106 protein-coding genes and 1 tRNA gene (1 of these 107 running past the window's edge) are annotated in these 115,343 nt (G+C 50.1%); 55 read left to right on the top strand and 52 right to left on the bottom strand.

Features of this window, described 5'->3' with window-relative positions; all coding sequences use genetic code 11:
* The 3 genes from MN202_RS08955 to MN202_RS08945 form a co-directional block, all read right to left on the bottom strand.
* Positions 1–59 carry the start of a Crp/Fnr family transcriptional regulator gene (locus MN202_RS08955; RefSeq protein WP_418334205.1) on the bottom strand. Its footprint begins 703 nt before the window's first position, so only the first 59 of its 762 coding nucleotides appear in the window; it begins with the start codon at positions 57–59; the stop codon falls past the left edge of the window.
* Positions 60–147: 88 nt separating this feature from the next.
* On the bottom strand, positions 148–459 hold the full coding sequence (locus MN202_RS08950) for a BON domain-containing protein (RefSeq protein WP_335735763.1): 312 nt from the start codon (positions 457–459) through the stop codon (positions 148–150).
* A gap of 25 nt (positions 460–484) precedes the next feature.
* Positions 485–832 carry a BON domain-containing protein gene (locus tag MN202_RS08945; RefSeq protein WP_335735762.1) on the bottom strand — a complete coding sequence of 116 codons (348 nt, stop codon included), beginning with the start codon at positions 830–832 and terminating at the stop codon, positions 485–487.
* 193 nt (positions 833–1,025) lie between these two features.
* Between MN202_RS08945 and MN202_RS08940 the strand changes: the two genes are divergently transcribed.
* The 3 genes from MN202_RS08940 to MN202_RS08930 all read left to right on the top strand — a co-directional run bounded on the left by MN202_RS08940 (position 1,026) and on the right by MN202_RS08930 (position 2,371).
* Complete coding sequence (locus MN202_RS08940) at positions 1,026–1,418, top strand: PRC-barrel domain-containing protein (protein ID WP_335735875.1); 393 nt, start codon at positions 1,026–1,028, stop codon at positions 1,416–1,418.
* A gap of 131 nt (positions 1,419–1,549) precedes the next feature.
* On the top strand, positions 1,550–1,696 hold the full coding sequence (locus MN202_RS08935) for a lmo0937 family membrane protein (protein WP_335735761.1): 147 nt from the start codon (positions 1,550–1,552) through the stop codon (positions 1,694–1,696).
* A gap of 21 nt (positions 1,697–1,717) precedes the next feature.
* Positions 1,718–2,371 carry a GGDEF domain-containing protein gene (locus MN202_RS08930; protein ID WP_335735760.1) on the top strand — a complete coding sequence of 218 codons (654 nt, stop codon included), beginning with the start codon at positions 1,718–1,720 and terminating at the stop codon, positions 2,369–2,371.
* Between the two features lie 9 nt (positions 2,372–2,380).
* Here MN202_RS08930 and MN202_RS08925 read toward each other — a convergent pair whose 3' ends face one another.
* Positions 2,381–2,629, bottom strand: a complete 249-nt coding sequence (locus tag MN202_RS08925; protein WP_335735759.1) for a GNAT family N-acetyltransferase — start codon at positions 2,627–2,629, stop codon at positions 2,381–2,383.
* Positions 2,626–2,892 (bottom strand): hypothetical protein, encoded by a 267-nt coding sequence (locus tag MN202_RS08920; protein WP_335735758.1) that lies wholly within the window; start codon positions 2,890–2,892, stop codon positions 2,626–2,628. The genes MN202_RS08925 and MN202_RS08920 overlap by 4 nt, the downstream gene beginning before the upstream one ends.
* Positions 2,893–3,041: 149 nt before the next feature.
* Between MN202_RS08920 and MN202_RS08915 the strand changes: the two genes are divergently transcribed.
* Both MN202_RS08915 and MN202_RS08910 read left to right on the top strand, forming a co-directional pair.
* Entirely contained in the window at positions 3,042–4,280 is a 1,239-nt protein-coding gene (locus MN202_RS08915) for an NRAMP family divalent metal transporter (protein WP_335735757.1), read from the top strand.
* Positions 4,281–4,340: 60 nt separating this feature from the next.
* On the top strand, positions 4,341–5,081 hold the full coding sequence (locus tag MN202_RS08910; protein ID WP_335735756.1) for a hypothetical protein: 741 nt from the start codon (positions 4,341–4,343) through the stop codon (positions 5,079–5,081).
* Positions 5,082–5,089: 8 nt separating this feature from the next.
* Here MN202_RS08910 and MN202_RS08905 read toward each other — a convergent pair whose 3' ends face one another.
* Together MN202_RS08905 and MN202_RS08900 are read right to left on the bottom strand one after the other, a co-directional pair.
* Complete coding sequence (locus tag MN202_RS08905) at positions 5,090–5,341, bottom strand: hypothetical protein (RefSeq protein ID WP_335735755.1); 252 nt, start codon at positions 5,339–5,341, stop codon at positions 5,090–5,092.
* Positions 5,342–5,399: 58 nt separating this feature from the next.
* On the bottom strand, positions 5,400–6,173 hold the full coding sequence (locus MN202_RS08900; RefSeq protein ID WP_335735754.1) for an SDR family oxidoreductase: 774 nt from the start codon (positions 6,171–6,173) through the stop codon (positions 5,400–5,402).
* A gap of 154 nt (positions 6,174–6,327) precedes the next feature.
* Here MN202_RS08900 and MN202_RS08895 point away from each other — a divergent pair, with 154 nt between their 5' ends.
* The gene (locus MN202_RS08895) at positions 6,328–7,233 is read left to right on the top strand and encodes a LysR family transcriptional regulator (RefSeq protein ID WP_335735753.1); all 906 of its coding nucleotides are present in this window, start codon (positions 6,328–6,330) and stop codon (positions 7,231–7,233) included.
* Between the two features lie 164 nt (positions 7,234–7,397).
* Here the strand turns inward: MN202_RS08895 and MN202_RS08890 are convergent, their stop codons facing one another.
* The 3 genes from MN202_RS08890 to MN202_RS08880 all read right to left on the bottom strand — a co-directional run bounded on the left by MN202_RS08890 (position 7,398) and on the right by MN202_RS08880 (position 10,526).
* Positions 7,398–8,174 carry a transporter substrate-binding domain-containing protein gene (locus MN202_RS08890; RefSeq protein WP_335735752.1) on the bottom strand — a complete coding sequence of 259 codons (777 nt, stop codon included), beginning with the start codon at positions 8,172–8,174 and terminating at the stop codon, positions 7,398–7,400.
* 89 nt (positions 8,175–8,263) lie between these two features.
* The gene (gene ilvN, locus MN202_RS08885) at positions 8,264–8,755 is read right to left on the bottom strand and encodes an acetolactate synthase small subunit (protein WP_335735751.1); all 492 of its coding nucleotides are present in this window, start codon (positions 8,753–8,755) and stop codon (positions 8,264–8,266) included.
* A 1-nt stretch (position 8,756) separates the two neighbouring features.
* The gene (locus MN202_RS08880; protein ID WP_335735874.1) at positions 8,757–10,526 is read right to left on the bottom strand and encodes an acetolactate synthase 3 large subunit; all 1,770 of its coding nucleotides are present in this window, start codon (positions 10,524–10,526) and stop codon (positions 8,757–8,759) included.
* Between the two features lie 352 nt (positions 10,527–10,878).
* Here MN202_RS08880 and MN202_RS08875 point away from each other — a divergent pair, with 352 nt between their 5' ends.
* Positions 10,879–11,724, top strand: coding sequence for a co-chaperone YbbN (locus tag MN202_RS08875; RefSeq protein ID WP_335735750.1), 846 nt, complete (start codon positions 10,879–10,881; stop codon positions 11,722–11,724).
* A gap of 14 nt (positions 11,725–11,738) precedes the next feature.
* Entirely contained in the window at positions 11,739–12,944 is a 1,206-nt protein-coding gene (locus tag MN202_RS08870; RefSeq protein ID WP_335735749.1) for a methyltransferase, read from the top strand.
* On the opposite strand, the gene MN202_RS08865 is transcribed toward MN202_RS08870, so the two are convergent.
* The 3 genes from MN202_RS08865 to speA all read right to left on the bottom strand — a co-directional run bounded on the left by MN202_RS08865 (position 12,941) and on the right by speA (position 16,752).
* Complete coding sequence (locus MN202_RS08865) at positions 12,941–13,870, bottom strand: acyltransferase (protein WP_335735748.1); 930 nt, start codon at positions 13,868–13,870, stop codon at positions 12,941–12,943. The two genes, MN202_RS08870 and MN202_RS08865, sit on opposite strands and share 4 nt — an antisense overlap.
* Positions 13,870–14,763 (bottom strand): acyltransferase, encoded by an 894-nt coding sequence (locus MN202_RS08860; RefSeq protein ID WP_335735747.1) that lies wholly within the window; start codon positions 14,761–14,763, stop codon positions 13,870–13,872. Before MN202_RS08860 ends, MN202_RS08865 begins: the two co-directional genes overlap by 1 nt.
* 102 nt (positions 14,764–14,865) lie before the next feature.
* On the bottom strand, positions 14,866–16,752 hold the full coding sequence (speA, locus tag MN202_RS08855; RefSeq protein WP_335735746.1) for a biosynthetic arginine decarboxylase: 1,887 nt from the start codon (positions 16,750–16,752) through the stop codon (positions 14,866–14,868).
* 142 nt (positions 16,753–16,894) lie between these two features.
* Between speA and speE the strand changes: the two genes are divergently transcribed.
* From speE to MN202_RS08840, 3 genes are all read left to right on the top strand, one after another.
* Positions 16,895–17,752, top strand: coding sequence for a polyamine aminopropyltransferase (gene speE, locus MN202_RS08850; protein WP_335735745.1), 858 nt, complete (start codon positions 16,895–16,897; stop codon positions 17,750–17,752).
* A gap of 100 nt (positions 17,753–17,852) precedes the next feature.
* Entirely contained in the window at positions 17,853–18,302 is a 450-nt protein-coding gene (locus MN202_RS08845; RefSeq protein ID WP_335735744.1) for a DUF4124 domain-containing protein, read from the top strand.
* Between the two features lie 254 nt (positions 18,303–18,556).
* A complete protein-coding gene (locus MN202_RS08840; RefSeq protein ID WP_335735743.1) occupies positions 18,557–21,142 on the top strand; it encodes a TonB-dependent receptor plug domain-containing protein in 2,586 nt (861 codons plus the stop codon).
* A gap of 51 nt (positions 21,143–21,193) precedes the next feature.
* On the opposite strand, the gene MN202_RS08835 is transcribed toward MN202_RS08840, so the two are convergent.
* On the bottom strand, positions 21,194–21,832 hold the full coding sequence (locus MN202_RS08835) for a YiaD family glycine zipper/OmpA-like lipoprotein (RefSeq protein ID WP_335735742.1): 639 nt from the start codon (positions 21,830–21,832) through the stop codon (positions 21,194–21,196).
* A gap of 198 nt (positions 21,833–22,030) precedes the next feature.
* On the opposite strand from MN202_RS08835, the gene MN202_RS08830 reads away from it, so the two are divergent.
* The 3 genes from MN202_RS08830 to MN202_RS08820 all read left to right on the top strand — a co-directional run bounded on the left by MN202_RS08830 (position 22,031) and on the right by MN202_RS08820 (position 24,810).
* Positions 22,031–22,549, top strand: coding sequence for a DUF4124 domain-containing protein (locus MN202_RS08830; RefSeq protein ID WP_335735741.1), 519 nt, complete (start codon positions 22,031–22,033; stop codon positions 22,547–22,549).
* Positions 22,550–22,610: 61 nt separating this feature from the next.
* Positions 22,611–23,717 (top strand): glutamate 5-kinase, encoded by a 1,107-nt coding sequence (gene proB / locus MN202_RS08825; RefSeq protein ID WP_335735740.1) that lies wholly within the window; start codon positions 22,611–22,613, stop codon positions 23,715–23,717.
* A 13-nt stretch (positions 23,718–23,730) separates the two neighbouring features.
* Positions 23,731–24,810, top strand: a complete 1,080-nt coding sequence (locus tag MN202_RS08820) for a glycerol-3-phosphate dehydrogenase/oxidase (RefSeq protein ID WP_335735739.1) — start codon at positions 23,731–23,733, stop codon at positions 24,808–24,810.
* Here the strand turns inward: MN202_RS08820 and MN202_RS08815 are convergent.
* Together MN202_RS08815 and argA are read right to left on the bottom strand one after the other, a co-directional pair.
* Entirely contained in the window at positions 24,793–26,919 is a 2,127-nt protein-coding gene (locus MN202_RS08815; RefSeq protein ID WP_335735738.1) for a DUF6351 family protein, read from the bottom strand. The two genes, MN202_RS08820 and MN202_RS08815, sit on opposite strands and share 18 nt — an antisense overlap.
* 88 nt (positions 26,920–27,007) lie before the next feature.
* Positions 27,008–28,327, bottom strand: a complete 1,320-nt coding sequence (gene argA / locus MN202_RS08810; RefSeq protein ID WP_335735873.1) for an amino-acid N-acetyltransferase — start codon at positions 28,325–28,327, stop codon at positions 27,008–27,010.
* 245 nt (positions 28,328–28,572) lie between these two features.
* Here argA and MN202_RS08805 point away from each other — a divergent pair, with 245 nt between their 5' ends.
* The gene (locus MN202_RS08805; RefSeq protein WP_335735737.1) at positions 28,573–30,003 is read left to right on the top strand and encodes a hypothetical protein; all 1,431 of its coding nucleotides are present in this window, start codon (positions 28,573–28,575) and stop codon (positions 30,001–30,003) included.
* 72 nt (positions 30,004–30,075) lie between these two features.
* Here MN202_RS08805 and MN202_RS08800 read toward each other — a convergent pair whose 3' ends face one another.
* The 6 genes from MN202_RS08800 to MN202_RS08775 form a co-directional block, all read right to left on the bottom strand.
* Positions 30,076–31,296, bottom strand: coding sequence for a lytic polysaccharide monooxygenase (locus MN202_RS08800; RefSeq protein WP_335735736.1), 1,221 nt, complete (start codon positions 31,294–31,296; stop codon positions 30,076–30,078).
* Positions 31,297–31,476: 180 nt separating this feature from the next.
* Positions 31,477–34,086, bottom strand: coding sequence for a glycosyl hydrolase family 18 protein (locus tag MN202_RS08795; RefSeq protein ID WP_335735735.1), 2,610 nt, complete (start codon positions 34,084–34,086; stop codon positions 31,477–31,479).
* A gap of 198 nt (positions 34,087–34,284) precedes the next feature.
* Entirely contained in the window at positions 34,285–36,462 is a 2,178-nt protein-coding gene (locus tag MN202_RS08790; RefSeq protein ID WP_335735734.1) for a glycosyl hydrolase family 18 protein, read from the bottom strand.
* Between the two features lie 364 nt (positions 36,463–36,826).
* On the bottom strand, positions 36,827–37,975 hold the full coding sequence (locus tag MN202_RS08785) for a glutathionylspermidine synthase family protein (protein ID WP_335735733.1): 1,149 nt from the start codon (positions 37,973–37,975) through the stop codon (positions 36,827–36,829).
* 6 nt (positions 37,976–37,981) lie between these two features.
* Positions 37,982–38,611 carry a DUF1190 domain-containing protein gene (locus tag MN202_RS08780; protein WP_335735732.1) on the bottom strand — a complete coding sequence of 210 codons (630 nt, stop codon included), beginning with the start codon at positions 38,609–38,611 and terminating at the stop codon, positions 37,982–37,984.
* A gap of 10 nt (positions 38,612–38,621) precedes the next feature.
* Complete coding sequence (locus tag MN202_RS08775; protein ID WP_335735731.1) at positions 38,622–39,035, bottom strand: DUF350 domain-containing protein; 414 nt, start codon at positions 39,033–39,035, stop codon at positions 38,622–38,624.
* 217 nt (positions 39,036–39,252) lie between these two features.
* Between MN202_RS08775 and MN202_RS08770 the strand changes: the two genes are divergently transcribed.
* Positions 39,253–41,322, top strand: a complete 2,070-nt coding sequence (locus MN202_RS08770) for a M13 family metallopeptidase (protein WP_335735730.1) — start codon at positions 39,253–39,255, stop codon at positions 41,320–41,322.
* Positions 41,323–41,394: 72 nt separating this feature from the next.
* Here MN202_RS08770 and ubiK read toward each other — a convergent pair whose 3' ends face one another.
* Complete coding sequence (gene ubiK, locus MN202_RS08765; protein ID WP_335735729.1) at positions 41,395–41,682, bottom strand: ubiquinone biosynthesis accessory factor UbiK; 288 nt, start codon at positions 41,680–41,682, stop codon at positions 41,395–41,397.
* 140 nt (positions 41,683–41,822) lie between these two features.
* On the opposite strand from ubiK, the gene rep reads away from it, so the two are divergent.
* The gene (rep, locus tag MN202_RS08760) at positions 41,823–43,838 is read left to right on the top strand and encodes a DNA helicase Rep (RefSeq protein WP_335735728.1); all 2,016 of its coding nucleotides are present in this window, start codon (positions 41,823–41,825) and stop codon (positions 43,836–43,838) included.
* Here the strand turns inward: rep and MN202_RS08755 are convergent.
* On the bottom strand, positions 43,812–46,418 hold the full coding sequence (locus tag MN202_RS08755; protein WP_335735727.1) for a sensor domain-containing phosphodiesterase: 2,607 nt from the start codon (positions 46,416–46,418) through the stop codon (positions 43,812–43,814). The two genes, rep and MN202_RS08755, sit on opposite strands and share 27 nt — an antisense overlap.
* 201 nt (positions 46,419–46,619) lie before the next feature.
* Complete coding sequence (locus MN202_RS08750; RefSeq protein ID WP_335735726.1) at positions 46,620–47,015, bottom strand: c-type cytochrome; 396 nt, start codon at positions 47,013–47,015, stop codon at positions 46,620–46,622.
* Between the two features lie 557 nt (positions 47,016–47,572).
* On the opposite strand from MN202_RS08750, the gene polA reads away from it, so the two are divergent.
* Positions 47,573–50,359 (top strand): DNA polymerase I, encoded by a 2,787-nt coding sequence (polA, locus tag MN202_RS08745; protein ID WP_335735725.1) that lies wholly within the window; start codon positions 47,573–47,575, stop codon positions 50,357–50,359.
* A gap of 545 nt (positions 50,360–50,904) precedes the next feature.
* On the opposite strand, the gene yihA is transcribed toward polA, so the two are convergent.
* Positions 50,905–51,537, bottom strand: a complete 633-nt coding sequence (gene yihA, locus MN202_RS08740; RefSeq protein WP_335735724.1) for a ribosome biogenesis GTP-binding protein YihA/YsxC — start codon at positions 51,535–51,537, stop codon at positions 50,905–50,907.
* A gap of 182 nt (positions 51,538–51,719) precedes the next feature.
* On the opposite strand from yihA, the gene MN202_RS08735 reads away from it, so the two are divergent.
* The 4 genes from MN202_RS08735 to MN202_RS08720 all read left to right on the top strand — a co-directional run bounded on the left by MN202_RS08735 (position 51,720) and on the right by MN202_RS08720 (position 54,655).
* Positions 51,720–52,346: a c-type cytochrome gene (locus tag MN202_RS08735; protein WP_335735723.1), complete on the top strand. Its 627-nt coding sequence runs from the start codon at positions 51,720–51,722 to the stop codon at positions 52,344–52,346.
* Positions 52,347–52,922: 576 nt separating this feature from the next.
* Complete coding sequence (locus tag MN202_RS08730; protein WP_335735722.1) at positions 52,923–53,570, top strand: class I SAM-dependent methyltransferase; 648 nt, start codon at positions 52,923–52,925, stop codon at positions 53,568–53,570.
* 53 nt (positions 53,571–53,623) lie between these two features.
* The gene (yihI, locus tag MN202_RS08725) at positions 53,624–54,157 is read left to right on the top strand and encodes a Der GTPase-activating protein YihI (protein WP_335735721.1); all 534 of its coding nucleotides are present in this window, start codon (positions 53,624–53,626) and stop codon (positions 54,155–54,157) included.
* 15 nt (positions 54,158–54,172) lie between these two features.
* The gene (locus tag MN202_RS08720) at positions 54,173–54,655 is read left to right on the top strand and encodes a DUF2489 domain-containing protein (RefSeq protein ID WP_335735720.1); all 483 of its coding nucleotides are present in this window, start codon (positions 54,173–54,175) and stop codon (positions 54,653–54,655) included.
* Between the two features lie 20 nt (positions 54,656–54,675).
* Here MN202_RS08720 and MN202_RS08715 read toward each other — a convergent pair whose 3' ends face one another.
* The 3 genes from MN202_RS08715 to MN202_RS08705 form a co-directional block, all read right to left on the bottom strand.
* Entirely contained in the window at positions 54,676–55,959 is a 1,284-nt protein-coding gene (locus tag MN202_RS08715; protein WP_335735719.1) for a metal-dependent hydrolase family protein, read from the bottom strand.
* Between the two features lie 101 nt (positions 55,960–56,060).
* Positions 56,061–56,600, bottom strand: coding sequence for a DUF1285 domain-containing protein (locus tag MN202_RS08710; protein ID WP_335735718.1), 540 nt, complete (start codon positions 56,598–56,600; stop codon positions 56,061–56,063).
* Positions 56,601–56,666: 66 nt separating this feature from the next.
* A tRNA-His gene (locus MN202_RS08705) sits at positions 56,667–56,742 on the bottom strand.
* A gap of 153 nt (positions 56,743–56,895) precedes the next feature.
* Between MN202_RS08705 and MN202_RS08700 the strand changes: the two genes are divergently transcribed.
* The 3 genes from MN202_RS08700 (at position 56,896) to MN202_RS08690 (ending at position 60,885) form a co-directional block, all read left to right on the top strand.
* Positions 56,896–57,720, top strand: a complete 825-nt coding sequence (locus MN202_RS08700; RefSeq protein ID WP_335735717.1) for a mechanosensitive ion channel domain-containing protein — start codon at positions 56,896–56,898, stop codon at positions 57,718–57,720.
* Positions 57,721–57,722: 2 nt separating this feature from the next.
* Entirely contained in the window at positions 57,723–58,469 is a 747-nt protein-coding gene (locus MN202_RS08695) for a DUF481 domain-containing protein (RefSeq protein WP_335735716.1), read from the top strand.
* Positions 58,470–58,590: 121 nt separating this feature from the next.
* The gene (locus MN202_RS08690) at positions 58,591–60,885 is read left to right on the top strand and encodes a putative bifunctional diguanylate cyclase/phosphodiesterase (RefSeq protein WP_335735715.1); all 2,295 of its coding nucleotides are present in this window, start codon (positions 58,591–58,593) and stop codon (positions 60,883–60,885) included.
* Here MN202_RS08690 and sbcC read toward each other — a convergent pair.
* From sbcC to MN202_RS08670, 4 genes are all read right to left on the bottom strand, one after another.
* Positions 60,882–63,866: an exonuclease subunit SbcC gene (gene sbcC / locus MN202_RS08685; protein ID WP_335735714.1), complete on the bottom strand. Its 2,985-nt coding sequence runs from the start codon at positions 63,864–63,866 to the stop codon at positions 60,882–60,884. The genes MN202_RS08690 and sbcC overlap by 4 nt on opposite strands.
* Positions 63,863–65,077 (bottom strand): exonuclease subunit SbcD, encoded by a 1,215-nt coding sequence (gene sbcD, locus MN202_RS08680; RefSeq protein WP_335735713.1) that lies wholly within the window; start codon positions 65,075–65,077, stop codon positions 63,863–63,865. Before sbcD ends, sbcC begins: the two co-directional genes overlap by 4 nt.
* 114 nt (positions 65,078–65,191) lie before the next feature.
* Positions 65,192–65,731 (bottom strand): BON domain-containing protein, encoded by a 540-nt coding sequence (locus MN202_RS08675; RefSeq protein WP_335735712.1) that lies wholly within the window; start codon positions 65,729–65,731, stop codon positions 65,192–65,194.
* A gap of 119 nt (positions 65,732–65,850) precedes the next feature.
* Positions 65,851–66,372, bottom strand: coding sequence for a hypothetical protein (locus MN202_RS08670; protein ID WP_335735711.1), 522 nt, complete (start codon positions 66,370–66,372; stop codon positions 65,851–65,853).
* Between the two features lie 268 nt (positions 66,373–66,640).
* Here MN202_RS08670 and MN202_RS08665 point away from each other — a divergent pair, with 268 nt between their 5' ends.
* Positions 66,641–67,987 carry a sigma-54 interaction domain-containing protein gene (locus MN202_RS08665; RefSeq protein WP_335735710.1) on the top strand — a complete coding sequence of 449 codons (1,347 nt, stop codon included), beginning with the start codon at positions 66,641–66,643 and terminating at the stop codon, positions 67,985–67,987.
* 91 nt (positions 67,988–68,078) lie between these two features.
* Here MN202_RS08665 and hslO read toward each other — a convergent pair whose 3' ends face one another.
* A complete protein-coding gene (gene hslO / locus MN202_RS08660; protein WP_335735709.1) occupies positions 68,079–68,927 on the bottom strand; it encodes an Hsp33 family molecular chaperone HslO in 849 nt (282 codons plus the stop codon).
* Positions 68,928–68,939: 12 nt separating this feature from the next.
* Positions 68,940–69,353 (bottom strand): ribosome-associated heat shock protein Hsp15, encoded by a 414-nt coding sequence (gene hslR / locus MN202_RS08655; protein WP_335735708.1) that lies wholly within the window; start codon positions 69,351–69,353, stop codon positions 68,940–68,942.
* A gap of 168 nt (positions 69,354–69,521) precedes the next feature.
* Here hslR and gspC point away from each other — a divergent pair, with 168 nt between their 5' ends.
* The 12 genes from gspC to MN202_RS08595 are packed head-to-tail and all read left to right on the top strand — an operon-like array spanning position 69,522 to position 80,781.
* Positions 69,522–70,469 carry a type II secretion system protein GspC gene (gene gspC / locus MN202_RS08650; protein ID WP_335735707.1) on the top strand — a complete coding sequence of 316 codons (948 nt, stop codon included), beginning with the start codon at positions 69,522–69,524 and terminating at the stop codon, positions 70,467–70,469.
* A 27-nt stretch (positions 70,470–70,496) separates the two neighbouring features.
* The gene (gspD, locus tag MN202_RS08645; protein ID WP_335735706.1) at positions 70,497–72,620 is read left to right on the top strand and encodes a type II secretion system secretin GspD; all 2,124 of its coding nucleotides are present in this window, start codon (positions 70,497–70,499) and stop codon (positions 72,618–72,620) included.
* On the top strand, positions 72,620–74,128 hold the full coding sequence (gene gspE / locus MN202_RS08640) for a type II secretion system ATPase GspE (RefSeq protein ID WP_335735705.1): 1,509 nt from the start codon (positions 72,620–72,622) through the stop codon (positions 74,126–74,128). The genes gspD and gspE overlap by 1 nt, the downstream gene beginning before the upstream one ends.
* Positions 74,128–75,348, top strand: a complete 1,221-nt coding sequence (gspF, locus tag MN202_RS08635) for a type II secretion system inner membrane protein GspF (RefSeq protein ID WP_335735704.1) — start codon at positions 74,128–74,130, stop codon at positions 75,346–75,348. Before gspE ends, gspF begins: the two co-directional genes overlap by 1 nt.
* Position 75,349: 1 nt before the next feature.
* On the top strand, positions 75,350–75,781 hold the full coding sequence (gene gspG, locus MN202_RS08630) for a type II secretion system major pseudopilin GspG (protein WP_335735703.1): 432 nt from the start codon (positions 75,350–75,352) through the stop codon (positions 75,779–75,781).
* Between the two features lie 5 nt (positions 75,782–75,786).
* On the top strand, positions 75,787–76,380 hold the full coding sequence (gene gspH, locus MN202_RS08625; protein WP_335735702.1) for a type II secretion system minor pseudopilin GspH: 594 nt from the start codon (positions 75,787–75,789) through the stop codon (positions 76,378–76,380).
* Positions 76,377–76,745, top strand: a complete 369-nt coding sequence (gspI, locus tag MN202_RS08620; protein WP_335735701.1) for a type II secretion system minor pseudopilin GspI — start codon at positions 76,377–76,379, stop codon at positions 76,743–76,745. The genes gspH and gspI overlap by 4 nt, the downstream gene beginning before the upstream one ends.
* On the top strand, positions 76,738–77,385 hold the full coding sequence (gene gspJ, locus MN202_RS08615; RefSeq protein ID WP_335735700.1) for a type II secretion system minor pseudopilin GspJ: 648 nt from the start codon (positions 76,738–76,740) through the stop codon (positions 77,383–77,385). Before gspI ends, gspJ begins: the two co-directional genes overlap by 8 nt.
* Positions 77,385–78,374, top strand: a complete 990-nt coding sequence (gene gspK / locus MN202_RS08610; RefSeq protein ID WP_335735699.1) for a type II secretion system minor pseudopilin GspK — start codon at positions 77,385–77,387, stop codon at positions 78,372–78,374. Before gspJ ends, gspK begins: the two co-directional genes overlap by 1 nt.
* On the top strand, positions 78,371–79,555 hold the full coding sequence (gene gspL, locus MN202_RS08605; protein ID WP_335735698.1) for a type II secretion system protein GspL: 1,185 nt from the start codon (positions 78,371–78,373) through the stop codon (positions 79,553–79,555). Before gspK ends, gspL begins: the two co-directional genes overlap by 4 nt.
* On the top strand, positions 79,552–80,028 hold the full coding sequence (locus MN202_RS08600; RefSeq protein WP_335735697.1) for a type II secretion system protein M: 477 nt from the start codon (positions 79,552–79,554) through the stop codon (positions 80,026–80,028). Before gspL ends, MN202_RS08600 begins: the two co-directional genes overlap by 4 nt.
* Before the next feature lie 9 nt (positions 80,029–80,037).
* Positions 80,038–80,781 (top strand): type II secretion system protein N, encoded by a 744-nt coding sequence (locus tag MN202_RS08595; RefSeq protein WP_335735696.1) that lies wholly within the window; start codon positions 80,038–80,040, stop codon positions 80,779–80,781.
* Here MN202_RS08595 and yrfG read toward each other — a convergent pair.
* Positions 80,768–81,454 carry a GMP/IMP nucleotidase gene (gene yrfG / locus MN202_RS08590; RefSeq protein WP_335735695.1) on the bottom strand — a complete coding sequence of 229 codons (687 nt, stop codon included), beginning with the start codon at positions 81,452–81,454 and terminating at the stop codon, positions 80,768–80,770. The genes MN202_RS08595 and yrfG overlap by 14 nt on opposite strands.
* A 58-nt stretch (positions 81,455–81,512) precedes the next feature.
* Between yrfG and nudE the strand changes: the two genes are divergently transcribed.
* The 8 genes from nudE to MN202_RS08550 all read left to right on the top strand — a co-directional run bounded on the left by nudE (position 81,513) and on the right by MN202_RS08550 (position 90,377).
* Complete coding sequence (nudE, locus tag MN202_RS08585; protein ID WP_335735694.1) at positions 81,513–82,112, top strand: ADP compounds hydrolase NudE; 600 nt, start codon at positions 81,513–81,515, stop codon at positions 82,110–82,112.
* On the top strand, positions 82,090–82,920 hold the full coding sequence (gene cysQ / locus MN202_RS08580) for a 3'(2'),5'-bisphosphate nucleotidase CysQ (protein WP_335735693.1): 831 nt from the start codon (positions 82,090–82,092) through the stop codon (positions 82,918–82,920). Before nudE ends, cysQ begins: the two co-directional genes overlap by 23 nt.
* 231 nt (positions 82,921–83,151) lie before the next feature.
* Entirely contained in the window at positions 83,152–84,753 is a 1,602-nt protein-coding gene (gene pckA, locus MN202_RS08575) for a phosphoenolpyruvate carboxykinase (ATP) (protein ID WP_335735692.1), read from the top strand.
* Positions 84,754–84,955: 202 nt separating this feature from the next.
* A complete protein-coding gene (locus MN202_RS08570; protein ID WP_335735691.1) occupies positions 84,956–86,575 on the top strand; it encodes a methyl-accepting chemotaxis protein in 1,620 nt (539 codons plus the stop codon).
* Between the two features lie 177 nt (positions 86,576–86,752).
* A complete protein-coding gene (locus tag MN202_RS08565) occupies positions 86,753–87,256 on the top strand; it encodes a hypothetical protein (RefSeq protein ID WP_335735690.1) in 504 nt (167 codons plus the stop codon).
* Positions 87,253–87,921: a PspA/IM30 family protein gene (locus MN202_RS08560; RefSeq protein ID WP_335735689.1), complete on the top strand. Its 669-nt coding sequence runs from the start codon at positions 87,253–87,255 to the stop codon at positions 87,919–87,921. Before MN202_RS08565 ends, MN202_RS08560 begins: the two co-directional genes overlap by 4 nt.
* Complete coding sequence (locus tag MN202_RS08555) at positions 87,921–88,592, top strand: YqiJ family protein (protein WP_335735688.1); 672 nt, start codon at positions 87,921–87,923, stop codon at positions 88,590–88,592. Before MN202_RS08560 ends, MN202_RS08555 begins: the two co-directional genes overlap by 1 nt.
* A gap of 42 nt (positions 88,593–88,634) precedes the next feature.
* Positions 88,635–90,377: a flotillin family protein gene (locus tag MN202_RS08550; RefSeq protein WP_335735687.1), complete on the top strand. Its 1,743-nt coding sequence runs from the start codon at positions 88,635–88,637 to the stop codon at positions 90,375–90,377.
* A gap of 56 nt (positions 90,378–90,433) precedes the next feature.
* Here the strand turns inward: MN202_RS08550 and MN202_RS08545 are convergent, their stop codons facing one another.
* From MN202_RS08545 to MN202_RS08535, 3 genes are all read right to left on the bottom strand, one after another.
* A complete protein-coding gene (locus MN202_RS08545; protein WP_335735686.1) occupies positions 90,434–92,287 on the bottom strand; it encodes a choice-of-anchor I family protein in 1,854 nt (617 codons plus the stop codon).
* 84 nt (positions 92,288–92,371) lie between these two features.
* A complete protein-coding gene (locus tag MN202_RS08540) occupies positions 92,372–92,617 on the bottom strand; it encodes a YheU family protein (RefSeq protein WP_335735685.1) in 246 nt (81 codons plus the stop codon).
* A complete protein-coding gene (locus MN202_RS08535) occupies positions 92,614–93,615 on the bottom strand; it encodes a hydrolase (protein WP_335735684.1) in 1,002 nt (333 codons plus the stop codon). Before MN202_RS08535 ends, MN202_RS08540 begins: the two co-directional genes overlap by 4 nt.
* A gap of 52 nt (positions 93,616–93,667) precedes the next feature.
* Here MN202_RS08535 and MN202_RS08530 point away from each other — a divergent pair, with 52 nt between their 5' ends.
* The 3 genes from MN202_RS08530 (at position 93,668) to MN202_RS08520 (ending at position 97,505) form a co-directional block, all read left to right on the top strand.
* Positions 93,668–94,171 (top strand): hypothetical protein, encoded by a 504-nt coding sequence (locus MN202_RS08530; RefSeq protein WP_335735683.1) that lies wholly within the window; start codon positions 93,668–93,670, stop codon positions 94,169–94,171.
* Between the two features lie 300 nt (positions 94,172–94,471).
* Complete coding sequence (locus MN202_RS08525; protein WP_335735682.1) at positions 94,472–96,025, top strand: GMC family oxidoreductase; 1,554 nt, start codon at positions 94,472–94,474, stop codon at positions 96,023–96,025.
* Between the two features lie 88 nt (positions 96,026–96,113).
* Positions 96,114–97,505, top strand: a complete 1,392-nt coding sequence (locus MN202_RS08520) for a diguanylate cyclase domain-containing protein (RefSeq protein ID WP_335735681.1) — start codon at positions 96,114–96,116, stop codon at positions 97,503–97,505.
* Positions 97,506–97,520: 15 nt separating this feature from the next.
* Here the strand turns inward: MN202_RS08520 and MN202_RS08515 are convergent, their stop codons facing one another.
* A complete protein-coding gene (locus MN202_RS08515; RefSeq protein ID WP_335735680.1) occupies positions 97,521–98,303 on the bottom strand; it encodes a CLCA_X family protein in 783 nt (260 codons plus the stop codon).
* Positions 98,304–98,305: 2 nt separating this feature from the next.
* Positions 98,306–99,931, bottom strand: a complete 1,626-nt coding sequence (locus MN202_RS08510) for an NAD(P)/FAD-dependent oxidoreductase (protein ID WP_335735679.1) — start codon at positions 99,929–99,931, stop codon at positions 98,306–98,308.
* 147 nt (positions 99,932–100,078) lie between these two features.
* Here MN202_RS08510 and fdxA point away from each other — a divergent pair, with 147 nt between their 5' ends.
* Complete coding sequence (gene fdxA, locus MN202_RS08505) at positions 100,079–100,405, top strand: ferredoxin FdxA (RefSeq protein WP_335735678.1); 327 nt, start codon at positions 100,079–100,081, stop codon at positions 100,403–100,405.
* Between the two features lie 9 nt (positions 100,406–100,414).
* On the opposite strand, the gene MN202_RS08500 is transcribed toward fdxA, so the two are convergent.
* From MN202_RS08500 to MN202_RS08490, 3 genes are all read right to left on the bottom strand, one after another.
* On the bottom strand, positions 100,415–100,555 hold the full coding sequence (locus MN202_RS08500; protein ID WP_335735677.1) for a DUF3149 domain-containing protein: 141 nt from the start codon (positions 100,553–100,555) through the stop codon (positions 100,415–100,417).
* 89 nt (positions 100,556–100,644) lie between these two features.
* Positions 100,645–101,139: a TIGR02444 family protein gene (locus MN202_RS08495; protein ID WP_335735676.1), complete on the bottom strand. Its 495-nt coding sequence runs from the start codon at positions 101,137–101,139 to the stop codon at positions 100,645–100,647.
* Entirely contained in the window at positions 101,132–103,039 is a 1,908-nt protein-coding gene (locus MN202_RS08490) for an ATP-binding cassette domain-containing protein (protein ID WP_335735675.1), read from the bottom strand. The genes MN202_RS08495 and MN202_RS08490 overlap by 8 nt, the downstream gene beginning before the upstream one ends.
* Before the next feature lie 104 nt (positions 103,040–103,143).
* On the opposite strand from MN202_RS08490, the gene MN202_RS08485 reads away from it, so the two are divergent.
* A complete protein-coding gene (locus MN202_RS08485) occupies positions 103,144–103,350 on the top strand; it encodes a YheV family putative zinc ribbon protein (RefSeq protein WP_335735674.1) in 207 nt (68 codons plus the stop codon).
* A gap of 146 nt (positions 103,351–103,496) precedes the next feature.
* Here MN202_RS08485 and MN202_RS08480 read toward each other — a convergent pair whose 3' ends face one another.
* Both MN202_RS08480 and MN202_RS08475 read right to left on the bottom strand, forming a co-directional pair.
* Positions 103,497–103,724, bottom strand: a complete 228-nt coding sequence (locus MN202_RS08480) for a SlyX family protein (RefSeq protein WP_335735673.1) — start codon at positions 103,722–103,724, stop codon at positions 103,497–103,499.
* Positions 103,711–104,709, bottom strand: a complete 999-nt coding sequence (locus MN202_RS08475) for a WD40 repeat domain-containing protein (RefSeq protein WP_335735672.1) — start codon at positions 104,707–104,709, stop codon at positions 103,711–103,713. Before MN202_RS08475 ends, MN202_RS08480 begins: the two co-directional genes overlap by 14 nt.
* Before the next feature lie 87 nt (positions 104,710–104,796).
* Between MN202_RS08475 and fkpA the strand changes: the two genes are divergently transcribed.
* Entirely contained in the window at positions 104,797–105,537 is a 741-nt protein-coding gene (fkpA, locus tag MN202_RS08470; RefSeq protein ID WP_335735671.1) for an FKBP-type peptidyl-prolyl cis-trans isomerase, read from the top strand.
* 57 nt (positions 105,538–105,594) lie between these two features.
* On the opposite strand, the gene rsd is transcribed toward fkpA, so the two are convergent.
* Positions 105,595–106,080, bottom strand: coding sequence for a sigma D regulator (gene rsd, locus MN202_RS08465; protein ID WP_335735670.1), 486 nt, complete (start codon positions 106,078–106,080; stop codon positions 105,595–105,597).
* A 146-nt stretch (positions 106,081–106,226) separates the two neighbouring features.
* On the opposite strand from rsd, the gene nudC reads away from it, so the two are divergent.
* Positions 106,227–107,021, top strand: a complete 795-nt coding sequence (nudC, locus tag MN202_RS08460) for an NAD(+) diphosphatase (protein WP_335735669.1) — start codon at positions 106,227–106,229, stop codon at positions 107,019–107,021.
* Positions 107,022–107,294: 273 nt separating this feature from the next.
* Complete coding sequence (gene hemE, locus MN202_RS08455; protein ID WP_335735872.1) at positions 107,295–108,377, top strand: uroporphyrinogen decarboxylase; 1,083 nt, start codon at positions 107,295–107,297, stop codon at positions 108,375–108,377.
* Positions 108,378–108,435: 58 nt separating this feature from the next.
* Here hemE and MN202_RS08450 read toward each other — a convergent pair whose 3' ends face one another.
* The 3 genes from MN202_RS08450 to MN202_RS08440 all read right to left on the bottom strand — a co-directional run bounded on the left by MN202_RS08450 (position 108,436) and on the right by MN202_RS08440 (position 112,553).
* The gene (locus MN202_RS08450; protein WP_335735668.1) at positions 108,436–109,794 is read right to left on the bottom strand and encodes an energy transducer TonB; all 1,359 of its coding nucleotides are present in this window, start codon (positions 109,792–109,794) and stop codon (positions 108,436–108,438) included.
* 128 nt (positions 109,795–109,922) lie between these two features.
* The gene (gene sthA / locus MN202_RS08445; protein ID WP_335735667.1) at positions 109,923–111,347 is read right to left on the bottom strand and encodes a Si-specific NAD(P)(+) transhydrogenase; all 1,425 of its coding nucleotides are present in this window, start codon (positions 111,345–111,347) and stop codon (positions 109,923–109,925) included.
* A gap of 87 nt (positions 111,348–111,434) precedes the next feature.
* A complete protein-coding gene (locus tag MN202_RS08440; protein ID WP_335735666.1) occupies positions 111,435–112,553 on the bottom strand; it encodes an acyl-CoA desaturase in 1,119 nt (372 codons plus the stop codon).
* Positions 112,554–112,651: 98 nt separating this feature from the next.
* On the opposite strand from MN202_RS08440, the gene fabR reads away from it, so the two are divergent.
* On the top strand, positions 112,652–113,266 hold the full coding sequence (gene fabR, locus MN202_RS08435) for an HTH-type transcriptional repressor FabR (protein ID WP_335735665.1): 615 nt from the start codon (positions 112,652–112,654) through the stop codon (positions 113,264–113,266).
* A 2-nt stretch (positions 113,267–113,268) separates the two neighbouring features.
* Here fabR and trmA read toward each other — a convergent pair whose 3' ends face one another.
* Together trmA and MN202_RS08425 are read right to left on the bottom strand one after the other, a co-directional pair.
* Positions 113,269–114,366 (bottom strand): tRNA (uridine(54)-C5)-methyltransferase TrmA, encoded by a 1,098-nt coding sequence (gene trmA / locus MN202_RS08430; protein WP_335735664.1) that lies wholly within the window; start codon positions 114,364–114,366, stop codon positions 113,269–113,271.
* Between the two features lie 130 nt (positions 114,367–114,496).
* The gene (locus tag MN202_RS08425; protein ID WP_335735663.1) at positions 114,497–114,985 is read right to left on the bottom strand and encodes an RNA-binding protein; all 489 of its coding nucleotides are present in this window, start codon (positions 114,983–114,985) and stop codon (positions 114,497–114,499) included.
* Positions 114,986–115,343: the final 358 nt, after the last annotated feature.

The raw sequence follows: 115,343 nt of genomic DNA, 5'->3' as shown, positions 1-115,343 counted from the left end.
GGCGTATGTTTGGCAGCCATTGCAGCTTTGTGGTGCAATGGCTGGGTTGGTTCTGGCATAAACAGTTACCTTTGATGTGTTAGTGGCCTTAAGTATAGTTGACTGGGCTGTTAACTCGGTGCGCTATCGCACATAGCGGCAACAGTATTATTTCAACCGCATGGCATTTTTTACTGCTGTCACGCCGGTAACCTCACGTGCTATGCGTACAGCCGTGTTAATGTCTTCAGTTGAACTGACAAAACCGCTCAGCTGCACCACGCCTTTAAAGGTCTCTACATTAATTTCACTCACTTTAAGCGATGCGGTGTTTAAAATGGCGGCTTTAACTTTGGTAGTGATTACCGTGTCGTCGATATATTCGCCAGTGCCTTCGCGGGTGCTGGTGGCACCACAGCCTAATAGTGTCAGGCTAAACAGGCTGAGAAAAAACAGCGCATAAATATTGCGGGTTTTCATGGTTAAAGCTCCGGTTATTTGGGTATTAGTTTGCTTTGGCTGGTGTGACAATTTCGAGGTTATTGCTCACCTTGGTTACGCCTTCTACTTTATTGGCTATTTCAGTGGCACGGTTTTTGTCTTGAATAGACGCCACGCTGCCGCTTAGTCTGACCTGGCCGCGTTGAGATGCTACGGTGATATCGCCTCTGGCATATAAGCTATCGCGTTGCAGTGCGTCGGATACTGACCGGTTCAGGCTGGTATCGTCCTGGGGAATATTTTGGCTTAATGCTGTGCTTTGGCTTTTGGGTGCGGACATATTATCGCAGCTGGTCAGTGCCAGCAGTGGCAGAGCGATAAGCAGCGAGCTAAGACTGTAGTATCGTTTCATTATTTGATCCTCGTTGTTGTATGCAGCCTGAGCTTAACCGTATAAAACGGCTGCTTCTGTGCGCCAGCGCACTATGAGTACAGTTTTGTTTGGTGTGGCAACGTACAGACCTGCTGCTGGCATCGCGTTAGGCTGATGCAAAAGCTGTCGCAACACTTTTGTTAGCAGGCAGACTTTGAAACTGGAGCTAATGATGAATGTTGAACCGCGTGACGCTATTGGTATGTACAAGGGCACTTTGGATGGCCCGGGCCCGCACCTGATGGGTGCCAACACTTTACTGGGTAATGATGTCTACAACCATAAAGAAGAGAGCCTGGGAGACATTAAAGAAATTATGCTGGATATCAGCTCTGGCAAGGTCAGCTATGCTGTGTTGTCTTTTGGCACCTTTCTTGGAATGGGAGAAAAGTTATTTGCTGTACCCTGGGATGCCCTAAAGCTTGACACTCAGAACAAGCGTTTTGTGCTGGCTATTGAAAAAGAGCGCTTAAGTAAGGCACCCGGCTTTGACAAGCATAAATGGCCAAATATGGCTGACAAAACCTGGGCAAAAGACATAGATACTTATTATGCGGCGCGCTGAGCATATCAGCGATTAAATGCAACAACAGCCCGTGACCGCGGGCTTTTTTCTGTTGTGTTGTGCAGCGCACATACAACGGCAATTTGCTGTCGCATAGTTAAGTCCCTTAGCGTGTTAACAGGTAGAACCCTATGTTAGAAACCATCATTGTACTATTGATTATTTTGTGGGCATTGGGCCTGGTGTCTTCTTACACTATGGGCGGCTTTATTCATCTGTTACTGGTTATTGCGCTGATAGTCGTGGCGATACGCTTAATACGTGGCCGGCGCATCTGAAGGCGGTAACCAAGAGGTTTTATGCAACATAAACTGAGCACAATTAGTCAGGTTCACGCTGTAGGGCCGATGCCAGCTAAAATAACCACAACGCCACGGCGCAGTTATGCTGAGCTGCAGCAGGCATTGGTGCGGGCAGAAACCACTACTGAGCGTACGTTATGCGAGATGTTAGCGCTGCGGCAAAGCCTGCAGGAAAATAGCGACCTGGCGAACAGATCGCAGATCCAACAACAGTTACGTAGCTTAATTAAACAGTCGCAACGTAATGGCAGCGGCTTTGCAGTATTGTTTGTACAGTTGGATCATTATCAGGATATTTATCAGCAGCATGGTACGCGAATAGCGAAGCAGGTCTGTGAGCTGACGCTGGCCAGGCTGGCTTCGGCAGTGCGAACCTGCGATATGGTCAGCCAGCAAGCCGATGATCAGTTTCTGTTGCTGATAACCGATGTAAAACGCGTATATGATGTGGTTTTAGTGGCAGAAAAACTGCTGCAAAAACTGACACAGTTGGATGGCTTATGCCAGCAACCATTAGTAATTGAGGTGAGTATTGGCATTAGCCGTTATCCGCATGATGGCACTGATGCTACCTTGTTGACAGAACGCGCGGCTGCCGCAATGTTGCATGCCCAGCATCGCGGCGGTAATCAGTTTTCTTTGCTGCGTTAAAACGGCTGCTTAACGCAAAAATTTTTGTACATACCAGCAGCTGGCGCTTAGCTGATACTGCTGGCTTTTGGCCCAGGCCAAACCATGACGCACCAGTTGCTCGGCCAGACCTTTACCGCGGAACTGAGGTGGAACAAAAGTATGATGAAAATCAACGCTGTTGCCTTGAACCTTGTAATCCAGCACGGCTTCTGCGCCAGCCAGTTGCAGCACAAAGCGTTGCTGTTCGGTCTGATGCTGAATAACCGGTTCTGTCATGCCTCATCTCCAAGCCAGGGGGTTTCTGGCAACTGTGCCAGATGACCTGCATAACGGTCTAAATTAAAGCTTTGCTGATGCTCTATCACATCTATCATTTCGGGTGCCAGAGCACAGGCAATTAACTCTATCGCCTCTTCCCGGCTATGGCCGGTCATGCGCAGCCGCATCAGGGTTTCAGTAACTTGCTTTGGGTAATTGTCTGCCAGCTGGTTTTCTACTACTTCAAACAGCATGGCTTGATCGAGCAGTTCATCGCTCATAAATGCCTCGGGTGACTGTGGAGTTTGCGCCAGTATGAAAGAATACGCTGCCTTTGCCAATTGATAGCGGAAAAAACCGTTAAAGCAATAGTATTTAGCCGCTGCTTTGGCTAAGCTGAAACGCCAGGCAATAGAGTAGAATAATAACTATGCAACAACAACTTAGCCTTTGGCGTGGCCGTTTGCAGGCATTGGGTCCGGGTGTGTTAATGGCGACGGCTGCTATTGGCGGCTCGCATCTGGTTGCTTCCACTCAGGCCGGTGCTTTGTTTGGCTGGCAGCTGGTCTGGCTAATCTTACTGGTTAATATTCTGAAGTATCCGTTTTTCCGCTTTGGCGTCGAATATACGCTTACCCGCAAAGAAAGCCTGTTAGCCGGATATCAGCGTAAAGGCCGCGGCTATTTTTACAGTTTTATTGGCTTGAATATTATTGCAGCCGTGGTTAATACCGCCGGCGTATTGCTGCTGACTGCCAGCCTGCTACAGTATGCGTTGCCCGGCAATTTATCTGTCACCTTATTGTGCTGGCTTATTTTAGCGGCCTGTTTAGTCATTTTGCTGTTGGGTCATTACAAGGCGCTGGATAACGTCGCCAAGCTGATTATGATAGTGCTGACTATTACTACTGTCTCAGCCGCCGTTATCGCCTGGCAAAATGGTGCCCAGGCACCGGCTGGCTATGTTGGCCCTTCGCCGTGGACACTGGCCGGTTTAGGCTTTTTGGTGGCATTAATGGGCTGGATGCCGGCGCCGATTGAAATCTCCGCCATCAGCTCGTTGTGGCTTAAAGCTAAGCAGCGCCATAGTCACGTTACCCGGGCACAGGGGCTGTTTGATTTTAATCTCGGTTATTGGTTAACAGCAGCGCTGGCGCTGGTGTTTTTATCCCTGGGTGCGCTGGTGCAATATGGCAACGAACAACCCATAGCGCTGGCCGGCAGTGCCTTCGCGCAACAACTAATGACCATGTATGCCAGCACTATCGGTGACTGGTCCCGGCCTTTAGTCGCGCTAATAGCGTTTTTATGTATGTTTGGCACTACCATTACCGTGCTGGACGGCTATGCCCGCACCCTGCATGCCTCGTTTGAGCAACTGGGCTTAATTAAACATAAATCAGCATTAAATTATTGGCTGCTGGCGCAGGCTGGCTGCGGTATGGCTTTGATTTTATTTTTTAAAGCCGCACTATCGCCCATGTTGACGTTTGCCATGACACTGGCGTTTTTAACCACGCCGGTATTTGCCTGGCTGAATTTCAGCCTGATGCGCGGCGAGGGCGCCATAGTGCTTAGCATGTCGCTGAAATGGCTAAGCTGGCTGGGATTAAGCTACTTAGTGGGCTTTGCCTTGTTGTTTTTGGCCTGGTTTAGCGGGCTTCTGTAATAAGGCGGCGACTTCTACTTCTATACTGTACCAGCGGGGACAGCAGCAACGGAGTGTGTCGTGAGCAAAAAGCGGAAATGCCGGATATTTGCCAGGTTGTGGTTGGCCAGTGCCATATTGGGCGGCGAAGCTGTTGCTGCGCAAGAACAAACTTTGCGGCTGGTGCTGGGTAAGCTGCCACCCTTTAATTGTGTGGATGTTACCGATACACCACGTTGTATAAACAACAAACTGGCAGTTAAATTACAGCATTACAGTGGCATTGGGATCACGGCCAGCATAGTGCCCTATGCCCGCGCGACCAGGATGTTGCAGCAGAACGCCGCCGATATTATGTTGCTGCTGCAAAACGACGAACTGCTTAGCTATGCTGAGCCGGTGGTGAGCTTGTATAGCATCAATTTGTCACTCTATGTCAGGGCCGCTGCGGTGCAATTAGCGCACGATAAAATCCGTACCGGCATACTGCGCGGCTCCGGCTCTAATATCAGCGCGCCACTGGCCGGATACCGGCTGGTAGAATTGGCAGACTATGATCAGGGTGTTGAGATGCTGGCACTGGGCCGGTTAGACGCTATGCTGGGGCCGGCAGAAGCACTGAGCTTTTTAATGCAACGCCACGACCTGACCGGGCAAATGGCGCCGCAGCCACTACTGCAGTTTAAACAAGATATCTGGCTGTATTGCCGGCTTAACGCCTGCAGTCCTGGGCAAATACAGCAACTTAAGCTTGCTGCAGAGCAAACCAAGCCTTATATGCCGGCGATACTACAGATTATGCCGTTATCGTACTATAACTAGTGATGCTGTTATTTCAGCATGTGCCTGGCGATTAGGGCCAGCAATGTTAAGGGTATAAATACCAGCAAAAAAAACGGCACTTCCTGCATAACGCTGTAACCGGCTTTGGTTACACCTACCCACATATTTACTGCGGCAACGATAAACCAGACGGGGATAAACCACAGTGCGGTCAGGGCAACAGCGTTGCGCCAGTATCCTAACAATAAACACAGTGCCAGCAATATTGCGCCGCTTCCTAACATTATCAGTGTATGCATACAGTCTCCTTTTACTTGCTTTACAGCAGCCGCCGCAGATCGGGCGGCTGCTGTGGCATTATTTGGTAGTATAGCCACCATTAGCCAGGATGGTCTGGCCGGTTATCCACCAGCCTTCTGTCACCAGAAAGCGGATTAGCGGTACTATATCTTCTATATGAGTTAGCCCGGTTTTACTGAACGGCGATAACGCCGCCGCTGTTTTATGGTAGGCCACCGCTTCCGGTGCTTCCTGGCCGTAAAAGAACGGGGTATCCATCGGGCCCGGCGCAACAGCGGTAACCGAAATGCCGCGGGCGCCAAACTCTTTTGATGCGGAGCGGGTAAAGTGCTCTACTGCCGCTTTGGCCCCGGCATAAGTGGCATAGAACGGCGTATAAGCTCCGAGCAATGAGGTGGCCAGAGTACAAACTTTACCGTTATCGGATACATGTTCACCTGCTTGCTGCAAAAAGAAAAATGCAGCTTTGGTATTGACGGCAAACATGGTGTCGTATTCTGCTTCAGACACCTCGACGATTGGCTTTTTCAGCACCATACCCACGGTATTAATGGCGATATCAATATGGCCGGCCTGTGCGATGGCGTCAGTAAATAACTTGGCCACGGCGTCTGCACTGGTCAAATCGGCTTGCAATAATATGGCTTTGGCCCCCGCACTTTCGACCGCTGCGGCAGTGGCCGTGGCGTCTGCTTTGCTGGCCGCACTGTGGTAGTGCACTATGATAGTGGCGGCGCCTTGTTCGGCAAAGTCACGTGCCAGTAAGCCGCCGAGGTTTTTGGCACCACCGGCAATCAATACGGTTTTGCCTTTCAATTTATGTGTTGTCATTAGTTGCTCCGCTGTCTGTTAATAGAATGGTTGCACGGCGTGTTGCGATTAGGGCACCCAGACCGTACGTATTAACTATGCGGTTAAAGTAACAGCGGATAAATCAGCGATTTACCGCTAGACTATCCATAAATTACGAACAATAAGATTGATTATGGATAGGTTGCACACAATAGAGATTTTTATCCGGGTGGCACAAACGCTTAGTTTCAGCCGCACAGCAGAGCAATTGCAGCTACCGCGTTCTACCGTATCAGCAGCCGTACAGACGCTGGAAAGCCACTTACAAACACGCTTGTTGCACCGCACTACCCGTAAAATTCAGTTAACGATAGACGGTAGTTTATATTTGGATTGGGCACAGCGGTTGTTAGCAGATATTGCAGACACTGAGCAGCGCTTGCGTCAGGGCAGTGCTGTGCCAGCTGGAAAGTTGCGCATCAGTGTGCCAGGGCGCATTGCCAGTTATATTATCGCGCCCCATCTGCCGGATTTTCTGCGGCAATACCCGGATATAGAGCTGGAGATCAGCAGTACTGACCGGCCGGTAGATTTGATTGATGAAGGTATTGACTGTGCCATCCGTGTTGGTGAAATGCATAACGATAACCTGATTGCCAAAACACTGGGGCAACTGTCGCAGGGTACTTTCGCCAGCCCTGCTTATCTGACTGAATGTGGTGTACCGCAGCGCCCGGACGATCTGGCGCAGCATCGGGTGGTAAATTATTTATCGCCGGTAACCGGCCGGGTGTTAGCGCCGGAATTCCAGCTGCAGGGTAAAATATACACACCGCCGTTCGCGGCCAAAATAGCGGTAAACAGTGTTGAAAGCTATATTGCCTGTTGCTGCGCCGGCTTAGGCTTGATCCAGATCCCGCAATACGATGCACAGCAGCTGTTACAGGAAGGCAAGTTAGTGGAAGTGCTGTCTGACTATGCACCGCCGTCGATGATCATAGCAGCGGTGTACCCTGATCGGCGCTATGTATCGCGCCGCGTCAGGGTGTTTATTGATTGGATGCAGCAACTGTTCCGGCACAATATGCAGCCAATTTAGATACAGACTTAGGCTCCCGCCTTAGTAATGTCATGTTGTAGTACTTTACTGAGGTGCTATACAAAGCGGATAGTAACACTGTCTATCGGGCGCCCGTCTTGCTATGAGTAAAATACACTGATCTCAGTCAGTTCACCTTAGTACTGTTAGCGGTCGCGGCAGTTTCAGGGCTGCGGGATAAAGCGTATGTCCAAATTGTATTTTGCCAATATCGCCAGCCAGTCCGGATCATTTGGCATTGGTGCCAACAAGTTCAGCAGCTCTTGCCCAAGCAACATGTCGTTTTTACTGTACATCATGCGGCGGGCTATGTGTTCATGGGGCTCTGTTGCGATGTAAAACAACCTGGCGTCGTCATCTTGTTGAGTTTTATAATTTAGCGTTGACATACTGATAATAGCGAAATCGCCCCGTCCCAGCCGCAGCATGTCGAGTACGTTTTCCTCTTGCAATGTATCTACCCGCGCCAAACTGCCTGTTTTTAAGGCGGCGTCCAAACCAACATAATGATAGCCTTGAACGCCGATAAAGGTTTTTCCAGTCAGCTCGGCCAGGTCTTGATTAGTAACGGCCTTGGTTTTAAGCGAAACAAAAACATCATCATCCAGCAAAATGGGCGGGGTAAAGCTCATCCGATCTGCCACCTGCTTAAACCATATGGGCTGTACACCCAGCACAACATGAGCAAAGGGGCGTTCTAGCAGCGTATTGATGCGTTTGCGTGGCACAAACTCAGTTTTAAACCAGTAGTTACTGCTGCGCTGATTAAAATAATGCGCCAGATCGTAATACAGCCCTTGTTGGGTGCCTAAATCAACTATAAAGGGCGCTTTCAGGTGATAGGTGAGCAGCAGTACTTCCTGCCGTTGTTGTGCAAATGCAAGCTGGCTACATAGCAACACAGCACACAGCGTGAATACATTTACGTATCGAAGCAGCATAGCATCTGCACCTTTTGGCACTATGATGGTTTTACTATAGCGCAGTGCTACTGTGCCGCCAGCTTAATATCAGGCTGGCGGCGGAACTTTTACAACGCCAGGGTTTTTTCACCGCGGGCAATACCCGAAGCGCCGCTGCGCACTACTTCCAGTATCGGCGTTGTGCCAAGCGCCTGAATAAAGGCATCCAGTTTGTCGCTGGTGCCAACCAGTTGAATGGTATAGGTGCTTGGTGTGACGTCGATGATTTGGCCACGGAAAATATCGGCACAACGTTTTACTTCTTCGCGCTGGTTGCCACTGGCTTTTACTTTTACCAGCATGAGCTCGCGTTCAATATGCGCTGCTTCACTGATATCGGAAACCTTTACCACCTCAATCAGCTTATGCAGCTGTTTACTGATTTGTTCAATGACCTGATCGTTACCCTGGGTAACCAAAGTTAACCGCGATAAGGTTGCATCGTCTGTGGGGGCCACGTTGAGAGAGTCGATGTTATAGCCACGCTGGGCAAATAAGCCAACCAGACGGGCTAAAGCCCCGGATTCGTTCTCCAGCAGAACAGAAATAATATGCCGCATGTTAAGTCCTCTCTGTCTTGCTTAAAAACATGTCGTTCATCGCGCCGCCGGGCACCTGCATCGGGTAGACGTGCTCTTTCGGGTCGATATGAATATCTAAAAACACCAGCTGATCTTTCAGCGCAAAGGCACGCTCCAGTGCCGGTTGCAGCTCTTCGGGTGTAGTTACACGGATGCCAACATGGCCGTAAGCTTCGGCCAGTTTGACAAAGTCGGGCAGGGAGTCCATGTACGAGCTGGCATAGCGCGACTCGTAGTTCATATCCTGCCATTGTTTAACCATGCCTAAATAGCCGTTATTCAGGTTAATAATTTTTACGCCTAAGCCATATTGCTTGCAGGTAGATAGCTCCTGAATATTCATTTGGATTGAGCCTTCACCGGTAACGCAAATGACATCCGCATCGGGGTAATTCAGTTTTACCCCCATCGCTGCCGGCAAACCAAAGCCCATGGTGCCAAGGCCACCGGAGTTGATCCAGCGGTTGGGTTTATTAAACGGATAATACTGCGCAGCAAACATCTGGTGCTGGCCAACATCACTGCAGACATAGGCTTCACCTTTGGTAATTTTGCTTACCTGCTCAATAACATACTGTGGTTTTAACAGAGGCGTAGCGCTGTCGTAACGGCCACCGTGCACTGCGCGCCATTGGGCTATTTGCTGCCACCACTGTGTCAGTGCCGCACTGTCCAATTTTTTCTTTTTTTGCTTTAGCACAGCCAGCATTTCGCTTAACACCGGCTTTACCAGGCCAACAATCGGAATATGCGCATTAACCGTTTTGCTGATGCTGGCCGGGTCGATATCGATATGAATAATCGTAGCGTCGGGACAAAATTTCTTAGTGTTGTTGGTTACCCGATCATCAAAGCGGGCGCCAACGGCCAGGATCACATCGGCATGGTGCATAGTCTGATTGGCTTCATAGCTGCCGTGCATGCCCAGCATACCAATAAACTGTTTATCGCCAGCCGGGTAAGCCCCGAGGCCCATCAGGGTATTGGTAACCGGCAGGTTAAGCAGTTGCGCTAATTCAGTCAGCTCGTTTGATGCTGAGCCTAAAATGACACCGCCACCGGCATATAAAATTGGCTTTTTCGCGGCTAAAAGCGCGGTTACGGCTTTTTTAATCTGGCCGGCATGGCCCTGCTGTTTCGGCTGGTACGAGCGCAGGTTAATGTCTTCCGGATAGTGATACGGAAACTTCTGGTTTGGCATCGTCATATCTTTCGGGATATCTAACACCACCGGGCCTGGCCGGCCGCTTTGCGCGATATGAAATGCCTTTTTAATTAAATACGGAATATCTTCCGGCCGCCGTACCGACATATTGTGCTTACAAATTGGCCGCGAAATACCCAGCATATCGGTTTCCTGAAAGGCATCGCCGCCAATTAAGTGGCTCATCACCTGACCGGTTAATACCACCATTGGGATCGAGTCCATATAGGCAGTGGCAATACCGGTAACAGCGTTAGTGGCGCCCGGGCCAGATGTCACCAGTACAACACCGGCTTTGCCGCTGGCGCGGGCATAAGCATCGGCCATATGGGTAGCTGCCTGTTCGTGGCGCACTAACACATGTTTAACTTTATTTTGCTGAAACAGGGCATCGTAGATGTGCAATACAGCACCGCCCGGGTATCCGTACAGGTACTCGACGCCTTCATCGGCAAGGGCGCGGATTACCATGGCGGCACCGGATAACATTTCTGTGCTGCGATTGTGCTCGGCTGACTTATCGTCTGGCTGGGTCTTGCTGGTCATTTTATTGTGTCTCATAGTTTGCTGTGGCAATAACTGCACACCGCGGCTTTGCAGGCAAAGTCGCGGGTGAATTGTTCTAAAACAGCATATTGGCTGTTTTTTTGTTTGCTACGTGGACAGGTTAAACAGGCAAGGCTGTAAAACTCAAACTATGGCGCTATGGTTATTCGCTGCTGAGCAGTCATTTTTTGGTGCGCAGGGTTAATTTACGTGATAGATGTTCGGATGTCGATGCTTTTTACGCTGATTTTGCTGCTTTTGTCAGCAAACACAAGGCTTGCAAAGCCATAGCGCTGCCCACATAGTAGTAGCCAACAGTTTTTGATTTAACCCGTACAGGATTGACCTTCTTATGCAACAGCCTATCGTTGATGTGTCACTGAATAACGCCCGCGAAGTACTGGACATTTCCATGCAAAAACTGGTGTTGTTCCAGTTCTGGTCGGCGCGCAGCGAAGGCTGCAAACAATTAAGCCCGCTGCTGGAACGTATAGTACAGCAGTATCCACAACAGCTATTGCTGGCCCGGGTCGATTGCGATAAAGAGCCGGATTTAGCTATGCAGTTTGGCGTGCAGTCGCTGCCTACCGTGATGCTGATTAAACAAGGCAGGCCGGTTGATGGCTTTGCCGGAGTTGAAACCGAACAAGCTATTCGCGATAAGCTGGCACCGTATTTACCTAAGCCGGAAGACGAATTACTGGCACAAGCTGAACAATTATTAGCCGCTCAGGATTACGCCGGTGCTTATCCGCTGCTAAAAGACGCGCTGGCACTAGCGCCACAACGCAGCGATATAAAATTGTGGCTGGCCGACGCCGCTGTCAGCCTTGGGCAATTAGCCCAGGCCGAAGCGCTGCTTGGTGAAATTAAACTGGCCGATCAGGATACGTTGTACAAAACCGTATTGGCGAAACTGCAACTGGCGAAAGACGCCGCAGACACCCCGGAGATCCAGGCGCTGGAGGCAGCTTTGGCAGCCGAACCGGCCAATAACCAGTTAAAAGAGCAGCTGGCACTGCAGTACCAGGCGGTAAAACGCAGCGAAGACGCGCTGGCACTCCTATTTGCCGTGCTGCAACAGGATCTCAACTTCGGCAGCAGTAAAAAATTGTATCTGGACATTCTGGCTGCACTGCCCAAAGGTGATAGTGTGGCCAGCCAGTACCGGCGCAAACTGTATAGTCTGTTGTATTAGAACAGCAGTTTATTGTGATATTTTCGCAGCAATTTAAGCAGTACAGCGATGTACTGCAACAGTACCGGTACTACTGGCAGTTTTTACCCTTTAGCTGCGAGGCATTACCCTGGCAGGGTACGGCATTGCAGCAGTTATTGTCGCAACTGACAGAGCGGCAACTAACGGCACTGGAGCAGGATGCTGCCGCTCAGCAGCAGCTGTTGCAGCCGTTTTTTCCTGAACTGTTTCAACTCGCCAAACTTGAACAACGACAAGACAACTGCGCCGCCGCGTCGCTGCCTGCTTTACCTTTTTGGTTGGCAAATGGCATCGGCGGGCGCAAATTAGAACAAATAGATGCCTTGTGCCAACATTGGCCACAACTCCCCCTGCCGGTGCTGGAGTGGTGTGCTGGCAAGGGACATTTAGGACGTGTGCTGGCGCACCGTTTTGCCCGGCCTGTGGTCAGTGTAGAGTGGCAGCAAAGCCTGTGTCAGCAGGGCAGTGAATTGGCCAACAAGTTGGCATTGCCGCAACAATTTATTTGTGCTGACGTACTACGCCAGCCACTGAGTGGCGTGTTGCAACCGCAGCAGCAGGTTGTGGCGTTACATGCCTGTGGCCAGTTGCATATCCGTTTGTTACAACAGGTCGTCGCTGCCGGCTGTCAGCAGCTGCAACTGATACCGTGTTGTTATCATTTAATAAGCTCTGACTTGTATCAACCGCTGTCAACATTGGGGCAGCAGCGTGATCTGGCATTGAGCAAAGAGGATTTAAAACTGGTGGTGCAGGGGCAGGTCACCGGCGGTGACCGCACAGAGCGGTTGCGGCACACCGAAGTGCTGTGGCGCCTGGCATATGACGAATTACGCAAACAACTCACAGGGCAACAGAGTTATCAACCCCTGGCATCGGTTGCAAAACATTGGTTTAGCGGCGAGTTTTTTGCTTTTGCCCAGTGGGCGGCGCAACAACATGGTTTGACGTTGCCTGCAAAATTCAGTAGCGAAGCGTATCTGCAGCGAGCCCAAACACGGCTGCTGCTGGTAAAACAAATTCAACTGGTGCGGCATTTATTCCGCCGGCCACTGGAGTTGTGGCTGGCGTTGGATAAAGCGCTATTTTTACAGCAACACGGCTATAGCGTCAGCCTGACAGAGTTTTGTGATTACCAGCTAACACCGCGCAATATGCTGCTACAAGCCAGCAAAACGCCAACTGCTGCAGGTAGCTAACAAGACACCTGCTCGGTAACCGGGTTGGCTGCGTCGGCCAGATAATATTGGGCAATACGTTGATCTTTTTCCTGCCAGCGCTGGTTTAGCCACAGCTGAAAACGCTGACGAAACTGCTCGTCGTTAAAGTAGTCACCAATAACCTGTTGATCAACCGGTAACACTTCAACCTGTACCACTACCCGCTTCAGTTTGCCGGTTAACATATCCAGCGCGACATGATGCGGGTTGTCCGGGTACAGCAGGGTAAAGTCTAAAATGGCATTAAACTGCTCACCCATGCTGGCCAGCGTAAAGGCAATACCACCGGCTTTAGGCGGCAGTAAATAGTGAAACGGACTGCGCTTTTGGGCTTTTTTTTGCTCGGTACAACGGGTGCCCTCGACAAAATTGATAATGGTGGTAGGCACGGTTTTAAACTTCTGGCAGGAGGCGCGGGTGGTTTCTATATCCTTGCCTTGTAATTCTGGCCTTTTCGCCAGCTGTGCTGCACTGTAGCGTTTCATAAATGGCATATCCAGCGCCCAGCAACCGGTGCCTAAAAATGGCAGCCACTTTAACTCGTCTTTTAAAAAAAACTTGGGTTCGGGTATGCGGCTATGCGCAACAGTGCTGACTACCGGAATATCCAGCCAGCTTTTGTGGTTAGAAATAAGCAGGTACCAACTGGCTTTATCCAGCGTTTGTGCACCACTGATTTGCCAGTCAACCGCATTAAACAGATTAATCAGCGCGGTGTTAACGTGGGTCCAGCCGCGATAACAGCCCTTGCCGGCAAAGCCGGTCAGGCGGTGCACGGCGCTGAAGGGTAGCAGCAGCTTAACAATGCCCAGCGGCGTGACTAACAGCCCCCACAACGCCAGATTTAACGCAAACAAACTAAAACTGAATGGTAATAATAACCAACCGGGTAAAAAACTTAACATTACTGCTTAACTCCCTGTTTCAGCGCGCTAAGCTGCTGATCTTTCTGTTGCCATAACTGGTTTATCCAGTGCTGGAAACGCTCCCGGTACTGGGTATCGTTATAATCTCCGAGTAGCTCCGGTGTAATAGGCAATACCTTTATCTGTATGGTTATATCACGAACTTTACCGGAGATATAATCCCAGAAATTAGGAATACCCTGCGGATAGTGGATGGTAATATCGAGAATTTTGTGCAGTTGTTCACCCATGGCGCCCAGTACAAAGGCCGCGCCACCAGCTTTGGGCTTCAGCAGGTTTTGATACGGTGATTGCTGATTAGCATGCTTGGCCGGAGTAAAACGGGTGCCTTCGACAAAATTCATAATGGCGGCCGGTTTAAAGCGGAACTTGCGGCAGGCCTTACGGGTGGTTTCAATGTCTTTACCCTGTAAATGCGGATTGCGCTGTAAAAACGCTTTGCTGTAGCGCTTCATAAAAGGGAAATCCAGCGCCCACCAGCACAGGCCTATAATGGGTACGTAGATCAATTCTTTTTTCAAAAAAAACTTAATAAACGGGATCTTGCGGTTAAACACCTTTTGCAAAACCAGAATATCAGCCCAGGACTGATGATTCGCTAACACCAGATACCAGTCTTTACGGGACAGTTTTTCCAGCCCGGCAACGTGCCAGCGAATGCGGGTAAAGAGGCGGGCGGTAAAGTTATTCACACTGATCCAGGATACAGCACAAGCATCCAGTAAATAGGTCATCCAGCTTTGCCAACGGGTAAGCGGTGGCAGCTTCAAAATAGCCAACAGCATTATCGGCACAGACCAGAACAGTGTGTTGACGATATACAGCAGTAGAGAAAGGGCTCCGGTTAATGGCCGGGGCAAAAAATGCAACATATTAAGTACCTGATAGCTGTTACCGGCGTTGTCAGACGCCGGCAAAAATAATAACAGCAGGCTTGCCTGCTGTTAACACATCCGATCAGCTATCAGTTTACCTTAATCTTCAAAATAGGTGTAACCATAAACGCCGGCTTTTAACTCATCCAGCAGCTCATCTTTACGGCCATCTTGCATATCGAGTTTTGCCAATTGCTTGGTGTAAGAGGCAATCAGCTTTTTAGCGTCAAACTGCACATAGCGCAGTACATCGGCTACTGTATCGCCTTTAATGATATTGGTAAGCTTGTAGCTGCCATCATCAGTAAGTTCGACATGTACTGAGTCGGTGTCACCAAACAGGTTATGCAAATCACCGAGGATTTCCTGATAGGCACCGACCATAAACATACCCAACAGGTATTGCTGATCTTCTTTATATAACGGTAAAGGTAAGCTGGACTCAATACCATTGCCGTCGGCATAGCTTTTTAACTGGCCATCAGAATCACAGGTAATGTCCTGAATAATAGCGCGATGGTTTAATGGCTCGTTCATCCGCTCCAGTGGCATCACCGGGAACAGCTGATCAATACCCCAGGCATCCGGCATCGACTGGAACAGCGAAAAGTTAACAAATAACTTATCTGCCAGCTTTTCGTTTAGCTCATCGTGAATAGCGCGGTGTGAACGGGCTGACAAATCGAGGTTGGCGCGCACTTTATTAATGGTAGCGAAGTAAATTTGCTCCAGTAACGACCAGTCCTGCAACGTCAATAAACCGTGCACATACTGAGCGTGGGCATCGGTAAAGTAGTGGATAGCGTCGTGATACGCCTCGACGGCGGAACGTGGCGTAACATTTTGGTACGCTTCCCACAGGCCGAGAATGACGGTTGGTGAGTCTTCACTTGGCTCCGGCAGATTAACCAGGCCAGGCGCCCGCTCAATATCAATGGCGTCAGTGACCAGTACTGCGTGGTGAGCGGTCATGGCGCGGCCAGACTCGGTAATAATGTTCGGGTGCGGCAAATCATATTCATCGCACACTTCTTTCAGGCCGTTTACCACATTGCGGGCATATTCCATCATGGTGTAGTTCATCGAACAGGCCGAACGGGATTTTGAGCCTTCGTAGTCGACACCCAGGCCACCACCAACATCCACTGTGCTAATAGGCACGCCTAAGGTACGTAATTCAGCGTAGTGGCGGGCACATTCGCGAATTGCATTGTGAATGTCGCGAATATTGGCAATTTGCGAGCCGATATGAAAATGCACCAACTGTAATAAGTCGAGCTTGCCGGCATCACGTAAAATATCAATCGCCTGTAACACCTGCGTAGCTGTCAGACCAAACTTGCCTTTCTCACCGCCGGTATTTTGCCATTTACCCTTACCAACCGAATTTAAGCGAATACGGATACCGATACGCGGTGCAGCGCCAAGGTTATCTACTTCACGCAGCAGGGTTTTTAGCTCAGACAGCTTTTCGACCACGACATAGACAGTGTGGCCCATCATATCGCCGATAGTAGCTAAACGCAGGAATTCACTGTCTTTGTAACCATTACAAACAATTTGCAATGGTTGCTCGGTTACGCCAAGGATCGCCATTAACTCCGGCTTACTGCCGGCTTCCAGGCCAACTTTACCGCTGTCGTGGCTGATCAGCCGCTTTACGACAGAGAACTGCTGGTTCACTTTAATTGGATACACAGCGGTGTACTGGCCCTGATAATCTTTTTCTGCTTTGGCAAGCTGGAAAGATTTAATCAGGGTGTCTACCCGATGCTGTAAAATATCGGTAAAGCGCACCAGCACTGGCAGAGTCAGGCCTTCCTCTTTAAAGCGGGTAGTAAGCTCAGGAAAGCTAATGCCTTTTTTACTGTGATCCTGATCGGGATAAGCCACCAGATCACCCTCAGCATTAACATCAAAATACCCTTCACTCCACACCGCTACGTTGTAGATAGAGCGCGCTTTTTCTGTACCCCAGTCGGCCATTGTCGTTCCTTTAAAATTAAGATGTGCATAGTTTAAGGCTTATACTGATAAGCTGCAGCAAAAAACGCGAAAAAGACAAAAAATTTGAGTGTGGCGGCGCTAAAAGGCACAATACGCGCCCTGTTACAGCGAGGGGATAACTATGTCTGGTTTTAAGAACAATTGGTACACCGAAATATTCGCCGCCAGCGGCAGCGCTTTTGGCCTGCAGGTCACTAAAAAGCTGGATGAAGTGCAGTCACCATTTCAGAAGATTGAAATGTATGAAACCAGCCACTTTGGCAATCTTATGGTGATAGATGACGTTATCATGCTAAGCAGCCGGGATAACTTTTTATACCACGAAATGCTAAGCCACCCTGTACTGTTTAGCCATGCTAACCCGAAAAACGTGGTGATAATCGGCGGCGGTGACTGCGGTACCCTGCGTGAAGTATTAAAACACCCTGGCGTGGAATCGGTAACGCAAATCGATATCGACGAGCAGGTTACCCGGATGGCAGAGAAATACTTCCCGGAGTTGTGTGCTTCAAACAATGATCCACGTGCCAGCCTAAAGTTTGATGACGGCATTAAATTTATGCGTGAAGCGGCGCCGGAATCAATCGACGTGATTATCGTCGATTCAACCGATCCGATAGGGCCGGGCGAGGGTTTATTTAACCGGGCCTTTTACGATAGCTGCCGCAAAGCGTTGCGCCATGGCGGTATTTTAGTGCAGCAAAGCGAATCACCGCTTATTCATATGCCGCTGTTAAAAGACATGCGCAGTGCCATGCAGGATGCCGGCTTTGCGGCGTTGCAAACGCTGTTGTTCCCGCAAATGGTGTATCCATCCGGTTGGTGGACCTGTACGCTGGCCCGCAAAGACGCTGCTTTTGATGGCTTTCGCGAAGCCGATGCCGCGGCTGCGCCATTCAGCACTGAGTATTACAACGTCGCTGTGCACAAAGCCGCATCGGCCTGGCCTAACTTTATGCAACGGGCGTTGCTAGGTTAGTTAACAGACATCTGTGGTAGGTTATGAAAATAAATGTGCAGGTTAACTTGCGGTTTTGGCAAGCTTTCTGTACATTTATTGTTCATAAGTGGGGTGGCCAATGAAGAAATTATCTTACCTGTTGTTTTTCAGCGCTTTTTCCATTCAAGCTCAGGTTTATAAATGTGAGCGCAATGGTGTGGTTGAATTCAGCCAGTTTCCGTGTGCGGCAGAAGCTGAGCAGGTAGATATGCGCCCTGTTGGTACAGCTACGCCTGGAACCCGCAGCGAGTTTCGTCAGCAAGTTGATGCACTCAAGCGTCAGGGGCGTTTTGTCGAGTATCAAATTACCTCACTGGAACAACAAAAACAGCAAGAAGCGGATGAGTTAAAGTCGCAGCTGTACAAACTTCGGCGTAACTACCCCAGAGCAGAAGAGCTGGCAGCATTACAACAGAAAATTGACCGTTTAGAACAGCAGTTCGATGAAAAAATTGCCATCGAAAAAACCAAGCTGGTGGGCTTAAAGCAAAAAACCAGCAACTTAGAACGGCAATACGCGCAAAACTAAATTCGATAGATAGATTTAAACAGCCCCGCTAATGCGGGGCTTTTTAATTCCCGATAAATAAAGTATCTGCTTTAGCAGTTGTTTCACGGTGTGATGTTATGTTTTATGTGCGGCTGCCCCTGGAATTTACATTAATTAAGTAATATTTAATTACAAAATTAATATGCGTTTTCAATGTGAATTTTGTGTTTTGTGCTACACCTAATTTGCTGCCTAAGCAGTTGATGTCAAAACAAAATACAAAAAGGACATATATGAAAAGCTCATTTACTTACTCCCTGTGTGCGCTGGCGGTAAGCTCATTACTGCCATCCGGCTTTGCTTTTGCCCAGCAAAGCAACAACCAGTCCGATGCCCAACAGGTAGAGCGGATCGAAGTAACCGGTTCTCGTATTAAGCGCAATGATTTGGAAGGTGCTGCGCCGATCGACGTAATAAATCGGGAAGAAATTGCCAAATCTGGCTTTTCCAATCTGCAGCAGTTGTTGGAACGCACCCCCGTTGCTGGGACAGGTACATTTTCTACCCGTGGCAATAATCAGGATTCTACCGCCAACGGTGGTGCTGCCATCAGTTTACGCGGATTTGGCTCTGACGCTACCTTGGTATTGATAAATGGTCGTAGGGTTGCTGTCAGCGCTTTTGCTGAGAACATCGCGAACTCTTTTGTTGATATAAACTCGATACCGGTTGCTGCGATTGAACGTATAGAAATTCTTAAAGATGGTGCTTCTGCAGTCTATGGTTCCGATGCTGTTGCTGGTGTGGTGAACATTATATTACGCAAAGACTTTGACGGTGCAGAGCTTAGTGTTAGTCACGGTGGAACCACCGGACCATCCTATGATGAAACATCTGCTAGTTTGGTTTGGGGCGCTGAAACGGACGATGCCAATGCTACGCTGATACTGGACTATTTTAAAAATACCGTAATTACCGGCGCCGAAATGGGCCGTTTTGGTACGGCAAATCAGGCACCTTATGGTGGCCAGGATCTGCGTTCCTCACGGGGTTATCCCGGCAATTTTATTGTTAATGGTGTCGCTCGCATAGATCCGGGCTGTCCTGCCGACAGAACTTTTGGTCAGACTTGCGTATTTGACTATGGTCCCTATGGTATGACAGTGCCTGCGGCAGAGCGGGTAGGTGCGATATTTCAAGGCAGTCAGAAGTTTACTAATGGGATTGAAGGTTATGTAGAGCTGTCGGTGCAGCATAATCGTTCTCAGGCGTCAGGAGCGGCTACCCCCTTAGATGGTGATGCGGGTTTGACTGTGCCAGGAACACATCCAAACAATCCGTTTGGGGTCGATATTGGCATTAACCGTTTCCGTACCGTCGATGCTGGCGCCCGAACCTGGGATATTGAGTCTGACTCGTTGCGTATGGTGTTGGGTTTGCGTGGCCAGATTAATAACTGGGATTGGGATATTGCAGCGCAAAAAGGCCGCAGTGAATCGATGCAAACAGGCAGTAAACAGCAAGGCTGGGTACGCACAGATTTTCTGCAACAGCAAATTGATCTAGGTAATTACAATCCTTTTGGTGGCTTTGTTAATTCGCCAGAGGTGATTGACGCGATTACCACTTCACTGGTCAGGCGTGGTGAATCACATATTACTGCTTATGATGCCAGTATCAGCGGAGAAGCTTTTGCGCTGGGTGATCATATGGTGTCGATGGCGGCAGGTATTGAATATCGTGAAGAAGATGCTTTTGATCAGCCGGATGACCAATTTCAGCGTGGTTTAATCTTTGGTACTGAGTCGGTATCGGCGCAGGCACAGCGTGACCAATATGCGGCTTTTGTTGAATTACTGATTCCGGTGGCAGATGTGCTGGAGTTCACTGTTGCAGGACGATACGACCACTATAGTGATTTTGGTTCAACCACTAATCCACAATTAAGCATGAAGTGGCGGCCACTGGATAACTTTACGCTGCGCGCGTCATTTGGTCAGGGATTCAGAGCACCATCATTGGCGCAAATAGGTTTAGGGCCATCGCAGGAATCGGTATTTTTTACCGATACCTATCGTTGTCCAACTGCAGACCCGGCTAATCCAGCCTGTGCAGCTACCGATTACACAATAGTCTTCGTTGGTACCGAAGGTTTGCAGCCTGAAGAATCCGAAACCTTTAACCTTGGTGTGGTATGGCAGGTTAGCGATGAGTTTGATATTACTGCGGATATCTGGAGTATTACTCAGGATAACAAGATAGATAAAAATGATTATGAAAATGTCTATGACGCTGAATGTAACAATCAGAATAGCACCCGCTGTGTAAGGCTGGCGCCATTGCCTGGCCAGTCTCTGGGCGAGTTGTCGCGGTTGTTTAACAGCTATGTCAATGTCAGTGCTCAGGAAGCAACGGGTCTGGATTTATCAACGTCCTACATGATGAAATTACAGGATATGGGGCAAATCCGTTTTAGCCTGGATTGGTCTTATATCAGTAAATTTGAGAAAGATGATATCGACTATGCTGGCGAATATAACTATCCACAACACCGCTGGTTGGCATCGGCAGACTGGAACCTTGGAGATTGGGGAATAATCACCAGCCTCAGTTATATTGGTGAGTTTGAAGATTATGCTGCGCCAAGTGATGTAGAGAGTACAACGACCCGCTCGATCAGTGCGCAAATGCTGTTGGATATTCAGGCACGTTATAATTTGAATGACAAAACGCAGTTGGTGCTCGGTATGAATAATGCGCTTGATGAAGACCCACCATTTGCTATTGGTGATGGTGACGCGGATTTATATGGTTACGCGTCAAAAGTGCATAACCCCAGAGGACAGTATATTTATGGCAAAATTAGTTATCGTTTTTAGCGGTTAATTAATGGAGTAAAAACAGCGCCTTAGGCGCTGTTTTTGTTTGTGTTATTCCACTATCGGCTCGATATGAATTTCTACCCGGCGGTTTTGCGCCCGGTTGGCTTCAGAGCTGTTTGCTACCAGTGGGTAGTTAGGCCCATAGCCCTGGGTTTCAATGCGGATGGGTTGCACATTTTGTGCAATTAAATATTGTTTAACGCTGTCAGCACGGCTTTGCGACAGGTTCATATTGTACTGATAAGGGCCGGTATCATCGGTATGGCCGGCAACTACCAGCATGGTTTTTTCGTAATCACGCAGTACTTTGGCAATATCGTTAAACACCGGGTACAAATTGGCTTTAATATCGGCACGGTTAATATCAAAAGTTAATTGCGCCGGAATATCGAGGCGTAATTTATCGCCGTCGCGGATCACTTTAACGCCACTGCCGCTTAGCTGCTGATTTAAGGCTTTTTCCTGCTTATCCATGTAACTGCCTACCGCAGCACCGGCTAGTGCGCCGACTGCGGCTCCGATAACCAGCCGTTTATCTTTATGGTTACCGGTGGCTTTCCCGGCAACGGCGCCTAGCACGGCACCTATGGCAGCACCTTTACTGGTATTGGAATACTCATTGGTAGCACAACCTGCCATGGCCAAACTGGCCGCCATTAGTGTAACAACCAATACTGAATGACGCATACCGCTACTCCTTAAGTGTTTTTGCCAGCTTAGAGTATCAAACTGAATTCGTGCTGAACTATAAATGTCGGCTGTTGTTTACAGATTATGTAAATTATTTGATTTCTTTTCATATTCACTTTGGCTGATTTTTTCAGTATTGTACTCGGGTTATGCATGTTGGCGTTTTAGCCGGCAAAAGCAATAAAGGATAAAATAATGACAGTAGCGGCGCGCTTTTTATTGTTAGTGATGGCAACTGTGCTGGTGCAACCAGCAATTGCAGACGTATACAAATGCACAGATAGCAATGGCGAGGTAGTATTTCAGGGGGATCCCTGTCGCGCCGGCACTGAAGTGAAACTGGATATCCGCTTTGCCGAACAGCAACAGCAATCGGTAGAGCAGCTGGTAACTGGCAGTTGGTGTGAAATAGGCACCTCAACCGTCGCCAGCGGTAATGTACAACAAGACAGTGCGCTGCGTAAAACCTGGGTGTTTACCGAGCGGCAGATGGTACAGCAAATTAGTCAGGGCCAGCGCGAAGATACTTTCCGCTACCCCATAAGACAAAGCCCCGGCTCTTTTGTTGTTGATCATCCGGCGTTTGGCAGTGGCCAGGTCAGTTGGCAGGTTCGCACTCTGACAGACAGTCAGTTGGTTATTTCGGCCTATGGCGGTTTTACCCATCTTACCGCCGGCGATTGCGACTTAGTCATGGCCAGTACACAAAATTGAATAGACATATAGACGCCCAAACTTTAAGCTGCTGATATTACCTCAGCGTTTAGGTGTGTCTATGTTAAATTCAGCCTGGCGGCGTATTGTACTTAAGGTTGGCAGTGCGCTGATTTCCCCGGATGCTAAGGGGTGTTCTACCCGCTACTTATTGGCTATTGCCCGTTTTATCAGTGAATGTCGCCAGCAAGGTACAGAAGTGGTGCTGGTGTCATCGGGCAGTGTCGCTGCTGGCCGTTCGGCCATTGCTTTTGCTCATCAACCGTTACCGATCAATATTAAGCAAGCTATGGCGGCCGTCGGGCAAACTCAGATGATGGCGATCTGGAGCCATTTATTTGATTTTCGCTGCGCGCAAATTTTGCTGACACATGATGATTTAGCCGATCGGCGCCGCTACCTGAATATTGATAATACCTTACGGACTTTATTGGCGAATAAGGTGCTGCCTATTGTTAATGAAAACGACAGTGTTGCGACTGCTGAACTAAAAGTGGGCGATAACGACAACCTGGCCGCTATGGTAGCAATATTGGTAGATGCCGATGCCCTGATTATTTGTTCAGACATAGACGGCTTATACACTGCTAACCCCAGAACCACGCCGGATGCCCGTTTTATTGCCCGGGTAGACCGGATAGATGCCACCATTTATGCCATGGCAGGTGGCAGCCATCACAGTATTGGCACTGGTGGTATGTTAACCAAAATTCAGGCGGCAGAAAAAGCTACCAGACTCGGTGTCGATACGTTGATTATCAACGGCCAGAACGCCGCTGGATTTGATGCATTATTGCGTGGCGAACAGGCAGGCACTTTATTTGTCCGCCAGCAGGACAGATTAAGTGCAAAGAAACACTGGCTGCTTAACAGCTTAAAAAGCCAGGGCAGTATCACGCTCGATAGCGGTGCTGTGCAGGCACTACTGCATAAAGGCGCTTCATTACTGGCCAAAGGAATTACTGCTGTCAGCGGCCAGTTTGATAAAGGCGATGCCATTTGGCTGTGTGATCAAAGCGGAACGCAGCTGGCCAAAGGTATCTGTCAGTACAGTGCCACTGAATTACTGCTGATAAAAGGTTTACACAGCACGCAGATTGCCCTGACACTGGGCTTTTGTCCCAGCGAAGAAGTTGTGCACCGGGATGACATAGCACTGACAAGTTAACTACAGGTGACCGATGAAGATAGCAGTAATTGGTGGTGGTATTAATGGTGTAAGCAGTGCCTGGCAACTGGCGTTGGCCGGACATGACGTTAGCTTGTTTGAACGCGACAACCTGATGCAGGCGACGAGTTCTGCGTCATCAAAATTACTGCACGGTGGTTTACGCTACCTGGAGCAGGGCGAATTCCGCCTGGTGCGCGAAGCGCTGCAGGAAAGGCGCTGGTGGCTTAAAAAAGCGCCGCAACTTACCCGGCGTTTGCCAATTTTATATCCGCTTTATGCTGATTCTCGTCGTGCCCGCTGGCAACTTAAAATTGGTTTATGGCTGTACGATACTTTTGCCGGCCGTAAGGGTATTGGCCGCCACCGCTGGCTAACGGCGCAGCAAGCATTGCGCTGTTCGCCGCAGTTAAAGGCGGAAGGTTTAAGCGGGGCTTACCTGTTTTTTGATGGCCAGATGGACGATCAGAAACTCGGCTTGTGGATGGCGCAGCAATGTCGTAAAGCCGGAGTACAGTTGTTTGAGCACAGCCCGGTGCAGCAAGTCGCCACTGATGGCCGGGTGTTGCTTAGCAATGGCTGGCAACAGTTTGACCGTGTGGTTAATGTAGCGGGCCCCTGGAGTCAGCAATTGTTACAACAGTCTGGCCTGGCGCAGCAACCACTGGATTTAGTGCGCGGCAGCCATTTGCTGCTGCCACCGGTTGGCCGCTACGGCCATATGCTGGAGGTGCCGGGTGAAGCGCGGATTGTATTTGTGCTGCCGTATCAGGGCCAAACCCTGCTGGGTACGACAGAGGTGCGTCAGCAGCTAAATGAGGCAATTAAATGCTCCAATGCCGAGCGGGATTATTTGCTTGGTGTTTATAACCATTATTTTCATCCAGCCGCCAGTGTCGCCACGGTATTATCTGATTTTGCCGGCGTGCGGCCTTTACTGGGTGGCAGCGCCAGTGCCAGTAAAGCCAGTCGGGAATATCAGCTAAACTGGCAGGGCCGGGTGCTGACGGTGTCAGGTGGTAAGTGGACAACCGCACGGGCGCTGGGCCGCCAGGTCAGTGAACACATAGGCCGCTCAGTAAGGAAAGGCTAAATCTGCTGGCAAGGCCTGATCCGGCAGCGAATAATCACATACCCCTGCCGGGAAAATACGCCGTAACTGGCTAACATAAGGCTGTATATTCAGCGGCAAATAGTTGCCCCGCGCAATGGCATCATCCACGCTGATTAAGGCACAGTTAAACATTAAACCGTGCTTGGGCGCTCCTGCCTGTAACCGGCTGTTACTCAAGGGGGGATAGCGCTGTGCACAGGGTTCGCCGGCCTGCCAGACGGTTGCTCCGCTGGCAATAACACTGCCGTCAGCAGCAAAACAGTGATCCGTTGCCTGGGCCGGCTTTTGTTGTTGGCTTAACCACAGATCCATTAATGCAATAGCCTCGGGTAACGGGGTGTAGTCGGGATGACTAACCCAAATCAGTTGGTTATCAGCATGGCCATTGCGCTTTTGCAGGCGCTCGCGGGCAGCAAATGACGGTTCCAGGTGGTGCATATCCAACTGGGGGTCCAGGTAATGCCTGAGATCGAGGATGGGCTTGTTTGTCATGCCGAGAAATAACTGACCATAACGGTACGCCCGGGTGACTGCCGCCTGGTCAGCCCGATAACGCGCTGCGGCTTGTTCTGTCGCGGTAGATGGCTGGGGGCGGGTTATGTTGTGCCGGCCAAATGCGGATAACCACAGTGGGCTGTCGGTTAGGGGTTCAAAATAAATCCGTTCTTTACGCATTGCGCTTTGGTGACGCCAACTGCCAATGTTACGGTTTACAGCCAAAAAATCTGTCACGCTTAAACGGCCATCTCTGACGGCTTGCAAACCATACTGCACGCCTTGGTTATCCCACAGGCTGTGAGCAAAACCCTGCTTATCTGTACCGAAAATGGCTTGCAGATCGGCCCAGTAGCTCCAGTTAACCTTCGGCAATACCGGGTCAGTGACAAAGCGTTTTAGCCTACCCTGACGCGGGTTGTGTACCAGTGACGATAAACCTAGCCAGGCGTTCAAGCACTGCGTTGCGCCATGCATAGGTGTTGGCCGTTCGCCGTTCAATAGCTGCGTCAGGCTAATTTGGCTGTCGAATTTGCTGCTGTACTCGGTTGAATAACTTAAGCCTTCTAATAATTGCCGGCGGGCGCCGTGTTGCCAGTGGGCTTTATTGGCTGCGGTAAAGTAATAATAGTTATGCAGTAAATCGCAATCCAGCGCATACAGTGTTTGGCTGAGCATATCCGGGTAGCTGTACAGGGCAATACCACCGTCAAGCAGGTCTGCGCTGTTTTGCAGCAACAAATACTGCGCAATGCCACCACCGGAGCCGCCAATACCCAGGGTATAAACTGGCTGACCATACAAAGCAGTAAACTGCAGCTTTACCCGGCGGGCGGTATCTTCGGCCAGCAAAAAATTATAAGTGTGGCTGGTTTTGTTGACACTGGAACTGAGAATGGCAAAGCCAGCCCGCAGTTCGGCCTGACGATCTCTGATAAGCCGTGTTGTGCGCAAATGCCCTTGCCGATAGCCAATGCCGACACCGCCATGAAACTGGTAAATAAGTTTGCCATTCCATAGTGATGCACCCAGCTGGCTGCCATATTCGGTGCGGCTGATGGGCATCACTATGTAATAGAAAAACCGGTTTATGGTGCCAAGCTCCAACCGTAACAATAGCTGCCCGGCACTAACGGTGCCACCGTCATATACGCTGACTTCTCCGTCGCTGTCCAGTAGATAAAACTGCAGTTGTGTTGGATGCAGGCAATCTTTGCTATAGCCGCTGAGGCTGTCTTTAGTGGCGGGTAACACAATGCCAAAACCAGCCTGATTGTCAGGCTGCGGCGGTGTTATGCCTTGTTGTTGATAGCCGCAGTACAGCGGATAGCTAAGACCGCCGGCATATAACGGCATGGCCGGCCCTGTGCTGCCAACAGTAATAGGAAAGGTAAAGCTCTCTGCCGGTCGTGGGCTGTTAGCAATATGACCGCTAACCGGCAGCAGCTGGCCTGGCTCGGCCGGGGCAACCGCGAGGATAGGGTTGGCTTCGCGCCAACGCTGGCCAGGGCCGGTCAGCAGCAGTAACAGCAAGTACAACAGCAGCAAGGTTAACAGCCCGCAAAAGATGTAGCGCCGGCGTGATCTAAGCATCTGACAGCTCCGTTGTCGGTTGCAGTCAGTTAAGTTTAGTCAATAATTTAGCTGATGCCGCCATACCGCGCGGCTGCAACAGCTGTGCTTATAAGCTTATCGCCAGTATTTTTGAACGGCGCTGATAGTTGTACAGCTGCTTTTTCTGCGCCGGCAAATCATCTACGGTTAGCAGCTCAAAGCCATGTTCTAAAAACCAGTGGATGCTGCGGGTGGTGAGGGCAAACAGCTTGCTGTATTTTTGCTGCCGTGCCTGTTGGATCACCGCTTTGAGTAAGATACTACCGCGGTCGGCGTCGCGGTAATCCGGATGCACCGCTAAACAGGCAAATTCGCCGACATTGTCGTCCGGAAACGGATACAAAGCGGCGCAACCGATCACCAGGCCATCGCGTTCAATTAGCGTAAATTGGTTAATTTCCATTTCCAGCTGCTCGCGAGAGCGGCGCACCAGTAAGCCTTGCTGCTCCAGCGGCCGGATCAAATCCAGAATACCGCCAATATCAGAGATGGTCGCCTGGCGCAGTTTTTCCGCCGATTCGGTAACGATTTGCGTACCGATACCATCGCGCGAGAACAATTCCTGCAGCAGGGCACCGTCTTCATCGTAGCTGACCAAGTGACACCGCGGTACGCCGGCGCGGCAGGCGGTAATGGCAGCATGCAAAAACGCCAGAGTACCGGGACAGGCATTATCCTGCTGCTCCATTTGCTGCATAATTTTTTCGGCAGCATTGGGCATTAACTCGGCAGTAATTTCGCCATCTGCGCCAACAATACCGCCAATTTCGCTAAAACCTATCATCTTGTCGGCTTTTAACTTTATGGCTACCTGAGTGGCAATATCTTCGGCGGTTAAATTAAAGCTTTCACCGGTAACTGAAGCGGCTATCGGCCCCATCAGTACTATGCCGTTATTGTCCAACTGACGGCAGATACCGGCGGCGTCGATGCGCCGGACACGGCCGCTGTGATGGTAATCTATGCCTTCATCAACACCCAGTGGCTGGGCAATAACAAAGTTACCGCTAACCACGTTAATTTGTGCACCCTGCATAGGCGTATTGCTTAAACTCATCGACAGCCGGGCGGTAATATCTAACTGTAGCGCGCCGGCGACCTGTTTAATTAACTTAAAGGAGTCGTCATCGGTTACCCGTACGCGATTGTGATAGGCCGGCTCCAAGCCAGCTTGCTGCAGCGCGGCATTGATCTGTGGCCGGGCGCCATACACCAGCACCACTTTAATGCCTAAACTGTTTAACAAGGCAATATCATTGATAATGCTGCGAAAACCACTTTGGCTGATGGCTTCGCCACCCAACATCACGACAAAGGTTTTGCCGCGGTGTGCATTAACGTAAGGAGCGGATTGACGAAAACCGGAAACAAGTTCAGTAGTGCGCACGGGTGTGGGGCTTCCTTCTGCTATGACATTAGCTATATAGGACATAAAGATGGCAGCTGTATGACAAAATGCCAAGCCGGGCTGCGATAAAGCCGGCATTTTAGGTGATAAGTGGTTTTATATCCACTTTTAAGGCATATTTATTCTTAATCTGATATAGACAACAAGCAGTTGCCACTGCGGCACAGCTATTGTAAAACTGCTGCTATATAGTTGAGTCAACAGAGTGTAAGGCGGAGCGCAGGATGAGCAAGCAACAGCACAATAAAAACCAGGGCAAAGCTTTGCCCTGGTTCGGCCTGGCTTTTTTAAGTGTCTTTATGCTGGCTGGTATTGCCGGTGGGGTGGCGTTTTTCCGCGATGGCCAGCCTGGTGCCGGGTTGATGTTTATGGCGATGTTTTGTGGCATTTCCGCTTTGATGATGTTTTTGCTGCTGTATGGCCATAAGCAAGCACTGGCCGAGCAGGCAATGCTGCAAGGTGCAGCGCCGGGAGAGGGCATCGCCAGTAATAACAAAACCGGCTATCAGACCATGCTGGCGCTGGGGGCGCTGTTTTTGGCAATCGGTGCCCCCATCAGTTATATGGCAATAAGTGATGAGCTGCCAAAAGGCAATTACGCGGTATTGCTGGTGCTGGTATTCCCGTTGGTTGGCGCGCTATTACTGTGGCAAGGCCGTAGTAAGCTTAAACACTGGCAAAAAATTGGCAAAACACCGTTTTTTGCCGATCCGTTTCCCGGCAGTGCCGGTGGCCAGGTCGGTGGCTATTTTACCTTGCAACATGGCCGCTTTGCACAGCTGCCGCAGGCTACGCTGAGTTGCTTACATGTTTATCAGAGCGGTAGTGGTAAAAACCGCACAACCCAGCGTGACTCATTGTGGTCAGCTGAATGCCAGGTGTCGCGCGAGGTAGACGGCAAATTTTGGCTGGCGGTAGACGTGCCCGGGCATTTACCGGGCAGTGGTGAAGATGCCAGCTATTCAGGCCGCATTGAGTGGCAACTGAGCTGCAAAGGCGAACTTACTCTGAATAAAGAATTGCTGGAATTTAGCCGACAGTGGACCTTACCGGTAACTGCAGGCAACGCGCGTTGTAGCTGGCAGCCCCACGCCAGCGAAGTGGCGCTGCAGCAGCAACAGCGCCAGGTTGCGGCCTTTGACGCTGCCGCCAGCCAGATCCTGCAACAGGTGCAGGGCAATACCTTGTATTTAACCAGCCGCGCTGGCCGGCATAGCGGTACCGCATTAATACTGATTTTGTTTGGCGCAATTTTTACCGGCGCGGGTATATTTCTGATGTACCAAGCCTTAACGGAAACAGCCATGCTATGGCTTATGGCGTTGATATTTACACCTATTGGTGCGCTGATTTTAGCTTACGGTCTGTTTTGGCTGGGGCGTGGCCTCAATGCCAGCGTGACACCGGGTAAGGTGTGGATGCAGCGATCTATGTTTGGCATCCGGTTATATAAGCGACAAACCGCGTGCAACAAGCCAGAGCATCTTAAGATCAAAGAAACGATGGCCTCGACAAGCTCCGAAGGTGAACGCACTGAGTACTTCTGCCTGCAAGCCAGTGTTGATGGCAAAACCTTAGTGCTGGCTGAAGGCATTATTGGTCGCGATGCGGCAGAGGCGTTAAAACAGCAAGTGCTTGAGGCCTTGCTACCTTGATAGCTGCATAAGCACAGGCCGCAATAGCGGCCTGTGTTGTTTCTGTCGTTATTAGCGTTATAAAGTCAGCGGTTACCAGCTACAGAGTTGGGTCCAGCTGGTATCACTGCCGGGTACAGACTGTGTCCACCAGTTGGCCTGATACAGCGCGTTTTGATAAATCAGCTTATCGCTGGCGGCGGCGTGGCTGGGCTGGCCTTGCCAGTCGTTTTGCGGCCAGTTTGGATAAGTGTTTATCTGGCTTAAGTCATAACCGGGGCAGTTACCCGGTGGGTTGCCATCCCCGCCATCATCTGGAGCCGGACGCAGGTCGAGGTTATAAAAGTGGCTGTTATCCCGCACATAAGCACGGTTGGCGGCTAAATCGCTGCTAAATTCCACGTTATCGCCGTTTAACAGTCCAATTTGCAGCAGGTTGCTGTACTGGGTGTTTACCTGCGCCGCCAATTCTGTTGCCCAGAGTGCGTTGGCGATATTGCTATTGGTGATTTGCCAGCGCTCGTCTATCAGCTCCTGGCCTGTGGCGTTAAACAAGCGTAACTGGGCATAACCGCCGACTTCGGCCGGGGTTTGCAGGTTTACGTAAGCACCTTTATCAAACCATAGCGGCGGCGGGGTGTCGGTATTACCATTTACCAGTTCTATGTCGGAGCAGTTATAAAAGCCTTCGCCGACCACATCAACCCGTTGCCAGCGGGTATAGAGCACCGCCTGGCCGCTGCGATTGGCAGGTAGCGGTACCTGCAGCGTGTAGTAACCGGCATCGGCTGCAACATCACTTTGCTGGTGAATAAGCTCCAACTGACTCCAGCTAAGTTGCTCGCTGGCAATATTAAAGCCGGGTTTGCTTAAATAGATTTGCCAGAAACTGGGGTTATGCGGCGTAGTAGCGCGAAAGCGCAGCGTTAGCTCACTGCTTTGCGCCAGGTCGATAGTGGTGCGCTGCCAGTCGGCAGATGGAATATCGATACCGCTTTTGCGGCTGTCGCCGGCGGCGCACAGGCTGCCATCGCTAACCACGCTCTGTACGGCGGCCATATTGCGATAATCGCCGACGTTAGCAGAAAATTCATGATGTTGGGTTAGCATATAACCGCCGGATTGCTGGTAAGCCACGCGGCAGGCTGCATTAGGTATACCGCTGCCATCGGCCGGCCACCAGTAGCCGCCGTCATCTTTACATATTTGCTGCCGGGCTTTGGGGTAGTCGACATAGCCATGGCTGCTGGCCTGCAGACTGATAAATAGCAGGCTGGTTGTTAGTAGGGCTGGGAGTATGTGTTTGGATTGCATAGTGATTTCTCTTGGTTATCGGGCTTGGCGCTCCGGGTCGAAGACCTTCTCAGGCTCGCCACAGCAACTCGCCCGCACTGGCGTGCGGACTCAGACACTCTGTGGCGCCCTGATAAGGCATCGACCCTCGCAAGGAAAAGCGGAAAGTTTGCAGCTTACCGCCTTGCACTCTGTAGCAGGCTATAAATTACAGATAAAGCTCCAGCTGCCATCACTGCCGGGCACCGAGTTGGTCCACCAGTTGGCTTTGTATACGCCGCCCTGGTAAGACAAATGGTCGCCGCCGTTGGCATGGCTGGGATTGCCGGCCCAGTCGGTTTGTGGCCACTGCGGGTAAGGGTAGATAGGTGCGCTAATGCCGCCGCAGCTATCACCGTTACCACCATCACCGCCATCGCCGGCACCAATATCTACCAGCGGTAACTGCGGGTACTCCTCTGCAAAGGCGTACTCGTTACCGTTGACACTAAGTACCCAGTTAGATGGCATTGGCATCGGCAGTTGATAGTTCAGCGTTACAGTAACGCTTTCGCCACTGGCGACGCTTAAATACGCCGGCAGCGTAAAGGCAACGCGGTGCAGGTTGTTCTCAAGGCCACCGATATTGTTACCACTGGCGTTACGGCCGCTTGCTATTACCGTTAAACCAAAACCACTTTGATCGCTGATGGTATCGGGAATGGCAGTTGGCACATCAAAGCTAACACTGCTGCCGCCCGGAATAGTGCTGTTGCTGTGGTTGGTCAGGGTTAGTTTAGGGTTGATAGGAAAGTTTTGATCGCCCAGTTTAAAGTCGCTGATACTCAGACGGATATCAGCTGCCTGAGTTGGCATAACGCGCTCGGCTTTTATTGCGCCATATTGGCTGGCACCACGGAAGCTATTGTAGAACTGCGTGGTTAGCGTATTGCCGATAAAGTACTCGCCTTTGGCGGCATCCCAGTCATAATCGCCGGCCAGCTCCCAAAACATTACGCCGCCGATACCGTTATCAATGACGTACTGCGCTTTGGTAGCGATACTTTGCTCGGTTTCTACCGATAAAAACACTTTTTTCTGTGCGTTCCATAACCACGGCGCGACCGCTGTGGCGTCATAATGCCGGCTGTAGCTGCCGGTAAGTTGATGCTCAGGGTTAGCCGGGTCCAGTTCATACAGGCTGAAGTAGCTGGCGCTGATGCCTTCGGCCAGGTTCATCGTGTGCCACAGCGGGTTAGAGCCGGCGGGCATTTCATTGCCCATGGTGTTTTTATCATGCCACAGGTTATCAATACCAACAGCGCCATTACCGCATTTGCTTACCGTGCTGCCGCCGGTGCCGGGTGGGCACTGGCTCTGGTTGGGTAACGCCGCGCTGCCCCATAAGCCAAAGCTGCCACCTTGTACGTCTTTCCAGCCACGGCTGTAATACGGAATACCAATATTGATACGGCCGGCTGGCATAGTGCCGCGGAAATAGCGGTAAGCCCAATCGGTATTCAGGTAACCGATTTGCTGGTACTGCGCCGTGTTGTAGTAGTTCCAGGCTTTAAGCTCTGCATCTTCGCCGGTATCGAACAGCGCCGCATTATGGCCGACAAACTGGTTCCAGGCTCCGTGCAGGTCGTAACTCATAATGTTTACGTAATCCAGATACTGGGTAACCTGAAACGCTTCCATACCACGCAATAGATAACCGGAAGAGGGCGAGGCAATGGTTAGCAGATAATGCTTACCATCCGCAGCGCCAGCGGCATCCAGTTTTTGCCGCAGTACTTTCATCAGCTCAACATAAGAGCGCATTAAACCGCCCCGCAGACCGTTAGCCAGTGCGAAGTCGTCCGGGTTGCCGGCATCGTTCATGCTGGTCGGGTATTCGTAGTCAATATCCACACCGTCAAAACCGTACTGGCGGATAAAGGCCACGGCCGAGTCGGCAAAGGTATTAATACCCTGCTGGTTAATGCTTAAGTCGCTGTTGGTGGTCATACTATAAAAACCGCCGCTGGCAATCCGGTTGCCGTTACTGTCAAAGTAACCGCCGCTTTCTGCCCAGCCACCGACCGAGATCAGGGTTTTCACATGCGGGTGCTGCTGTTTGTATTTTTGCAGCAAGTTAAAGTGGCCCTTGTACGACAGGTTAGGGTCCAGTTCAGCACCGGCTACGCCCGGCCATTCCATGCCGGTAGAGGCATTGCTTGGATCTGTGGTGTCACCGACTGAAATTTGATTAGCCGCATTTACATGGGCAAAGGCGTAGTTAATATGGGTAATTTTATCCCACGGAATATCCGAGGCTAAATAGGCCGGCTGGCCGTTTTTACCATGGCGCCAGCTGGTAAAGTAGCCAATGATGCGCCGCGGGTGATCGGGGCTGATCATCTCGCGGCCATTAGCGTCATACACAGTGCAGTAAGGCACGCTAATGCCGGGCGTTTGATACAGACCATCGGGCCGGCAGCTGTTATCACCGGGTACGCCGGGATCGGGTTCCGGCTCTGGTTCGGGGTCTGGCTCTGGTTCGGGATCCGGCTCAGGCTCTGGCTCGGGGTCTGGCTCAGGCTCTGGTTCAGCACCGTCACAGCTGCCCAGTGGGCGCCACTCCTGATAGGGGGCCGAATGGCTGACGGGGTCGTTGCCCTGAGTCCACCAATTAGCCTGAAAAGCTTGTTGTTGCTGTTGTACCTGAGCGCCGCCACTGTAAGCGGCATCGTTTTGCCACAATGGCAGATTAGTACAATCAACCGCGCGGGCCGAAAAGGCCGCTGTGCTGGCCAACGCCAGCAGCGACAAGGTAGTTGTAAGTTTCATAATTTGTTTCCTGCAAAAATGCCACAGGGAATCTAAGCCGATGCCAGGGAGCAAGAGCCGCTTTGCTTAAAGCTAACCGTTGAAGCCCTGGACGGGCTGAGACGAGCCCCCATGGATGGGTTAACGGCGTGTTAGCGTGGGCAAAACGGTTTTTGCTTACTCCTCTGTCTAGACTGTTAGTTACTGCGGCAACATTAGTTATTGCTGCGTATGGCCTAAGCCTTCATGCATCGCGTTTAAAATATGGCCATTGTCGGCATCGATTTCCCAGGCAAAAATACCGCCCAGCTGATGCTGCAGAATGTAAGCGCCTTTTTCGCGTACTGACCGCTTGGTATCGATACTGATCAGCGTATTGGTAGCCGGGTTCCAGACATAGCTGGCTTTGGCGGTATCATCCCAGCCAACCGTAAAGCCGTTGACGCCGCTGGCTTCCGGCCCGCCCATAAAGTCGGCTTCAATTTTCTTGTAGTCCATAATGCCGCGCTCCCAGCCACCGGTAATGCCATCACCACCGGTGCCGGTAAACGGATTATCACCCGTTGTGCCAGACACATTCTGCCAGCCGCGGCCGTACATAGCGGCACCCAGCGCAATTTTGCCAGCCGGTACACCGCGGTTTAGCAGGTACTGCACGGCTTCATCAGCGCTGAAGCCAACAATAGGTGAGTTCGGTGACGGATACAGACCGGTTTGATGGCCCAGCACGCCATTCCAGGCACCGTAGTAGTCGTAGGTCATCAGATTGATGTAGTCCATATAAGGTGCGGCATCTTCCCAATCCACTACGCTGAGTTTTTCTACCCCGCCTGACATGGCAGCTGCTAATTCGTACTCGCGACCGGTTTCTACGCTAAGAGCATCCAGCGCAGCGCGCAGTTCCTGCATTAGGGTGGCAAAGCCGGCACCGTCCTGTGGGCTACCCAGATCTGGCGTTACGCCGCCGCCGCCCGGGAACTCCCAGTCGATATCTATACCGTCAAAGAAATCGTAGGTACGGATAAAGTCGATAATCGATTCAATAAACACGGCGCGGGCTGCCGGGTTTACGCCGACCTGATACAGCGGATCAGATAAGGTCCAGCCGCCAACAGAAGGCAGAATCTTAATATGCGGGTGCGCTTGTTTCAGCCGGTACAGTTCAGCAAAAATGCCGCGGATTGGCTGATCCCAGACATCGCCCGGATAGCCTTTTTCCAGCGCAGCGAACTTATCGTGCACGACTACGGAATAATCCGGCTTGCCAGCACACTGGCTGTTTAGCGCCGCATAACCTTGCGGATTCGACTGGCGTAAGCCTTCATTCGGACCACACAGCGGAATAAAACCATAATAAATGTGGGTCAGATTTTGCGCCGGTATATCGGCAGCGTGAAAGGCCCGGCCATAGATACCCCATTCAACAAAGTAGGCGCCAACTTTTTTCCCGGTAGTGTTATTAAAAGCGACGTTATTTTGCTTCAGTGGATGTGGCCAGGCGGTCATATCCAAATCAGTCCAGGGGTCAAAACTGCCATCGCCGCCGTCACCGCCATCACCTGAACCGGCTGTAACAGAAACGGTTTTGACATCACTGTCGGTACAAAGCAGGCTACCGCTACTTTGCTGACACAGGCTAACAACAAAGTTGTAATTGCCGGTGCTGCTAAAGCTGACGCTGGTACTGCCGCTTTGCGCTTGCTGGCCATTGGCCGTTAATGCCGCGCTGTGTACGACGCTACCATTTTGCTTTAATTGCCACAGATTACCGTTCGTACCCCACCACATATTCCAGGCCAGGTTAAGGCTGGCGCTGCCGCCGTTTAACGTTACGCTGTCTTCAGACCAGGCAAAAGTTGGTTTAGCTGGTGCAGCCGGGTCAACAGGGTCAACCGGGTCAACTGGGTCAACTGGGTCAACCGGGTCAATCGGGTCAATCGGGTCGACCGGGTCAACCGGGTCAACCGGGTCAACCGGGTCAACCGGGTCAACCGGGTCAACCGGGTCGGTGCCGCCAGTGCCACTGATCGTCAGGGTGGTAATGCCGCTTTGGGCGCATTCTTCGGTCGCGCCGTTTACCTGACATAAGCTAACTTGCAGCTGATAACTGCCCGGTTGGCTAAACATAAGGTTAGTGTTACCACTTTGCGCATTTTGGCCGTTTGGCGTTAATGCAGCCTCAAAGACAACGCTGTCATTTTTTGTTAAATACCACTTGTTACCATTCGTGCCCCACCACATATCCCAGCGAAGTGGTACCTGTACGCTACCATTTTGTAACTGGTAGTCGGCCGGCATCCAGCTGATCACCGGCGCATTGGGTGTAGCGGCCTGCACACTGGCCGCTAACAGCAGTAAGCTCAAGCCGCCACTGCCTTTAACTATTTGTTTTAACATAACTTCCTCCAATCGTGCTGCATTAATTATTTTATTTTTTATTGCTTATTATTTACCTGTCTGCCAACATATTCAGCAGCTGTTCAGGTTAAATTATTTTTGCGCCAGCCCGGCAATACTGCTCCCTGTTGCTTACAAAATAAGCGGTATTGACTATGGCAAAAATGACAGCGTTGTCAAAATATTGCAGTAAGATTTCAATGATATTTTTCTGATGTGTAATTAACTATCTGAATTAATTGTAAAAATATTTCTGGCGGCGTGTCAGGAATTTTTACACAATATCGGGCCAAAATATTGTTTTTCGGGAAGGATGTAAATTTTAGCCGCCGCACTAATGGCAGTGCGGCGGCTAAGAACAGATTTAATCGAGGATGATATGTGGCACAAAGCGTGAGCTGTCTTTGGTGATCAGGCTGTTATCTTCGCGTATGCAAATACCCGCTGCGCTGTCACCCACCAGCCAACTACCAATCAGGCTATAGTTATCGCCAAATTTGGGTAGTGGAGCTAATTGCTGGCGGATATAACCACTGTCGTTATAAGGGCCATCTTGCTTTAACAACTGACCGTCAGCGGTAAGCAGCTCAATGTTGGCACCTTCGCGCGAGAATATCGGTTTGCGAAGCCAGCCGTTTTGCAGAGGGCTGCCATCATCAAAAAAAGCCGGTAACAAGTTAGGGTGGCCCTGATGTTTTTGCCATAGCAATGGCAATATACCTTTGTTTGACAGCAGGCATTTCCACAAAGGCTCGATAAACTGGGTCTGGCTGCTGAGAATAGTGCTGGCGAAGTCCTCCTGCAGCATAAATTCCCACGGATACAGTTTAAATAAGCCCTGTATTGGAAAGCCGTCTAAATCGACCAGCTGGCCGTCAATGTCGCCCAGTTGTTCTAATTGAATATAACGGCAGTTCAAGCCGGCCTGCAGCGCTATATCCATCAGGTAATCTACAGTGCCTTTGTCTTCGATACTCTCTGTTACGCTGGCAAAATAGAAAGGCTGAGGCAGGTTAAGCTCGCTAAAGGCTTGCTGCAGTTTATCCTGTAAAGAATTAAACTGGTCGGCGCCTTGTGGTACTTCACCACGCATCAGTTGGTCTTCCAACCAGACCCACTGGAAAAAGCCGGTTTCGTACAAGGATGTCGGGGTGTCGTAATTCAGCTCCAGCAGCTTAGCCGGGCCGGTACCGTTATAACTAAAATCCATCCTGCCGTACAAATGTGGTTGCTGGCTGCGCCAACTGTCACGTACCGCATCCCAAAATTGTGACGGTATGGCCAGTTGCTGTAATTTTTGCTCATCGTCGACGATATCAGCTACCAGATCCAGCGCCATCTGATGCAACTGTTCGGTCGGATCTTCCAGGTCCTGTTCTATTTGCTGCAGGCTAAACTGATAATAGGCGCTTTCATCCCAATAGGGCTCGCCGTCAAAGGTATGAAAGTTAAAACCAACGCTTTCGGCAAAAGCTTTCCAACCGGGACGTGGCTTGCTGTTGATGCGTTTCATTTATGCTTAACCACCATAGCTGCCGGAGCTGCGCTGCGCTGCCTGGGCACCAAAACCGCCGCGCCGCGCCATAGTTGCCGGTTTTGGCTGTACGGCAGAAGGACGGATACTGGCCGGGCCGGGCTGAGAGGCGACTGCCGTGTTCGTTGCGGTACGGAAAGTGCTGCGATCATCACGCGATTTATACAGCGGCTGGTTTGCTACCGGGCTACGGTTATTGTTGGCTGTTTGCTGTTGTGGCGCGCCGGCCATACCACCGCGGTTCAGCATCTGGCCGGCCATAAAGCCCATCATCATCGGCATAAAAAAGCCGCTACTTTGCTGGCTTTGCTGTGCTGCAGGTTCAGTGCTATTCACGGCTAAAACCGGTGCATTTTCACATTGGCCGGCACCAAAGTCGGTTTCACATTCCTGTTTGCTGGCATAGCGTGGCGCTACCTGCGGGTGCAAGGCTTTCGCCTCGGCAAACGCCGCTTTACATTCAGCCGGTGGGTTGTAATAGGCCGCGCACTCGTCTGGGTTATTAAATACCTGAACGTCAACCGGCTTTTCGCCACAGCCTGCCAATACCAACCCTGCTGCCGGTACCATCATAATTAAACGGGCAGTTTTGCTGCGTTTAAACTGTTTGCTCATGTTGTACTCCTTAGTAGCTCATGCAGGCGGCATTTAACATACCTACTGTCACTGAACAGGCCGCAGAGAAAATACCAGCGGCCAACTCGCCCTGGCTAATACGTTGTGGCAGTTGTTTTAGTGCGGCGCTGCTGATGATAAAAGTGATGACCTGAACGGCTAAGGCCACGCCGCCCCAGATAGCGCAGTCTAATAACGACATTGAATGGGTAATGGCACTGGCCAAAGGCCAGGCAAAGCCAATAATAGCGCCGGCAAATGCAATAGCCGCTGCCGGATTATTGCTACGGATAAGGCCAAACTCGTCATGCGGCGTAACCCAGGTGTATAAACGGATAAATAGCAGCAACAACACAACTGCCAGCACAAAATAAGCGCCGAAGGCCGGTAAGCCCGCGAGAGAAGATAAGGCGGTATCTAGCATGAAATATCCTGTAGTTAATTGGTCTGGCGCTGATCCTGCGTAAAAACGCTAACTAGTTCAAGTTAAATCGTCCAGTGCTGCATGGTTATTTATCGCAGATTGCCCTGCGCTTAACGGCTAAGTGCTGGACAGCGATGATCCACGCCCTACACTGGCAAAGTATTGCAATAAACCTTAGTACCTATAATAAGATGTTTTACCTAACCAGGAACCCAAGATGAAAAAACTTACTACAGTGGCGCTTAGTATTGCACTGGCACTGACTGCGACAGCAAGCAACGCCGGTACTGCCGACAATGCCACCGCACAAACTGCTGCCGTTGCCAGCCAGAGCCGTTTAAGCTCGGGCATTACACTGGCCAATATGGACAGCAGTGTGGCTCCGCAACAGGATTTTTTCCGTTACGTAAACGGCAAATGGCTCGACAGCACTGAAATTCCGGCGGATAAAGCCCGCTGGGGTAGCTTTGATGAATTGCGTGAGAACGCCGAAAAACAAGTGCTGGCGATAGTGCAGCAGCTGGCAAGCCAGCAACATGCTAAAGGCTCAGAAGGGCAGAAAATTGCCGACTTGTACCAATCTTTTCTGGATGAAGAGCTGGCCGAAGTGCTGGGTTTAAATCCTTTACGGGGTGAGCTGGCCGCAATTGAAAACCTGAAAAGCCATGCGGATTTAACCACACTGTGGGGTAACTGGCAGCGGTATCGTATTGGCACGCCGGTAGCGGTATATGTCGGCCAGGATCAGAAACAGTCGGATCAGTATATTACCGGAGGCTCTCAGGCTGGCTTAGGTTTACCCGACAGAGATTACTACTTAAAAGACGACGCCCGTTCAATTGAGCTGCTGCAGAAGTATCAGGCCTTTATTGCCCAGCTGTGGACCTTAGCTGGTTTTGATAATGCGCAGCAGGTTGCGGCTGATATTGTCGCACTGGAAAAACAGCTTGCTGGCGCGCAATGGAGCCGGGTGCAAAACCGTGACCGTAATGCCACCTATAACAAACTCAGTGTGACAGAGCTCAGCAAACTGGCGCCGGGTTTTAACTGGCAAGCTTTTTTAACCGCGGCCAATCTGGGCGATATCAGTGAGCTGGTGGTGCGTCAGCCAACGTACTTTACTGCCTTTGCCAAACTGCAGGCCAATACGCCGCTTAAACAATGGCAGCAGTATCTTAAGTTTCATTTGCTGCGTAGCAATGCCAACAATCTGAGTAAAGCCTTTGTTGATGCCAGCTTCGATTTTTATGGCAAAACGCTAAATGGCTTGCAAGAACAGCGCAGCCGCGAAAAACGCGCCGTTAGCCTGGTTGATAATAACCTCGGCTTTATGGTGGGCAAAAAGTATGTCGAACAGTACTTTAAGCCAGAAGCCAAAGCGCGGATGGACCAGATGATTGAAAATCTGCGTGCAGCGTTTCGCCAGTCGATTGACGAGCTGGAATGGATGAGCCCGGTAACGAAAAAGCAAGCGCAAATTAAGCTGGCAAAATTTAATACCAAAATTGGTTATCCGGATAAATGGCGTGATTACAGCTGCGTTGAAATTAATGCCGCCGATTTAGTTGGCAACCTGCGCCGCAGCGCCGAGTGTGAATATCAGCGCAGTATCAATCGTTTAGGTAAGCCTGTTGATCGCACTGAGTGGGGCATGACACCGCAAACGGTTAATGCCTATTACAGCTCCACCATGAATGAAATAGTGTTTCCGGCGGCCATTTTACAGCCACCTTTCTTTAATGTGGATGCCGACGATGCAGTGAACTACGGCGCTATAGGCGGCGTTATCGGCCATGAATTTACCCACGGTTTTGACGACCAGGGCCGCCGATCTGATGGCGACGGTAACCTGCGCGACTGGTGGACTGAGCAAGATGCGGCGCAGTTCCAGCAACGTGCCCAGTTAATGGTTGACCAATACAGTGCTTTTAATCCGATAGACGACTTACACCTGCAGGGCGCACTGGGCCTGGGTGAGAATATCGCCGACTTAGGCGGTTTAACCGTGTCGTACAAGGCCTATCAAAATTCATTGCAAGGCCAAAGCGGTGCTGTTATTGACGGCTTTACACCAGAGCAGCGGTTCTTTATGGGCTGGAGCCAGGTATGGCGGATAAAATTCCGCGACGAAGCACTGCGCCAACAAGTGATCACCGGGCCACACTCGCCGGGCATGTATCGCGTGCTGGGTACCCTGTCGAATATGCCGCAGTTCTATCAGGCTTATGATGTAAAGCCGGGTGATGGTATGTACCGTGAAGAAAAAGTACGGGTGAAAATCTGGTAATAGCCAGGGGTTTACTGAAACAAAACAGGGGCTTAAGCCCCTGTTTTTTTGGTTGTGATCAGAGCCGATGCTTTACTGCTGATCTGACGAGGGTAAGTTCTGCGGGTCAAATTGCTCGGTTTTTTCGGCCAGCAGCGCCGTTAACTGCTGCTCAAGCTTGTCGACTTTTTCACGGGTACGCAGCAGTACATTACGTTGCACATCAAACTCTTCACGACTAACAAAATCCAGATCAGCAAGTTTATGCTGCAACACCTGTTTTACTTTGGCTTCAATATCATCGGCGAACTGGCGCACCTGCGGTGGTATGGCATTGCCAATTTGTTTGGCAATATCTTCAATTTTCTTCGGGTCGATCATGCTATGCTCCTGTGTTGCGTCAGGCGGTTAGTGGCAGTGGCCGGAAAACCTTGGCTATTCTACGGCGAAAAGTGTGCTTAGCGAATGAAATTTGTCAGCAATTTTCGTTACAATGCCGGCCTTGCAAAAAGGGTATGTGAATGAAGCTGAATCCGCAACAAAATGCTGCCGTTAAATTTATCAGTGGGCCATGTCTGGTGTTGGCCGGCGCAGGCAGTGGCAAAACCCGGGTGATTATCAACAAAATTGCTTACCTTATTCAGCAATGTGAGATGCCGGCCCGGCATATTGCCGCGGTCACTTTTACCAATAAAGCCGCGCGTGAAATGCGCGAACGCATAAACCAGCAGTTGCCTAAAACGGCCAGCCGCGGCCTGACTATTTCAACCTTTCATACGTTGGGGTTGGAGATCCTGAAAAAAGAACACCGCCATATTGGCTATAAAGCCAATTTTACCCTGTTTGATGATCAAGACAGCATGGCGTTGCTAAAAGAGCTGACAGAACACGATTTACAAGGTGATAAAGATTTACTGCGGGCGTTGCAAAGCCGGATCAGCCATTGGAAAAACGAGCTGACGCTACCAGCCAAAGCGTTAGCTGAAGCCAAAGATGCCCAAAATATCAGCTTTGCCAGCTATTATCAGCGTTATGCCGAGCAACTAACTGCCTGCAATGCATTAGATTTTGATGATTTGATTTTACTGCCAACCCTGCTATTTGCCCACAATGTTGACGTGCGGCAAAAGTGGCAGCAGAAAATTCAGTATTTATTGGTAGACGAATATCAGGACACCAACACCAGCCAGTATCAGCTGGTGAAATGGCTGGTAGGTGAGCGGCAGCGTTTCACGGTGGTGGGAGATGATGATCAGTCTATTTACTCCTGGCGTGGTGCCCGGCCGCAAAATCTGGCGTTATTAAAAACCGATTTTCCACAGCTTAATGTGATCAAGCTGGAGCAGAACTATCGCTCTGCCGAGCGGATCCTCAAAGCGGCAAACATTTTAATTGCCAACAATCCGCACGAGTTTGACAAGCAATTGTTCAGTGAAAATGGCTATGGCGTGCCGCTAAAGGTTATCCCGTGCAAGCATGAAGAAGATGAAGCGGAAAAGGTGGTAGCAGAGATTATTTCGCACCGCTTTATTAATCGCAGTCAATACCGCGATTATGCTTTGTTGTACCGCGGTAATCATCAATCGCGGGTATTCGAAAAAGCGCTGATGACTAACCGGATCCCTTATAAAATTTCAGGTGGCACGTCGTTTTTTTCCCGCACAGAAATTAAAGACGTGATGGCTTACCTGCGGCTGGTGGTAAATCAGGATGATGACAATGCACTACTGCGGGTAATTAATGTGCCGCGCCGCGAAATAGGCGCAGCCACCCTACAGCAGATTGGTAACCTGGCAAAAGATAAGCATATTAGTTTGTTTGAAGCCTGTTGTGACAGCGAGTTGTCAATGCACCTGTCTGCCCGGGCGCACGGCGCTGTAAAGCAGTTTGCCGATTGGATAGTGGCAATTGCCGACAATGTGCAACGGGCAGAACCTGCTGAAGCCATCAGAGATTTAATCCGCCAGAGCCATTACGAGGCCTGGTTGTTTGAAACCAGCAGTAGTGCTAAAGCGGCCGAAATGGCACTGAAAAACGTCAATGAGCTGTATCGCTGGATCAGTGAAATGTTGCAGGGTAAAGATGACGCGCAACCAATGACGCTGTCTGAGGTTGTTACCAAACTTACGCTACGCGATATGATGGAGCGGCAGGAGCAGGAAGATAACGCCGATCAGGTGCAATTACTAACCTTGCATGCTTCCAAGGGCTTGGAGTTCCCTTATGTATTTATGGTTGGCATGGAAGAGGGCATTTTGCCGCATCAAAGCAGCATAGATGAAGATAACGTCGAAGAAGAACGGCGTTTAGCCTATGTTGGCATTACCCGGGCACAGCGGGAACTGTTTTTTACCTATGCCAGAGAGCGACGCCAGTTTGGCGAAGTTATCCGGCCGGAACCCAGCCGGTTTTTACATGAATTGCCGCAGGATGATCTGGAATGGCAAAGCGCTGTAGTGGTTAAAACGGCCGAGCAACGCCAACAAAGCGGACAGGCGCATATAGAACGTTTACGCCAGTTGCTTAAAAACAAGTGATGGCGTTTTTGCCAGTTGTTCGGCCGAGATCAGCTCGGCAACATATTTACCTTGCATAAAACAGCAGCCTTCCGCTAACAGCAGGTTAAGCAGCTCCGGGCTGTCAACACCATCAGCCAGCAGTCGGAACTTATAATGCAATGCCAGTGTTTGCAGCATCTGTAACAGCTGGCGCCGCTGCTCATTGCGCACCAACTGGCGGCAGAATGCCGGTGCCAGCTTAACAAAATCAAATAACTGCTGTATTAGCAAGCCCATTGGCGCGGTCTCGGCGGCAAACTGGTGGATCGCCAGACGTAAATCCTGCTTGCGTAAATACTGTAATTGCTGGCTAACGTCATTACCGGCTTGCAGCAATTCCCGTTCGGTAAACGCCAGGCACAGACGATGTTTTTGTGTAACGGTCTGCACCTGTTGTTTTAGCCAGTCAAATAATTCTGGCTGTAATAAGTGGCCGGTACTCAAGCGAACGGTCATCAGGCCGCTGCAGTCATCACTGCGGTTCAGCTGTTGGCAGGCCTGTTGTAAAATAAGCTGCTCAATTTGCGGCATCAGGCCGGCATCAGCGGCATACTGGTTAAAATCGTGCTGGGGGCCAAACTGCGGATGTTGCCATTGGGTATGCACTTCGTATCCAAGCAGGCTTCTGGCCTGGCCGCACAGTACCGGTTCAAAAATAGCGTTAAACTGTTGTTGCTCCAGCGCCTGTTGCACAACCTGTTCCATCGTCAGCGCCTGCAGCATACGCTCACGCATAGTTTCGTTGAAGATGACAAAGCGGTTGCGGCCCATCGATTTTGCCTGATACATAGCGGCGTCAGCATCACGTAGCAGAGCTTCTGCCTGGCTGTGATGGGTGTTGAAATAAGCGATACCGATACTAGCACCTGACTGTACCTGTTGGCCCTGCAGCAAAAACGGCTGTCTGATGCGTTCAATAATGCGATCGGCAACCTCTTCCGCATCCTGCTCATGCAGCAAGCTGGTAAGCAGTACTACAAACTCATCTCCGCCAAGCCGGGCAACTAAGTCATGCTCGCGCACTGTACTTTGCAACCGCTTACTGACTTCAATCAGAAATGCATCACCGATATGGTGGCCCAGGGTATCGTTGATCAGCTTGAAACGATCCAGATCGATAAACAATAAGGCAATGCTTTGCTGTGGTTGGCGTTTATACAATGCATACTGTTGTTTTAGTTGCTGTAAAAACATTTGCCGGTTGGCAAGGCTGGTGAGGGCATCGTGGTTAGCTTCGAAAAACAGTTTCTGCTCAGCTTTTTTCCGCTCTTCGACCTGCAGGCGTAAAAACAGATTGGTCTGGCGTAATTCGCGGGTACTTTCAAATACTTTACGCTCAAGTTCTTCCTGATGGCGCTTTTGTTGTTCAGTCGTCAGCTTGCGTTGAATGGCAACAGCGATATGTTGCGAAACAAAACGCAATATATTCAGTTCATTGTCACCATAGCTGTGGCTCTTGTCGTAAGATTGCAGCGCAATAACACCAATAACCTGCTGATCTATCAGTAAGGGCGCGCCCAACCAACTGGTAGAATGCCGGCCGGGTTTAGTTGGATCTGCCATTCCCCGTTTTATTTCACCTGCCTCAACCAGCTTAATGGCTTGTTGCTCGTTTATCAGTCTGGCATCTGCACAGCGGATGACATATTCGGTGAAGCCGCGGCTTAGCGGGCGCTCGCGTGCTGGTGGCGAATACTGATCCAGATAAAAGGGAAAGGTTAACTTAGCTTTGTCCGGATCCAGCAGTGCGATGTAGCAGTTATCGGCATGCATTAAGCCGGACAATACCTGATGCACTGCACGATAAAAACTTTGCATATCACGGCTGCTGGCGGTGAGTTCTGAAATTCGGTACAGCGCGGCCTGCAGCTGCTCCGCTGAGGTGCGTTCTTTAATTTCACGTTGCAGTGACTGGTTAATCACCTCAAGCTGGCGGGTTCTTTGCCGCACGGTATCTTCGAGTAACTCGCGGCTTTTTACCCGGTCCAATGCTGTTATAGTGTGGCCGCCGATACTATTAAACAGCAGCAGATCAGTATTGGTGTATAGCTGTTCGGCATTGTAAGACTGTATCGCCATCACACCTATAACACGGTCTCCACGACACAACGGAATACCTAACCAATGTGCACAGGGTGAGCCCTGAGCTTTAATATGGCCATCGGCCACCAATTTTTCAAACTGGGTAACATCACACAGCAGCGGTTTTGCTGTGCGGGCAACATAGCCGGTCAGGCCGCTGGAAAAGGCGCTTGACGGCACATCAGCAATCATTTGCTGATCTTTTTCATCGGAGAAATATTGCGGACTGTATTGCTGGCTATCGCTGTCATAAAAGACAACGTAGAAATTTTCAGCATGCAAAAACTCAGCGACCATGCTGTGAATAGCCGGATAAAAATCCCGCATATCACTAATGGTACTGGCCAATTCTGACAATTTTAGTAAGGCACCCTGACTAATATATGCCTGCTGATAACGCTGCGCTAATAATGTCAAACGGCGCATCTTTATCTGGGCTTGTCTGAGCTGCTTACCCGGTTCTGTTATTCCCTTCAAACCTGACTCTTATGTTGTTTTTTTGCCAGCATGGCACAACTTTTTTTCTGATTGCGCTACATTATGCACAAAGTTTAAGCGCAGGGAAGAGTATCATTTGGACAATTTAGCTATAAGCTTAGCGAAAACAGCGTTGATTAGCCCGCTAAATTAACAAAGGCCGCACAGTGGCGGCCTTTGGCGGATTGGACAATGTCTAGGTTAAACACCATCTGTCATAAATTTAATTGCCGCAGCTATTTCATCGTCGCTGCAATCGGCACAGGTACCACGAGCTGGCATATTACGGATACCTTCAATCGCGTGCTTCAGCATAGTATCGAAACCCTGATCAATTCGTGCCTTCCATGCCGCATCGCCTTTTTTCGGCGCATCTAATGCACCGGTGCCGTGACAGGCAAAGCAGGCAGTTTGATATACTTTCTCGCCACTGCGCGGACCTGAGGCCGCAGCATCAGAGGCTGCAGCTGCACCGGCAACATACACCTGGCCTATTGGTGCCAGCCGTTTGCTTAAGGCGTCTTTATCGGCATCTGAACTGGCATTAATACCAAAGGTCGCTAACAACAAGGCGACAGCGAGTGTATATTTAGTCATATGATTCTTTCCTGTGGTGATGTCCGCACAAAGTTTGTGCCATTATAGCCTTCAAGCTGCTCGAAGGGGAAGCCCCACAAAATACAGCTGAAAACTATGTTGTTATACCGTCGCTCAGACCACAACATTATAGTGACCCCAGCGCTAAGCTTTGCCAGTTGTGCTTTATACTTTTATGCCGGGTTTACGGATTTTTTTAAAGCAAAATTTTTTAACGGTTTTACTTTGCATCTTGTGTAGTTGTGGTAGTCTACTTGGCCGGTATCTGCGCTGACGTTCTGTCATGATACCGCTGGTAAACACAACGTAAAAAGTGTTTTCCACATTAAGGAAGTATAAAAATAATAATATGGGTTCTGTAGTTCATCCCTTATTTAGCATTATAAATCAGTAAGTTAATAAATAACTGCAGATCTTTTCAGCGGAAAAGGTCTTTTATTGCTATTTGTTCTTCACAAAGTTATCCACAGCTTGTGCTGGTTGAATGCCGGGGCAGAACTGGCAGCAAAATGCCTACTGTGGCATGCTATAGCTTTATGGTTTCAGGACTTTACACCATGCCAACAACTGCCTCTACACCGCTGATCCTTGTGGATGGTTCATCTTATTTATTTCGCGCTTATCACTCACCTCCGCACCTGACTAATTCGAAAGGCGAAGCAACCGGGGCCATTTACGGTGTTGTTAACATGCTAAAAAGCCTGTTGCGGCAATATCAACCTACGCAAATGGCGGTGGTGTTTGATGCCAAAGGGCCAACATTTCGTAATGAGATGTACAGCGAATATAAAGCTCACCGACCACCGATGCCGGATGATTTACGCAGCCAGATCGCACCTTTACACGAAATTATTCAGGCAATGGGATTGCCGCTGCTGTGTATCAGTGGGGTAGAAGCTGATGACGTTATTGGAACTCTGGCGTGCCAGGCCAGTGCCGCCGGGCTGCATACGCTGATTTCAACCGGTGATAAAGATATGGCGCAGTTGGTCGATGGCCACATTACGCTGATAAACACCATGACTAATACCCTGCTTGACCCGCAGGGTGTGGCAGAAAAGTTTGGTATTGGCCCGGAACTGATTATCGATTATCTGGCCCTGATGGGCGATAAAGTTGACAACATCCCGGGCTTACCCGGCGTGGGGGAAAAAACTGCAGCGGCTTTGTTGCAGGGCTTAGGCTCTATAGAGCAGATATATCAGCAGTTGGATCAGGTGGCAGCTCTGAGTTTTCGCGGTGCCAAAACCATGGCTGCCAAACTCGAGCAGTTCCGTGATCAGCTGCAACTATCTTACCAGCTGGCAACGATAAAAACCGATGTTGAGTTGCCTTATCAGTTGGCCGATCTGACGATTAAAAGCGCCGACAATAGCCGGCTGGCGCAGCTGTATCAAGAGTGTGAATTTCGCCGCTGGCTGGCTGAAGTATTAGGCAATGAACCCGCTGCAGCCAAGCTGCAAGTCAAAGCTGCACAAGCCGATATGTTTGCCGGCGCAGACGATACTGTGGTTCCGACAACAACAGCTACAACCACCGATTACCTGACGGTGCTGGATGAAACGGCTTTTGCTGCCATGTTGCACCAGTTGCACAGTAGCGAACTGGTGGCGTTTGACACTGAAACCACCAGTCTGGACTACATGCAGGCAGAACTGGTTGGTTTGTCAGTTGCTACTGCAGCTGGTACGGCCTGGTATGTGCCGGTTGCACACGATTATGTCGGTGCGCCTGAGCAGCTGAAACGCGACTGGGTGTTAGCGCAGTTAAAACCCTGGTTAGAAGATAGCAGCAAAGCGAAAGTCGGGCAGAACCTGAAGTACGATCAAAGCGTGCTGGCCCGCTATGGCATTGCTCTTAAAGGCGTATGCTTTGACACTATGCTGGAGTCTTATGTGCTTAATTCAGTGGCCTCGCGCCATGATATGGACAGTTTGTCCCTAAAGTATCTGGGCCATAAAACGATCAGCTTTGAGGAGATAGCCGGCAAAGGTGCCAAGCAATTAACGTTTAATCAGATAGAGTTAGAAAAAGCGGCGCAGTATGCGGCTGAAGATGCTGACATTACGTTGCAACTGCACCAGAAGTTGTGGCCACAGTTACAACAGCAGGGCGACTTAGCCCAGGTGCTGCGCGATATTGAAATGCCGCTTGTCGATATTTTATCGCGCATTGAACGCCACGGCGTGTTGATTGACAGCAAGCTGCTGAGCAAACAAAGTGAACAGCTGGCCGCGCGCATTGCAGAGCTGGAGCAATTAGCCTATGAGCAGGCAGGTAAAGCTTTTAATTTATCCTCGCCTAAACAACTACAGGAAATCTTATTCAACCAAATGGGCCTGCCGGTATTGAAAAAGACCCCTACCGGTACACCATCGACGGCGGAAGAAGTACTGGCAGAACTGGCATTAGAGTACGAATTTCCCAAACTTATCACTGAGCACCGTGGTTTAAGCAAACTGAAATCGACTTATACCGATAAGTTACCGAAGATGCAGCATCCGGTGACAGGCCGGGTGCATACCTCATATCACCAGGCAGTTGCCGCTACCGGACGTTTAAGTTCCACAGATCCTAATCTGCAGAATATTCCAATCCGCACAGAAGAAGGCCGCCGTATCCGGCAGGCATTTATTGCGCCGCCCGGTAAAAAGATAGTGGCGGTGGATTATTCTCAAATTGAATTACGCATAATGGCGCACCTGTCGCAGGACCGCGCCTTGCTGGATGCCTTTGCACAGGGCCGTGACATTCACCGGGCAACGGCTGCAGAGGTGTTTTCGGTCAGTCTGGAGCAGGTAACCGCTGAGCAACGCCGCAGTGCCAAAGCAGTAAATTTTGGTCTGATCTACGGTATGTCGGCATTTGGTTTGGCAAAACAACTGGGAGTCGGGCGCAATGAAGCGCAGCAGTATGTCGATCGCTACTTTGAACGTTTTCCCGGCGTACTGGATTATATGGAACGTACACGTAAACAGGCGCATGAGCAGGGCTATGTCGAAACGCTGTTTGGCCGTCGTCTGTATTTACCGGATATAAACGCACAAAATATGATGCGGCGTAAAGGTGCAGAGCGCGCCGCTATTAATGCGCCAATGCAAGGCACCGCTGCCGACATTATTAAAAAAGCGATGATTAAAGTTGATCAATGGCTATTGCAGCAAGCTAATCCTCCTGCAGTGATGATAATGCAGGTACACGATGAACTGGTGTTTGAAGTGGATGCCGATAAAGTAGATCAAACAAAACAACAGCTTACAGAGTTGATGGCGCAGGCGGCTAGTCTGGATGTGCCCTTGCTGGCAGAAGCGGGCGACGGCGATAATTGGGATCAGGCACATTAATTTGAACTTATGCTGTGGCATCCAGTCTGACTGCACAGTAATAGTTTCTCTCTCCTGATAAAACCTTTAACCCCGACGATGTTCGGGGTTTTTTTTGGTAACAAAATTACCAAAAGTGCCGCATTCCTAGAATTAAAATGACGTTATGTAGTTTTATTACAAAAATAGCTTGCAATTTGCACAGTGCTGGCTAGAATCTGAGTTGTAGGGTACAGAGGTAAGATGTTCTATCTTTCGCTGTCGAAGCAATTTGCTTCAGCATATGAAAGTAGGCTTATTTAGCCGCCCCGCTGCTTGCAGCGGGGCGTTTTTTTATTTGAAAATCAGCTGGCGCAGTTGTAATGCCGATAGCATCGTTGTCAGATGACTCGCGATTGACTGGCAAGATGAAAATTTGCAAGATTTATTAGAGTAAATACTTTAAACAAGGCGGATTTGTTGTATAATGCCGTGGTCTTAGCGATAAGACACCCTGTTGATTTGAAATTATAGCTTCTCCCCGTTTGCTATGACCGACACCCTTGAGTGTCGGTTTTTTTATGCCGTTAAAGCTGGCTGTCGGTAGTAGGTTCAGTAGCACCAAACCACTGATCCAGGGTTTGCTCCAGCTCCGGTAGACCAAGTTTGCTTAACGAACTAAAAGCTTGTACCTGAATATCTCCCATAAAAGCCAGACTTGCTTCGCGAACATCCAGCACTATTTTTTTGCGCGCGCCCGGTCCAAGCTTATCTGCCTTAGTCAGCAAAATGAGCACCGATAGTTTACTTTCTACCGCCCAGTGGATCAGATCCTGATCTAAATCTTTCAGCGGGTGACGGATATCCATCAGCACTACCAGACCTTTCAGGCTACTGCGTTTCATCAGGTATTCTGCCAGCGATTTTTGCCATTTCTCTTTAACAGTCAATGGTACTTTGGCAAAACCGTAACCAGGTAAGTCAATTAGCCGGCGTGCATTATCCAGGCTAAAAGTGTTGATTAGTTGAGTGCGCCCAGGTGTTTTACTGGTGCGCGCTAAACTATTTTGCCGGGTTAACGTATTCAGAGCACTGGACTTACCGGCATTTGATCTGCCGGCAAAAGCCACTTCTATACCTTCATCGGCAGGTAGCGCCCGAATATCCGGCGCACTGGTGAGGAATGTGGTGCTTTGATAATTTATTTTTGACTTGTACACTGCCTTCTCCGGCTAACATTTTGTAGCTATTGTAGCGGATCTGACGGATCGGCAGAAGCATTTGCTCACGCTATGGGATTTTACTTTGACTAGTTTCGTGTAAAATAGGTAGAAAAAATAAGGTTATTAGCCTTAATATGCCAGTATGCTGGTGGTTTATTGCGGACAGAGACGGATAAAAAATGATGAAAATGCTATTTCCACTGACGCTGCTATTCGGTTTTATCGGAACAGCTCAGGCGTTTGACGGTGATGCCGAAGCAGGTAAAGCTAAGTCGGCGGTATGCGCAGCATGCCACAGTGCTGACGGTAATAGTGCCGTTGATATGTATCCCAAAATCGCAGGCCAGCACGCGCCTTACATTTATAAACAGCTGCGCGATTATAAAGCCGGCATGGAAAGCGGCGGTAAGCAAGGCCGTACCAACAACATCATGTTTGGTATGGTGGCGGCGTTATCTGACCAGGATATGAAAGATTTAGCAGCCTATTTTTCATCACAGAAAATGAAGCCGGGTACTACCGCTGAAAATGTAATTGAGCGCGGTGGTCAGTTGTATCGTGGTGGTGATGCTGAGCGCGGAATCGCAGCCTGTATTGCGTGTCATGGTCCGCGTGGCAATGGCTCTGATTTGAGTGGTTTTCCAAAAATTTCTTTTCAGCATGCTAACTACCTGAAGACGACGCTGCAGGAGTTTCGTGACGGTAAGCGTGCGAATGACTTAAATGGTATGATGCAGGATATTGCCAGAAAACTGACCGATGAAGACATAGAAACCTTATCGCAATATCTGGGTGGCTTACACTAAGCTAGCTGTTCATCGCAAAAAAACCGGCTTTTATCGCCGGTTTTTCTTTTTTAGAAACTGCATTTTTGTGAGATATATCTCACACTGGCTGTAAGAAAATAGCCATTTTAGCAAATTCATTGAACTTTTTTTGCAGCGGTTTTTGCGTTAACTATCTGAAAATAATTAAATAATATAAATTGCATTTAACTGGCTTAGGTTTTTTTTCTGCAGTGTCTTGCCATCTGAGCAGATTGGAGTAGATTACAAGGCAGTTACACTTAGTAACCAATAATAACAGGGACTAGCGGCAGGGAAGTGTCAGTACCCAGTACAACACAGTGCGTGGTACCTTTTTTTGCATCGGGATGATGTGCAGCGTTAAAGTGCGCTCAGGGATGGATACGAAAGCATCAGGAAGATCGTAAACAAGAAAATTGCCAGGAAGGCACATAACATAAATGGAACACGAAAAAACAGGGCGTTGAAGCAACATCAGGACGATGAAAGCGAATGAGAGTAGTGTCCACGTGACACAGGCATACCCAGGGCGATAAGCTTATCTTATCGCCCTTTTCTTTTTCAGGTTTTCACATTATGTCCGCAGTCGTTTGCCCGCTATGCCATCACCGGCACAGCCTGTTGTTTTGCCAGGATAAGCGCCGCCACTACTTTCAGTGCCAACAGTGTCAGCTCGTCTTTGCTGACCGGGCAACTTTGCTCAGCAGCGAACAAGAGTTGGCACAATACCAATTGCATCAGAACGATTTGGCCGATCAGGGCTATCGCCAGTTTTTACAACGGCTGGCAACGCCGTTGTTAGGCATGCTGCCAGATAAAGAGCTCGACGGGCTGGATTTCGGCTGTGGCCCGGGACCATTGCTGGCAAAGATGCTGACAGAGGCCGGCCATAATATGGCGGTTTGGGATCCGTTTTTTGCTAAAGACGACACAGCTTTGCTGCGCCAGTACGACTTTATTTGTTGTAGCGAAGCGATTGAGCATTTCGTCAATCCGGCGCAGGAGTGGTCGCTATGGCTCAGGCTGCTTAAAGCAGACGGTATCCTGGCCATTATGACCAAGCGTTATACCAGTGCTGCAGCCTTTGCCAACTGGCACTACAAGAATGATCCGACACATGTCAGTTTCTTCGCTGAAGACACTTTTGCCTATTTAGCCCGCCGAGATGGCTTTGTGCTGCAGGTTGTCGACAAAGATGTCGTGTTACTGCAACGAAACCATTAGTGTTTGCCGGCAAAACTGGTTAAAATGTGCGCCCTTTTTCACAGGTAGCAAACATGACTCGTCAGAAAAAAACGCGCTCAGCCGGTTCTAATGGCCAGCGCCACTTACCCGCACAGGAAATACGTAAAAGCCGGGAGCCAAAAGAAGAAACCAAGAAAAAGGGTGCTGGCCTGAAGTCTGGTAGCCGCAATAATGTCGCGCAGGTAAAACCAGCCAGTACAGACAATGCCGCTAACAAAGACAAGCGCATTGGCAGTAAAAAACCGATTGCTTTAGTACCCGTTACAGAGCAGCCTTTAGTTGTTAGCCAACCCAAGGCTAGCCTGGCTAAAGTTAAAGCGGAAGTTATTGCGCCGGAACAGGAATTGGCACTGATTGAAAACGACAGCTACTTGCAACAATTGCTGGAGCGGGTTGAGCAAAACGAAATTCTGACTGGCAAAGATGCAAAATATTTCAATGCAAAGACGGCTCGGTTAGAGCAACTATTGCAACAACTTGGCTTAACTGAACAGGAAGCGGAAGTTGATCCGTTGGCTGAGTTTGAAAGTAAAGACTGGCGCAAAGATCTGCTCGGCGAAGACTGATAACGGGGCTCTGGTTTGAACAACACAACATTGATACTGGTCGCTGTTGCTACAATGGTGGTTGTGGCGCTGGCATTTTATGCCGGTATGTTGTTACGTCGGCTGCAGCTGCAAAAATTACAGCAAAAGCAGCAGCAATTGGCGCTACAACAACAGCAAACTGAAAAGCGACGCTATCTGACCGAAAGTATTACGCTTATTTGCCGTGCCATGCTGGAGCAGCAATGTGAACTGTCTGAAGGCGCGTTAAGAGTTTGGGTACTGCTGGACCATCTGGTACCCGAGCGTCAGCCGGATCCGGTGCAAACTTATCCGGGTTTGCATCAGATGTATCAGGTAGTCAAAGACATGCCAACGCACGAAGCACGCAAGCGTCAAAGTAAACAACAGACTTACAATCAGGATAAACTGCGGCTGGCTGCCGAGCAGCAGTTGAAAGATTTCATTCTGGCGGATGCTAAAGCGCTGTTACAACGCTTACAGCCGGCCCAGAGTTAACGCCCGGGCCGGCGCCGACGCTACTGCCGGTAGATTTGACCGGCTTTCATCACAAAGCTCACCTGACCCATTTGATTGATATCGGTTAACGGATCGCCGGGTACGGCAATAATATCGGCAAATTTTCCGGCGGCAATACTACCCAGTTCGCTGTCAACGCCTAATAGCCTGGCACCTTCAATAGTGGCACTGAGGATGGCATCGATGGCAGGCATGCCAGCTTCAGTCATGTAGACAAATTCCTTCCAGTTGTTGCCGTGTTCAAATACGCCGGCGTCAGTGCCAAACGCAATTTTGACACCGGCTTTATAAGCTTCGGCAAAAGTTTGCTGAATTTTACTACCAATGGTAGCCGCTTTGGGCCGCACCAAGTCTGGGAAAAAGCCGGCAATGGCGGCTTTATCTGCAGCCCATTTGCCAGCACTGATAGTTGGTACATAGTAGGTACCGTTTTTGCGCATCAATGTCATGGTGGCCTTGTCCATATAGGTACCGTGCTCAATTGATGCGACACCGGCGCGTATCGCGCGTTCCATACCTTCTTTACCGTGCGCATGCACGGCCACTTTCAGCCCATAGTCGTTTGCTGTGCTGACGATGGCTGCCAGTTCTTCATCAGTAAACTGCGGATTACTGCCGCTTTTGGCCACGCTTAATACCCCGCCGGTAGCGGTTATTTTAATAACATCAGAACCTTCTTTATAACGCTGGCGTACTGCTTTGCGCGCGTCGTCGGCACCATTTATCACGCCTTCTTTCGGGCCCGGATCGGCCATTAACGCATAAGCTACGCCGTTAGTCGGGTCAGCATGGCCACCGGTGGTAGCAATTGATTTACCGGCAGCATAGATACGCGGTCCTTTCACGTAACCCTTAGCAATGGCTTTTTTTAATGCGGTACTGATGTGATGGTTGTCTCCCAGTTCGCGTACTGTGGTAAAACCAGCCAGTAAGGTTTTTTCCGCAAAAGTTGCGCCACGCAGCGCGTAGTCAGCTTCATTCATCGTAAAGCCTTCACTGTAAACCGTCGGACTAAACTGGGTATAAAAATGGGTGTGCATATCCATTAAACCCGGCATTACAGTGTGCTGGCGTAAGTCGATTACGGTGTCGGTAGCTGTCGGCGCGCGAAAACCGGCTTCAACGCCAATGATTTTGTCCTGTTCAATTACTATGGTTTGCTTGGCGTAAACATTTTTGTTTTCCGCAGTGATGAGCTTACCGGCATGGATCAGAGTTGCGGCATCAACCAGTGAGCTGCTGGCCAATAACGGCAGCAATAAAGCCAGGGGCGTTTTTTTCATGTTGTTAGAGCCTTGTAATGGGTGATCGGTTTTCAGTGTTAACATTGCTGGCAAATTCAACAACCAACATGAGACAGGCCGACGTTTTTAGCCGACCAGTGTTAGACAATAGCAAAGGTATAGGGAAAACCGGCACTTTTTAACTGAAAATGCTGCTGCTTGTTGCAATAAACCGGCGTGGCTAATGCTGCCAATGCGTAGTATACATTGCGGCTTAGTTTTGCCTGCAAGCCATGCCACAGCTGAACATAGGGTAATAATTGCTGCTGTGGGTCTGGTTTTAACAACATAGGGTAAGCCGGGCTAAGTATCAGTTGCCGTGCCAGATTAGTGGTCAGTTGCAGTGCTGGGCCGGTGTCACTATCCACCCATTGCCAGTCAGTGATCAGAAAAGGCGCGTCGGCAACACTGATACGAACTTTCTCTGCCGGGGTTTGCAAAAAGTACTCGCCATGTTGACAGAGCAATACCGATGCAAATAATTTAACTAAGGCAGGTCGTTGGATCAAACTGTGCTGATAATACCACTGCCCCTGGGCGTCGATATGCAAAGGAATATCACCACAAAAGACTGGATGCCATTGTTCAACCGGAGCCAGTGCCGGTTGTTGTAGCTGCTGCTGTAATCGGGTTAAGTCCAATGCGCGTGCTCTGCTGATGGTATTGCCAGTAAGCTTAGCAAAGCTAAAGGTATCTTTGAAAGGAAGTGGGGTGACTGATGGGGATCGAACCCACGACAACCGGAATCACAATCCGGGGCTCTACCAACTGAGCTACAGTCACCACTTAGGCCGGCATTTTACCCAAATTTTTCCACAACACCAAGCTTTTTACTGGAAATTAGGGGTTAACAGCTTGTAGTCTGTTCTGCGGCTTTAGCAGGTTTTATGCTATCCTGCGGGCGTTTTGCAATTTTTCAGTCAACAGGAGAGTGCAATGGATCAAATAACTCAGTTGTTTCAGGACAATCATGAAGTTTTATTAGGCAAACTGCTGCAATTAGTCGCGGCAATAGTAATTTTTTACGTCGGCCGGATGGTTGCCAAAGCAGTATCGCGTTTTCTGGAAAAGACTCTGCTGGCAAAAGCAGTTGATAAAGCCGTAGTGTCTTTTATTGCCAGTATTGTGTATGCCGTGCTGCTGATAGCAACCTTACTGATGGCGCTGTCGCAAGTTGGTGTGCAAACCACGTCCTTTATCGCCATTTTAGGTGCGGCAGGTCTGGCGGTTGGCCTGGCATTGCAGGGATCGCTGGCCAACTTTGCCTCGGGTATTCTTATTATTCTGTTCCGGCCATTTAAATCCGGTGATTTTATCGAGGCTGGTGGTGTTACCGGTACTGTAGATAAAATAGAAATTTTTCAAACCATGATGAAAACGCCAGACAATAAGCTGGTTATTGTGCCAAACGCCCAGGTAACGGGCGGTGCTATTACAAACTATTCAGCGGAGGCAATCCGTCGTGTCGATTTGGTTATTGGTATCAGCTATGACTCTGATCTGCGTAAAGCCAAGCAAATATTGCAGGATATCCTGAAGAACGACAGCCGGGTATTGCAAGAGCCTGCAGCGGCAGTCAACGTGGCAGCATTGGCCGATTCATCGGTAAACTTTAATGTCAGGCCCTGGGTTAACTCAGCCGATTATTGGAATGTATATTGGGACACACTGGAAAAAGTGAAACTGAGCTTTGATGAGCAGGGCATCGCTATTCCGTTTCCACAGATGGACGTACATATTAAGCAAGACAAGCAGGAGTAGATATGAAGGGTTATTCAATTCTGGCATTGGCCGTGTTAGCCAGTATGTCGGTGCAGGCAAATGATACTGCAGCCAGCGGTAAAGTGTGGACAACGTCGGCTGAGCTTGGCGCTATTACCACCTCGGGCAATACCGTTGGTACTTCAGTAACCGGTAAAATTGATGCCAAACAAGAGCTGCAGCAGTGGAGTAACCAGTACATTTTCAGTGCTTTTTTTAAAGAAGATGAAAAAACCGACGCTGACGGTAACAAATTTACTGAAAAATCAGCCGAACGTTATTTAATTTCAGCAAAAGCAGCCTATAAGCTGGACGATGAATTCGACAAGTTGTTTGCTTTTGGCTCTTACACTGATGATGAGTTTGGTGCTTATACCGAGTACACCACTTTAGCGGTTGGTTATGGCACCCGCTGGTATAACGCTGAAGATAAATCGTTGGACGTTGAAATCGGTCCGGGTTATTTCACTGGCAAAAGATCGAGCGGTGAAACGGAGCAAGGCCTGATCGTGCGTGGCGCGGCTGCGTTTAAGTGGACGATTAGTGAATCTGCCAGTTTCAGCCAAACGTTAAGCGTAGAATACGGTGACGACAATACCCGTACTATTGCCGAAACGGCGCTATTGGCAAAAATTAACGGCTCGTTACAAATGAAAGCGGCTTTTCAGGTGCAGAACGACTCTGATGTTACTGCCGGTAAGAAAAGTACCGATACGCAAACCTCGCTAACCCTGGTGTATTCATTCTAACCTGACCGGCGCCAGCTTAGGCATCTCTCTGGCGCCAACTTTTCTTATCTGCCTGTTCATACACTGTTTTTTTCGACTATGCTTGCTGCATTAGTTTAACTTACTCTGCAGTGTTAACGGCATGACAAGGATAGTGAAACATCGCCATAAACTCCTTTTGCAACGCCCCTGGTTTGGCGCCTTGCTGTATGGAATTTTTGGTATTGCCTGGATAACAGGTAGTGACCGGCTGCTGGTTTGGTTATTTCAGGATCTGCCAACACTGATCCAGTATCAGGCCTATAAAGGTTACTTTTATATCGCACTAACAGCGTTACTGGCCTGGTTTCTGCTTCGGCAAAAACAACATTATGCCCGCTCGCTGGATAACACCGAGCAGCAATTAGCCGCTACCTTTACTTATGCTGCGGTCGGCATAGCCCACGTTGGCCTGGATGGCCGGTTTTTGCGTGCCAATGCACAAATGTGTCAGTTGCTGGGTTACAGTGAGCCGCAACTGATAACCATGACATTCAGGCAAATTACGCATCCAGCCGATTTAGCTCTGGATGAACAAGCTGTGCAGCAGTTATTGCAGGGGGAGCGACAGCACTACTCGCTGGAAAAACGTTATCTGCGGCCCGACAATTCTGTGGTCTGGGCCAGATTGTCGGTTGCCCTGGTGCATGAGGAAGCCAAATCCTATTTTATTTCGGTAGCACTTGATATTACCCAGCAGCGCCAGGTACAGCAGCAACTTGAGCAAAGTGAACTGCGTTTTCGCACTTTGCTGGACAACGCGCCACAACTGGCGATCCAGGGCTATAAAGCAGATGGCACCACCTTTTACTGGAACAAAGCCAGTGAACAGATTTACGGTTACAGTCAACAGGAAGCTGTCGGGCAAAATTTGCTGGATTTAATTATACCGTCATATATGCACGATGGCGTGGCCCAGGCTATGGCAAAGATGGCGGCAACCGGGCAGGGGGCGCCTTCGGAAGAGTTAGCTCTGCGGCGTAAAGACGGCTCTCTGGTGCCGGTATATTCGGGTCATGCGGTGATCAAGTTACCTGATATGGAGCCGCAAATTTTCTGTATTGATCTGGATTTAACCGAACGCAAACAACAAGCCGCCGAACTGGCGTTTTTAGCCGACTACGACCCCATTACGTTGTTACCCAACCGGCAGTATTTTATGCAGCGCGTTGCTGAAGCACTGCAGTTAGCCAGCAATAATCACTGTGCGGTATTGCTGCTGGATCTGGATAATTTTAAAAATATTAATGACAGCTTTGGCCATAGCGCCGGCGATGAATTGTTGCGCTTGGTGAGTCAGCGCTTGCAGCGCTTATGTCTGCCAGAGCATATTCTGGCCCGGTTGGGCGGCGATGAGTTTGCCGTGCTGGTCACTAAAATTAGCGGCCTGGCGCAGTTAAATCTACTAACCGGGAAATTGATGCAAGCGCTGCAGCAGCCCTGCATGTTAGCCAACAAAGTTGAGGTGATACCGGCGGCATCGCTTGGTATAGCGCTGTGGCCTGAGCACGCCACCGATCCGGAAGGCTTGCTACGCGCGGCAGATGCCGCCATGTATGCCGTGAAAAGCCAGGGCCGTAACAATATTGCCTTTTATGACGCCGGCCTAACTGTGCAGGCCAGACAACGGGTAGTGATGGAATCGCGCCTGCGCAGTGCCATTAATCTGGGACAGTTGTACTGCGTATATCAGCCACAGCTGGAGTTAAGCTCGGGGCGCATCGTTGGTGCCGAGGTGTTGCTGCGCTGGCATGACGAACAGTTAGGACAAGTGTCGCCGGCAGAATTTATTCCACTGGCTGAAAGCTGTGGCTTGATACATCAACTCGGGCTCTGGGTACTGCAGCATAGTTGTCATCAGGTCAGTCAATGGTTGCAGGCCGGCTTACCGGCTTTTCGGCTGGCGGTGAATGTCTCGGCGCAACAGTTTGCGAAAGATACCATGTTGCAGCAATTGAAGCAGGTACTGAAAGACAGCGGCTTGTCGGCGCAGTTGCTAGAGTTGGAAGTAACAGAAAGTGCGCTGATGACCGATGAAGTCAGAGTGATTGATACCATGCATCAAATACGTGCACTGGGCGTACGTTTGGCGATTGATGATTTTGGTACCGGCTACTCTTCATTATCCTATCTGAAGCGGTTACCGCTGGACGTACTGAAAATAGATAAACGTTTTATTGAACACATCCCGGCAGAGCAGGATGATAAACAAATAGCCAGCGCCATTATTGCGCTGGCACATACGATGAATTTTAAAGTGCTGGCTGAAGGTGTCGAAACCGCAGAGCAGCTGCAGTTTCTGCAACAGCAGGGCTGCGATTATTATCAGGGCTACTATTTCAGCAAACCTTTGGCGGCAGACGATTTTGCCGCCTTGCTGCAAAACAGTGGCGGCTAACCGACAACCTTGATCTGGCTGTAGCCCAGCCCTTGCTGTTTTTCTACGTTGATTTGCAGCGGAATACGCTGTTTTAGTGCCTCAACATGGCTGATAATGCCGATCATCTTGCCGCTGGCGTTCAGGTTGTCCAGTGCACTTAAAGCGCTGTCCAGCGTGTCGGCATCCAGGGTGCCAAAGCCTTCATCCAAAAACAGTGAGTCAATGCGGGTTTTGCTGCTGACTAAATCTGATAATGCCAGTGCCAGCGCCAGGCTGACTAAAAAGCTTTCGCCGCCAGACAGGGTTTTGGTATCACGCTGGCTGTCGGCCTGCCAGGTATCCAGTACGACCAGCTCCAGCTCAGCCTCACTATGCCGGGCCAGTTGATAGCGGTTGTGTAGCAGCGACAGCTGGCGGTTGGCCAGTATAATGAGTTGCTGCAGGGTTAGCCCCTGAGCAAAACGGCGGTATTTGGCGCCATCGGCCGAACCAATCAGGCTGTTTAACCGCTGCCAGTATTCATACTGCGATTGCTGCGCTGCGATCTGTTGCAGCAATTGTTGTTGCGTGTCGCGCCGCGCGCTGTCGCTGCTCAATTGCTGCTGCAAGCGGCCCTGTTGTTCAGTCAGTTGCTGCACATGCTGTTCTTGCTGCTGCAGTGCTTCGCTCAGCTCGTTGGCCGTTAAAGACGTCTGCTGTTGTTGTGCCAGCACAGTATGGCGTTGCTGCCAATCACTAAGCAGGCGCTGTGCGGCGACTTCAGCTTGTTGTAAACGCTGCTGCAGTTGTTGCAACTGATTCAGTTCAGTCTCAGGCAAAAGTGCTGCTTTAAATGCCGCTTCACTGGCAAAGCTGCTGGCGGCCAACGCTTGCTGCCATTGCTGTTCGGCCTGCTGTAATTGCGGCGCCAGTTGCTGCTGTTGTCGCGCCAGGATCTGCTGTTGCCCTTGCCCTTGTTGCATCTGCTGTTGCACCTGCTGTAAACGGGCCGTCAACTCTGCCAGGGTGTCGCTTGGCAATGGCGTTGCCGGCTCGCTCAGTTGCATCGCTTGCCATTGCTGTTGCCAATTTGCGTATTGCTGTTCAAGTTCGGCGTGCTGCTGCCCAATACGTTGCTCTTGCTGCTCGGCCAACTGCAAACGGTGCTGATTTTCAGCCAGTTGCCGTTCGGTATCCTGTACTTGTTTTGTCAGTTGCAACTGCTGCTGCTGTAGTTGTTCTAACTGGCTAAGTTGCTGCGCGGCCTGACTGAGCTCTGTTGTCAGCTGTTGCAGGGCCGCGCTAATGCTCGGTGCCGTGCTGCCGGCGGCTTGCTGTTCAATGCTGCTGGTCAGGGCGGACAGCTCGGCATTCAATTGGCTGCTGTGTTGTTGCAGCTGCTTAATCTCTGCCGCTAAACGGGCTTCATTTTTGTTTAGCTCATCGCCGCGCAGCCGTGTTTGCTCCAGCTCTGCTTGCCGCGCCTGCAGTTCTTGTTCAGTAGCACTGCTATTCAGTTGCTGATATTCCGTTATCGCCGGGTGTTCAGTTGCGCCGCATAGCGGACAGGGTTGTTGTGGTTGCAACCTGGCCCGATGCGCTGATAGCTGCATGATCAGCTGTTGCTGCTGTAGCAACTGTGTTTTATCGCGGATCTGCTCCTGCAGGCGCTGGTATTGCTGGCGCAGCGCCAGCAGCTCGGTTTGCACCGGCTGTAACGCTTGCTGAGCTGTGCTTAGCTGTTGCTGCAAGGCGGCGTACTGTTGCTGCCACTTTTGTTGCTGTTGTATCTGTTGCTGTAGCTGCTGCAAGCGGTATTGTTGCTCGCGCCGGTTTTGCTGTTGCTGGCGCAGTTGGTCAAATTCCACGCCGTCCAGCTGCTGTGCCAACTGCTGTGTGGTACTGCTAAACCCAGCCAGCTGGGTGCTTAATGCCAGCTGTTGCTGCCGGCGTTGTTGCTGCAGCGTCTGCAGTTGCTGTAATTGCTGCTGATTGGCTTGCTTAGCGTGTTGCAGCGTTTGCATGCCTTGCCAGAGTATGTCGGCTTGCTGCTGCGCAGCCTGCGCCAGCGCCGTTGTCAGGTTTTGCTGTTCCTGCTGGCATTGCTGCTGTTGTTGTTGCAGCGTCTGCAGTGCGCTGTGCAAAGGTGCCAGCTTGCTGGCCGGCTGATGGGCAGTTAGCCTGGCCAGGTCAGACTGATGCGCCGCGGTGTTAGCCCGTGCTTGCTGTAATTCCTGTTCGGCATCGTGCTGTGCCTGGGTGGCATGGTTAAGCTGCTCACGCCATTGCAGTAGCTGGCGCTGCGCCACCACAGCCTGTTGCTGCTGCAGCAGCGAGGTTTTTACAGCGGACAGTTCCGCGGTTAACAGCTGCTGCTGCTCTGCGCTGAGTAGTTCTACCGCACCGGCGCGGGCTTGTAGCAGCTCAAGCTGATTTTTCTGTTCGCGGCAATCGTCAAATACCTGCTGTGAAATGCGGCCATAAATAGCGGTGCCGGTTAGTTCTTCCAGCAGCTCGGCACGCTCGTTGGCACCGGCATTCAAAAAAGCGGCAAAGCCACCTTGTGCCAGCAGCATAGATTTAGTGAAACGGCCAAAATCCAGCCCGGTTAGTTCGGTTATCAGTGACAGTTTTTCGCTGGTTTTCTCTGCCAGAATGTTGCCGTCCAGCGTTGCCAGTTCAACCTTAGCAGCTTGCAAATTACCGTCACTGCTCCCGCGGGCACGGCGCTGGCTCCAAAAAGCACGGTAACCCTGGCCGGCCACTTCAAATTCAACTTCGGCCAAACATTCACTGCTATGGCGTGTCATCAATTCATTACTGGTGGGGGATGGCTTGAGCCGCGGTGTCTGGTGGTACAGCGCCAGACAAATAGCATCTAAAATAGTGGTTTTGCCAGCGCCTGTTGGCCCGGTAATAGCAAAGAGCGTGCTTTGGTTAAAGGGCGGCTGGCGAAAATCAATTAACCACTCGCCGCGCAGAGAGTTCAGATTTTGTAACCGTACTGACAATATTTTCATGTTGTAGCCTGTACCTTAGCCAGTACCTGCTGGTGCAGCACCGTCAGTTGTTGCTGCTGTTCGTCACTCAGGCTCTCGCCAGCCAGTCGGCTGTGCCAGACCTGCTCTGCTGTCAGCTCATCCAAACTTTGTTGCACTGCAGTGCTCAGGTTGCTGCCGGCACTGCGTTGACGGCGCAAACGCAGTAATTCAACCGGCAAGTCTTGTAGCAATTGCTCTACCCTTTGTTGTAAGTCAGTAAGATAGGCATCGGTTTCGCTGATCACCAGTTCCAACCACAGCGTTTCATCTGCTGCCAGCTTGTGCAGTGCCTGGGTAACTTTTACCGCCACGTCAGCCAGGCTGGCTTTGATGCTGCATAACGGCTGAAAGCATGGCACTGGCAAGGTCGTGACCGTTTTTTCTGTGCCGGAAAACTCAATCAGCCACAGCTGTTTTTGCTGCTTGGCTTCGTCAAAACTCAGCGCTATAGGCGAGCCGCTGTAGCGGATATCCGTGCTGGCGTTTAATTGCTGGCTTTGATGAATATGGCCCAGCGCTATATAGTCAGCCGGCGGAAAGGCGTTGCTGGGAAATGCATCCAGAGTACCGATATAGATATCTCGCACTGATTCTGACGTACTGACACCGACTGTGGTCAAATGGCCGGTCATAATGATCGGCAGCGGCTGTTGCTGCTGGCTATTATATTGCTGCGCCAGCTCATACAGCTGCTGGTAATGTTGGGTAATGGCCTGTTGCAGGCTTTGTTGTTTATCGCGCGCACTCTGGCCACTCTGGCTTTGTAACAGATCTCGTGAGCGGATAAATGGGATAGCGCACAACAGTGCCGCCGGCTGTTGTTGTTGATTATGCAGCACCAGTAATTGCTCAGACAGCTCGTCACTGCAATTGGCTATCACCCGGGTATTTAAATACTGCAGCAGATTTTTGCTTTCGTTCAGCACCGCAGCGGCGTCGTGGTTACCGGCCAGCACTATCAGCTGACAGCCACTGCCTTGCAGCTCAACAATAAACTGGTTGTACAGCTCGCGGGCATAACTGGGTGGAGTAGCGGTATCAAAAATATCACCGGCGACAATAATGGCATCAATTTGCAGCTGCTTCACTTGCTGCACCAGCCAGTGTAAAAACGCCTGGTGTTCGCTGGCGCGACTGCGGCCAATAAAGTGCTGGCCTAAATGCCAATCGGAGCTGTGTAAAATACGCATAATGCCAACAGTTACTAAATTTGGTCGCGAAAGCATACCGGATAGTGCTGCAGACAGCAAAGCGCCGACCTAGCGCTAAGGCCCAGATCGGCGGTCTCGTTACTTGGTGGGGGATTACTGCGCAACGTCCAGTTTGTCGATCACCCGGTTTACATCAGAGGTGTTTTTCGCAATAGCAACGGCTAAGTCTTTCTCAGCATCAGAATCAACTTCACCTTGCAGGGTTACAACACCGTTTTTAGCATCGACATCAATAGCCGTGCCGCTGACTTCCGATTCAAATAACAGACGGGTTTTCACCACAGTAGCAATTTTGGCATCTTTTAAACCGCTGTTATCTTTATCGCTGCTATGCTTGCCTGACGCCATTACGGTCAGCTGATTATTTACCTCGGTAACACCGTCCAGATTTTCAATCAGCTCTTCAGCCAGCGCTTTATCAACGCTATTTTCCACTTTACCGGTTAAGGTTACTGCGCCATCTTTAACGTCGGTATTAATATCAAACGAGTTCAAGTTACCGTTCAACAACAGTGTCGTTTCGGCTTTGCCATCAATCCACGCATCTTTAGCGCCGTCTTTCCAATCGTTGGCAGCTACCGCTGTTGTCGTTAATGCTAAAGCTATCATCATTGTTAACGTTGTATGTTTCATGTTGTCGCTCCTTTGTAGTGAGACGATTAAACTAATGCCAGTATGATGCCAAAATTTAATTCCTTGTTTTTAAACGTTATTTTTAACTCATTCATGTCATGTTAATTTTTTGTTTGTATTTATTTCCTGCTGGGCGGTAAAACTTTCAGTAGCGGTTGTAGTTGATCGCTGCATATTTGCAATTCAGCGACCAGCTGCGCCAATTCAATCTTTATCTCACGGTTGTGTAAGCCGGCGGTAAGTTGGCGTAAACTGCGGATCTGTTGCTGTAGCAAAGCCGCCAGCTCTGCCAGCATAGTGTGCTGTGTTGACTGCTCCGCTAACGTTGCGGCCTGGTGCTGATACCAGGACTTTACAGTAGAAAGTGTACTGCGCTGTTGTGAAATGGTGTCTGCAGTAGCGCAAGTTTGCGCTAAGCGCTGTGCCGCATTCAGATGCAATTTGGTTAGCTGTAAAAACTTGTATCGCAAGTTGCTGTTAGCTACCTGCGTGGCTGCATAGCGAAAAAATTGCTCTGCGGCACTACAGACGCTATATGCCGCCTGCAGCGAACTCACTTCGTCTGCGCTTAGCTTGGCTGACTGAGCTATACCGGAATGCCCCATGACGTTTCTCCTTTTATCACTGCTGTCATAGTTCATATTCAATTCATGTACCAAGGTTTAATGTTTTGATTTACCTAAGTATTTTATAGCGTTGTGGTATGTAAACGGTGTTGACCGGTAACTTCTACCTATTGATATTGTTAAATTTACAGCTGGTTAGAGGTAATGGGTTGCGTTGAAACAGCGTGCTTTTATGGCAAGTAAAAGTAGCTTTGCTATGTTAAAGAGTCGCATCGCTGTACGAAACAGCAGCGCAGCCTGTCTACTGACACCAGGGTTATGCAATTCAACTGAGAGCAGATAAATGACGCAACCACGCTTATTTTTGCATGTACAGGACGCTGAACTGGCGACACAGTTGCTGCAGTCCGCTGCTGTGCGCCGCTTTATAGTGGTAAAAAGCAGTGATACTGCACCCTGGCCAGAGCAACTGATACAACAGCCTTGCGACCTGGCGTTTATTCAGGCTGAGCAATATAGCGAAGCCGATTATCAACGATTAACCGCCAGTAAATTGCTGGCGGAAATTGATTTTATTCTGGTCAGTGATGGCGTGCCCGATCTGATGTTGGATAAGCTGATGCGCGCTGGCGCCGGTTATCATTTCCGGCGGCCGTTGGATTTGGCCTGTATCCTAGATACTTTGCAGGATTTTTATCAGCAATTGAGTAACAACCAGCAAAAGGTAAAAACTGATAGCAGTTCACTGGATCAGTTTGGTTTATTGGTTGGGTCGTCACGTGCCATGCTTAAGCTGTACCGCACCTTACGTAAAGTAGCCGTTACTGAAGCCAACGTGCTGATTTCAGGTGAAAGCGGTGCCGGTAAAGAGCTGGTTGCCAATACGCTGCATTTGGCCAGCTGCCGTGCCGAGCAGGCCTTTATCGCCATTAACTGCGGTGCGCTCAGCCCTGAGCTTGTTGACAGCGAATTGTTCGGCCATATCAAGGGCGCTTTTACCGGTGCCTTGCGTGACCACCAGGGCGTATTTGCTCAGGCGCAGGGCGGAACCTTGTTTTTAGATGAGATAACTGAAATGCCGCTGGAGCAGCAGGTGAAACTGTTGCGGGTACTGGAGAGCGGTGAGTATCGCCCGGTCGGCAGCGACAAAGTACAGCAGGCCAATGTGCGCATTGTGGCAGCGACTAACCGCGATCCACAGCAGGCTGTTGCGGAGGGGGTATTACGCGAAGATTTATATTTTCGCCTGGCACAGTTTCCGCTGCAGGTGCCGCCTTTGCGGGATCGTGGCGAGGATGTCTGTGGCCTGGCGCTGCATTTTCTGGCCTATCGAAATGCGCAGGAGCAACAACAAAAGCAGCTGGCAGCTGACACCCTGGCGCTGATTGCTGCACATAATTGGCCGGGAAATGTGCGTGAATTAAAGCATGCCATAGAGCGGGCTTATATCCTTGCTGATAACCGGATCCTGCCTGAACATTTATTGCTGGGCGATGCAACTGACAGCGCAGTAGAACAATGTCTGGCTGATGTACCCTGCGGGCTACCGCTGGAAGATTTGGAAAAAGCGGCGATTTTAAATACGCTGCAACAAAACGCCGGCAATAAAACTGACACGGCACGGCAACTGGGTATTAGCGTAAAAACCTTGTACAACAAGCTGGATAAATACCAGCAAACCGAGCCGTGATCAGTAGACGGTGCTTAGGTTAAATAGTTACCGGCAAAGCGGTAACTGTTTAACACTAAGGGCTAAATTGGCAAAAGCTGAAAGCCGGCTGTTACAGCTGCTGTAATAAGGCCGTTAAATCAGCAACGTCAAACTGATAAGTGGTATTGCAATATTCGCAATTGATATCCAGCTTACCTTCTGCAATGTGTTCATTAATAACGTCTCTACCCAGGCTGATAATAGCCGCACTGCATTTGTCGCGCGAACAACCGCAAACAAAACTGACCGGTTGTGCCGGAAACAACTCGACTTCTTCCTGGTGAAATAAACGATACAGCAGTTGTTCGGCTGGCAGCTCAAACATTTCGTTGTGACTTAGGGTGTCGGTTAACATGACCAAATCAGCAAAGTCAGCTTTGGCTTTTTCTGGCTCTACCGGCAATACCTGTAACATAAAGCCAGCAGCACGATTATGCTGCTCAGTAATGTCGGTATACAAATACAGCCGGGTCGGCAGTTGCTCTGACTGGGCGAAGTAGGCTTCCAGAGTACTGGCTAAACTGTCACCCGACAGCGGAATAATGCCCTGATAGCGTTCACCCTGTTTCGGCGTAATGGTTACCAGCATATGGCCATCGCCGATCAGGCTGCGAAAGCTATCACCCTGCAGCTCAGACTGCATCCGTACCACAGCGCGAAATTGTTGTTGGTTGGTGCCATTTACTGCAGCAAAGCGCACCGGGCCATCCCCCTGGATTTGCACGGCGATATCACCGTCAAATTTTAAGGTGGCAGTTAGCAAACTGGTTGCTGCTACCAGTTCCGCCAGCAGTTGTTTAACCGGAAGCGGATATTCATGCTGGCCCAGCATCTGCGCCAGGCTATCGGATAATTGTACCAACTCTCCGCGTACACTTCGGTGGGTGAATAAAAACCGATATAACTGATCTGCGTTCATAATTGTCTCTTGCTACTGCTGCGATTTTAATAAAAGTAACTTACGCCGCTCTTTTTTGTCAGGTTTAGTGTCCGGATGCGGCGCAAAAAGGCTGTTGGTTTTGCGTAATTCAGCACGTTTCAGCCGTTGTTCAATGCTGTCTGCGGTTTCTTCATATAACTGCTGCGCCAGAGGTGCCGCCAGCCGCTTGTCTGACAGGCCGAGTATAATGACGATTTTTTCATCTGAACCTTGTGTAACGCGTACTGTTGCGCCAAGTTCTACCGTTTTACTGGCTTTGCAGCGCTGGCCATTATAATGTACTTTACCGCCGTCGATCATCTCTTTCGCCAGAGCGCGGGTTTTATAAAAGCGGCAGGCCCAAAGCCATTTATCTAATCGTAACGTTGGGCTGCTAGGCTGTGGGGCTGAGTGACTGTGCGACATATTTCCTGCGGTCATAGCGAACTAAGATCGCCATTATAGAGCCAAAGCAGTGGTTTTGGTTGCGTAATATCGCTTTTTGTCGTTAATGTATTGTAAACTTGGCGCCCCGACTTGTTGGCGCTAGCGCAACTGGGTAAGATAATTTTATGTTGAACAAAGAAGTGCCAAATGAAATCAGTACTTGATACATCTCAGCTGTTATCACAGCTGCAGCGGATACCTCTGACCCGGTTGCGACAGGCACTTGAGCTGGTGTTAGTGCTGTGTCTGGGCTGGTTACTGGCAAAAGTAACCTGGCAACTGTTACCAGAGACGCAAACAGGCAGCGGTTTGGTGGTTATAAACCAGCAAGCCGCCGCAACTGAGCCGGTTGGTGTAAGTTTGGCGGCGTTAGTTGCACCTAAGTTGTTTGGTACTGCCAGTGCGCAGGCGGTCAAAACAGTAGAGCCGGTGGTAACCGAAGCGCCGAAAACCTCGCTGAATGTGAAGTTAACCGGTGTGGTTGCGCTGGCCAGTGATCCTGGCGCCGGTAGTGCTATTATCGAAAGCCGTGGCAGTGAGGCGACCTATGCCGTGGATGATCAAATTGACGGTACTAATGCCCGGCTGAAACAGGTATTGGCTGACCGGGTTTTGATCCAGCAGGCCGGCCGTTTTGAAACGCTGATGCTAGATGGTATTGAATACACCAAAATTGCCCAGGCCAATGCAGGTTTGGGCCGCGCTGATGAGCCGGCCTCTGAAATGGATGGCGATATGGCACCGGTGCCAGAGCCGATGGAAATGCAGCCGCTGCAAGCGAGTGAGCAGCTGGACGCCCGGCGTGATGAGCTGATTGCTGAACCGATGAAGTTTTTTGACTATATCCGGGTGTCGCCACAACGCAACAATGGTCAGCTAAGCGGTTACCGGCTGATGCCGGGTAAAGATCCGAGTTTATTCGCCCAGCTTGGTTTGCAACCCAACGATCTGGCGATAGAAATAAACGGCATCGCCTTAAACGATATGCAACAGGCAATGAACGTGATTAATGAATTGCGTGATGCCAAAGAAGCGGCAATTAAAATAGAACGGGATGGTGAGATCAGAGATATTCTGGTTTCGTTGTCACAATAATTATTACAACGAATTGGTTATATATTAATGAAATCAGGGCAAGTTAGTTTATTTTCCCGCCGCTCGCTGGCCAGTTTACTGGTTGCCGCTGCGCTTAGTGTCAGCATTGCTATACCGGCTGCTTCTGTTGCAGCGCAGGAAGAAGTAATGTACTCGCCAAACTTTAAAGGCACCGATATTAATGAGTTTATTAATATTGTTGGCATGAACCTGCAAAAAACCATCATAGTTGACCCCCAGGTGCGTGGCCGCATCAATGTGCGTAGCTATGAGATGCTTAATAAGGAACAGTACTACCAGTTTTTCCTTAACGTATTGGAAGTGTACAGCTTTGCCGTGGTGGAAATGGACAACGGTATTTTAAAAGTGGTGCGCAATAAAGATGCTAAAACCAGCAATATACCGGTAGTCAGCGATGAAAACCCTGGCCAGGGTGATGAAATGGTGACCCGGGTAGTGCAGGTGCGTAATGTGTCGGTGCGCGAGCTGTCACCTCTGTTACGCCAATTTAGCAATCAGGCCGGTGGCGGCCATGTGGTGCACTATGATCAGTCAAACGTGATTATGATGACTGGCCCGGCAGCGGTGGTAAACCGGCTGGTGGATATTATTCAGCGGGTAGACAAAGCCGGCGATCAGGAGCTGGAAATTGTTAAGCTGCAATATGCTTCTGCGCCCGAGATTGTGCGTATCCTGGAAAGTATTTATAAAACTCAGGGCCGTGCTGAGCAACCGGATTTTCTGATCCCGAAAATTGTTGCTGACGAGCGCACTAACAGCGTTATTGTCAGTGGTGAATTGCAAGCGCGGCAACGCGCTATTGAACTGGCAAAGCGGCTCGATTCAGAGCTGCAAACCAGCGGTAATACCCGGGTGTTTTATTTAAAGTACGCCAAAGCGGAAGAGCTGGTGCCGGTATTAAAGGGCGTCAGTGATTCTATCGTGGCTGAAGTGCAGGGCGCTACTGCGGCTGCCGGCCAGGCGGCGCGTGGTGCAGCCACTCAGGGCCGGGCGATTAGCATTGAAGCGCACGCCGATAGCAACTCACTGGTGATCACCGCCCAGCCAGATATGATGCGTTCACTGGAAGAAGTACTGCGCCAGCTCGATATCCGCCGTGCTCAGGTGCTGGTAGAAGCCATTATTGTGGAAGTATTTGAAGGCGACGGCACTGATCTTGGCGTGCAGTGGCTGAATAAAAATGGTGGTGGTACCAATTTTAGAAATGGCAATACCATTCCCATTATCGATGTAGCTGGCGCAGCCCTAGCTGCACGGCCAACGAAAAACCCGCCGCGAGTTGAACAATCAACAATTGAAGGTGTACCCAGTACTTTAGTGCCAGTGCCTGATACTGAAGGTAATTATGAGCTTGTTGGTAACTTGTTAGGTGGTTTAAACGGCGCCATGGTGGGCTTTGTCAGCGGCGACTGGGCGGCAATTTTACAAGCTGTGCGCACCAGCACCAACTCTAATGTGCTGGCGACGCCGCATATTACTACCATGGATAACCAGGAAGCGTTTTTCCTGGTGGGGCAGGAAGTACCGGTAATTACCGGCTCAACCACCGGCTCTAATAATACTAACCCGTTCCAGCAGGTACAACGGCAGGAGGTGGGTATTAAGCTAAAAGTGACACCGCAAATTAACGAAGGCGACGCGGTGCAATTAACCATTGAGCAGGAAGTATCCAGCATTGGCGGTGCCACGGCGGTGGATATCACCATTAATAAGCGCGAAATAAAAACTACCGTAATGGCCGATGACGGCGCTACTGTCGTGCTGGGCGGCTTGATAGATGAAGACGTGCAGGAAAGCGAGTCTAAGGTACCGCTGTTGGGCGACATTCCTATTCTGGGGCATTTATTTAAATCGACCAGTGTCAGCAAGAAAAAACGTAATCTGATGGTGTTTATTAAAGCCACTATTGTGCGTGAAGGCTCGGCCATTTCCGGTATTTCGAAGACCAAATACAACTATATCCGCGCCGAGCAGTTAAAGCGCGAGGAAGAAGGCATCCGTTTAATGCCGAGCACCAAACAGGTGGTGCTGCCAGAATGGGATGATTCCTTAACTCTGCCGCCAACTTTTGATGAATACATCAATCAGCAACCGGTTACCGATGGCACCAAATCAGGGAAGCAGGACTGATGGACGTGCTGGAAACCGAACAGGTAAAACCGGCCAGCCACCGTATTCGTCTGCCGTTTGGTTTTGCCAAACGCCATGGCGTTTTGTTGCAGCAACAAGCGCAGGGCTGGCAGTTGTATATTCACGCCGCTACCGCTCCGGCTGCGGTACTGGAAGTGCGGCGGATGCTGGCCGAGCCGTTTCAGATCAGCCGTTTGTCGGCGGTAGAGTTTGAAGCCCTGCTGGAAGCCAGTTATCAGCGTGACTCCAGTGAAGCGCAGCAGTTGATGGAAGACATTGGTAACGAGGTAAATTTAGCCTCGCTGGCCGATGATATCCAGGAAAGTGAAGATTTGCTGGAAAATGAAGACGACGCGCCCATTATTAAGCTGATTAACGCCATGCTGGGCGAAGCCATTAAATTAGGCGCATCAGACATTCATGTTGAAACCTTTGAAAAAGCGTTGATAGTGCGGTTTCGGGTTGATGGCATTTTACGCGAGGTGCTGCGGCCAAACCGGCGCCTATCCAGTTTGCTGGTATCGCGCATTAAAGTAATGGCCAAGCTGGATATTGCCGAAAAACGCGTACCGCAGGATGGCCGTATCAGCCTGCGCATTGCCGGCCGTGCTGTTGATGTGCGGGTGTCTACCATGCCGTCTAGTCATGGCGAGCGGGTAGTACTGCGTTTGCTGGATAAAAATAACTCACATCTGGATCTGGCTGATCTGGGTATGACGTTATCGGTGCAGCAGGCGTTTTCGCAGCTGATCTTAAAACCACACGGTATTATTCTGGTCACCGGCCCTACCGGCTCGGGTAAAAGTACTACCCTGTATGCCGGTTTAACTGAGATAAACACTAAAGATCGCAATATTCTTACCGTAGAAGACCCGATTGAATACGAGCTGGAAGGCATAGGCCAAACCCAGGTTAATACCAAGGTGAACATGACCTTTGCCCGTGGCCTGCGCGCTATTTTGCGGCAAGACCCTGATGTGGTGATGGTGGGCGAAATCCGCGATCTGGAAACGGCACAAATCGCCGTGCAGGCCAGTTTAACCGGCCACTTAGTGTTATCGACACTACATACCAACACCGCCTCTGGTGCCATCACCCGGCTGGAAGATATGGGCGTTGAAGCGTTTTTGCTGTCATCAAGCTTACTCGGTGTACTGGCACAAAGGCTGGTACGGACACTGTGCCCACATTGTAAAGCGCCGCATGAACCGGATAAAGAAGAGCGTAATTTACTGGGGATCAGTAAAAAAGATGGAGAGGTGATATACCGGGCGGCTGGCTGCGAACACTGTAATCATAGCGGCTATCGCGGACGTACCGGTATCCATGAGCTGCTACTGGTCGATGAGCATATTCGTGAGCTTATCCATAACGGTAAAGGCGAGCAGGCGATTGAAAAATATGTACGCCAGCATAGCCCCAGTATCCGCGCCGATGGCTTTAGCAAGGTGCTTAAAGGTGAAACCACACTGGAAGAAGTGCTGCGTGTAACCCGCGAGGATGTGTAATGGCAGCCTTTGAATACCAGGCGCTGGATGCGCGCGGTAAAACCACTAAAGGCGTACTTGAAGCCGACAATGCCCGCCATGCCCGAAGCCTGCTGCGTGAACAAAAGCTGGCTCCGGTAAGCGTTACGCTAGCCTCACAGCAGGAAAAATTGCTGGCCAGTGGCAAACAGTGGTTTAAACGTAAAATTTCAGCTTCCGAGTTGGCTTTGCTAACCCGACAGTTAGCTACTTTGGTTGAAGCCGCACTGCCAATTGAAGGTGCCTTGCTGGCCGTGGCGGAGCAGTGCGATAAGCCACGGCTGAAAAACATGATGATGACAGTGCGCTCTAAGGTAGTGGAAGGCTACAGCCTGGCTGAAGGCCTGGCCGAATTCCCGCATGTGTTTGATCATCTGTTTCGCTCTATGGTGGCGGCGGGGGAAAAATCCGGTCATTTGGATCAGGTACTAAACCGGCTGGCTGATTACACCGAGCAACGCCAGCATATGCGTAATCAAATTCTGATGGCGTCGATTTATCCGGTGGTAATGGTCGTTGTGGCGCTGGCAATCATCGGTATTTTACTGTCGTTTGTGGTGCCGAAAATCACCGAGCAGTTTGAATATATGGGCCAGCAGTTACCGGCCTTAACCCGCTTTATGATAGGTGCCAGTGAATTTGTGCAGAGCTACGGCATATGGTTGGTGCTGGCGATAGTACTGGCAGTATCGTTGTGGCAACGGCTACTGAAAAAACCGGCGATACGGCTTAATTATGACCGGCGTTTGCTGCGCTTTGGCATCATAGGCCGTATAGTGTCCAGTATTAATACCGCGCGCTTTGCCCGTACCCTAAGTATCCTGAATGCCAGTGGTGTGCCGCTGCTGGAAGCTATGCGCATCAGCGCGGATGTGTTGTCTAACAGCCATATGAAAAACAGCGTAGCAGAAGCCGCAGCACGGGTGCGTGAAGGCACTTCACTGCGCACAGCGCTGGAGCAAACCAAGCTGTTTCCGCCTATGATGCTGCACATGATAGCCAGTGGTGAAAAGAGCGGTCAGCTCGATGGTATGCTGGAGCGGGCAGCCAATACGCTGGATCGGGAATTTGAAATGACAATGACAGTATCACTGGAAATTTTTAAACCGGTGATCGTGATTATTTTAGCCATAGTGGTGTTTCTGATTGTGTTGTCAATTTTGCTGCCAATCCTGGAACTGAACAATATGATAGGACGTTAAGATGAAAAAAAGTGCCGGTTTTACCCTGTTAGAAGTGATGGTGGTGATAGTGATCCTGGGCATTATTGCCAGTATGGTAGTGCCAAATTTGCTGGAAAATAAAGAAGCTGCCGATCAGCAAAAAGCCATGGTGGATATACAGCAGCTGGAAGCCGCGCTGGATATGTATAAGCTGCGTAACGGCTTTTATCCGGTTACCGAGCAGGGTTTGCAAGCCCTGGTGGTAGCGCCGACGTCACAGCCCACGCCGCGGGTGTTTCCGGACGGCGGTTTTATTAAACGTTTGCCGAAAGATCCCTGGGGCGAAGATTATATTCTGGTAAGCCCGGGGCAACTGGGCAAGATAGACTTGTACACCAAGGGGCCAGACCGCACAGCCGGTACCGAAGACGATATTGGCAACTGGGCCGAGAATGACGAGAGCAACCGTTAAGGCTGATGATGCGCCTCCGCCCTGCTGCCATCGCTGGTTTTACCCTGCTGGAGTTAATGCTGGTGATCCTGCTTGTCGGCTTGCTGGCAACTATGGTTACGCTGAATTTCAGTGGTGAGTCGCGCCATGAAAAACTCAGCAAAGAAGCCGAGCGGTTTCAGCAAATTACCCAGTATGTTGCTGAAACAGCGCTGTTAAAACAGCAGGAGTGGGGTTTATACGTGCTAACTGATCGTTACGGCTTTCTGTATTACGACTACGACAGCGCGAAATGGCTGGCCGCTGAAGAACCTGACGGATTGCGTGAACACAAGCTGCCGCAGGATATCAGTATGACTCTGGAATTGGATGGCCTGGAAGCTGCTGAAGATAACCTGCTATCACAACTTGACTGGCAGTTGGATGAAGAGCAGCAAGACGCTGAGGAGCAGCAGGATATACCGGTATTGCCGCAGGTGTTTATCTTATCATCAGGGGAAATTAGTCCGTTTAAACTACTGTTTGCTGAACAATCTGAGCTGCAGCCTCTGTACAGTGCGGTCAGTACCGACTTTAGCATACCGCTGAAGCGCAGTGATGTGTCGGCAGAACAACCATGAAAAGCCGCGGTTTTACCTTGCTGGAATTGTTGGTGGCGATGGCGATTTTCGCTACTGCCGGTGTCGCTATTATGCAGGTCAGCTCGGCGCATGTGCGTAACCTGACACAAATCGACGAGCTGATGATGGCACGTTACATTGCCGACAATCAGATGCAATTGGCTATGCTGGATAAAGAGTGGCCCGGCAAAGACAAACAGCAGGGTGAAGTGGAGATGGCTAACCGTAAATGGTTGTGGCAGCAGCTGCGAACTAAGGTGCCTGATGAAGACTTAAGGCTGGTACAAATTAGCATAAGCCTGGCCGATGCACCGCAGCAGGTGATATTTGAATTAAGCAGCTACAAGGGGAAACCCGGTGCTTAATATCGCTACTGCGCGCAACTGTCGCGGTTTTACCTTTATTGAAATGTTGCTGGCCGCGGCTATTTTTGCGCTGGTGGGCCTGGCGTCAGTAGCGGTGCTGCAAACGGTAAGCCGCACCGATGAGTTATCACGTGACAGCAGTGAACGGTTAACCCAGTTGCAGCATAGTATGCTGATGCTGGAGCGCGACTTTATGCAAATAAGTGTGCGCCATGTCCGGCTTGATGGTGAAGCGGCACAAAAGAATCGGCTGTTTGGTGAGAAGTTTTTGCTTGATAGCGAAGACCATGGTGTCAGCTTTACCCGGCAAGGCTGGCGCAACCCGGGCATGATATTGCCACGCAGCGAAATTCAAACCGTGGCCTACCGCTTGCAGGATGGCACTTTACAGCGCTTGTTTACGCTGTATCCGGACGCGGTTACCGGCACTGAGCCGAAAGTACAACTGTTACTCAGTGGCCTGAGCGGATTTGAGCTGCATTACCTGCAGGGCGAAGAATGGCTGGAACGTTGGCAGGATGCCAATTTTCCTGCCGCAGTGCGGATAACCCTGACTGACGAACATTTAGGTAAGATGGAACGCATCTTGATGTTACCCGACGCTAATGTTGCGGCGGCAGCAATCGGGGGGCGTAACTAATGACTAACCCAGGCGCGCAGCGCGGAGTGGCGCTGGTAGCAGTATTGATGATTATCGCCATAGTTGTTGTGATAGCCGTCGATATGACAGGCCGTTTACAGCTGCAGTTACAGCGCCAGCAAAACCTGCAACAGCAGCAACAGGCATTTTGGTATGCCATGGCGGGTGAGCAGTTTAGCCGGGTGTTGCTGGCACGCACCCTGGCCGGTGAAGACACCGTTAACCTGTCACAGGACTGGGCGCAACAAGGGGCCAGCTTCCCGGTGGATAACGGTGACATTGCCGGCGAAATTACCGATTTACGCAGTTGTTTTAACTTAAACGCGTTACAGAATGTGGTACCGCAAAGCGGCGGCAGAATTGAACAAACCGCCGCGCAAAAAGCCTTTACCCGTCTGTTAGAGTTAACCGGGATTGAGCTATCCTTGCCGGCCGAGTATCTAAGCGCCCGGTTAGCCGACTGGCTGGACGAAGACAGTTTGCTCAGTACAGCCGGGAGTGCCGAGGATGATGATTATGCAGCGCTGCGATTTCCGTATTACAGTGCCAATACGCAAATGGCCAGCGTGTCTGAGCTCAGGGTGATATTGGATGTGACACCGGCAGATTATCAGGCCTTGCTGCCTTATGTTTGCGTAGTACCGGAAGACAACCGCTTGCTGTTAAACGTGAATACGCTGACTGCTGATAATGCAGTATTACTGGCAGCATTGATCCCGGAGCTCACCGAACAAGCAGCAGGCGAGATAATTGCCGATCGGCCGGAGCAGGGCTTTGCCAGCTTAGACGAGGTATTGGCCAGCGCCCAGTTAAGCGCAATAACAGTACCGGATGAAGCAAAAACGATGCTTACGGTGAAATCAGACAGTTTCCAGCTGGTTGCCACGGCAGGCTATCTGGACAGCGGTTTTATATTAACCTCAGTACTGAAAATAAATGAGAATAATCAAGTCAGGGTATTGGCCCGGCGATTTGGAGGCCAGGGGTGAGTGAACAGTTAGTTATCCGCTTAGGCAGTGTGCCGCAGCAAAGTATTAGCTGGCTGGTGTGGTCGGCGCAGCAAGAAGTTATCGCCAGCGGTGAATTAGCCAGCGCTGATGAGTTACCGCAGCTGGCGCAGCGGCTAGGCCAGCGCCCGGTTATTGCCCTGGTGCCGGCGTCAGACGTGCAGTTAAAGCTGGTGGCTTTGCCAGCCAAGCCAAGCCGGCAGTTAATGCAGGCATTGCCCTACATGCTGGAAGAAGAGCAGGCAGAAGATATTGAGCAGTTGTTTTTAGCCAGCGGTGCCACCGAGCAACATGACGGCCAGTATAGCCAACAGGTGGCTATTTGCCGGCGCGATAAACTGGAGCAATGGCTTCGCTGGTTACAGCAAGCCGGTTTCAGTGTCAGCCGCATGGTACCCGATGCACTGCTGCTGCCCGAGCAACAGCTGCCGGCCTGTATTCAGTTACATGAACAATGGTTACTAAAACAAAGCCGCTGGCAGGTTGCTGCAGTAGATTTAAGCTGGTGGGCCGACTATTTGCAACTGGCGGCTTTGCCGGTTCTGCACAGTTACAGCCCCTGGCCGGCGGAAGTCAGCCAACCTCATCAGTTAGCAGAGCCGGAGTTGCCTCTGGCATTGCTGGCCAGTCAGTTGCATAGCAGCAGCTTTAACCTGTTACAGGCTGAATACAAACCAAAACGGCAACGCACAGGCAAGTTTGATAAATGGCGCAGTAGCGCGCTGCTGTTATCCGCCACTCTGCTGGTGTATTTAGTGTCGCTGAGCCTGCACAACTGGCAGCTGCAACGTGACGCCCAGGCCATACAGCAGCAAACACAAGCCTTGTACCAACAGATGTTTCCTGGCGAACGGATAGTAAATCTTAATCTGCAGTTGCAACAAAAGCTGACGGCAACTTCTGGCTCTGCCGAGCAGAGCTTTTTAGTTTTACTGCATAGTTTGCAGCAGCAACTGGCATTGGTAAGCGATATTAAGCTGGAAAATTTACGCTTCGATGGTAAACGCAACGAGCTACGCTTTCAGGCGAGTGGAGAGGGGTTTCAGAGCTTTGAAAAACTTAAAGCCGCACTGGAACAAGCTGGCTTTAGCGTTGAGCTGGGAGCGCTGAGTAATGACGGCGGCAAAGTACAGGGTAGCGTAGCGATGCGGGGTCGGGCATGAAGCAACTGCAACAACAAATAGTCACCTGGTGGTTGGGTTTACAACAGCGCGAACAGCGGCTGGTCGGTGCGGCTGCGCTGGTGTTGCTGATAGGGGCGTTTTACTGGTTGTTATGGCAACCGCTACATCAGAGCCGGGAGCAACAACAGCAACGACTGGTAGCAGCTGAGCGTCAGCTACAGCAATTGCAGCGTCTGGCACCACAGCTAAGCGCATCGGCTAAGGTTAGCCGCAGCGAAGGCAGTGTGGCACAAATTATCAGTAACAGTGCCCGCAGCAACGCTATCAAGGTAAGCCGGATGCAACCGCAGAACAATCAGTTAACCCTGGTACTGGAAGATGTCAGTTTTGATGCCTTGCTAACCTGGTTGCATGCGTTGCAATACCAGCACGGTGTTAAGTTGGTTAATTTAGATCTGGCCACTGCCGACGCCCCTGGTCTGGTGCGGGTGCGCCGCATGGTCGTGGAGTAAGCAGGCAGTATGACAAAAGCTAAACTTATTTTTATTGGCGTTACCGGTTATGTGCTGTTCAGCTTAATACTGATGCCAGCCAGCTGGCTGATCAAGATGTTGCCAATGCCGGCAGAGCTGAAATTGGGCCGGGTATCCGGCACAGTGTGGCAGGGTGAGGTAAGTGCGGTGCACTATGATAGCTTAGCGTTTGACCGCCTGAGCTGGTCGCTGAACGGCTGGGCACTGTTTAGCGGCAAGGTGCAATTGGCGTTGTACAGTGGCAGCCTGCAAAACCCGGCGTTACCCTATATTAAAGGCGATGTCAGCTATGGTTTTACCGGCGCAGCGCTGAACGATACCATGCTAACCCTGCCGGTGAGCCAACTGCTGCCGATGTTATCCTTGCCAATGCCGGTAGACGCCAGCGGTACCCTGGTACTGGATGTCAGTGCTTATCAGCAGGGACAGCCACGATGCCGTGCGCTAAATGGCAGCGCCAGCTGGCAGGAAGCACGGTTGCAAACGCCAACCGGTAATTGGCTTGATCTGCAAAACCTGTTTGGTACTTTGAGTTGCGATAATGGCACTGCAGTGCTCAGTACCGATGGTGAAAACGTGCTGGGGCTGGAGATTAAAGCGGTAGCCAATGCGGAGCAATTACTGGTAAATGGTACGTTAAAGCCATCGGCCAATATGCCGCAGGAAGTACATCAGGCCATGCAATTTCTTGGCAAGCCCGATGCGCAAGGCCGTTATCCTATTCGGTTTTAAACTGACAAGCATAATTGCGGATATCATCCAGCAATACGCTGTAATCAGTAATCGCCGGATACTCAGTGATCTGCCGGCTTAATTGCTGGCTGTCCGGATTGGCAACTGCCAGCAGGTGTTTTATACCAAAGTCCTGCGCTGCTTTTAAAATTGGCAGGCTGTCATCGACAAACAAAGTGCGCTCGGGATCAAAACCGAGCCGCTGCTGCAACTTTTGCCACAGTGCCCAGTTTTCTTTAGTGACACCAAATTCGTGGGTCGAGATCAGCGTATCAATATAACTGGCCAGTTCGGTACGTTCGATTTTCAGTGACAGGCTGTCCGGATGAGCATTGGTTACCAGTACGATATCGCGACCGCTGTGTTTTAACGCCCGCAGAAAATCCGGTACATCGGCGCGCATGGCAATTTTATGCATCACTTCACGTTTTAACTCGGTGATGGGAAGCTGCAGGCGTTTGCCCCAGTAATCCAGACAATACCATTCCAGCTTGCCGGTAAGTTCAGCATATTCAGCTTTAAGTTGCGCTTCGGCGTCTGCGACGCTGATGCCGCTGATTTGCGCCCAGCGCAAAGGTAAATGCTGCAACCAGAAATAATTATCAAAATGCAGGTCCAGCAGGGTGCCATCCATGTCCAGTAACACGGTATCAATTTGTGCCCAGTTCAGCATAGGTTTTTCCCGCTAATCGTTTTATAGTAAGGCCTTGGATTGTACCAGAGGTAGCAGCATGACGCAGCGGCATGATGATCAACAGCCCGGCAAACAAAAGCCACAAATCCTCAGTAGTGAAGTTGTTGCTAAAAGCCGTCTGTTTAAAATAGAACAGCTGCAATTGCAGTTTAGTAATGGCGAACAGCGTACCTATGAGCGGATGCGCGGCAGTGGCCGTGGCGCAGTGATGATTATTGCCTGTCCGGATGCTGAACATTTTTATCTGATCCGTGAATATTGCGCAGGCACGCACGATTATCAGCTCGGTTTTCCTAAAGGTTTGATTGATCCGGGCGAAGATATTGTTACAGCCGCCAATCGCGAGCTAAAAGAAGAGATAGGTTTTGGTGCCGCCCGCTTCGTGCAGCTGAAGTCACTGGCATTAGCTCCCGGCTATTTTAATGCTACAATGCATATAGTGTTGGCCTTTGATTTATATCAACAAAGGCTTGAGGGTGACGAGCCGGAACCACTGGAGCTGGTGCGCTGGTCACGGCAACACAGCGCAGCCTTACTGCAACAAGCTGATTTTACCGAAGCGCGTAGTGTGGCGGCATTATTACTGGCACAGCAATATTTGGAAGCGAACCCGGATGTTTTTGAGCAAACTGCTTGAGCCTGTCAAAGCTGCAGCCCGTGAGGCCGGAGCAACCCTATGGCAAATGTATCAAAGCGGTGACTTTCAACAGCAGCAAAAAGCGGACCAAAGCCCGGTAACCACAGCCGATCTGGCCGCCAACCGTATTATTCTTAACTGCTTATCAGAACTGACACCGGACATCCCGGTTATATCAGAAGAGTCTTATCTGGTGCCGCTGGCGCAGCGCCAGGACTGGCCGCGTTACTGGCTAATAGATCCTATGGACGGCACTCAGGAATTTGTTGCCCGCAGTGGCGACTTTGCCGTCAGCATTGCGCTGGTAGAGCGCGGCTGGCCGGCTCTGGGCGTTATTTACTGGCCAAAAGAAGATGTGTTGTATTATGCCACCCGCGGCCATGGTGCTTTTAAGCAACAGCGTAACCTGATTAACCGTATTAAAGTCAATCAGCATCAGGCCGGTACCCGCTTAAAAATTGCTATCAGCCGCCGCCAGCCGCTGCAACCCATTATTGATTTGCTGCAAACAGAACAAGCGGCAGACTACATAGCACTGGGTAGTTGTTCACTGAAAAGCTGTTTAGTCGCCGAAGGCAAGGCCGATTGTTATTTACGGCTGGGGCCAACCGGCGAGTGGGATACCGGTGCCGTGCATGTTATTGTCGAAGAAGCCGGTGGTAAAATTCTCGACAGCGAATTTATGCCGCTTAGCTATAATCAGCGCGATACGCTGGCGAATCCTGATTTTATTGTTATAGGCCAAACCAGCCTGGCCTGGCCTGAGCTGATAAAGGCCCGCCGTACCGAGCGGCAACTAACAACTTAAGCCTGAAAACTTTCATAACTAACTACAAAAACTGCATAGCTTTGCCAGATGCCAGTGCTGGCGCGGTTTTAAGCCAAATCTAACTGTCTGCTAACTATCTTTTAGCCGGAAAAAACGCTATTATGGCGCCGGGTTTTTGCACGAAAAACATGAAACTGTGACAAAAACACCAATAAATTTAAGTCCGCCAGAGACTGCACCCTTACCTACAGTACCCTTAGGAGTTACATCATGTCCGAACTGGATCTGGGCCAATACGGCATCACAGATGTCACGGAAATCGTTTATAACCCTTCGTATGATCTGTTGTTTGCGGAAGAAACCCGCGCAGATTTACACGGTTATGAACAAGGCAAACTGACCAAACTGGGCGCGGTTTCAGTCGATACCGGTATCTTTACTGGCCGCTCACCAAAAGATAAATACATTGTTCGTGATGACAGCACCCGTGACACCGTTTGGTGGTCAGATCAGGGTAAAAATGACAATAAAGCCATTACGCCAGCTGTCTGGGCTGATTTAAAAGCATTGGTAACCACACAGTTATCTGGCAAACGCTTATTTGTTGTCGACACTTATTGTGGCGCCAACGCCGATACCCGATTGGCGGTGCGCTTTATCACTGAAGTGGCCTGGCAGGCTCACTTTGTGAAAAACATGTTTATCCGCCCGACGGATGAAGAGCTGAAAAGCTACAAGCCTGACTTTATCGTGATGAATGGCGCTAAATGCACTAACCCGAACTGGCAGCAACACGGCTTAAATTCGGAAAACTTCGTCGCCTTTAACCTGACCGAGCGTATTCAGCTGATTGGCGGTACCTGGTACGGTGGCGAGATGAAAAAAGGTATGTTCTCTATGATGAACTACTTTTTACCCTTACAGGGCATCGCCTCTATGCACTGCTCTGCCAACGTCGGCAAAGACGGCGATGTAGCGGTATTCTTTGGTCTGTCAGGCACCGGTAAAACCACCTTGTCTACCGATCCTAAACGTCAGTTGATTGGTGATGATGAACACGGCTGGGATGATGATGGCGTGTTTAACTTCGAAGGCGGCTGCTACGCCAAAACCATCAACCTGTCTAAAGATAACGAGCCGGATATTTACAACGCTATTCGCCGCGATGCGCTGCTGGAAAACGTTACCGTGCTGGCAGATGGCGAAATCGATTTTAACGATGGTTCCAGAACTGAAAACACCCGGGTGTCTTACCCGATTTATCATATCGACAATATCGTTACGCCAATCTCTAAAGCCGGCCATGCGAAAAAAGTGATTTTCTTAACGGCTGATGCTTTTGGTGTATTGCCGCCGGTGTCTAAACTGACCAAAGATCAGGCGAAGTATCACTTTTTATCTGGCTTTACCGCTAAACTGGCAGGTACAGAGCGCGGTATTACCGAGCCGACACCGACCTTCTCCAGCTGTTTTGGCGCAGCGTTTTTAAGCTTGCATCCAACTAAGTATGCCGAAGTTTTAGGCAAACGCATGGCTGCATCTGGCGCAGAAGCTTACCTGGTTAACACCGGCTGGAATGGCACCGGCAAGCGTATTTCAATTAAAGCCACCCGCGCTATTATTGATGCCATTTTAGATGGCAGTATTGAAAACGCTGAGTTTGTGCAGCTGCCGTACTTTAATCTGGCTATGCCATCTGCATTGCAAGGCGTTGACGATGTGTCAATGCTGGACCCACGCAATACTTATGCTAACGCAGGCGACTGGGAGCTTAAAGCTAAAGATTTGGCGCAACGCTTTGTCGATAACTTTGTTAAGTTTACCGACAACGACGAAGGTAAGGCGTTAGTGGCAGCTGGCCCACAGTTATAAAATGTTTTTTTAGCAAAAAAGGTCGCTTAGGCGGCCTTTTTTAATGGCGGCAACAATTTCAGCTGCGCAGGGCGAAAAAAAACAATCAGTGCTGGCAGCCTAGACTGCAACAGGCTAAAGTTAAACAAGTTTTGTCAGGATCTATCGGCACTGGCAGGTACTTCAGCTGCTTCAGAGCCCTAACGAGCAACAGAGGAAACTAATGCTAAGAACTATAACCATACAAAAACGTTTGCTGGCCGCTTTTGGTGTTTTGGCTTTATTGCTGGCGATAACCGGTATTTTTAGCCTGCAGAGCATCTCTAAAGTGCGAGCACAGGCTGACATGGTTGAGACAAACCTGTTGCCTGCTATCAGTTATTTAGGTCAGGTTGAATCATTAACTGCCGAGACCCGGGCCATGACGCTACGGCTACTTTTAGCGATCGATATTACACAAGAGGGTAAAACCTTTGAGCGTATCGATACGCTAAACAAAGAGAAAACTGCAGTAAGCAAACAATACGAAGCTACTATTGTTTTGGCTGAAGAGCGCACTTTGTATAAAACATTTGCTGATGTTGATGCAGAGTATACTGAATTGCAGGGCCGGGCACTGGCATTGTTAAAACAAGAGGAGTTAGGTGCAGCCCAGGACCTGCTGGACAGAATGAACCCGCTGGCAGATAAAATGGTAGAGCAGTTAAAGCAATTATCAGCAGTTAATCAGCAAGCTGCCGCAGATGCACGTAAGGCGTCGATAGCTACTTATGACACGGCTAAATTCACCGTTATCTCGCTGATTATCATTGCTATTGCCATAGCAATGGGCATAGCCATATTGATTTCGCGCAGCGTAAATGCCCCGCTGGCACAGGCGGTATTGTCAGCCCGCTATATCGCCGATGGAGATTTAACGCAATCTTTAACTGTTGATGGCAATGATGAATTAACTGAGCTGGCGCAGGCATTAAAACAAATGCAGCAAAAGCTGCGTGATGCCATTGGACATATCGCCAGCTCCAGCAGTCAGCTGGCGTCGGCGGCAGAGCAGTTGAATGTGATAACAGATGAATCTGCCAAAGCGCTGCAGTTGCAAAATGATGAAGTACAACAGGCGGCAACTGCCATTACCGAAATGAGCTCAGCGGTAGATGAAGTGGCAGACACCGCACTTAAAACTTCTGAAGCGTCATCGCAATCGGCTGAGCTAGCCAAAGATGGTGCGAAAAAAGTGCTGCAAACCAGTAATGTCATTGAAAAAATGAACGGCGACGTGCAGCACAGTACTAAAGTAATCAGTACTCTGGCTGACAAGGTGTCATCGATTAACCAGGTATTGGAAGTGATCCGCAGCGTGGCTGATCAAACCAACCTGCTGGCATTAAATGCCGCCATCGAAGCCGCCCGAGCAGGTGAAGCCGGCCGTGGTTTTGCCGTGGTAGCGGACGAAGTACGCAGCCTGGCGCACCGTACGCAAACCTCTACCGGCGAAATTGAGCAGATGATCCAGCAGGTGCAAACCTCGGCAAAAGAGGCGGTAAATGCCATGAACCTGATCAGTGGCAATGCTGACAATGCCAAGCAGGTTGCTACTGCTGCGGCCGAAGCCTTAACCCTGATTGATAAAAACATTATGGAAATTAGCGACCAAAACCATGTTATTGCCGGCGCCGCTGAAGAGCAGTCTAAAGTTGCCCGCGAAATTGATCGCAACATAGTGACCATTAGTGACTTGGCATCTCAGACAGCAGATGGCTCCAGCCAGACTACTGCCAGTGCCGGTGAGCTGTCACGGCTGGCCATAGAGCTGAACGCACTGGTGAGTAAATTTAAGGTGTAGTTTGTCACTATCCAGCACAAACTGTCATAAAAAAGCCAGAACTTTAGTTCTGGTTTTTTTATGACTTAACAACACAGGTAACAAAGTTATCAAAATAATGGTTTTATATGTTTACTTTTGAATTCATTTGAATACACTGGTTGGTAAATGAACACGCACAGTGGCAAGGAGCGCGATATGAGCACGAAAACAGTGCCCTTCAGTGCCAGGATCAGTGTTGAAGATGCTGAGTTTATCAGTAGCCTGGAATACGATGGCGCTCATACGCCGTCTGATAAGTTAAGGGCATTACTGGCAGAAACCCGGCGCCGGCACCAGGGCTTTACTGATTATGGCCAGAACCTGGCACAGATGCAGGAGTGGCTGGGGCAAATAAAACGACAGTTACTGGTGCGGCAGCAGCAGTTAAACCAACACAGTGAGCTGATGATCCGGTTGCTGGATGCACTGCCGGATCTGCTGGCCACCTTGCAAACACTCGCGGCCAGTTGCAGCAGCTTAAATAGCCGTGAACTGCAACATACTGAACAGCAGGTGCTGTTAAAGTTATGCCGCTTAAACGAGCTGCTGCTGCCACTTGCACTAACTGCCGACGCTGACAGCGTGCTGCAGCAAGGCGTGTTTGGCCTGGCCAAACTGATCCACCAACACAAATTGGCAATACAAGGAGAACCGCAATGAGTGAAAGTATAACCCGCCGCGTCGCGCGTCTGGTCAGTGGCAGCGTCAATGCACTGGTGGATGCCGTCGAAAACAGCGCACCGGAAACGGTAATGGAACAAGCTATTCGGGAACTGGATAGCGCTATTGCTGACACCCGTACTGAGCTTGGCCAGCAAGTGGCGCAAAAGCATTTAGCCAGCAAGAAGCTGATGGAAGAAAACAGCCGCTACGAAGCACTGGCCAGCCAGTTAGAGGTGGCGGTTGCCAATGGCCGTGATGATTTAGCCGAAGCGGGTATTGCCGAACAAATGGACATTGAAGCACGCATACCAGTATTGGAAGCAGCGATAACGGATGGTGCCGCGCGCGAAAAAGAACTGGAAGGCTTTGTGCAGGCACTACAGGCGAAAAAACGCGAAATGCAGGCGGAACTACGCGCCTTTGTGCAGGCACAACAGGCAAGGTCTCAGGCGGCAGAAGCGGTGACGCAGCGCGGTGACACGGCAGCAGACAAAGCCGGACGCGCCACAGATGCTTTTGGCCGGGTGCTGGAAAAAGCCTCGGGTATGGCCGCGCGGGATACCAATCTGGGTAATGCCGGCAAACTGGCTGAACTGGAAGATCTCGCCCGGAAAAATCGCGTTGCAGAGCGTTTGGCGGCACTAAAAGCCGGTAAAGCCTGATGCTAAGCCTGATGTTGGCCAGTGAAAATATGGCCTTTAGTATAGCGCTGGTGTTAATGCTGATGATAGCGCTGCTTGAAGGCATCGCCGCCTTATTTGGTGCCGGCGTATCGTCGGCACTGGATAGCTTATTACCCGAGTCGGATATCAGCCCGCATGCAGAAGTCGGCCAGATTGACACAGATACCGCACTTAGCCGTTTTCTCGGTTGGCTGCGCATAGGTGAAGTGCCGCTGTTGATGCTGCTGGTGGTATTTTTACTCAGCTTTGGCCTGCTGGGGTTGTTATTACAAGGCATGCTGCACAGTATGCTGGGTGTGTTAGCGCCCGGCTGGCTGGCCGTGCCTGTGGTATTGGCGCTTAGCTTGCCGTTGGTCAGGCTGGGTGGCGGGGTGCTGCAAGCCATTATGCCGCGTGACGAAACCAGCGCAGTGAGTGAAGACAGCCTGATAGGCCGTATTGCGGTAATCACGCTGGGTACCGCCCGGGTAGGTTATCCGGCTGAGGCAAAAGTGCGCGACCAACATGGCTACAGCCACTACGTGCAGCTGGAGCCGGACAATGCCGCTGACGAGTTTAACCAGGGCAATGAAGTGTTATTGTTATCGCGCCAGGGCGCGGTATACAAAGCGATATTAAACCCCAACCCGCATTTGTCAGAGCAGCGTTAAGCGTCTGCCACAACGGAAAGTTTTTTAAATAAGGAGCAGTAAATGTTGGCATTAAATTTAATTGATATTCTGATCATCGCCGGTGCGGTGCTGGTTGGCTTACTGGTGCTGGGCATGATCCTGGCAAGGCTGTATAAAAGAGCCACCAAAGAAGTGTCCTTTGTTCGTACCGGTTTTCGTGGCGAAAAAGTCATTATGAATGGCGGCGCTTTGGTGCTGCCGGTATTGCATGAAATTATCCCGGTAAACATGAATACGCTGCGGCTGGAAGTACGCCGCGCCAACGAGCAGGCTTTGATCACCCGTGATCGTATGCGTGCTGATGTCACCGCTGAATTTTATGTGCGGGTAAAACCGACCGCTGATGCCATTGCCAACGCGGCGCAAACGCTGGGTTTAAAAACCATGAACCCGCATGAGCTGAAAGAGCTGGTAGAAGGTAAGTTTGTTGATGCACTGCGCTCTGTTGCTGCTGAAATGGCAATGGAAGAGCTGCACGAAAAGCGGGTAGATTTTGTACAAAAAGTACAGCATGTAGTATCAGAAGACTTGCTGAAAAACGGTCTGGAACTGGAGTCGGTGTCGTTAACCGGCCTGGATCAAACGGCGTTTGAACACTTTAACCCGCAAAATGCCTTTGATGCTGAAGGTTTGACCAAGCTGACGCAGGCGATTGAATCACGCCGCAAAATTCGCAACGACATTGAGCAGGAAACTGACTTAGCGATTAAGACAAAAAACCTTGAAGCCGAGCGCGCCAAGCTGCAAATCTCGCGTGAAGAAGAATATGCCCGCTTAGAGCAGGAGCGTGAAGTATCTATTCGCCGCGCATCACAAATGGCAGAAATTGCCCGCGAACAAGCAGAGAAAAAGCGTGAAGCTGAAGAAGCGCAAATAGCCTCACAGCGTGAAATCGACTTAAAACGCATTATGTCTGAGCGCGATATCGACAATGAGACGATTCAAAAAGACCGCGCTGTACGCGAAATGGAAATTGCCAAACAGCGTGCGGTAGAGCAGGCCGAAATTGAACGGCAAAAAGCGGTTGAGCTGGCATCACAGGAAAAATCCATTGCGGTGGCAGAGAAATCCCGTGCCGAGTCTGAAGCCAAAGCCGATGCAGATAAAGCCCGTGCTTTAGCAGTGAAGCAGGAAGAAGGCGTTATTACCGTGCGCCAGACCGAGCAAGCGGAACGGACTAAACAAGTAGAACTGATTATGGCGCGCCAGCAAGCAGAGCGTGAAGCTATTCAGTTGATGGTAACGGCAGAAGCGGAGAAAAAGGCGGCTGAAGATCAGGCTGAAGCACTGCGTTTGGCGGCACAGGGTCAGGCGGATAAAGAACGCTTAACGGCGAAAGGTCAGGCAGACGCCGAGCTGTTGCTGGCAGACGCTAAAGCCCGCAGCTACGCGGTAGAAGCAGAAGGTAAACAAGCTATCAACACCGCGGCTAATACGCTGTCGGCAGAGCAAATTGCTATGCAGGTGCGGCTGGCACTGATTGAGCATCTGCCGAATATTATTGCCCAGAGTGTGAAACCAATGGAGCAAATCAGCGACATTAAAATTCTGCAAGTTAATGGCATGGGTGCCCAAGGCGGCGGCAATGGCGATGGTGCGGCCGCTGATGCAGGCAACGGCTCTTTAGCTGATCAGGTAGTTAACAGCGCATTGCGTTACCGTGCTCAAGCCCCGATACTGGACTCCCTGCTGTCGGAAATCGGTTTAAAAGCCGGTGATATCAACGGTATGACCGAAGCGTTAAAGGCACCGTTAAAGCAGTAATTTTAGCTAAGTGAAAAAACAGGCCGCTATTGCGGCCTGTTTCGTGTCTACTGCTGTTATTGCAGTTCAGTCACCTGATATACGGTGACACTACCACTTACTTCGTTACCGATAATCAACAGCGGGTTGCCATTCGGGCTGTCGCTGGCTGGCACAAACTTTATGCTTTCCGGGCCTAAATCTCCGGCCAGTGGCACTTCAGTGCAGTCCATACCTTCACTGCTGTCGCATGGATCGGCCAGTTCGTCATCGAGCTCAAATTCGGCATCAAAATCGCGGTTGATGTAGTGGCTGACAAAGCTGGTCTGGAACGGGTTAGTTACATCATAGACAAACAAATCGCCGCTGCGCTCTTGTGCAATAAAGGCATAGGTACGGCCTTCGATAGTGCCGACGTCTATCGCTTCCGGCTCGCCGCCTTTATCGTCTGAGCGGTTATCGCCCTTGTTTTCGGTATGGGCACTGTTAAAGTTATTGCCCAAAATGGCAGCAGAGATGCGGCCAAAGTCATCACCAGAGTCATAAACCATGTTGATGTTTTGATCCCAGATTGAGAATGAACGGGCGCCGTAAGCATAGAGCTTTTCTACTACGCCATCGTTATCCGGATCAACCAGCGCTGCGGTGACTTTCAGCCGGCCTAAACCATCCTCAGCGCCGGTAGCGTCATACAGCGCCTGCAGTTCTGTGCTAAAGGTTTTATTCAGCTCATCCGGGTCGATAATATCGGCGGCGCGGATATCTTCTGAATACGCATCCCAATCGCGTGAGTCTCCCTCATTAGCCGAGACAATAAAGGTGGCGCCATTCCATTGATAAGAGGCAATCGAATCGGGCTGATACAGGCCATAAACATTAGGTAGCTTGCGAAACGACGCCACCTCATCTTCGTTGCTGTAGTCCATCAGATACTGGCCCCAGTCTTTCATGCCCAGTGCTTTCACTTCAATGGTCATAGCTGTTAAGTCAATAATGCCAATGGCATTGGCTTCCTGCAGTGACACCCAGGCTGTTTTGCTATCGGCCGCTACGGTGATGTACTCTGGCTCTAAATCCTGTGCCACTGTAGTACCGGCCGGGCCGGCAAATTTAACGCCGGCAGTTTGCAGCAAGTTGCGGCGTTTGGCGTCGGTATCGTAATCACTGGCAGAGAGCAGATCAGAGCTGAAATGCATATCTGTAGTCAGATTAATGCTTTGCGCCAGGTCTGCCGGCGCTCCAGCTGTTATGTTGATTACAGAAATGCTGCCTTCCGGGTCGGCGTTGTAATCGGTATCGGGCTCGCCTTCATTGGCAACCAGTACTTTTGTGCCATCTGGCGTAAATGTCACCATGTCAGGTAAGGCACCGGCGGCAACCGCTTTGACAAAGGTGCCACTGCCGGTAGCAGTCAGGCTATAAAACAACACAGCGCCAATATCGGTTTTTTGCGGTGCGGCTACGGCTATCGCCAGCATATCACCGTATATGGCGATTGAAGTTGCTTCACCCAGCGCCATGCTAACGTCATTACCATTGCTATCTTTTACATTAACACTGCCCGGAAAAGTAAAGGGCACTGAGCTTAGGCTATCGTCAGTAATGCCATTACCCACTGCGGCAACCGGCAGGTTGGCCAGCGAGATCACTTCAATACGATTTTCTGCTGCATTAATAGCAAAAGCAGAGTTTGAGGCTTTATGAAACTGCACAATTTCAGCCGCTGCTTTGCCATAAATACCGGTATTGAAGCGGCCCACGACTTCGATACTAAGATCACGCGGTAAGTTCTTACCCGGCTGACCGGTCTGGCCACTACCGCCGGTTGGTCCCGCAGGGCCTGCAGGGCCCGTCGCGCCATCGTCACCGTCCAGGCTGCAACCGGACAAAATAGTCATGATACTTAATGCAAGCAGTGAGCGTTTTAACATGCTGAAGTTCCTGAGTTTATTATGAAATTAATAAACCAGTGTCAGCTGTTGTTATGACAATTTAATGTAGCACGGATGATGTTTTTATGACGTACTGTCTTGCTCTGCCTGTTGCTGCAAAAACAGTTGTTTTGGCATCAGGTTTACCGTTTCGTGTAACTCGGAATACACTATTACCACTTCGCCGCATTGTAGCTGGCGCTTAACCGCGGCCACTTTTTCTGCCAGGGCCACTTCCTGCTCGCCATAGTCGGTGCCTTCACGCAGCACATAGTATTCAATCAGGTTGTTTAGTGTGTCTTCAGCAATGTCGGTATAGGGAATAATCATTTAACTAACTGCTCTGTAATAAATTGCGGGATCCGCTGGTTTAGCCAAAATTGGGGTTTTAGCACACTGCCGTAGACAAAGCCGACATGGCCGCCGCCGTTGGTCAGTTCGTAATGAATATGCTGATTAAGCTCATCTGCTGTCGGAATAACCGCATCGGATAAAAACGGATCGTCTTTGGCATGGATAACCAGCGTCGGTATGCGGATTTGGCGCAAAAATGCCTTGCCACTGGCTTTTTGGTAGTAATCCTGTGCATTTAAAAAGCCGTGAATAGGCGCGGTGTAATGCTCGTCGAATTGTTCTATGCTGCTAAAACCCTGCACCTGCTGTGGCGTAAGCGGCAATGGAAAATCAGTAAATTGTCGCAGTTTAGTCAGGGTGCTGCGTTTTAGCCGGCCGAGTAAATAGCGCTGATACAGTTTACTGGCGCCACTGTTAATGCGTTTGGCACACGCTGCCAGGGATAATGGCGGGCATACGGCTACCGCCGCCGCTAACGGATTCTGCTCAGCCTGTTCACCGCAATACTTCAGCAGTACATTGCCGCCGAGCGAATAACCCACCGCGACTAAAGGCCGGTTTGGGTAACGCCGTTGCACTTCGCTGATCACCAGCGCCGCATCAGCGGTGTCGCCGCTATGGTAGGCGCGCGGCAGTTTGTTGGGCTTACCGTTGCAACCACGAAAATGCATCAGCAGCGCTGGCCAGTTAAGTTGCTGGCACTGGGCCAGCATGGCCTGAATATAGTGACTGTTAATATCACCGGCTAAACCGTGCAGCAAAATCAGCAAAGGCGCGCTATCGTCATTTACTGCCTGGTGTAACCAATTAAGCTGAATTTCATCGCCATCGGGCAGGCTAAACATTTCCATCCCGGTGCTGACCCGCTGTTTCGGGCTTAAATATTTGGCAAAAATGGTTTGCAAATGCGCATGCTTAAGCCACCAGGCCGGCTGGAACGGCGTGTGTTTTACTGGTCTGATCTGAGCTTGCAAATTAACCTGTCCTGATAAAGAATGGATTTACTTTTACACCAGGTAAAGCACTATGGATCGGCGTAATTTTATCTTAACCGGCATAGCCTTAGGCGCAGTAGCAAGCCTGGGAAGCGGTTTAGCTATCTGGGGCTGGCAGCACAGCGTTGCGCCGGATAGTAATAACCGCGATCTGGTGTTATTGGCGTTGTTACCGGCGCTATTGTACGGCGCTTTACCGCAAGATGCGACCTTAGCCGCTACTGAGCTTGCACGCACTCAAACCGCGATCAGCGAATTTCTGCCGTATCTACCGCTGCGCCAACAGCAGGAGTTAAACCAGCTGTTTAACCTGCTGGCTAACCGGCTTGGTCAGTTGGGCTTAACCGGCCATGTTATTTCACTTACCGGGCTAAGCCTGAGCCAACGGCTGCAGCTGTTAAATCAATGGCGCGACAGTTACTTAGCACTATTGCAGCAGGCCTATCATGGCCTGCGCGAGCTGCTATATGGCGCTTATTATGGCCAAAGCGAGCACTGGCAAGCGCTGGCCTACACTGCGCCGCGGTTTAGGTAGAATGATAATAAGTGCGGACAGCAACAGGTTGGAACCCCGATGCGCAGCCACAGAGTGTCTGAGTGGCTGCGAAAGCGGCCGCGAGTTGCTGTGGCGAGCACAGCGGGTGTTGCAGCCTGTGAGCTTTGGAGGGCCCGCGATCACTGTGAACGGCTCTGGTACAAGGAAATCCACACTTCGCCGCCTTCAACAGCACATCCCTGTGCTGTCTCAGCCTGCGCGGCATCCCTGCCGCTGCTGCGTGCGGACACCTTGTACCGTCGCTTCCGAGCTTGATTTATCAGTAGGTAGGATGCAGTAATGAACAATACACATTTAGATGCCGGCCAGTTTACGCAGGATCAGCAGTTTGATACCGATATCGTTATTATCGGTTCCGGTGCCGGTGGCGGCATCGCTGCCGAGCAATTGGCACGGGCTGGCTTTAACGTCTTGTTGCTGGAAGAGGGCGCTTACTATACCCGGGATGATTTTGTCATGCAGGAGCGCTGGGCCTACCCAAATTTGTATCAGGAAGGTGCGGCGCGTAAAACCCGTGATCAGGCCATTGGCATTTTGCAGGGCCGCACAGTCGGAGGCTCGACCACGGTAAACTGGACCACCTCTATCCGTACACTGCAACCAACACTGGATTATTGGCATAGCGAGCTCGGCCTGAATTTTAGTGGCGACAATGATTTAACGCCTTATTTTAACCACGCCGAGCAGCGGCTGAACATCCATCAGTGGCCAGTGCCGCCCAACGCCAACAATGCCAAATTGCAACAAGGCTGCGAAGCGTTAGGCTGGCAGCACACGGTCATTAGTCGTAACGTTAACGGCTGCGCCAATTTAGGCTACTGCGGTATGGGCTGTCCGATAAATGCCAAGCAGTCGATGCTGGTAAGCACTATTCCGGCGGCCATGGCGCTTGGCGCCAGGTTGATATCGCGCATCTCGGTGCGTCAGCTGCACTGGCAGGGCGACAGCATCACCGCTCTGGAAGCGGTACCGGTAGACCAGTACTTTCAGCCGCGTAGCGATATCAGTATCCGTATTAAGGCAAAGCACTATATTGTGGCTGCCGGCGCTATCGGCTCACCGGCTTTGCTGCTGCGCTCAAAGCTGCCCAATCCGTCGGGCCGCTTGGGTAAACATACCTATTTACACCCGACAGTGATTTCCGGCGCCTTGTTTAATGAAAATATTAATGGCCATAGCGGCGCGCCGCAGTCGATTTATTCCGACCAGTTTGTCTGGCCAGCACAACGCGATACGGCCGGTTTTAAATTAGAAGTACCGCCGTTGCATCCGGTGCTAATGGCCACTAAGTTAATTGGCACTGGCGAGGCGCATGCCGCACTTATGCAACAGTTTAACCAGTTGCAGGTCACTATAGCGCTGTTACGTGATGGCTTTCACCCGCACAGCCAGGGCGGCACAGTGCAGCTGGATGATGCCGGCCAACCAGTGCTGGATTACCCGATTAGCGATTACTTGTGGCAAGGTATGCGACAGGCGCTACTGGCGATGGCGCAGCTACAGTTTGCCGCCGGCGCTAAGCAGGTACTACCCATTCATCACGATGCCACGCTCTATAGCAGCTGGGCTGAGGCTAAAGCGGCAATACAGCAGTTACCGATGCAGAAATTGCGGCAAACCATTGTATCGGCGCATGTAATGGGCGGTTGTAATATGAGTACAGATGCCACTCAGGGCGTGGTTGATCAAAATGGCCGCCACCATCAACTGCAAAACCTGTCGGTATTTGACGGCTCAATTTTACCTACCAGCTTAGGCGCCAACCCGCAACTGACGATTTACGCGCTGATATGGCGCAATTGCCAGCAACTGATAAGCCACTTACGCCTCTGATATTGGTTAAAATTGGCAGAATGTGCCTGCTATCCAACGTTAGCCGTGCTAATGTTTTAACAAATTTATGTCTGTGTCAGTCGGTTTAATGAATACAGAAAGTTATAAAGCGCTGAGCAATTACATTGACCTGCTACTGGACGCCATTTGTGTGGTGGATAAATTCGGCCGCTTTGAATTTGTCAGCGCCGGTGCTGAACGTATTTTTGGTTATACGCCCGAGGAAATGCTGGGCCGGCCAATGATAGAGCTGGTGCACCCGGATGACCGCCAGCGCACCTTAAAGGCTGCTGACGAGATTAATGCCGGTGTAGTAAAGATAGATTTTGAAAACCGTTATATCCGCAAAGATGGCGAGGTGGTGCATCTGTTGTGGTCAGCGCGCTGGTCGGAAACAGACAAGCGCCGGGTGGCGGTGGCGCGTGATATCAGCCGCAGTAAAATTATTGAAGCACGTCAGAGGGCGGTCTATGCCATTTCTGAAGCGGCCTTTGCCTGTGATGATTTAGCCGCTTTGTACCACAGTATTCAGCAAATTATCGCCGGGCTGGTGCCGATGCAGCGCTTTGCCATTTTGCTGGCGGCGAAAGACAGCGCCCAGCTTGAGTTTGTGCATGACGCCCGCCTGAGTGCTATGCCAGAAGCAGATAACAGCGATAACCTGATGCTACTGTGTCACCAGGTGATGCAGCGCTGTGAAACTATAAACCTGCAGCAACAAGAGCCACAGGACTTACCCGCTGCGCTGCGCCAGCAAATATCAACGTTGCCGGTAAACTGGCTGGGGTTGCCGCTCAAATCGCAAACGACAGTGATTGGTGTGCTGATGGTACACAATACGCCGACGGTCGCCCCTTACAGCCAGAGTGAAATTGAGCTGCTGGAGTTTGTCTCAGTACAGGTGGCCGTGGCCATAGAGCGCAAACAAATGTTGCAGCGCCTGCAGCGCAATGCGCTGTACGATCAGTTAACCGGCTTACCTAACCGTGAGCTGTTTGACGACAGAGTGCGCTCTGCTATGGCCCGCGCGCAGCGCGAGCAGGGCCAGTTTGCGCTGCTGTATCTGGATTTAGATAAGTTTAAGCAGGTCAATGATCTGCACGGCCATCAGGTAGGCGATGAACTGCTACAACATACAGCACAACGTATTTTAAGCGGCCTGCGCCACAGCGATACCGTAGCGCGTTTTGGTGGCGACGAATTTGTCATCTTGCTGGAGCAGGTAGACAGTGCCGATAGCGCTATGGCATTAGCTGAGAAGGTACGCAGTGCACTGGAAACCCCGTTTGCGCTGGCAGGCCACTTGTTGCAAGTGCTACCCAGCATAGGTGTGGCGCTATACCCCGGCCACAGTCAGGATATTAAAGCGCTGCTATTACTGGCCGACAATGCCATGTATCAGGCCAAAAGCAACGGTGGCAACCGGGTGCAGCTAAACCAGCGTGTTGCGCCAAAGCGCGGCAATGTCCAGGCTAGTTAGTTACTGTTTTAGCTGCTAGCTGCGCTGTAACGCCCGCCCCAGATGATTAAAATAACCCAGCCACAGCTCACTTAGCTTGTCGCTTAACGCTGGCTTAGGGTAGGCGCCTAGTTTTGCCAGCTCACTTTGCAAGGTGCCAGCGACCAGAAAGCTGTTTTTCAGGCTCTGGCGCTGCAGCATATGCTCAAAAGCTCTGGCGGCCATTTCTTCCGGCAAGGCCAGATAAAGCTGGCCAAAACCTGCATCCAGTACCCGACAGCAGCGAAAAAAGTCGCTCTCGCTTTGGCCATCAGCACTGACAAACAGGCTTTGAAAAGCTTGCGCTAACAGCAGGTTTAGCGGATGGGGTTTAACACTGTGGTTTTGCAGCCAGCAGCGCGAGGCAAATACGCCTGGCGCTGGCGGCGAATGAAACATTTTCGCTGCCACATAGTGATCAAAGGCATGAAACCATTCATGTGCCAGGCTGCCGCCACCGGCATTTTTCGCCAGTGCCAGAATACGTCCCTGTGGCTGATAGTGGGCGCACGCGCCGGGCTGGCCGCCAATACCGTAGGTGAGCGCCAGGCTGCCATTTAACGAGATAACCTGTGCCGGCACCTGCAGCAATTGTTGTAAATCACACAGCGCATCAAAAAACAGATTAGCTGCCCGTTGTTGCTCGTCCGCTGTTACCCAACGGCCAATATGAATGCTGTTAAAACCGAAGATTTTTACCAGATCGGCAAAGCTGACATCGGCACCGGCGCGGTGTGGCGGACCATTGCGATAGTACTGCCGTGTCGCCTTGCTGTTCATGCTCAGACGCCAGGAGCCGCCTGTGTCTGTGCCAATATTGCCAGGGCCACAGCTTCGGCGACTTTAATACCGTCGATACCCGCCGACAAAATACCTCCGGCATAACCGGCACCCTCACCAGCCGGATACAGGCCTTTAATATTAATACTTTGATAATCGGCGCCGCGCTTAATGCAAATGGGTGACGAGGTACGGGTTTCCACACCGGTCAGTAAACCATCGGCTTTGGCGAAACCCTTAATTTGTTTATCAAAGGCTGGTATGGCTTCACGGATAGCAGCGATAGCAAAATCTGGCAACACCTGGGCTAAGTCAGTCAAAGTGATATTGGGGGTGTAGGACGGTTTTACCTCACCCAGCTCAGTAGACGGCTTAGCAGAGAGAAAGTCACCAATCAGCTGCGCCGGTGCATGGTAGTTTTCGCCACCGACTTTAAACGCCAGCTGCTCCAGTTGACGTTGCAGCGCAATACCCGCCAGCGGGTGACCGGGGTAATCGCGCTCCGGATCTATGCCTACAACGATAGCGCTGTTGGCATTGCGCTCATGGCGCGAATACTGGCTCATACCATTAGTAACTACGCCGCCGTGCTCCGAAGCTGCCGCTACAACAGTGCCGCCCGGGCACATACAAAAGCTGTACACGCTGCGGCCATTGCTGCAATGGTGCACCAGTTTGTAATCAGCTGCGCCTAAAATCGGGTTACCGGCGTTAGGACCAAAGCGACACTCGTCTATCATCGACTGCTCGTGTTCAATACGAAAGCCAATCGAAAACGGTTTGGCCTCAACATAGACGCCTTTGTCATATAGCATCTGAAAGGTATCACGCGCACTGTGGCCCACTGCCAGCACCACATGCTTGCTGTGCAGCTGTTCACCGGTGGATAGCGTTAAACCGCTGATCTGGCCGTTATCGATATGCAAATCATCAACCCGGCTGCTAAAGCGAATTTCGCCGCCCAGCTCAATGATTCTGGCGCGCATTTTTTCCACCATCGCCACCAGTTTAAAGGTACCGATATGCGGCTTGCTAACATACATTATTTCGTCCGGCGCGCCGGCGGCAACAAATTCGCTCATTACCTTGCGGCCGTAATGCTTTGGATCTTTTACCTGGCTGTACAGCTTGCCATCAGAAAATGTACCGGCACCGCCCTCACCATATTGCACATTAGACTCCGGGTTTAGCGCTTTACCGCGCCAAAAACCAAAGGTGTCTTTGGTTCGTTCGCGCACTTCTTTACCGCGCTCTAAAATAATGGGTTTAAAGCCCATTTGCGCCAGCAGCAAGCCGGCAAATAAGCCGCAGGGGCCAAGGCCGATAACAATAGGCCGCTCTGGCAACTGTTCCGGCGCCTGGGCAACAAACTTATAGCTGGTATCCGGTGACGGCTTAACATGCTGATCTTTGCTGAACTTTTGTAATAACGTTGCTTCGTTATCGACCTCTATATCCAGGGTATAAATTAGCTGGATATCGGTTTTTTTTCGCGCGTCGAAGCCGCGTTTAAATATCGTAACCTTATGCAGTTGTTCGGGTTTTATGTTTAACTTAGCAATGATGGCAGCGTTAATGGCGCTTTCTTCGTGGTTTAACGGCAGTTTAATTTCGGTAAGTCGCAGCATAGGGGTTCCGTATCGGTGTCATAGCCGCCGGCGGCAGCTCACAAGATGGTGCTATTTTACGCCAACTGCGCGGCTTTGTCCGTAATCTTGTTTTTTGCCGCTACTGCAGTATGATCGCCAGCCTGCAACAACGGGAAACAACACACTATGGCCTTTGTGGTATTAGATAACTGTATAAAATGCAAATACACCGATTGCGTGGCGGTATGCCCGGTGGATGCATTTTTTGAAGGGCCCAATTTTCTGGCCATCAGTCCGACTATCTGCATTGACTGTGGTTTGTGTGAGCCGGAATGCCCGGCTAATGCCATAGTGCAGGAAGATAAGGTACCGTCAGAGCAGCATGGTTTTATTGCATTAAATGCCGAACTGGCAGAACTGTGGCCTAATATCCGCGAAGTAAAAGCGGCACCGGCTGATGCCGATGCCTGGAATGGCGTACCCGAAAAGCTGCAGTACCTTGAACTGGAATAAGCGCAGTGCTTATTTTGTCCCCGGCTGCTCGTGTTCTACTTTGTAAATAAAATAGATGGCGTAAAACGCGCACAAGCCAATTACAATCGCTAAGCCGGTAAAAGAGATAAAGATTACCGGATCATTTAAAAACTGCTGCCATATATTCATAGCCGTATCCTCTGACTGAGTTGATACGCTCAGTGTAAAAAACGTCCGTGAAGCATTAACTGACCCAGATCAAAAAAGCAGTAGCGGTTTTACGCCAGTTGAGCCATGGCTTGACGCAGATCAAATAATTGCAGCTGATAACGCCCTGAGTTATTGGTTAACTGGGCCAGATAGTGCTCCAGCAAGCCGGAAGCGGAGTGAGTTAACGCAGGACAATGTTGCAGCAGTAGTTGTTGTTCCAACTTTTCCAGTTCCAATTCGGCTTGCAGCAACGTTTGCTTTAAAAATTGCTGTTGTTGGTCAGGCAATGCTGCCGCTGTGCTGTTTCGCCGCAGTGCACGCAGTGGTTGGGTAAAGGCTGTGCTGAAATTGTTCAGCCTTGCGGCCAGTTGCTGTAAATCACTGACCGTGAGGCCTAACTGCTGTTGCTCTAAATAACACAGCAACAGCAGCAGGTTAACGTTAGCGCCCAGCTCGTCCTGCCACTGCAGACACAGGCTTTTTACCTGCGGGTACAGTGCAAGGCTAAATTGCCACAGCTGAGCAGCGCTTATCTGTGCCGCTACTTTGCTGCTGTCAGGCATTGCTCTGCCAGAACTGCGTGGTTTTTTGCTCCAGTTCGTCCTGTGCCATAAACCAGTCTTCTTCAATAGTGGCAAGGCTTTGGCTGGTGCTGGCTTGTTTGGCCAGCAATTCCGTTAACTCGGCTTTACGTTTTGCATCGTAAATATCCGGGTCGGCCATTTTTTCTTCAATAGCTGCCAGCTCTTTGGTCAGCTTTTCCTGCTGCTGCTCCAGCTTATCGACTTTTTGTTTAATTGGCCGCAGCAAGTTGCGCAAATCGGCTTCCAGCCGCTTCTGATCTTTACGCACCACATTGCTGCTGGCTGGCGTGTCTGCCTGGGCAACGCTGGCGCTTTGCCGGGCATCTTGTTGCAGCCACTGGTAATAATCGGCTAAATCACCGTCGAACGGTGCCACGCGGCCATGCGCAACCAGATAGAACTCATCGGTACAGCTGCTAAGCAAGTGGCGGTCGTGCGAGACGATGACTATCGCACCTTCAAACTCTTGCAGCGCCATAACGATGGCTTCACGCATATCTAAATCGAGATGGTTTGTCGGCTCATCGAGTAATAATAAATTTGGCCGCTGATAGACAATTAATGCCAACACTAAACGGGCTTTCTCACCACCGGAGAACGGCGCGCAGGCTTCCAGCGCTTTGTCGCCATGAAAGCCAAAGCCGCCCAAGAAATCACGCAGCTTCTGCTCGGGTACTAAAGGGTCTAACCGCACCAGATGCTGCAGTGGCGAGTCCTGCGGCCGCAGTGTTTCCAGCTGATGCTGGGCAAAATAGCCTAAACTGACGCCATTGGCGTACCAGACTTCGCCGCTTTGCGGCGCCATATTGCCGGACAGCAATTTAATTAATGTCGATTTACCGGCGCCATTACGGCCCAGTAAACCTATACGGCTACCGGGTAACAGCTGAAACTTAATCTGGCTTAAAATGACTTTATCGGCATATCCGGCCTGCACACTGTCCATTTTCAGCAGCGGGTTAGGTAGCGATTTAGGTTCGCGGAAACTAAAACTGAAAGGCGAGTCAACATGGGCTGGCGCCAGTATCGTCATACGTTCCAGCGCTTTAATCCGGCTTTGCGCCTGACGGGCTTTAGTGGCCTGCGCTTTAAAGCGGTCGATAAATTTTTGCAGATGCGCTACCTGGCGCTGTTGTTTATCAAAATTGGCCTGATGCTGTGCCAGCTGCTCGGCGCGTTGGCGCTCAAACTGGCTATAGTTGCCTTTATACAGGGTTAGTGTTTGCCGCTCGATATGCACAATATTATCGGTTACCGCATCGAGAAAATCGCGGTCGTGGCTGATGAGCAGCAAGGTGCCCTGATAGTTGGCCAGGTATTTTTCCAGCCAGAGTACCGCGTCTAAATCAAGGTGGTTGGTAGGTTCGTCCAGTAGCAGTAATTCGGCACGCTGCATCAGGGCACGGGCCAGGTTTAACCGCATGCGCCAACCACCAGAGAATGACTTAACCGCCTGTTGCTGCGCTTCGCCGCTAAAGCCCAGACCATCGAGCAAAATGCCGGCTTTGGCTTCGGCGCGGTAACCATCTAAGGCTTCAATTTGCAGATGCACGGCTGCAAGATCTGATTCACTGCAACCGGTACGCACCTTCAGTAACAACGGAAATAACTGCTCGTCGCCCTGCAGTACATAATCCATCGCGCTGCAGTCCAGTGCGGGTGTTTCCTGCGCTACGGTAGATATGTGCCAACCGGCGGGGATGCTGACATTGCCTGCGTCGGCGTGCAATTTATTAAGCAGCAGGGCAAACAGGCTGGATTTACCGCAACCGTTGGCACCGACAATTCCCACCTTTTGCCCCGGAAATACGGTAAGATCGGCACCCTGAAATAAACACTGGATACCGCGGCGTAGTTCCACCTGTTGCAGCTGGATCATGTTTTTTCCTGTGTAACTGAATTGGGCTGCTAATTTACCCGTATAACCGCAACAAACCAAGGCTTGGCGAATAAAATTGCTATGCCGGCCAGACGAGACACAAGATGACAACACGCAAAAAGAAACGTTTTATTGCCGGCGCCAGCTGCCCGAAGTGCAAAGCATTGGATACCATGATGTTGTTTCTGGAAAACAATGTGGAAAAAGTGGAATGCGTTGAGTGTGGCCATCAGATGGTGCAGCCCGAGGCGCAGATAGCTAAAGCCAGCCGCGCTGCCGAGCAGGTAATTGGTGTGTTTAAACCGGAATAACGCAACAAAGGCTAAACTTTGCGAGAACAGGGTTACCCACACCGACACGCCGTAAACCCATCCCTGGGGGCTCGATTCGGCCATCCTGGCCTGCAACGGTTGGCTTAGGCTAACCCTGTTTTCGGAGATAGGTAATAAAACTGTACTTAATAATGCGGCGGTGGTGGCTCTTCTTCCGGCCGCAGTATGCCTTGATCATCTGGCAGGTTACGTAATTTTTCTGCCAACAACATTACCTGTTGTTGTAAGCGGTCAATGCGCTTTTGGTGCTCCAGCAGCTCATTGCTCAGGCTGTTAACGGTGTCTTCCTGAAAGGCCAGTTTGTTTTCCAGCTCAACAATATGCAGCTGCAATTCTTGCTCATTTGGTGTCATGTTTAATCTCCCATACTTCGGCGATGCCACTGGAACTTTCGCTGATCACTTTGTTGTCGCCTAAAAAACCAACCGCATGTACGACAGCACTGGGCGGCCTGCTGTCTGGCCGCACTGATACCTGCCACTGTTGCAGCTCCTTACCGCTTGCTACCTCCCACAAGGCCAGTTTGCGGGTAGGGGCGCCGGTGGCCAGATATTTGCCGTCGGCACTGAACTGCACAGCACTAAACACCTGCTGGCGCGCAGTAAACTGTAATGTGCTAACTAACTGGCCGGTTTGAATATCCCAAATCTGGGCTAAATCCTGACTGTCTGCGGTAAATGCATAGCGGCCTTGCGGGTCCAGTGCCACCTTGGTTACCCGGCTCGGGTGGCTAAAACTATAAATAATTTGCGCACTTTGGGTATCCCACAGGTGAGCTTTGTAGTCGTTTCCGCCGCTAAGGGCATAGCGGCCATTGGGTGACATCGCCACGCTGTTTATCCGCTCAGTGTGGCCTAAAAACTCCAGCCGGCGGCCACTTTGTAAAGTAATGTGCTGTACACCACCATCACTTTTGCCAATCAGTAAGTGTTTACCATCGTCGGACAACGCAATGTCACGCACGGTGGCTGTGTCCAGCTGCCAATAGCCCTGATTTTTGCCGCTACTGATATGCCATAACGCATAAGTATTGGCATCTGCCGTTAAGACATGGCTGCTGTTGTTACTGATCGCCAGACTAAATACCAAATTGTCACTGCTGTCCTGGTGGCGCCACTGATACTGCAACGCATTGTTAGTTAGATCCCAAAGCGCTACGCCATCCTGAATAGACGATACAGCGGCGTAGCGGCCATCTGTTGATATGGCCGCGGCATAACTGCCTTGTGCTACATGCGGAAATTGTTGCAGAGGAGCTTCTGCGGTCATTTTTTCACAGCCAGTTAGCAGCAACAGCAGAAAAAATAGCGGATATTTCATCTCGGGTGTTAACCTCATCCTCGCAAACCGTTAGTATAGGTCAGTTCATTGGACACTATTAAAACATACTTTTGCAGCCTGGCTGCGTAAATATTGGAGAACCGAATGCGCTTAGTTAGCAAAATGTCGCTGCTTGCAGTGGCTGTTTTCACCCTTACCGCTTGTCAGAAAGAAGCTGAACAAAAGCCAGTAGTGCTGGACACTGACGCAGCTAAACAATCATACAGCCTGGGTGTTTCAGTAGGCCGTTATTTAGACGGTACTCTGGATGAATACAGCAAGATGGGTTTGTCGCTGGACAGCGCGTTAATTTTACGCGGTGTACAAGATGCAATTGCCGATAAAGCAGAATTGTCTGAAGAAGACGTGCAGGCGATGATGACGGCTCTGGAAGAACAGTTCCGTGAGAAGCAAGCTGCTATCGCCGAAGCTGAAGCCGCCCAGGCCATTGCTGCCGGTAAGAGCTACCTGGAACAAAACGCCCAGAAAGCAGGCGTAACGGTTACTGAGTCAGGCTTACAGTATGAAGTACTGCAAGCGGCAGAAGGTGCAAAGCCAGCGGCGACCGACACGGTTAAAGTTCACTACACCGGTACCCTGGTAGATGGCACTAAGTTTGACAGCTCAGTTGATCGTGGCGAACCGGCTCAGTTCCCGTTAAACCGTGTTATTCCGGGCTGGACTGAAGGTGTGCAACTGATGAACGTAGGTTCTAAATTCAAGTTCACTATTCCGTCAGAGCTGGCTTATGGTGAGCGCGATATGGGCGTGATCAAGCCAAACAGCGTACTGTTGTTTGAAGTAGAGTTACTGGAAATCGTTCAAGCTGAAACTGCAGAGAAGTAAGCGGTGTCCTAATGAAAAAAGCGGCTGATGCCGCTTTTTTTATAGCTAAAGTCAGCATTACGCTGAAATGCTGTTATCGCTGTGCTTTTCGTGTAGCGTGTTGATCAGTTCATCTTCATACTCAAAACGCTCTTCCAGCGCCTGACCCAGTGCCGATAGTTCACGGTCAAAGGCACCGCTATGGCGGGTACTTAAATGCTCAGCGTAGTTGTCATTAAAGTTGAGTGCCAAATCAGTTGATACGGCAATTTTAGGATACAGACTGTCAGCCAGTTTGCGACTGTCGGTTCCATTTACCGCACATTCTGACACTATGCGTTCGTACACCTCAAAGTGGCCGGCCGATAAGTAATCCACCAGCAACTGACAAAACTCCTGCACGGCGTGCTGTGAAGGCATCGTCGTTCTTTTGTGATCAAATGGCGGCAATGCAGCTAGCTTGCAGTAGCTAACGATCAATTGTTGACGCTCTTCCAGCCAGGTGTCGATGGCGCTAAGCGAGCCACCCCATTTTTGTTGCGCATTCTGCACACGGGTGTACATTGCCTTCTCCTTAAGTGCAGCAGCCTTGCTGCAGTAAGTTCTAATTAAATGAATTTTGCGCTAAAGATCAACCGTTTTTTTATTGGTCGGTGCAGTCAATAGCACCTATGATACTGTTTGTATCACGTCAGTAACAGGGATCTCAGATGATTAGACACAGTATCAGTCCGGCGGCAACTCAGCAAGGGCTCTGGTTTGTTGTTAGCCGGGGCCGGATTTGGCTGAATGCAACACAGCAATTACCACGCTGTAGCTATGCCGAATTAGCGCTATCGGCCATGCCAGAGCATATTTGTTGGCTGGGACAGGCAGAGGGGCTGGATGCATTTTTAGTCATTAATCATGACCATATAGAGCATGAGCAAGATTGGGTATCACCGCGTGAACTACTTGGCCACGGCGAATGTACTTTTCAACTCGCGGCTCGAGCCACACAGGTAGCGCTGTTTTTACAAACCCATCGTTTTTGTGGCCAATGCGGCAGTGCAATGCAGTTGGTGAATTGGGAGCTGGCCATGCTGTGTAATAAGTGCGGCCATCGCTGTTATCCGCGTATAGCACCCTGCGTGTTAGTGGGTATTGCGCATCAGGGCAAAATATTACTGGCACGCTCCAGCCGGCACCGGCAAGGCTTTTTTTCCATCCTGGCCGGCTTTGTTGAATCTGCGGAAACACTGGAGCAAGCCGCGATTCGGGAGGTAAAAGAAGAAGTGGGCGTGGATATTACTAACTTACGTTATGTGGGTAGCCAGCCATGGCCTTTTCCGCATTCGCTGATGACGGGGTTTATCGCCGACTACGTTGCTGGTGATATTGTTTGTCAGCCGAATGAGATAGAGCAGGCGGCATGGTTTAGTTTAGATGAGTTGCCGGAAGTACCGCCGCCAGAGACGTTATCCGGTCAGATTATTCAGCGATTACAACAAAGCGCAGGGAAATGAAAAATTTACTGGACAGATCTATTACAAAGCGAAGCTATGGACGGTAGAAAATAAAAAAGCCACATAATGTGGCTTAACTAAATGTTTTGCGAGGTCTCGTTTTACCGAGCTTCTTACTTGTTATTCTTCACTAGCGCAGCAATGTTATAGCAGAATGATTTTATTATGACAAGTGTTGAACAAAAAAAACCTGAACAGAAGCTTTACCGCGAAACAATAGGCGTCGCGCTGGCTTGATGCTAAAATAACGCCAATTTGATTTATGACGGGTTTATTATGCAGCTGAAAAATGATCGCTATCTCAGGGCCTTGTTAAAGCAACCGGTAGATCGTACGCCGGTATGGATGATGCGCCAGGCAGGACGTTATTTACCAGAATACCGTGCAACCCGCGCTCAAGCCGGTGATTTTATGTCACTGTGCAAAAATCCCGAGTTGGCTTGTGAGGTAACGCTGCAGCCGCTGCGGCGTTATGCGCTGGATGCCGCCATTTTATTCAGCGATATTTTAACCATCCCTGACGCTATGGGCCTTGGCCTGTACTTTGGTGAAGGTGAGGGGCCTAAGTTTCAGCGGCCACTGCGTGATTTTATTGATATTGCGAATCTACCAATACCGGATCCTGAGCAAGAACTGCGTTATGTTATGGATGCAGTGCGCACTATCCGTCGTGAACTGGACGGCAGCGTGCCGCTGATTGGTTTTTCTGGCAGCCCCTGGACACTGGCGACCTATATGGTAGAAGGTGGTGGCAGTAAAACCTTTGGTATCATTAAAAAAATGATGTTCAGTGAACCAGAAGCACTGCACCTGTTACTGGATAAGCTGGCGCAAAGTGTCACTCTTTATCTGAACGCACAAATCGCTGCCGGTGCACAATCAGTGATGATTTTTGATACCTGGGGTGGTGTGTTAACACCGCGCGATTATCAGGAGTTTTCACTTGGCTATATGCAACAGATTATCAATGGTTTAACCCGTGAAGCAGATGGCCGTAAGGTACCAGTGACTTTATTTACCAAAAATGGCGGTATGTGGCTGGAGTCGATTGCCAACACTGGCTGTGATGCTTTAGGCCTGGACTGGACCATTAACATCGCTGATGCTAAGGCGAGGGTCGGTCATAAGGTTGCGCTACAAGGCAATATGGACCCGGCCATTTTACTTGGATCGCCAGAGCGCATTCGCCAGGAAGTGCAAATGATCCTGGATGGTTTTGGCCAAGGCTCAGGCCACGTCTTTAACTTAGGGCATGGTATTACGCCGGATGTTGATCCAGAGCGTGTCAGTGTGTTTATCGATGCCGTGCATGCCTTTAGCCGCACTTACCATATGAATGCTGAGATTAGCGAATAGCCTATAAAATCGGCACCAGGCATCCGCTTAGATCGGATGACTTGGTGCCTGTATTAACTCAGTTTGTCGCTAGTGTTTGATAGTCTTCCAGCAAATCTTCAAAATTCTGCACTGCCCAATTACGCTTTTTCGCTTCTTCCAACGCCTGGCGTAACATAGATTCACCGCGGCTTTGTTGGCCCAATTCAATAAAAGCCACACCCAGCGTTGATAGTAAGTTTGGATTATTAGCGTCAATAGTCCGGCCTTGTTCTGCCAGGCGGATAGCTTTTTGCGGATCACGCAGAGTCGGGTTATCCGACATGGCGAGCAACGCTGCATATTCAGTAATCGCCGGCATGTATTCTGTTAAAGCGGCAATTTCGAGATAAAACGCTGCCTTATGCGGGTCATAGTTGACATTATTACTATCGAGTAATTCCTGTGCCAGCAAATAGGCTGCCTTTGCATCTCCGCCATCGGCAGAAATGGTCAGCCAGTTTATTGCTTTACTCGGATCACGATCACAGCCGTTTCCTGTTACCAGGCATTGCGCTAAACGATACTGCGCCGCCGGGTAACCGTTAATTGCGGCTTGTAAATACCAATCCATTGCATTGGTGTTATCTACCATCCGGTTCTCTGCCAGCAAAGCATACAGGTACTGATATTTGGCGGCTTCAGTTTTAGCCGCAGCCAGGATAGCATCGATGTACTCCTGATTTTCGCGGTCAAATTTCCGCGTCCGGGAGCTGATTGAAGATTTTATCCTGAAAGTGTGAGACTGCATTTCTAACCGCATTGGGTCACCGTAGAGATCTTTGGGTGGCTCAAACCGCCAGTTAGCCACAGCCGGTAGAATATATTCCGAAATTGCATCAACAGGAAAAGACGCGACAACCTGAGCATTTTCCGTATGGCCATCTTCATTAATGTCATAGTGAACTATTGCCCATGCCGCAACACCTGATCTTTCAAAATAGCTGGGGTATTCCGGCTCTGGTTGAGCTATGGGTTTAACGCGAACGTCGGATAACACGTAACGGTTGGCTGTAGGGTAGAGCAGGCTTTCTAAAGCTTGCTTACCAAACTGGTTATTCAATGTTGTGTAGACTTCTTTGCCCTGTAATCGGGAGGTCAATTTTGTTCTGAGGCTGCGGTATTGCTGATCAGCCTGCGGATGATTCCGTTCTTTTGCGATCAACGTCCAGGCATAGGCAAGATTAATATCTTTATCCACACCCAAACCTTCCGCATACATACGAGACAACAAAAATTGGGCTTCAAGATGACCAAGTTCAGCCAATGTCTCCAATTGAGGTTTAGCCAGTGCATATTCCTGTTTCTCGAACAGGCTGCGGGCGGCGGGAAAATCCGCCATTGTGTTACATGAAAGGGCAAGCATCAGTAGCGCAAGCCCGTACTTTAGCTTCACCATATTAGCTCCAACAACAGTTTATTTAATTATTATGCAATTGAGTTTACAACGAATTTTCAGCCAAAACAAAAATAAATCTAACAGGCTAAGTTGAGATTAAAATGTATTATTTATCAATATGTTAAGATTTAAAATAATCGGTTTAACCCATTAAGTGCAGCTACACGATATGCCTCGGCCATGGTTGGGTAGTTAAAGGTGGTATGAACAAAATATTCCAGAGTGTTACCGCCATTTTTTTGCATCATAATGGCCTGACCGATATGGACTATTTCAGCCGCTCGTTCGCCAAAACAATGAATCCCGAGAATTTCTAGCGTATCACGATGAAATAGCAGTTTTAAACTGCCAACACTGGTGTTGGCTATTTGTGCCCGAGCCAGATGTTTGAATTGAGCACGGCCAACTTCATAGGGGATCTTGGCTGCGGTGAGTTCCTGCTCGGTTTTACCTACAGAGCTCATTTCTGGAATTGTATAAATACCGACAGGGATATCCGCTATTAAATGCGCATCCAGATTGCCTTTAACAATAGCTTCACCGGCTAAGCGCCCCTGATCATAAGCGGCACTAGCCAGGCTGGGATAACCAATAACATCGCCAACGGCATAAATATTGTCGCAACTGGTTTGGTAGTGTTTATTTACCTTCAGCAGGCCACGGCTGTCAGCTTCCAGCCCGATGGCGTCTAAATTCAGCATCTCAGTGTTGCCGGTGCGGCCATTGGCAAATAAAAAGCAATCGGCTTTCATTCTTTTGCCGGATTTTAAGTGCAGCACCACACCATCGCTTGTGCCTTCGATACGGTCAAACTCCTCGCCGTGACGGATGGTCATGCCGGAGTTCCAGAAATGATAACTTAATGAATCTGATATTTCTGCATCCATAAAAGATAACAAACGATCACGGGTATTGACCAAATCGACCCGAACGGCCAATCCCCGGAAAATCGAGGCATACTCACAGCCAATCACACCTGCGCCATAAATAATGATATGTTTTGGATCATGCTGCAGCGATAAAATAGTGTCTGAATCGTAGATCCTGCTGTGATTAAAATCGACTTCTGCCGGGCGATAAGGCCTTGAACCTGTAGCAATAACAAATGTTTTGGCGCTAAGCTCGAAACTACTGCCATCAGCGCTGCAAATTGATATACGGTGTGGGTCGATAAAACGGGCTTCGCCCTGATATATTTTTACCTGATTGCGGTCATAAAATCCGGAACGTAGCCGCACCTGTTTGCGGATCACGCCGGCGGCGTGTTTCAAAATTTGCGAAAAAGTCAGTTTGGTGTGCTGTTCATCCATCTGAAACAGCGGGTTTTCATTAAATTCGATTAACCGGCTTACCGAGTGCCGCAGCGCTTTTGACGGGATTGTGCCCCAGTGGGTGCAACCACCGCCAACCGAATGATAACGTTCAATTGCCGCTACCTTAAGCCCGCTTTTTGCAAGGTACATGGCTGCACCTTCACCGCCAGGGCCGGTGCCGATAACAATGGCATCAAAATCAAAACTGGCTTTTTTAGTTGCGGTTTTTTTAGTACTCACGCGGCTTATCTCACTGATTTGGTGAAGTTAAACTTGAGCATATCAGGTCTTGCACACAAAAAAAGAGACCGCAGTCTCTTTTTTCCATTAACTGACGGCTGTTACCAGCCGTTGCCAGTGCTGCTGCTGTTGCTGTAGATGTTGCTTAAACTCACTATAGCGTTGTTTAAAATCGACCGCTTGATACTGCGCGACCAGTTGGTCTTTTCGTTGTAGTAACAACTGCTTTTTCAGTTGATAGTAGTCCTGCATTCTGGCCATTAGCAATTCGTATTCTTGCTCGAGCAGTTGTAACAGCTGCTCAGCGTTGGGCCGCAGTTTTACTTTTGCAATCGCACGTTGCAGCTGCATTTTAGCTTTGGCCTGGGCAATGCGCTCTTCCGGCACAACACGTAAATTACGGGTTAAACCAAGCCAGGAGGCGGTTTTTATAAACCATTTTGTTGGATCAAACTGGTACCATTTAATGCCGTTACGGTAATCAGATTCAAAAATATGATGGAAATTATGGTAACCCTCGCCATAGGTTAAAAACGCCAGTACGCCGTTGTCGCGGGCAGAATTTTGATCGGTATAAGGCTGACTACCCCAAATATGGGCCAGCGAGTTAATAAAAAAGGTGAAGTGATGGCTAAGCACCAGCCGCAACACGCCGGCTGATAGCAGCATGCCAATTATATTGCCGCTAATTAGCCCTAACAGCAGTGGAATGCCAAAGTTAGTAGCGATAGTTAGCCACAGGTAATTCCGATGCTGCCACATCACAATATGATTTTTTTGCAGATCACGGCAGTTGTTGTAATCTGGCTTTTCAACGCCAGGGTAGTCTCGCAGCATCCAGCCAATATGGCTGTACCAGAAACCGCGGCCTGCTGAATAGGGGTCTTTATCGTTGTTATCGACATGGCGATGATGTACACGATGGTCGGCAGACCAATGCAAAGCGCTGTTTTGCAGTGCAAAGGCACCACCAATAGCATAGAGCCATTGTAACAACGGATGAGCCTCATAAGTTTTATGCGCCCACAGGCGATGATAACCGGCAGTAATAGACATACCGCAGTAACCTAAGCATATAATAGTGGCAATAATCTCGGCCCAGCCAAAACCAACTGTCATGGCGTACCACGGCACGCCAATGGCAGCAAACAAGGTAGTGATGGAAAAGAGCAGGACGTTGGTCCAAATAATCGGTGCTTGCTTCATAAAAGGCCGTTTAGCTTACAACTGTTCGCTCATTCTACTGGTGATAACACCGGGGTCAAGGTATAAAATAGTGCTTTTCGCGGAAGAAAGGGGAATTTGTGTCAAGAGCCGAGCAGAAAGAGCGTACCCGTCGTGCCATTATCAATGCGGCTTTTTCCCAACTAAGTGCTGATAAAAGCTTTGCCAGCTTAAGCTTACGTGAAGTTGCACGAGAGGCGGGTATAGCGCCAACATCATTCTATCGTCACTTCGCTGATATGGATGAGTTGGGCCTGACTTTAGTGGACGAAGCAGGTTTAATGTTGCGTCAATTAATGCGCCAGGCGCGGCAGCGTATCGAAAAAAACGGCAGTGTTATCCGTACATCAATTGAAACCTTTATGGAGTTTGTCACCGGCAACAGCAACGTTTTTCGTCTGTTATTGCGTGAGCGCTCCGGCACTTCGGCTGCATTCAGAAGTGCAGTAGCACGCGAAATTCAGCACTTTGTCGCCGAACTGGCCGAATATTTGCGCAAGGAGACGACTTGCCCTGACGAATTAGCCAGGGCGCAGGCGGAGGCGATGGTGATATTGGTATTTCATACCGGGGCGGACGCACTGGACGCGCCAGCCGAGCAATATGCTTATTTAACCAGCCGGACTATTACTCAATTACGCTGGCTGGCACATGGTGCGGCCGGTTATGGCCGCAAACCTAAAAACTCAATTTAATGTTACTGGCTGGGGCGTTTTCGCAGCCAAACACCGCTTTCTATATGGTGGGTATAAGGAAACTGGTCAAATACAGCCAGTTGCACCACATCGTGTGTTTTTATAAGAGCCTGTAAATTCTGTGCCAGGGTTTGCGGGTTGCATGAAATATAAATAATGTCATTAAAGCGGCTTACCAGCTGTTCGGTACCATCGTCCAGACCAGCGCGCGGTGGGTCGACCAATACAGTATTTAGTTGCATATCCGCCAAATCGAGTTGTTTCAGTTTGCTGCCTTGTTGCAGTGCGGCTGACACATCCTCAGCAGACATTTGCAGTACCTGTAAATTCTCGACATTATTCAGTGCGATATTGTACTGTGCCGATTTAATCGAGGTGCGGGAAATCTCGGTGGCCACCACCTGATTAAAACAAGGTGCCAGAGCGACAGAAAAATTGCCGTTACCACAATATAATTCGAGCAGGTCCCCTGACAATTGTTGCGCAATCTTTTTCGCCCAGCCTAGCATTTGGCGGTTTACTTCACCATTAGGTTGGGTAAAGCTGCCTTCAATTTGCTGATACTGTAACTGTTCGCCGTCCAACTCAAATTGCTCAGTGACGTAGTCGTTACTGACCATAAGCTTTTGCTTACGCGAACGGCCGATAAACTTCACTTTATATTGTCCGGCAAGTTTGTCCGTTAATTGCTTCGCCTGTTCCAGCCAGCTGTTGGTTAATGGCCGCTTATATATAAGAGACACCAGCAGCTCGCCGGATAATGTTGCCAAATAGTCTACCTGATATAACTTGTAGCGTAGTTCGTGATTAAACTGAATATTCTCTAGTAGCCGCGGCATAAAATCAGCAATAGTGCGGCAAGCTACCGGAAAGTAGTCAATGCGTACTTTGTCGCGTGTCTCTGAGTCAAACATGGCATGATAGATATCATCACCGTTGTGCCAAATACGAAATTCAGCGCGTAATCGGTAGTGAGCGGGTTCAGAGCGGAAAATCTCTGCTGCTGGCACATTGAAATCTGACAGTAGTTGCTGCACTGCGGCAACCTTATCGTCAAGTTGCTGTGAATACTGCTCTGGGAAAACCTGACCTACGCTCATTTATCGCTCTGCTCAATCAAAACGACTATTTTAAGCCACAGAGCAAGTTGAGCCAACCATGAATATGACCAGAGTGGGATTTAGCATTAAAAAAGGGAAGCCAAAGCTTCCCTTTTGCAAACGTTAATGCTTACTCTTCAGCGTCGTCATTATCCTGACGCTCTTTAGCTTCGCGCACTTTTAATGTGCGTTCCTGAAAATTAAAGTCATTCAACTTCTGAATCATCTTGTTGCCATCTTTTGCGGCTACTTCAACAAAACCAAAACCACGACGACGACCTGTTTGTCGATCTTTCATCAAGCGGACATTAACGACAACACCGAAACGCTGGAATAACTCTTTAACGGCATCCTCGTTGGCCCGATACGGCAAATTACCAACATATAAAGTAGTCGTATCACCTTTATAGTCCACTGCGGCCAAAGGCGCAGTCGACGCAGTAGCTTTGCGCTCTTTTACATCTACTAACACTGGCACCAGTATGCCAGCTGCTAACACACCTATTACCACGAAAATTTCCTGAGCCAATACGAAATCAGGAAGAAAAGCAAAGCCAAGATAAGCCAACACCGCTAATGCCAGTGTATATGGCAAAGAAGCACGTAAAGTGGGTAACATAATAATATCCTAAGCACTTAATTCTATTTATCGGAATGCTTTAACAATATAAAGCAGCCTTATCTTAGCGGTTAGGTAATAAACCGCAACCACAAAACGTAGCCTGTTTTGCCTGGGTTTGTTGGTAAAACATGCAAAAAGCTGAATTAGTAGGCAAACAACATGCTAAATGCACTTTTTATTACTTTAGTGCTTGCGCCTGTTTAAAAACGCCCTATAATGCGCGCCATGCCACGGGGCGCTGCACTTAGCAGGCTTCGGGTGATAAAAACTGAGTTGCGAAAATCTTTTAAAAAGACGCTTGACACGAAAGTTTAAATCACTAAAATGGCGCCCTCGCTTCACGGTGGTGGTAAAC

The sequence above is a fragment of the Rheinheimera muenzenbergensis genome (assembly GCF_036984005.1).
Lineage (GTDB): Bacteria > Pseudomonadota > Gammaproteobacteria > Enterobacterales > Alteromonadaceae > Alishewanella > Alishewanella muenzenbergensis.
This window is presented reverse-complemented; position numbering and strand designations above follow the sequence as displayed.

Bases quoted from the DNA above. Each gene is read 5' to 3' on its own strand.
- MN202_RS08950 (WP_335735763.1), bottom strand. From the start codon at position 459: ATGAAAACCCGCAATATTTATGCGCTGTTTTTTCTCAGCCTGTTTAGC.
- MN202_RS08945 (WP_335735762.1), bottom strand. From the start codon at position 832: ATGAAACGATACTACAGTCTTAGCTCGCTGCTTATCGCTCTGCCACTG.
- MN202_RS08940 (WP_335735875.1), top strand. From the start codon at position 1,026: ATGAATGTTGAACCGCGTGACGCTATTGGTATGTACAAGGGCACTTTG.
- MN202_RS08935 (WP_335735761.1), top strand. From the start codon at position 1,550: ATGTTAGAAACCATCATTGTACTATTGATTATTTTGTGGGCATTGGGC.
- MN202_RS08930 (WP_335735760.1), top strand. From the start codon at position 1,718: ATGCAACATAAACTGAGCACAATTAGTCAGGTTCACGCTGTAGGGCCG.
- MN202_RS08925 (WP_335735759.1), bottom strand. From the start codon at position 2,629: ATGACAGAACCGGTTATTCAGCATCAGACCGAACAGCAACGCTTTGTG.
- MN202_RS08920 (WP_335735758.1), bottom strand. From the start codon at position 2,892: ATGAGCGATGAACTGCTCGATCAAGCCATGCTGTTTGAAGTAGTAGAA.
- MN202_RS08915 (WP_335735757.1), top strand. From the start codon at position 3,042: ATGCAACAACAACTTAGCCTTTGGCGTGGCCGTTTGCAGGCATTGGGT.
- MN202_RS08905 (WP_335735755.1), bottom strand. From the start codon at position 5,341: ATGCATACACTGATAATGTTAGGAAGCGGCGCAATATTGCTGGCACTG.
- MN202_RS08900 (WP_335735754.1), bottom strand. From the start codon at position 6,173: ATGACAACACATAAATTGAAAGGCAAAACCGTATTGATTGCCGGTGGT.
- MN202_RS08895 (WP_335735753.1), top strand. From the start codon at position 6,328: ATGGATAGGTTGCACACAATAGAGATTTTTATCCGGGTGGCACAAACG.
- MN202_RS08890 (WP_335735752.1), bottom strand. From the start codon at position 8,174: ATGCTGCTTCGATACGTAAATGTATTCACGCTGTGTGCTGTGTTGCTA.
- ilvN (WP_335735751.1), bottom strand. From the start codon at position 8,755: ATGCGGCATATTATTTCTGTTCTGCTGGAGAACGAATCCGGGGCTTTA.
- MN202_RS08880 (WP_335735874.1), bottom strand. From the start codon at position 10,526: ATGACCAGCAAGACCCAGCCAGACGATAAGTCAGCCGAGCACAATCGC.
- MN202_RS08875 (WP_335735750.1), top strand. From the start codon at position 10,879: ATGCAACAGCCTATCGTTGATGTGTCACTGAATAACGCCCGCGAAGTA.
- MN202_RS08865 (WP_335735748.1), bottom strand. From the start codon at position 13,870: ATGTTAAGTTTTTTACCCGGTTGGTTATTATTACCATTCAGTTTTAGT.
- MN202_RS08860 (WP_335735747.1), bottom strand. From the start codon at position 14,763: ATGTTGCATTTTTTGCCCCGGCCATTAACCGGAGCCCTTTCTCTACTG.
- speA (WP_335735746.1), bottom strand. From the start codon at position 16,752: ATGGCCGACTGGGGTACAGAAAAAGCGCGCTCTATCTACAACGTAGCG.
- speE (WP_335735745.1), top strand. From the start codon at position 16,895: ATGTCTGGTTTTAAGAACAATTGGTACACCGAAATATTCGCCGCCAGC.
- MN202_RS08845 (WP_335735744.1), top strand. From the start codon at position 17,853: ATGAAGAAATTATCTTACCTGTTGTTTTTCAGCGCTTTTTCCATTCAA.
- MN202_RS08840 (WP_335735743.1), top strand. From the start codon at position 18,557: ATGAAAAGCTCATTTACTTACTCCCTGTGTGCGCTGGCGGTAAGCTCA.
- MN202_RS08835 (WP_335735742.1), bottom strand. From the start codon at position 21,832: ATGCGTCATTCAGTATTGGTTGTTACACTAATGGCGGCCAGTTTGGCC.
- MN202_RS08830 (WP_335735741.1), top strand. From the start codon at position 22,031: ATGACAGTAGCGGCGCGCTTTTTATTGTTAGTGATGGCAACTGTGCTG.
- proB (WP_335735740.1), top strand. From the start codon at position 22,611: ATGTTAAATTCAGCCTGGCGGCGTATTGTACTTAAGGTTGGCAGTGCG.
- MN202_RS08820 (WP_335735739.1), top strand. From the start codon at position 23,731: ATGAAGATAGCAGTAATTGGTGGTGGTATTAATGGTGTAAGCAGTGCC.
- MN202_RS08815 (WP_335735738.1), bottom strand. From the start codon at position 26,919: ATGCTTAGATCACGCCGGCGCTACATCTTTTGCGGGCTGTTAACCTTG.
- MN202_RS08805 (WP_335735737.1), top strand. From the start codon at position 28,573: ATGAGCAAGCAACAGCACAATAAAAACCAGGGCAAAGCTTTGCCCTGG.
- MN202_RS08800 (WP_335735736.1), bottom strand. From the start codon at position 31,296: ATGCAATCCAAACACATACTCCCAGCCCTACTAACAACCAGCCTGCTA.
- MN202_RS08795 (WP_335735735.1), bottom strand. From the start codon at position 34,086: ATGAAACTTACAACTACCTTGTCGCTGCTGGCGTTGGCCAGCACAGCG.
- MN202_RS08790 (WP_335735734.1), bottom strand. From the start codon at position 36,462: ATGTTAAAACAAATAGTTAAAGGCAGTGGCGGCTTGAGCTTACTGCTG.
- MN202_RS08785 (WP_335735733.1), bottom strand. From the start codon at position 37,975: ATGAAACGCATCAACAGCAAGCCACGTCCCGGTTGGAAAGCTTTTGCC.
- MN202_RS08780 (WP_335735732.1), bottom strand. From the start codon at position 38,611: ATGAGCAAACAGTTTAAACGCAGCAAAACTGCCCGTTTAATTATGATG.
- MN202_RS08775 (WP_335735731.1), bottom strand. From the start codon at position 39,035: ATGCTAGATACCGCCTTATCTTCTCTCGCGGGCTTACCGGCCTTCGGC.
- MN202_RS08770 (WP_335735730.1), top strand. From the start codon at position 39,253: ATGAAAAAACTTACTACAGTGGCGCTTAGTATTGCACTGGCACTGACT.
- ubiK (WP_335735729.1), bottom strand. From the start codon at position 41,682: ATGATCGACCCGAAGAAAATTGAAGATATTGCCAAACAAATTGGCAAT.
- rep (WP_335735728.1), top strand. From the start codon at position 41,823: ATGAAGCTGAATCCGCAACAAAATGCTGCCGTTAAATTTATCAGTGGG.
- MN202_RS08750 (WP_335735726.1), bottom strand. From the start codon at position 47,015: ATGACTAAATATACACTCGCTGTCGCCTTGTTGTTAGCGACCTTTGGT.
- polA (WP_335735725.1), top strand. From the start codon at position 47,573: ATGCCAACAACTGCCTCTACACCGCTGATCCTTGTGGATGGTTCATCT.
- MN202_RS08735 (WP_335735723.1), top strand. From the start codon at position 51,720: ATGATGAAAATGCTATTTCCACTGACGCTGCTATTCGGTTTTATCGGA.
- MN202_RS08730 (WP_335735722.1), top strand. From the start codon at position 52,923: ATGTCCGCAGTCGTTTGCCCGCTATGCCATCACCGGCACAGCCTGTTG.
- yihI (WP_335735721.1), top strand. From the start codon at position 53,624: ATGACTCGTCAGAAAAAAACGCGCTCAGCCGGTTCTAATGGCCAGCGC.
- MN202_RS08715 (WP_335735719.1), bottom strand. From the start codon at position 55,959: ATGAAAAAAACGCCCCTGGCTTTATTGCTGCCGTTATTGGCCAGCAGC.
- MN202_RS08700 (WP_335735717.1), top strand. From the start codon at position 56,896: ATGGATCAAATAACTCAGTTGTTTCAGGACAATCATGAAGTTTTATTA.
- MN202_RS08695 (WP_335735716.1), top strand. From the start codon at position 57,723: ATGAAGGGTTATTCAATTCTGGCATTGGCCGTGTTAGCCAGTATGTCG.
- MN202_RS08690 (WP_335735715.1), top strand. From the start codon at position 58,591: ATGACAAGGATAGTGAAACATCGCCATAAACTCCTTTTGCAACGCCCC.
- sbcC (WP_335735714.1), bottom strand. From the start codon at position 63,866: ATGAAAATATTGTCAGTACGGTTACAAAATCTGAACTCTCTGCGCGGC.
- sbcD (WP_335735713.1), bottom strand. From the start codon at position 65,077: ATGCGTATTTTACACAGCTCCGATTGGCATTTAGGCCAGCACTTTATT.
- MN202_RS08675 (WP_335735712.1), bottom strand. From the start codon at position 65,731: ATGAAACATACAACGTTAACAATGATGATAGCTTTAGCATTAACGACA.
- MN202_RS08670 (WP_335735711.1), bottom strand. From the start codon at position 66,372: ATGAACTATGACAGCAGTGATAAAAGGAGAAACGTCATGGGGCATTCC.
- MN202_RS08665 (WP_335735710.1), top strand. From the start codon at position 66,641: ATGACGCAACCACGCTTATTTTTGCATGTACAGGACGCTGAACTGGCG.
- hslO (WP_335735709.1), bottom strand. From the start codon at position 68,927: ATGAACGCAGATCAGTTATATCGGTTTTTATTCACCCACCGAAGTGTA.
- hslR (WP_335735708.1), bottom strand. From the start codon at position 69,353: ATGTCGCACAGTCACTCAGCCCCACAGCCTAGCAGCCCAACGTTACGA.
- gspC (WP_335735707.1), top strand. From the start codon at position 69,522: ATGAAATCAGTACTTGATACATCTCAGCTGTTATCACAGCTGCAGCGG.
- gspD (WP_335735706.1), top strand. From the start codon at position 70,497: ATGAAATCAGGGCAAGTTAGTTTATTTTCCCGCCGCTCGCTGGCCAGT.
- gspE (WP_335735705.1), top strand. From the start codon at position 72,620: ATGGACGTGCTGGAAACCGAACAGGTAAAACCGGCCAGCCACCGTATT.
- gspF (WP_335735704.1), top strand. From the start codon at position 74,128: ATGGCAGCCTTTGAATACCAGGCGCTGGATGCGCGCGGTAAAACCACT.
- gspG (WP_335735703.1), top strand. From the start codon at position 75,350: ATGAAAAAAAGTGCCGGTTTTACCCTGTTAGAAGTGATGGTGGTGATA.
- gspH (WP_335735702.1), top strand. From the start codon at position 75,787: ATGATGCGCCTCCGCCCTGCTGCCATCGCTGGTTTTACCCTGCTGGAG.
- gspI (WP_335735701.1), top strand. From the start codon at position 76,377: ATGAAAAGCCGCGGTTTTACCTTGCTGGAATTGTTGGTGGCGATGGCG.
- gspK (WP_335735699.1), top strand. From the start codon at position 77,385: ATGACTAACCCAGGCGCGCAGCGCGGAGTGGCGCTGGTAGCAGTATTG.
- MN202_RS08600 (WP_335735697.1), top strand. From the start codon at position 79,552: ATGAAGCAACTGCAACAACAAATAGTCACCTGGTGGTTGGGTTTACAA.
- MN202_RS08595 (WP_335735696.1), top strand. From the start codon at position 80,038: ATGACAAAAGCTAAACTTATTTTTATTGGCGTTACCGGTTATGTGCTG.
- yrfG (WP_335735695.1), bottom strand. From the start codon at position 81,454: ATGCTGAACTGGGCACAAATTGATACCGTGTTACTGGACATGGATGGC.
- nudE (WP_335735694.1), top strand. From the start codon at position 81,513: ATGACGCAGCGGCATGATGATCAACAGCCCGGCAAACAAAAGCCACAA.
- cysQ (WP_335735693.1), top strand. From the start codon at position 82,090: ATGTTTTTGAGCAAACTGCTTGAGCCTGTCAAAGCTGCAGCCCGTGAG.
- pckA (WP_335735692.1), top strand. From the start codon at position 83,152: ATGTCCGAACTGGATCTGGGCCAATACGGCATCACAGATGTCACGGAA.
- MN202_RS08570 (WP_335735691.1), top strand. From the start codon at position 84,956: ATGCTAAGAACTATAACCATACAAAAACGTTTGCTGGCCGCTTTTGGT.
- MN202_RS08565 (WP_335735690.1), top strand. From the start codon at position 86,753: ATGAGCACGAAAACAGTGCCCTTCAGTGCCAGGATCAGTGTTGAAGAT.
- MN202_RS08560 (WP_335735689.1), top strand. From the start codon at position 87,253: ATGAGTGAAAGTATAACCCGCCGCGTCGCGCGTCTGGTCAGTGGCAGC.
- MN202_RS08555 (WP_335735688.1), top strand. From the start codon at position 87,921: ATGCTAAGCCTGATGTTGGCCAGTGAAAATATGGCCTTTAGTATAGCG.
- MN202_RS08550 (WP_335735687.1), top strand. From the start codon at position 88,635: ATGTTGGCATTAAATTTAATTGATATTCTGATCATCGCCGGTGCGGTG.
- MN202_RS08545 (WP_335735686.1), bottom strand. From the start codon at position 92,287: ATGTTAAAACGCTCACTGCTTGCATTAAGTATCATGACTATTTTGTCC.
- MN202_RS08540 (WP_335735685.1), bottom strand. From the start codon at position 92,617: ATGATTATTCCCTATACCGACATTGCTGAAGACACACTAAACAACCTG.
- MN202_RS08530 (WP_335735683.1), top strand. From the start codon at position 93,668: ATGGATCGGCGTAATTTTATCTTAACCGGCATAGCCTTAGGCGCAGTA.
- MN202_RS08525 (WP_335735682.1), top strand. From the start codon at position 94,472: ATGAACAATACACATTTAGATGCCGGCCAGTTTACGCAGGATCAGCAG.
- MN202_RS08520 (WP_335735681.1), top strand. From the start codon at position 96,114: ATGAATACAGAAAGTTATAAAGCGCTGAGCAATTACATTGACCTGCTA.
- MN202_RS08515 (WP_335735680.1), bottom strand. From the start codon at position 98,303: ATGAACAGCAAGGCGACACGGCAGTACTATCGCAATGGTCCGCCACAC.
- MN202_RS08510 (WP_335735679.1), bottom strand. From the start codon at position 99,931: ATGCTGCGACTTACCGAAATTAAACTGCCGTTAAACCACGAAGAAAGC.
- fdxA (WP_335735678.1), top strand. From the start codon at position 100,079: ATGGCCTTTGTGGTATTAGATAACTGTATAAAATGCAAATACACCGAT.
- MN202_RS08500 (WP_335735677.1), bottom strand. From the start codon at position 100,555: ATGAATATATGGCAGCAGTTTTTAAATGATCCGGTAATCTTTATCTCT.
- MN202_RS08495 (WP_335735676.1), bottom strand. From the start codon at position 101,139: ATGCCTGACAGCAGCAAAGTAGCGGCACAGATAAGCGCTGCTCAGCTG.
- MN202_RS08490 (WP_335735675.1), bottom strand. From the start codon at position 103,039: ATGATCCAGCTGCAACAGGTGGAACTACGCCGCGGTATCCAGTGTTTA.
- MN202_RS08485 (WP_335735674.1), top strand. From the start codon at position 103,144: ATGACAACACGCAAAAAGAAACGTTTTATTGCCGGCGCCAGCTGCCCG.
- MN202_RS08480 (WP_335735673.1), bottom strand. From the start codon at position 103,724: ATGACACCAAATGAGCAAGAATTGCAGCTGCATATTGTTGAGCTGGAA.
- MN202_RS08475 (WP_335735672.1), bottom strand. From the start codon at position 104,709: ATGAGGTTAACACCCGAGATGAAATATCCGCTATTTTTTCTGCTGTTG.
- fkpA (WP_335735671.1), top strand. From the start codon at position 104,797: ATGCGCTTAGTTAGCAAAATGTCGCTGCTTGCAGTGGCTGTTTTCACC.
- rsd (WP_335735670.1), bottom strand. From the start codon at position 106,080: ATGTACACCCGTGTGCAGAATGCGCAACAAAAATGGGGTGGCTCGCTT.
- nudC (WP_335735669.1), top strand. From the start codon at position 106,227: ATGATTAGACACAGTATCAGTCCGGCGGCAACTCAGCAAGGGCTCTGG.
- MN202_RS08450 (WP_335735668.1), bottom strand. From the start codon at position 109,794: ATGGTGAAGCTAAAGTACGGGCTTGCGCTACTGATGCTTGCCCTTTCA.
- MN202_RS08440 (WP_335735666.1), bottom strand. From the start codon at position 112,553: ATGAAGCAAGCACCGATTATTTGGACCAACGTCCTGCTCTTTTCCATC.
- trmA (WP_335735664.1), bottom strand. From the start codon at position 114,366: ATGAGCGTAGGTCAGGTTTTCCCAGAGCAGTATTCACAGCAACTTGAC.
- MN202_RS08425 (WP_335735663.1), bottom strand. From the start codon at position 114,985: ATGTTACCCACTTTACGTGCTTCTTTGCCATATACACTGGCATTAGCG.